Annotated in this window: 109 protein-coding genes, 3 tRNA genes and 1 pseudogene (1 of these 113 running past the window's edge); 61 read left to right on the forward strand and 52 right to left on the reverse strand. The window is 71.5% G+C overall.

Features of this window, described 5'->3' with window-relative positions:
* From ACFHWS_RS14880 to ACFHWS_RS14890, 3 genes are all read right to left on the reverse strand, one after another.
* Window positions 1-1837 (reverse strand): ATP-binding protein (locus tag ACFHWS_RS14880; RefSeq protein WP_416568378.1); only part of this gene is annotated, 1837 nt, incomplete at its 3' end.
* Between the two features lie 2 nt (window positions 1838-1839).
* The gene (locus tag ACFHWS_RS14885; RefSeq protein WP_416568379.1) at window positions 1840-2229 is read right to left on the reverse strand and encodes a hypothetical protein; all 390 of its coding nucleotides are present in this window, start codon (window positions 2227-2229) and stop codon (window positions 1840-1842) included.
* Between the two features lie 214 nt (window positions 2230-2443).
* Window positions 2444-2683: a winged helix-turn-helix domain-containing protein gene (locus ACFHWS_RS14890; protein ID WP_416568380.1), complete on the reverse strand. Its 240-nt coding sequence runs from the start codon at window positions 2681-2683 to the stop codon at window positions 2444-2446.
* 423 nt (window positions 2684-3106) lie between these two features.
* On the opposite strand from ACFHWS_RS14890, the gene ACFHWS_RS14895 reads away from it, so the two are divergent.
* From ACFHWS_RS14895 to ACFHWS_RS14925, 7 genes are all read left to right on the forward strand, one after another.
* A complete protein-coding gene (locus ACFHWS_RS14895) occupies window positions 3107-4000 on the forward strand; it encodes an ABC transporter substrate-binding protein (RefSeq protein WP_416568381.1) in 894 nt (297 codons plus the stop codon).
* The gene (locus tag ACFHWS_RS14900; RefSeq protein ID WP_416568382.1) at window positions 3997-4806 is read left to right on the forward strand and encodes an ABC transporter permease; all 810 of its coding nucleotides are present in this window, start codon (window positions 3997-3999) and stop codon (window positions 4804-4806) included. The genes ACFHWS_RS14895 and ACFHWS_RS14900 overlap by 4 nt, the downstream gene beginning before the upstream one ends.
* Window positions 4807-4882: 76 nt before the next feature.
* Entirely contained in the window at window positions 4883-5695 is an 813-nt protein-coding gene (locus ACFHWS_RS14905) for a class I SAM-dependent methyltransferase (protein WP_416555657.1), read from the forward strand.
* 69 nt (window positions 5696-5764) lie between these two features.
* Window positions 5765-5944 (forward strand): hypothetical protein, encoded by a 180-nt coding sequence (locus ACFHWS_RS14910; protein ID WP_416568383.1) that lies wholly within the window; start codon window positions 5765-5767, stop codon window positions 5942-5944.
* A 16-nt stretch (window positions 5945-5960) separates the two neighbouring features.
* Complete coding sequence (locus ACFHWS_RS14915) at window positions 5961-6161, forward strand: hypothetical protein (protein ID WP_416555661.1); 201 nt, start codon at window positions 5961-5963, stop codon at window positions 6159-6161.
* The gene (locus tag ACFHWS_RS14920; protein WP_416568384.1) at window positions 6118-6372 is read left to right on the forward strand and encodes a hypothetical protein; all 255 of its coding nucleotides are present in this window, start codon (window positions 6118-6120) and stop codon (window positions 6370-6372) included. Before ACFHWS_RS14915 ends, ACFHWS_RS14920 begins: the two co-directional genes overlap by 44 nt.
* Window positions 6369-7232 (forward strand): hypothetical protein, encoded by an 864-nt coding sequence (locus tag ACFHWS_RS14925; RefSeq protein WP_416555665.1) that lies wholly within the window; start codon window positions 6369-6371, stop codon window positions 7230-7232. The genes ACFHWS_RS14920 and ACFHWS_RS14925 overlap by 4 nt, the downstream gene beginning before the upstream one ends.
* A gap of 285 nt (window positions 7233-7517) precedes the next feature.
* Here ACFHWS_RS14925 and ACFHWS_RS14930 read toward each other — a convergent pair.
* The 3 genes from ACFHWS_RS14930 to ACFHWS_RS14940 form a co-directional block, all read right to left on the reverse strand.
* Window positions 7518-7592: transfer RNA gene (locus ACFHWS_RS14930), tRNA-Val, on the reverse strand.
* Between the two features lie 11 nt (window positions 7593-7603).
* Window positions 7604-7674: transfer RNA gene (locus ACFHWS_RS14935), tRNA-Cys, on the reverse strand.
* Window positions 7675-7709: 35 nt separating this feature from the next.
* Window positions 7710-7782, reverse strand: a tRNA-Gly gene (locus ACFHWS_RS14940).
* A gap of 255 nt (window positions 7783-8037) precedes the next feature.
* Here ACFHWS_RS14940 and ACFHWS_RS14945 point away from each other — a divergent pair.
* The 6 genes from ACFHWS_RS14945 (at window position 8038) to ACFHWS_RS14970 (ending at window position 15146) form a co-directional block, all read left to right on the forward strand.
* A complete protein-coding gene (locus ACFHWS_RS14945; protein ID WP_278168229.1) occupies window positions 8038-8640 on the forward strand; it encodes a TetR/AcrR family transcriptional regulator in 603 nt (200 codons plus the stop codon).
* Window positions 8641-8842: 202 nt separating this feature from the next.
* Complete coding sequence (locus ACFHWS_RS14950; protein WP_416568385.1) at window positions 8843-9886, forward strand: LacI family DNA-binding transcriptional regulator; 1044 nt, start codon at window positions 8843-8845, stop codon at window positions 9884-9886.
* Window positions 9887-9936: 50 nt separating this feature from the next.
* The gene (locus tag ACFHWS_RS14955) at window positions 9937-10410 is read left to right on the forward strand and encodes an L-rhamnose mutarotase (RefSeq protein WP_416568386.1); all 474 of its coding nucleotides are present in this window, start codon (window positions 9937-9939) and stop codon (window positions 10408-10410) included.
* The gene (gene rhaI, locus ACFHWS_RS14960; RefSeq protein ID WP_416568387.1) at window positions 10407-11567 is read left to right on the forward strand and encodes an L-rhamnose isomerase; all 1161 of its coding nucleotides are present in this window, start codon (window positions 10407-10409) and stop codon (window positions 11565-11567) included. The genes ACFHWS_RS14955 and rhaI overlap by 4 nt, the downstream gene beginning before the upstream one ends.
* 1 nt (window position 11568) lies before the next feature.
* Window positions 11569-13668 (forward strand): bifunctional aldolase/short-chain dehydrogenase, encoded by a 2100-nt coding sequence (locus ACFHWS_RS14965; protein ID WP_416555673.1) that lies wholly within the window; start codon window positions 11569-11571, stop codon window positions 13666-13668.
* Complete coding sequence (locus ACFHWS_RS14970) at window positions 13665-15146, forward strand: rhamnulokinase (protein WP_416568388.1); 1482 nt, start codon at window positions 13665-13667, stop codon at window positions 15144-15146. The genes ACFHWS_RS14965 and ACFHWS_RS14970 overlap by 4 nt, the downstream gene beginning before the upstream one ends.
* Here ACFHWS_RS14970 and ACFHWS_RS14975 read toward each other — a convergent pair.
* The gene (locus ACFHWS_RS14975) at window positions 15069-16103 is read right to left on the reverse strand and encodes a hypothetical protein (protein ID WP_416568389.1); all 1035 of its coding nucleotides are present in this window, start codon (window positions 16101-16103) and stop codon (window positions 15069-15071) included. The two genes, ACFHWS_RS14970 and ACFHWS_RS14975, sit on opposite strands and share 78 nt — an antisense overlap.
* 98 nt (window positions 16104-16201) lie before the next feature.
* Here ACFHWS_RS14975 and ACFHWS_RS14980 point away from each other — a divergent pair, with 98 nt between their 5' ends.
* Complete coding sequence (locus tag ACFHWS_RS14980) at window positions 16202-16894, forward strand: class I SAM-dependent methyltransferase (RefSeq protein WP_416555679.1); 693 nt, start codon at window positions 16202-16204, stop codon at window positions 16892-16894.
* A gap of 4 nt (window positions 16895-16898) precedes the next feature.
* Entirely contained in the window at window positions 16899-18077 is a 1179-nt protein-coding gene (locus ACFHWS_RS14985) for a cytochrome P450 (RefSeq protein ID WP_416555681.1), read from the forward strand.
* Between the two features lie 50 nt (window positions 18078-18127).
* Here ACFHWS_RS14985 and bioD read toward each other — a convergent pair whose 3' ends face one another.
* Both bioD and ACFHWS_RS14995 read right to left on the reverse strand, forming a co-directional pair.
* Complete coding sequence (bioD, locus tag ACFHWS_RS14990; protein ID WP_416555759.1) at window positions 18128-18832, reverse strand: dethiobiotin synthase; 705 nt, start codon at window positions 18830-18832, stop codon at window positions 18128-18130.
* A gap of 17 nt (window positions 18833-18849) precedes the next feature.
* The gene (locus ACFHWS_RS14995) at window positions 18850-19989 is read right to left on the reverse strand and encodes an 8-amino-7-oxononanoate synthase (RefSeq protein ID WP_416555683.1); all 1140 of its coding nucleotides are present in this window, start codon (window positions 19987-19989) and stop codon (window positions 18850-18852) included.
* 41 nt (window positions 19990-20030) lie between these two features.
* Here ACFHWS_RS14995 and bioB point away from each other — a divergent pair, with 41 nt between their 5' ends.
* Window positions 20031-21026, forward strand: coding sequence for a biotin synthase BioB (bioB, locus tag ACFHWS_RS15000; RefSeq protein WP_416555685.1), 996 nt, complete (start codon window positions 20031-20033; stop codon window positions 21024-21026).
* Window positions 21013-21225 (forward strand): hypothetical protein, encoded by a 213-nt coding sequence (locus ACFHWS_RS15005; RefSeq protein WP_416555760.1) that lies wholly within the window; start codon window positions 21013-21015, stop codon window positions 21223-21225. The genes bioB and ACFHWS_RS15005 overlap by 14 nt, the downstream gene beginning before the upstream one ends.
* Window positions 21226-21280: 55 nt before the next feature.
* Here the strand turns inward: ACFHWS_RS15005 and ACFHWS_RS15010 are convergent, their stop codons facing one another.
* Window positions 21281-25471, reverse strand: a complete 4191-nt coding sequence (locus tag ACFHWS_RS15010) for an NACHT and WD repeat domain-containing protein (RefSeq protein ID WP_416568390.1) — start codon at window positions 25469-25471, stop codon at window positions 21281-21283.
* Between the two features lie 249 nt (window positions 25472-25720).
* Here ACFHWS_RS15010 and ACFHWS_RS15015 point away from each other — a divergent pair, with 249 nt between their 5' ends.
* The gene (locus ACFHWS_RS15015; protein WP_416568391.1) at window positions 25721-26908 is read left to right on the forward strand and encodes a S8 family peptidase; all 1188 of its coding nucleotides are present in this window, start codon (window positions 25721-25723) and stop codon (window positions 26906-26908) included.
* 239 nt (window positions 26909-27147) lie between these two features.
* Window positions 27148-27207, forward strand: a pseudogene (locus tag ACFHWS_RS15020) (hypothetical protein); the annotation flags it as partial.
* A 420-nt stretch (window positions 27208-27627) separates the two neighbouring features.
* On the opposite strand, the gene ACFHWS_RS15025 reads toward ACFHWS_RS15020, so the two are convergent.
* The 11 genes from ACFHWS_RS15025 to ACFHWS_RS15075 form a co-directional block, all read right to left on the reverse strand.
* On the reverse strand, window positions 27628-28263 hold the full coding sequence (locus tag ACFHWS_RS15025) for a class I SAM-dependent methyltransferase family protein (protein WP_416555691.1): 636 nt from the start codon (window positions 28261-28263) through the stop codon (window positions 27628-27630).
* 19 nt (window positions 28264-28282) lie between these two features.
* Complete coding sequence (locus tag ACFHWS_RS15030; protein WP_416555693.1) at window positions 28283-28795, reverse strand: low temperature requirement protein A; 513 nt, start codon at window positions 28793-28795, stop codon at window positions 28283-28285.
* Window positions 28796-28910: 115 nt separating this feature from the next.
* On the reverse strand, window positions 28911-31253 hold the full coding sequence (locus tag ACFHWS_RS15035) for a glycoside hydrolase family 9 protein (RefSeq protein ID WP_416568409.1): 2343 nt from the start codon (window positions 31251-31253) through the stop codon (window positions 28911-28913).
* Window positions 31254-31752: 499 nt separating this feature from the next.
* Window positions 31753-32820 (reverse strand): GNAT family N-acetyltransferase, encoded by a 1068-nt coding sequence (locus ACFHWS_RS15040; RefSeq protein WP_416568392.1) that lies wholly within the window; start codon window positions 32818-32820, stop codon window positions 31753-31755.
* A gap of 135 nt (window positions 32821-32955) precedes the next feature.
* Window positions 32956-33810 carry an amino acid-binding protein gene (locus ACFHWS_RS15045; RefSeq protein WP_416555697.1) on the reverse strand — a complete coding sequence of 285 codons (855 nt, stop codon included), beginning with the start codon at window positions 33808-33810 and terminating at the stop codon, window positions 32956-32958.
* Window positions 33811-33987: 177 nt separating this feature from the next.
* Window positions 33988-35034 carry a LacI family DNA-binding transcriptional regulator gene (locus ACFHWS_RS15050; protein WP_416555698.1) on the reverse strand — a complete coding sequence of 349 codons (1047 nt, stop codon included), beginning with the start codon at window positions 35032-35034 and terminating at the stop codon, window positions 33988-33990.
* Window positions 35035-35120: 86 nt separating this feature from the next.
* Window positions 35121-36542 (reverse strand): GH1 family beta-glucosidase, encoded by a 1422-nt coding sequence (locus ACFHWS_RS15055; RefSeq protein ID WP_416568393.1) that lies wholly within the window; start codon window positions 36540-36542, stop codon window positions 35121-35123.
* The gene (locus ACFHWS_RS15060; protein ID WP_278168206.1) at window positions 36539-37438 is read right to left on the reverse strand and encodes a carbohydrate ABC transporter permease; all 900 of its coding nucleotides are present in this window, start codon (window positions 37436-37438) and stop codon (window positions 36539-36541) included. The genes ACFHWS_RS15055 and ACFHWS_RS15060 overlap by 4 nt, the downstream gene beginning before the upstream one ends.
* 6 nt (window positions 37439-37444) lie before the next feature.
* Window positions 37445-38431, reverse strand: coding sequence for a carbohydrate ABC transporter permease (locus tag ACFHWS_RS15065; RefSeq protein ID WP_416555700.1), 987 nt, complete (start codon window positions 38429-38431; stop codon window positions 37445-37447).
* Window positions 38432-38571: 140 nt separating this feature from the next.
* A complete protein-coding gene (locus ACFHWS_RS15070; protein WP_416555701.1) occupies window positions 38572-39873 on the reverse strand; it encodes an ABC transporter substrate-binding protein in 1302 nt (433 codons plus the stop codon).
* Between the two features lie 302 nt (window positions 39874-40175).
* Complete coding sequence (locus ACFHWS_RS15075; RefSeq protein WP_416555702.1) at window positions 40176-40721, reverse strand: plasmid pRiA4b ORF-3 family protein; 546 nt, start codon at window positions 40719-40721, stop codon at window positions 40176-40178.
* Window positions 40722-40869: 148 nt separating this feature from the next.
* Between ACFHWS_RS15075 and ACFHWS_RS15080 the strand changes: the two genes are divergently transcribed.
* The 11 genes from ACFHWS_RS15080 (at window position 40870) to ACFHWS_RS15130 (ending at window position 54112) form a co-directional block, all read left to right on the forward strand.
* Window positions 40870-41685: a pyrimidine reductase family protein gene (locus ACFHWS_RS15080; protein ID WP_416555762.1), complete on the forward strand. Its 816-nt coding sequence runs from the start codon at window positions 40870-40872 to the stop codon at window positions 41683-41685.
* Between the two features lie 172 nt (window positions 41686-41857).
* A complete protein-coding gene (locus ACFHWS_RS15085; RefSeq protein WP_416555703.1) occupies window positions 41858-43603 on the forward strand; it encodes an ATP-binding protein in 1746 nt (581 codons plus the stop codon).
* A gap of 45 nt (window positions 43604-43648) precedes the next feature.
* Window positions 43649-44806 carry an exonuclease SbcCD subunit D gene (locus ACFHWS_RS15090; protein ID WP_416555704.1) on the forward strand — a complete coding sequence of 386 codons (1158 nt, stop codon included), beginning with the start codon at window positions 43649-43651 and terminating at the stop codon, window positions 44804-44806.
* A complete protein-coding gene (locus tag ACFHWS_RS15095) occupies window positions 44803-47292 on the forward strand; it encodes an AAA family ATPase (RefSeq protein WP_416555705.1) in 2490 nt (829 codons plus the stop codon). Before ACFHWS_RS15090 ends, ACFHWS_RS15095 begins: the two co-directional genes overlap by 4 nt.
* A complete protein-coding gene (locus ACFHWS_RS15100; RefSeq protein WP_416555706.1) occupies window positions 47289-48311 on the forward strand; it encodes a hypothetical protein in 1023 nt (340 codons plus the stop codon). Before ACFHWS_RS15095 ends, ACFHWS_RS15100 begins: the two co-directional genes overlap by 4 nt.
* A gap of 16 nt (window positions 48312-48327) precedes the next feature.
* Window positions 48328-49185: a spermidine synthase gene (locus tag ACFHWS_RS15105; RefSeq protein ID WP_416555707.1), complete on the forward strand. Its 858-nt coding sequence runs from the start codon at window positions 48328-48330 to the stop codon at window positions 49183-49185.
* Window positions 49186-49263: 78 nt separating this feature from the next.
* Window positions 49264-49959: a sigma-70 family RNA polymerase sigma factor gene (locus ACFHWS_RS15110; RefSeq protein WP_282230040.1), complete on the forward strand. Its 696-nt coding sequence runs from the start codon at window positions 49264-49266 to the stop codon at window positions 49957-49959.
* Window positions 49956-50825 (forward strand): anti-sigma factor family protein, encoded by an 870-nt coding sequence (locus ACFHWS_RS15115; RefSeq protein WP_416555708.1) that lies wholly within the window; start codon window positions 49956-49958, stop codon window positions 50823-50825. The genes ACFHWS_RS15110 and ACFHWS_RS15115 overlap by 4 nt, the downstream gene beginning before the upstream one ends.
* A 346-nt stretch (window positions 50826-51171) precedes the next feature.
* On the forward strand, window positions 51172-51867 hold the full coding sequence (locus tag ACFHWS_RS15120) for a hypothetical protein (RefSeq protein ID WP_416555709.1): 696 nt from the start codon (window positions 51172-51174) through the stop codon (window positions 51865-51867).
* Window positions 51868-52241: 374 nt separating this feature from the next.
* Window positions 52242-53045, forward strand: coding sequence for a hypothetical protein (locus tag ACFHWS_RS15125; protein ID WP_416555763.1), 804 nt, complete (start codon window positions 52242-52244; stop codon window positions 53043-53045).
* A 128-nt stretch (window positions 53046-53173) separates the two neighbouring features.
* Window positions 53174-54112, forward strand: coding sequence for a DNA-3-methyladenine glycosylase family protein (locus ACFHWS_RS15130; protein WP_416555710.1), 939 nt, complete (start codon window positions 53174-53176; stop codon window positions 54110-54112).
* A gap of 29 nt (window positions 54113-54141) precedes the next feature.
* On the opposite strand, the gene ACFHWS_RS15135 is transcribed toward ACFHWS_RS15130, so the two are convergent.
* Window positions 54142-54672, reverse strand: coding sequence for a DUF1990 family protein (locus ACFHWS_RS15135; protein ID WP_416555711.1), 531 nt, complete (start codon window positions 54670-54672; stop codon window positions 54142-54144).
* 142 nt (window positions 54673-54814) lie between these two features.
* On the opposite strand from ACFHWS_RS15135, the gene ACFHWS_RS15140 reads away from it, so the two are divergent.
* From ACFHWS_RS15140 to ACFHWS_RS15150, 3 genes are all read left to right on the forward strand, one after another.
* Window positions 54815-55807: a class I SAM-dependent methyltransferase gene (locus tag ACFHWS_RS15140; RefSeq protein WP_416555712.1), complete on the forward strand. Its 993-nt coding sequence runs from the start codon at window positions 54815-54817 to the stop codon at window positions 55805-55807.
* Between the two features lie 88 nt (window positions 55808-55895).
* Window positions 55896-56948 carry an ATP-dependent DNA ligase gene (locus ACFHWS_RS15145; RefSeq protein ID WP_416568410.1) on the forward strand — a complete coding sequence of 351 codons (1053 nt, stop codon included), beginning with the start codon at window positions 55896-55898 and terminating at the stop codon, window positions 56946-56948.
* Window positions 56945-58501 carry an alpha/beta hydrolase gene (locus ACFHWS_RS15150; protein WP_416555713.1) on the forward strand — a complete coding sequence of 519 codons (1557 nt, stop codon included), beginning with the start codon at window positions 56945-56947 and terminating at the stop codon, window positions 58499-58501. The genes ACFHWS_RS15145 and ACFHWS_RS15150 overlap by 4 nt, the downstream gene beginning before the upstream one ends.
* A 37-nt stretch (window positions 58502-58538) precedes the next feature.
* Here ACFHWS_RS15150 and ligD read toward each other — a convergent pair whose 3' ends face one another.
* A complete protein-coding gene (ligD, locus tag ACFHWS_RS15155) occupies window positions 58539-59576 on the reverse strand; it encodes a non-homologous end-joining DNA ligase (RefSeq protein WP_416555714.1) in 1038 nt (345 codons plus the stop codon).
* 69 nt (window positions 59577-59645) lie between these two features.
* Here ligD and msrB point away from each other — a divergent pair, with 69 nt between their 5' ends.
* The 3 genes from msrB to ACFHWS_RS15170 all read left to right on the forward strand — a co-directional run bounded on the left by msrB (window position 59646) and on the right by ACFHWS_RS15170 (window position 60981).
* Window positions 59646-60068, forward strand: a complete 423-nt coding sequence (gene msrB / locus ACFHWS_RS15160; protein ID WP_416555715.1) for a peptide-methionine (R)-S-oxide reductase MsrB — start codon at window positions 59646-59648, stop codon at window positions 60066-60068.
* A gap of 122 nt (window positions 60069-60190) precedes the next feature.
* Window positions 60191-60451: a Prokaryotic metallothionein gene (locus ACFHWS_RS15165; RefSeq protein ID WP_278168181.1), complete on the forward strand. Its 261-nt coding sequence runs from the start codon at window positions 60191-60193 to the stop codon at window positions 60449-60451.
* A gap of 20 nt (window positions 60452-60471) precedes the next feature.
* Entirely contained in the window at window positions 60472-60981 is a 510-nt protein-coding gene (locus ACFHWS_RS15170) for a GNAT family N-acetyltransferase (protein WP_416555716.1), read from the forward strand.
* Window positions 60982-61086: 105 nt separating this feature from the next.
* Here the strand turns inward: ACFHWS_RS15170 and ACFHWS_RS15175 are convergent, their stop codons facing one another.
* The 4 genes from ACFHWS_RS15175 to hemE all read right to left on the reverse strand — a co-directional run bounded on the left by ACFHWS_RS15175 (window position 61087) and on the right by hemE (window position 64887).
* Window positions 61087-61467 (reverse strand): hypothetical protein, encoded by a 381-nt coding sequence (locus ACFHWS_RS15175; protein ID WP_416555717.1) that lies wholly within the window; start codon window positions 61465-61467, stop codon window positions 61087-61089.
* 115 nt (window positions 61468-61582) lie between these two features.
* Window positions 61583-62290: a hydrogen peroxide-dependent heme synthase gene (gene hemQ, locus ACFHWS_RS15180; RefSeq protein ID WP_416555718.1), complete on the reverse strand. Its 708-nt coding sequence runs from the start codon at window positions 62288-62290 to the stop codon at window positions 61583-61585.
* The gene (gene hemG, locus ACFHWS_RS15185) at window positions 62287-63717 is read right to left on the reverse strand and encodes a protoporphyrinogen oxidase (protein ID WP_416555719.1); all 1431 of its coding nucleotides are present in this window, start codon (window positions 63715-63717) and stop codon (window positions 62287-62289) included. The genes hemQ and hemG overlap by 4 nt, the downstream gene beginning before the upstream one ends.
* A 63-nt stretch (window positions 63718-63780) precedes the next feature.
* Window positions 63781-64887, reverse strand: a complete 1107-nt coding sequence (gene hemE, locus ACFHWS_RS15190; RefSeq protein ID WP_416555720.1) for a uroporphyrinogen decarboxylase — start codon at window positions 64885-64887, stop codon at window positions 63781-63783.
* A 151-nt stretch (window positions 64888-65038) separates the two neighbouring features.
* Here hemE and ACFHWS_RS15195 point away from each other — a divergent pair, with 151 nt between their 5' ends.
* On the forward strand, window positions 65039-65614 hold the full coding sequence (locus tag ACFHWS_RS15195) for a DUF3000 domain-containing protein (protein WP_416555721.1): 576 nt from the start codon (window positions 65039-65041) through the stop codon (window positions 65612-65614).
* A gap of 5 nt (window positions 65615-65619) precedes the next feature.
* Here ACFHWS_RS15195 and ACFHWS_RS15200 read toward each other — a convergent pair whose 3' ends face one another.
* Entirely contained in the window at window positions 65620-66651 is a 1032-nt protein-coding gene (locus ACFHWS_RS15200) for a S1C family serine protease (protein WP_416568394.1), read from the reverse strand.
* A 229-nt stretch (window positions 66652-66880) separates the two neighbouring features.
* Here ACFHWS_RS15200 and ACFHWS_RS15205 point away from each other — a divergent pair, with 229 nt between their 5' ends.
* Window positions 66881-68203, forward strand: a complete 1323-nt coding sequence (locus ACFHWS_RS15205; RefSeq protein WP_416555723.1) for an HRDC domain-containing protein — start codon at window positions 66881-66883, stop codon at window positions 68201-68203.
* 66 nt (window positions 68204-68269) lie between these two features.
* On the opposite strand, the gene galE is transcribed toward ACFHWS_RS15205, so the two are convergent.
* Window positions 68270-69271, reverse strand: coding sequence for a UDP-glucose 4-epimerase GalE (gene galE / locus ACFHWS_RS15210; protein ID WP_416555724.1), 1002 nt, complete (start codon window positions 69269-69271; stop codon window positions 68270-68272).
* A 263-nt stretch (window positions 69272-69534) separates the two neighbouring features.
* On the opposite strand from galE, the gene ACFHWS_RS15215 reads away from it, so the two are divergent.
* Window positions 69535-70746 carry a thiolase family protein gene (locus ACFHWS_RS15215; RefSeq protein ID WP_416568395.1) on the forward strand — a complete coding sequence of 404 codons (1212 nt, stop codon included), beginning with the start codon at window positions 69535-69537 and terminating at the stop codon, window positions 70744-70746.
* Entirely contained in the window at window positions 70746-72812 is a 2067-nt protein-coding gene (locus ACFHWS_RS15220; RefSeq protein ID WP_416555726.1) for a 3-hydroxyacyl-CoA dehydrogenase NAD-binding domain-containing protein, read from the forward strand. The genes ACFHWS_RS15215 and ACFHWS_RS15220 overlap by 1 nt, the downstream gene beginning before the upstream one ends.
* Before the next feature lie 95 nt (window positions 72813-72907).
* Here the strand turns inward: ACFHWS_RS15220 and ACFHWS_RS15225 are convergent, their stop codons facing one another.
* The 4 genes from ACFHWS_RS15225 to ACFHWS_RS15240 all read right to left on the reverse strand — a co-directional run bounded on the left by ACFHWS_RS15225 (window position 72908) and on the right by ACFHWS_RS15240 (window position 75887).
* Window positions 72908-73210: a DUF6342 family protein gene (locus ACFHWS_RS15225; protein WP_416555727.1), complete on the reverse strand. Its 303-nt coding sequence runs from the start codon at window positions 73208-73210 to the stop codon at window positions 72908-72910.
* A 410-nt stretch (window positions 73211-73620) separates the two neighbouring features.
* Window positions 73621-74796: a sensor histidine kinase gene (locus ACFHWS_RS15230; RefSeq protein WP_416555765.1), complete on the reverse strand. Its 1176-nt coding sequence runs from the start codon at window positions 74794-74796 to the stop codon at window positions 73621-73623.
* A gap of 68 nt (window positions 74797-74864) precedes the next feature.
* Window positions 74865-75551 (reverse strand): response regulator transcription factor, encoded by a 687-nt coding sequence (locus ACFHWS_RS15235; RefSeq protein WP_416555728.1) that lies wholly within the window; start codon window positions 75549-75551, stop codon window positions 74865-74867.
* 135 nt (window positions 75552-75686) lie between these two features.
* Entirely contained in the window at window positions 75687-75887 is a 201-nt protein-coding gene (locus tag ACFHWS_RS15240) for a substrate-binding domain-containing protein (RefSeq protein ID WP_416555766.1), read from the reverse strand.
* On the opposite strand from ACFHWS_RS15240, the gene ACFHWS_RS15245 reads away from it, so the two are divergent.
* Complete coding sequence (locus tag ACFHWS_RS15245; protein WP_416555772.1) at window positions 75802-76251, forward strand: hypothetical protein; 450 nt, start codon at window positions 75802-75804, stop codon at window positions 76249-76251. The genes ACFHWS_RS15240 and ACFHWS_RS15245 overlap by 86 nt on opposite strands.
* A gap of 125 nt (window positions 76252-76376) precedes the next feature.
* Here ACFHWS_RS15245 and dxs read toward each other — a convergent pair whose 3' ends face one another.
* The 3 genes from dxs to ACFHWS_RS15260 all read right to left on the reverse strand — a co-directional run bounded on the left by dxs (window position 76377) and on the right by ACFHWS_RS15260 (window position 82015).
* Window positions 76377-78368: a 1-deoxy-D-xylulose-5-phosphate synthase gene (gene dxs, locus ACFHWS_RS15250; RefSeq protein ID WP_416555729.1), complete on the reverse strand. Its 1992-nt coding sequence runs from the start codon at window positions 78366-78368 to the stop codon at window positions 76377-76379.
* A 190-nt stretch (window positions 78369-78558) separates the two neighbouring features.
* A complete protein-coding gene (locus tag ACFHWS_RS15255; protein WP_416555730.1) occupies window positions 78559-79884 on the reverse strand; it encodes a class I SAM-dependent RNA methyltransferase in 1326 nt (441 codons plus the stop codon).
* 4 nt (window positions 79885-79888) lie between these two features.
* A complete protein-coding gene (locus ACFHWS_RS15260; RefSeq protein WP_416555731.1) occupies window positions 79889-82015 on the reverse strand; it encodes an APC family permease in 2127 nt (708 codons plus the stop codon).
* Between the two features lie 175 nt (window positions 82016-82190).
* Here ACFHWS_RS15260 and ACFHWS_RS15265 point away from each other — a divergent pair, with 175 nt between their 5' ends.
* Both ACFHWS_RS15265 and ACFHWS_RS15270 read left to right on the forward strand, forming a co-directional pair.
* Window positions 82191-82856, forward strand: a complete 666-nt coding sequence (locus ACFHWS_RS15265; protein ID WP_278168158.1) for a potassium channel family protein — start codon at window positions 82191-82193, stop codon at window positions 82854-82856.
* Window positions 82856-83590, forward strand: a complete 735-nt coding sequence (locus ACFHWS_RS15270) for a potassium channel family protein (RefSeq protein WP_416555732.1) — start codon at window positions 82856-82858, stop codon at window positions 83588-83590. Before ACFHWS_RS15265 ends, ACFHWS_RS15270 begins: the two co-directional genes overlap by 1 nt.
* A 29-nt stretch (window positions 83591-83619) precedes the next feature.
* On the opposite strand, the gene ACFHWS_RS15275 is transcribed toward ACFHWS_RS15270, so the two are convergent.
* The 4 genes from ACFHWS_RS15275 to dut form a co-directional block, all read right to left on the reverse strand.
* Window positions 83620-84300, reverse strand: coding sequence for a DUF3159 domain-containing protein (locus ACFHWS_RS15275; protein ID WP_416568396.1), 681 nt, complete (start codon window positions 84298-84300; stop codon window positions 83620-83622).
* 49 nt (window positions 84301-84349) lie between these two features.
* Entirely contained in the window at window positions 84350-84730 is a 381-nt protein-coding gene (locus ACFHWS_RS15280) for an OB-fold nucleic acid binding domain-containing protein (protein ID WP_278168155.1), read from the reverse strand.
* Between the two features lie 163 nt (window positions 84731-84893).
* Window positions 84894-85532 carry a DUF3710 domain-containing protein gene (locus ACFHWS_RS15285; RefSeq protein ID WP_416555734.1) on the reverse strand — a complete coding sequence of 213 codons (639 nt, stop codon included), beginning with the start codon at window positions 85530-85532 and terminating at the stop codon, window positions 84894-84896.
* A gap of 31 nt (window positions 85533-85563) precedes the next feature.
* A complete protein-coding gene (gene dut / locus ACFHWS_RS15290) occupies window positions 85564-86061 on the reverse strand; it encodes a dUTP diphosphatase (RefSeq protein WP_278168153.1) in 498 nt (165 codons plus the stop codon).
* 96 nt (window positions 86062-86157) lie between these two features.
* Between dut and ACFHWS_RS15295 the strand changes: the two genes are divergently transcribed.
* Window positions 86158-86715: a DUF3093 domain-containing protein gene (locus tag ACFHWS_RS15295; protein WP_416555735.1), complete on the forward strand. Its 558-nt coding sequence runs from the start codon at window positions 86158-86160 to the stop codon at window positions 86713-86715.
* Window positions 86716-86725: 10 nt separating this feature from the next.
* On the opposite strand, the gene ACFHWS_RS15300 is transcribed toward ACFHWS_RS15295, so the two are convergent.
* Complete coding sequence (locus ACFHWS_RS15300) at window positions 86726-87550, reverse strand: hypothetical protein (protein ID WP_416568397.1); 825 nt, start codon at window positions 87548-87550, stop codon at window positions 86726-86728.
* Window positions 87551-87645: 95 nt separating this feature from the next.
* The gene (locus ACFHWS_RS15305; protein WP_123600728.1) at window positions 87646-87942 is read right to left on the reverse strand and encodes a DUF4193 domain-containing protein; all 297 of its coding nucleotides are present in this window, start codon (window positions 87940-87942) and stop codon (window positions 87646-87648) included.
* Between the two features lie 435 nt (window positions 87943-88377).
* On the opposite strand from ACFHWS_RS15305, the gene ACFHWS_RS15310 reads away from it, so the two are divergent.
* Window positions 88378-88896: a LytR C-terminal domain-containing protein gene (locus ACFHWS_RS15310; RefSeq protein WP_416555767.1), complete on the forward strand. Its 519-nt coding sequence runs from the start codon at window positions 88378-88380 to the stop codon at window positions 88894-88896.
* Between the two features lie 11 nt (window positions 88897-88907).
* On the opposite strand, the gene ACFHWS_RS15315 is transcribed toward ACFHWS_RS15310, so the two are convergent.
* Window positions 88908-89720, reverse strand: a complete 813-nt coding sequence (locus tag ACFHWS_RS15315; RefSeq protein WP_416555768.1) for an inositol monophosphatase family protein — start codon at window positions 89718-89720, stop codon at window positions 88908-88910.
* A 360-nt stretch (window positions 89721-90080) separates the two neighbouring features.
* Between ACFHWS_RS15315 and ACFHWS_RS15320 the strand changes: the two genes are divergently transcribed.
* From ACFHWS_RS15320 to ACFHWS_RS15330, 3 genes are all read left to right on the forward strand, one after another.
* Window positions 90081-91769 carry an RNA polymerase sigma factor gene (locus tag ACFHWS_RS15320; protein ID WP_416568398.1) on the forward strand — a complete coding sequence of 563 codons (1689 nt, stop codon included), beginning with the start codon at window positions 90081-90083 and terminating at the stop codon, window positions 91767-91769.
* A gap of 242 nt (window positions 91770-92011) precedes the next feature.
* On the forward strand, window positions 92012-92242 hold the full coding sequence (locus ACFHWS_RS15325; RefSeq protein WP_123604458.1) for a DUF7455 domain-containing protein: 231 nt from the start codon (window positions 92012-92014) through the stop codon (window positions 92240-92242).
* Between the two features lie 178 nt (window positions 92243-92420).
* Window positions 92421-92627, forward strand: coding sequence for a hypothetical protein (locus tag ACFHWS_RS15330; protein WP_416555738.1), 207 nt, complete (start codon window positions 92421-92423; stop codon window positions 92625-92627).
* Between the two features lie 16 nt (window positions 92628-92643).
* On the opposite strand, the gene ACFHWS_RS15335 is transcribed toward ACFHWS_RS15330, so the two are convergent.
* Together ACFHWS_RS15335 and ACFHWS_RS15340 are read right to left on the reverse strand one after the other, a co-directional pair.
* Entirely contained in the window at window positions 92644-94356 is a 1713-nt protein-coding gene (locus tag ACFHWS_RS15335; RefSeq protein ID WP_416555769.1) for a DEAD/DEAH box helicase, read from the reverse strand.
* A 162-nt stretch (window positions 94357-94518) separates the two neighbouring features.
* Window positions 94519-94743, reverse strand: coding sequence for a DUF3039 domain-containing protein (locus ACFHWS_RS15340; protein WP_416555739.1), 225 nt, complete (start codon window positions 94741-94743; stop codon window positions 94519-94521).
* A gap of 90 nt (window positions 94744-94833) precedes the next feature.
* Here ACFHWS_RS15340 and ACFHWS_RS15345 point away from each other — a divergent pair, with 90 nt between their 5' ends.
* Both ACFHWS_RS15345 and ACFHWS_RS15350 read left to right on the forward strand, forming a co-directional pair.
* Window positions 94834-95835 carry a pseudouridine-5'-phosphate glycosidase gene (locus ACFHWS_RS15345; protein WP_416555740.1) on the forward strand — a complete coding sequence of 334 codons (1002 nt, stop codon included), beginning with the start codon at window positions 94834-94836 and terminating at the stop codon, window positions 95833-95835.
* A complete protein-coding gene (locus ACFHWS_RS15350; RefSeq protein WP_416568399.1) occupies window positions 95832-96794 on the forward strand; it encodes a carbohydrate kinase family protein in 963 nt (320 codons plus the stop codon). Before ACFHWS_RS15345 ends, ACFHWS_RS15350 begins: the two co-directional genes overlap by 4 nt.
* On the opposite strand, the gene ACFHWS_RS15355 is transcribed toward ACFHWS_RS15350, so the two are convergent.
* Both ACFHWS_RS15355 and ACFHWS_RS15360 read right to left on the reverse strand, forming a co-directional pair.
* Window positions 96762-97124, reverse strand: a complete 363-nt coding sequence (locus tag ACFHWS_RS15355) for a DUF3099 domain-containing protein (RefSeq protein WP_416555742.1) — start codon at window positions 97122-97124, stop codon at window positions 96762-96764. The two genes, ACFHWS_RS15350 and ACFHWS_RS15355, sit on opposite strands and share 33 nt — an antisense overlap.
* Before the next feature lie 156 nt (window positions 97125-97280).
* Window positions 97281-97856 carry an HhH-GPD-type base excision DNA repair protein gene (locus tag ACFHWS_RS15360; RefSeq protein WP_416555743.1) on the reverse strand — a complete coding sequence of 192 codons (576 nt, stop codon included), beginning with the start codon at window positions 97854-97856 and terminating at the stop codon, window positions 97281-97283.
* A 111-nt stretch (window positions 97857-97967) separates the two neighbouring features.
* Here ACFHWS_RS15360 and ACFHWS_RS15365 point away from each other — a divergent pair, with 111 nt between their 5' ends.
* From ACFHWS_RS15365 to sigB, 3 genes are all read left to right on the forward strand, one after another.
* Complete coding sequence (locus ACFHWS_RS15365; RefSeq protein ID WP_416555770.1) at window positions 97968-99452, forward strand: methyltransferase; 1485 nt, start codon at window positions 97968-97970, stop codon at window positions 99450-99452.
* Window positions 99453-99506: 54 nt separating this feature from the next.
* Window positions 99507-99953 carry a D-aminoacyl-tRNA deacylase gene (dtd, locus tag ACFHWS_RS15370; protein WP_416568400.1) on the forward strand — a complete coding sequence of 149 codons (447 nt, stop codon included), beginning with the start codon at window positions 99507-99509 and terminating at the stop codon, window positions 99951-99953.
* 195 nt (window positions 99954-100148) lie between these two features.
* Window positions 100149-101126: an RNA polymerase sigma factor SigB gene (gene sigB / locus ACFHWS_RS15375; RefSeq protein ID WP_416568411.1), complete on the forward strand. Its 978-nt coding sequence runs from the start codon at window positions 100149-100151 to the stop codon at window positions 101124-101126.
* 106 nt (window positions 101127-101232) lie between these two features.
* Here the strand turns inward: sigB and ACFHWS_RS15380 are convergent, their stop codons facing one another.
* From ACFHWS_RS15380 to ACFHWS_RS15390, 3 genes are all read right to left on the reverse strand, one after another.
* Window positions 101233-103779, reverse strand: coding sequence for a GNAT family N-acetyltransferase (locus tag ACFHWS_RS15380; RefSeq protein WP_416555745.1), 2547 nt, complete (start codon window positions 103777-103779; stop codon window positions 101233-101235).
* Between the two features lie 2 nt (window positions 103780-103781).
* Window positions 103782-104999, reverse strand: a complete 1218-nt coding sequence (locus tag ACFHWS_RS15385; RefSeq protein ID WP_416568401.1) for an acetoin utilization protein AcuC — start codon at window positions 104997-104999, stop codon at window positions 103782-103784.
* 137 nt (window positions 105000-105136) lie between these two features.
* A complete protein-coding gene (locus tag ACFHWS_RS15390) occupies window positions 105137-105991 on the reverse strand; it encodes a sulfurtransferase (RefSeq protein WP_416568402.1) in 855 nt (284 codons plus the stop codon).
* A 107-nt stretch (window positions 105992-106098) separates the two neighbouring features.
* On the opposite strand from ACFHWS_RS15390, the gene ACFHWS_RS15395 reads away from it, so the two are divergent.
* Window positions 106099-106824 carry a metal-dependent transcriptional regulator gene (locus ACFHWS_RS15395; RefSeq protein ID WP_416568403.1) on the forward strand — a complete coding sequence of 242 codons (726 nt, stop codon included), beginning with the start codon at window positions 106099-106101 and terminating at the stop codon, window positions 106822-106824.
* 76 nt (window positions 106825-106900) lie between these two features.
* Here the strand turns inward: ACFHWS_RS15395 and ACFHWS_RS15400 are convergent, their stop codons facing one another.
* Entirely contained in the window at window positions 106901-107512 is a 612-nt protein-coding gene (locus ACFHWS_RS15400; protein ID WP_416568404.1) for a hypothetical protein, read from the reverse strand.
* A gap of 124 nt (window positions 107513-107636) precedes the next feature.
* The gene (locus ACFHWS_RS15405) at window positions 107637-107885 is read right to left on the reverse strand and encodes a DUF5522 domain-containing protein (protein ID WP_416555750.1); all 249 of its coding nucleotides are present in this window, start codon (window positions 107883-107885) and stop codon (window positions 107637-107639) included.
* 79 nt (window positions 107886-107964) lie between these two features.
* On the opposite strand from ACFHWS_RS15405, the gene ACFHWS_RS15410 reads away from it, so the two are divergent.
* The 7 genes from ACFHWS_RS15410 to ACFHWS_RS15440 all read left to right on the forward strand — a co-directional run.
* Window positions 107965-109074, forward strand: a complete 1110-nt coding sequence (locus ACFHWS_RS15410) for a TRM11 family SAM-dependent methyltransferase (protein ID WP_416568405.1) — start codon at window positions 107965-107967, stop codon at window positions 109072-109074.
* A 267-nt stretch (window positions 109075-109341) separates the two neighbouring features.
* Window positions 109342-110010: a class I SAM-dependent methyltransferase gene (locus ACFHWS_RS15415; RefSeq protein WP_416555752.1), complete on the forward strand. Its 669-nt coding sequence runs from the start codon at window positions 109342-109344 to the stop codon at window positions 110008-110010.
* Window positions 110007-111497: a class I adenylate-forming enzyme family protein gene (locus ACFHWS_RS15420; RefSeq protein ID WP_416568406.1), complete on the forward strand. Its 1491-nt coding sequence runs from the start codon at window positions 110007-110009 to the stop codon at window positions 111495-111497. The genes ACFHWS_RS15415 and ACFHWS_RS15420 overlap by 4 nt, the downstream gene beginning before the upstream one ends.
* A complete protein-coding gene (locus ACFHWS_RS15425; protein WP_416568407.1) occupies window positions 111494-112318 on the forward strand; it encodes an alpha/beta fold hydrolase in 825 nt (274 codons plus the stop codon). Before ACFHWS_RS15420 ends, ACFHWS_RS15425 begins: the two co-directional genes overlap by 4 nt.
* 73 nt (window positions 112319-112391) lie before the next feature.
* Window positions 112392-113417, forward strand: a complete 1026-nt coding sequence (locus ACFHWS_RS15430; RefSeq protein WP_416555755.1) for an ATP-grasp domain-containing protein — start codon at window positions 112392-112394, stop codon at window positions 113415-113417.
* Window positions 113414-114577, forward strand: a complete 1164-nt coding sequence (locus ACFHWS_RS15435; protein ID WP_416555756.1) for an AMP-binding protein — start codon at window positions 113414-113416, stop codon at window positions 114575-114577. The genes ACFHWS_RS15430 and ACFHWS_RS15435 overlap by 4 nt, the downstream gene beginning before the upstream one ends.
* A 5-nt stretch (window positions 114578-114582) precedes the next feature.
* Window positions 114583-115343 carry the 5' portion of an MFS transporter gene (locus ACFHWS_RS15440; protein ID WP_416568408.1) on the forward strand. 643 nt of this gene lie beyond the right edge of the window, so 761 of the gene's 1404 nt are visible here — the first part of the coding sequence; it begins with the start codon at window positions 114583-114585; its stop codon lies beyond the right edge, outside the window.

Here is a 115343-nt window from a genome sequence, read left to right on the forward strand (position 1 = left end):
TGCGGGCATCGCTGGTGTTCCTCCCAGGTTTCGATGTCTCCATCAAACCCGGTGCGGGACACCCATCCAGGCCCGGCAACACCGCTACTGACATCACTTCGTTCGTACGACGCGCGAGGATACGATGAGTGGTCCCCGACCATATGGCGGTCTGCACATGCCAGGGCCGTGCAGAGTGGTCGACGGTGAGGGCGTCTGCCAAGCGAGTTGATCTGGTCTTGCGAGCCCAGACGTGCAGCCACCACGCCCGCTTCTCGTCGGACCAGCCGTTCCACTCGCTGGTAGCGGCGCTTTCCATGGCCGCAGCTGCAGTGACAGCGTCGCGGGTGTCGAGGGTGTGTCGATGCGCCAGGATCTGGCCAGGCGGGCAGGACAGCAGGAATCCGGGATCGGCCATCAACTCGTCGAGTATTTTGGCGATGGCAGCGTGTCCGGGCAGTCGTAGGCGGGTGTAGTCGTCGATGCCGGACCAGTCGCGTCGACCGGTATCAGCGTTGGTGGGCGGGGTCAGCCAGGTCGTGATCGCCCGATGCGCGGTCTGCCAGGCGGCGTGCAACTCGTCGGTCAGCCCGCCGTCGATCGGTTCCTCGTTTCCGCCGTCCGAGGCGGCGGTGAACAGGTCACGCAGGCTCTGGTGGCGGACCCGGTAGTGGCGGTGGCGGTCCGGGCCGCTGATCACGTCGAGGAACGCGCGGGCTGGCCCGTCCAGCCACGCCGCCAAGTCGCTGGTGGCGTCCGGCCTGTTCAGCACGGTGGCGAGGTCGTTGCCGTCGATCGGGCGGCCGAGGGCGGCGAGCACCGCCAGCGCGGGCAGGTGCAGCGAGCGCCAGTCAGGATGGGTAGCCCATCGCTGCTGGATCTGCAGCTCGTAGTAGCCGCGCAGACCATCCGGCAGGCACACCACATCGTTCGGCGGACGCAGGCCAGCGCGTACCTCGTCGAGCACATACCGCAAGTAGATCCACACTCCGCGGCAGCGGTCGAGCAGCGTCGCGACGAACGTCGTCGCAGGGACCCGATGCTCGGTCAGCACGGTGGTCAGCGCCGGATCCGGGGTCGGACCTGTGGTCGCGGCGTGCAGGTAGGCGACCATATCGGCTAGGTTGTCGGCGCCCTCCACCTCGATCTGCGACCAGCCGACCCGCAACGGGTCCCGCAGTGCGACCAGAGGGAGGCCATACCGGCTGGTCGCCACGATGTATGCCCCAGCTGGCAGAGCATCCGGGGTCGGCAGGCCGAGTGGAATCCCGGTACCCATGCCTGGCGGATCCGCCTCGGCCTCGTCCAACCCGTCGACGACCAGCACCAGCGGCCGGCGCTCGGCCGGCGCGAACCGCTCATCACGGGCCGCCATCGCCGCCCGGATGACCTTGGCCAGCCAGTCTGGCCGCTGCGCAGCCGCCGGGAACACGTCTCCCGGGGCGAACCTGTCCGCCAGATCCCACGCACCGATCAACTGGGCGGCCAGGCTCTTGCGTGCCTCGATTGGGTTGCGCGCTCCGCCGTCGAGCCGAGTGAAGTGGTGAGCGCACGGCCGCGTCCACACCAGATGCGCGGCCAGCGCGCTCTTGCCGACCCCGGCTTCGCCTCGCACCACCACATACCCACGGTCGGTGGCGGCGATCCGTTCATCGATTTGAGCGATTAGGCCGGCGCGGCCTTGAAACCGGGCGAAATCCAGCTGCTCGTACAACGGTGTCGGATCAAAGATCGCGTCATTCAGCCGGTCGAACCGGCCCACCGTGACCTGCACGTACGTCGGTCCGGTATGCACCGTCCCGGTGATGTCCCGGCCAGCGGCGACCGCGCCCGGGGCCAACTGCCATCTCGGTCCCACCGTTACTGAACCGGTCCCTGCTGTCGCGACGACCGGGCTCTGCCGCCGGTGGTGTCGATGTCCGCTCCTCCGGTGATGTCCCGGCCAGCGACCACCGCGCCCGGAGCGATCCCGGACTGCGGCATAAGCTCATCACCAGCCGTAGTGGACGGATTGGTCCGGACCCGGCCGCCGAGGTCCCGACCAGCGACCACCGCACCAGCACCGACTCGCCGGTGTGATTCCGACACTCCTCCGGCCAGCCAGCCCGCTACCAACGCCCCGACCAGTGTCAACACCCCTGCCGCGAGCCACCACTGCCAGCCGCCCTGCAACCTGTTGATCACCGCGCTGTTCGCGGCGGCGAGCACCACCGCGATGCCTGCGGCCCAGGCAACTCGCCGACCAGACATGCACTCACCTCGTGGTCACCAGAAGCGTCGGACCTGATACCGGGAGTCAGATCGTAGTCGGTGCGAGCAACCTCCGCTGGAGCACCCGACCTGGCCCAGCAGGCACCGAGCGGCCGGAAGGTCGAGTGTCACCGGTCAGCGAAGATGAGCGACGAGCTTTCGCGGCGCGATCCTTGCCGGTGCCGACTACACAACCGCAGGTACCAGTCCCTGGTCAGCTCGGCGCGTTGCTGACGTAGACGCCTCGCCCTTGGTGGCCTTGGAGGATGCCGCGTTCCTGGAGGCGCGCGAGGGCCTGGCGGACGGTCGGTGCCGAGCATTCGTACTGTTCGCCGAGCTCCGCTGTGGATGGGATCTTGTCCCCGGGTTTGAGGTCGCCGGTGGCGATGGCGGTCTCGATGTCGCGCATGATCCGCCGGAAGACCGGCTCTGCGGGCTGGGAGGGGGTCGGCACGGCAGGCTCCTCGCGTAGGTGAAGCCATCGCATCACGCCTGACCTGTGTTAGCAAGTAAGCCAAGTGTTCAGTATTGACTTGTCTTACTTAGCAACCTAAGTTTTCGGTCTGGTTGAGGTGCCACCTCGCGTAGGAGCTGAGGCGGAACACCTCAGCCGCGGCCTGCCCTCCCATGCCTGGGCGTCCCCCGTCGTCGAGGACGGGAGGGCAGGCCATCCCGCTCTGCCCGCTGCGGCTTCCTGGCGTCCGCGCCCTTCATTCATCCCGACATGTATTACTAAGTAAGTGAGGTTCTGATGGTGCGTACGATCACCCGTCGCCGGCTACTCGCCGGTGGGGCCGTTGTCGCGGCTGGGGCAGCTGCCTCGGCTTGCGGTAGCCAACCCGCTCCCGGCCCCGCGTCAGCGCAGACGGTCAGAGTGTTGACGGGTGCGGGGTTCCAGGGGCGGGAGGCTCCGCTGCTGGTGGCGCGGGCGCAGGGCTGGTTCCGTGACGAGGGCCTGGCCGTGGAGGTGCTGCCGGGCAAGGGGTCGGGCGAGAACCTGAAGCTGCTGGCAGCCGGACGGGTCGACGTGGCGACGCTGGACGTGAGCGCCGCGATTATCGAGGCCAGCACGCCCGGCGGCGTCAGGGATTTCCGGCTGACGTCGGTGCTGCACCAGCGGAACCTGGCGTGTTTCGTCGCGTTGGCGTCGTCGGGCATTCGCACGCCAAGTGACCTGGCGGGGCGGCGGTTGTCGTACCTGCCGGGCGGCATCAACCACGTGCTGTTCCCGACGTACGCGCAGCTGGCCGGCTTCGACCCCTCGGGTGTGCAGTGGGTGAGCAACCCGGTGCCGACCCAGCACGCGGCCCTGCTCGCCGAAGGAAAAGTCGACGCCATCTCGCAGTTCGTGCCCGCAGTCGAGTTGGTGCGGTCCGTCGCGAAGCAGGACCTGTCGGTGCTGCCGTTCGCCGACTGGATCGGTGACCTGCACGGCTCGGCGATGGCCGTCTCCACAGCGACCGCGACCAACCGTGCCGACGTGGTCCGCCGATTCAACCGGGCACTGCTACGCGGCCTGGACTACTGCATGAGCCACCCCGACCAGGCCGGCAAGGCGTATGCGTCTCAGCCGGAGACGCAGGGCCAGCAGGCCCACCTCGCCGCCGCCGAGCTGACCGCGCTACGCGGCTACGTCACCCCGGCAGAAGGACGCCTCGGTCACTTCGACGAGGCGAGGGTGGCCCGTAACATCGCGATCCTGCACGGTGCCGGTGCCATACCCGCTGGGCTGGTGCCGTCGGACATCATCGCCCCGGAACTTGTCCCATGAACCGGCCCACGCCGCCGACGCCGAGTCTCGCCTCGGCTGTCACCGCGCGGCTGTGGATGGTAGTCGCGGGAGCCTGCCCGCCGGTTCTCGGTGTGGCCGGGCTGGTCGCCATCTGGTGGGCCGCCGTCGAGGTGTCCGGCGTGGCCGACTATGTTGTGCCACCGCCATTCGCGGTCGCCGCCGTGATCCGCGACCAGCCCGGCTACCTGCTCCACCACGCCGCCGTCACCCTCACCACAGCGATGGCCGGCTACACGCTCGCCGCCGTCACGGCGATGATGCTCGGCATTGTCCTGGCGATGTCCCGGCCACTGGCTCGGGCGCTCACCCCGGCTCTGCTGGTCCTCAGTGTGCTACCGAAACCCGCCCTGGTGCCGGTGCTGATCATCGCCCTCGGCTTCGGCGCAGGGCCGAAGATCGTCCTGGTCTGGCTGATGTGCTTCCTGCCGATCGCCCTCGCGACCGCCACCGGCCTGACGTCCACCCCGGCGGATCTGGTCGAGCTGGCCCGATCCCTGACCGCGTCCCGCTGGCAGACGTTCGTCAAGGTCCGGCTGCCGGCCGCGCTACCGCACCTGTGCTCCGGGCTGCGGATCGCGTTACCCCTCGCCCTGATCGGCGCCGTCGTGTCGGAGTTGTTCGGCGGGCTCGCCGGGCTCGGCGTCGTCATCCAGAACGCCGGCACCCGCGCCGACATGGCCTTCGCCGCCATCACGGTCCTCGCCGCCATGAGCACCGCGATGTACGGGCTCCTCACCGCCGCCTGCGCCAGGGCAGCGCCGTGGATCCGCCACACGACCGCCTAACCCCCCGGGCAGGCGCGCATCCGAACCGCCGGGTCCAGGCCATGCCCGGTGACCCTTATGTCTGAAGGAGACAGCTGTGACCACGTCCACCTACCTGTTCGGCGACGCCCCACCTGACACCCGCGACGACAACGCGGTCATGCTCGACGCCCTGGCCGGCATGCTCGACCCGTTCTCCCGGTGGCAGCTGCGCCGGGTCGGAGTCCGCGCCGACGCCCGATGCCTCGTCGTCGCCGTCGGAGCCAGCTGCATCGCCGCGACCCTCGCCGAGATGGCCCCGCACGGCGACGTCACCGCCACCGACATCGACCTCACCCCGAGCCGCCGGCACCCCCGCGTCCGGCTGATCCGCCACAACATCGTCACCGACCCGTTGCCCGACGACGGCTACGACCTCATCCACGTCCGGCTCCTCCTGGCACATCTACCAGCAGACCAGCGCACCGCCGTGCTCACCCGACTCGTCGACGCACTCACCCCCGGCGGAATGCTCATCGTCGAGGAGTTCGAACCCACCTGGCGCAGCTCCGTGCTGTCCGCCCCTGACCCCGACGAAGCCGACCGGCTCTTCGCCGCCTACCACCGGGCGTTCGGGGCTGTGCTCACCGGCTCCGGCAACGACCTGACGTGGGGTCGCCGCGCGCACCATGCGATGCGCGCCCTCGGCCTGCACGTCGACACGACCGGCCACACCGGTACGTGGACCGGCGGGCAACCCGGCTGCCTCCTGCCCTACGCCACCGCCGGGGTGATCCGCGACCGGCTCACCGCCGCCGGCATGACCCCCGACGACATCGACGCCTTCCGTCGGCTGCTGCTCCACCCGGACCTAGTGGTCAAAGGCAACCTCGCTCTGTCCCACGTCGGCCGCGCTCCCGCCGGGAGCTGACGTGGCCGCCGAGTACAGCCTCGACACCACCGCCACCGCACCGCCCGCCGATGCGCTGAAGGCGAACCGGTGACTACCCCTGCCGCCGTCGCGGTCGGCATCATCCTGCTCGCCATTGCCATCCTCAACGCCGGTGACAGCGTGGCCTGGGCCTACGCCAAGTACCGGGCCCGCAGGCTCCTCACCGCCGGACTCCTCGTCCTCACCGCCGTCATCATCCTGCACCACCACACCGGCGAACCCGAATGAGCCCTACCCACGCTGCATGCACACAAGCCCCGAAGACGACGCGACCCTCGTCCACGACGGACAGATCGTCCTGCGCCAGCGCGACGGCCACATCGCCATCAACACCGACTGGCCCGGCTGGCACGAAATCCCGACCCTCCACTGGTACCGCGACGGATTCCTTGGACAGAGCCATGCCGACCAGCGCCACCTTCCGCGGCGAAACCCTCAATCGTGAGCAGTTCATCGACCTGCTCACCCGACGCCGCACCAATCCCGTCAGCGTCCGCCTCGGTGAGCATTACCTCGTCGGGGTCGTCAACGTTGCCTACGACCCCGGACACGACGAGATCGTGCTCGAGCTGGACCCCATCGCCCTGTCCGACATCCTCACCATCCTCGCCACCGACCGCGCCCACCTACCCGTACCGAGGACACCCAGCGCATGATCCCCTACCTCCGACTCACCACCGGCCACCGGCGACGCCTCGTCCTCCAGACGCCGATCAGCTCATACCGCCACCCCGACAGCGGGCAGCGAATCGTCGTCGTCGCCACGCACCACTACGCCGAGCCCGCCTACTACCGAGGGCTCCTGCACGACATCGACTGCTACCAACAAGACGGATACGTCGTCCATTACGAGAACGCCCAGTACGAGACACCCGGCGACGAACCCACCCAGGCAGAGCAGGCCGTCCTCGACGACCTCAACGCCCTACGCGACCTCGAAAGCGTCCGGATGGCCCCTCTCGGCTGGGTACGCCAACCCAGCTTGCTCCACCACCCCACCTGGCAGCGAAAAGATCTCACTGACCTTGACGTCATCCGTCAGGCCGGCACCGACGCCATGACCCGCTACCTCACCACCCGACGCGCCCTGTTCGACTGGCCCGACCAGCAGGTCTGGCAACTCAGCCGCGTCTACGCCTTCTTCGCCCTCAGTACCCGCTTGATCGCCTCCTCTGCGGCGAAGAACACCGTTCCCCGACCCCACCACGACCCCCGCATGCGGGCCGTGGCCCAGGTTCTCACCGACACCCGCACCGCCCTCGCCCTCGACGCCGCCGTGACGACCACCGAAGACACCGTCATGATCTGGGGCGCAGCCCACCTCCCCGGCATCCATACCGGGCTCACCGCCGCCGGGCACCACCTCGACGGCGACTCACAATGGCGCACCGTCGGCTACCTTCCCTCGATCGCCGCCTCCGCCCTGCGCTACCTCCTCCGACAACCACCCGCCGTGCACCCGCGCTACCACCACGCCACGCCTGCCGCGCCCCTCGGCCCCGCGTCCACCAAGTGAGTCATCCAGGCCCGAGCCCTGACTCAGGCCGCGTCCAGTCCGGGACCCGAGATCAGCCGTGTTCAAGACCAGTAGCCTGCTGTGGGCGGCGCGGGACCATGTCGATCTCCCGCAAGAGTCGACCGCGCCGCCCACTACCCGAGCAGGACAACGGGTCAACGGAAGCTGTCACTCCCGAAGAGCGGTCCCGCTCCCCCTGTGGACCGACTCCAGGTAAGGGCCGGGACAGCAGTAGGGCCCGTTACCGGATGTCCGGCAACGGGCCCTGTGACGTGCTCGTACAGCTGGTGGGCGATACTGGGTTTGAACCAGTGACCTCTTCCGTGTCAAGGAAGCGCGCTCCCACTGCGCCAATCGCCCTCGTTGTGACGAGGTGGAGACGGGATTTGAACCCGTGTACACGGCTTTGCAGGCCGTTGCCTCGCCTCTCGGCCACTCCACCGAGGTTGCCCCCGACGTGCTGTGGTGGCATCTCCGAGCGGACGACGGGACTCGAACCCGCGACCCTCACCTTGGCAAGGTGATGCGCTACCAACTGCGCTACGTCCGCTTGTCTCAGCTGGCCTTCCCGCCCTCGGGCGTTCCTGCCAACGGATGAGAACTTTAGCCCAGCCGTCGCGAGAGTGCCAACTCGGGGGGTGGCCGGGCGCGCCCACGGCAGGATACCCGACAAAGTTCACATATCCCGCCACCAGCCTCCGGGCACCGTGAAATCGATTCGCCTTACCTGATCCCGGCTCCTTCCTGAGTCAGGAAATTGACTGGTAACTCATCGTATCGATGATAGTGCGTTACCGTGTTCGCCGTGACAAGACGTTCGGCCGAAGTACGCCTTGACTCGCTGCTGCGCACCGCCTGTGAGGTGATCGTGGAGCGTGGCCTGGCCAACACCCGCACCGCAGACGTGGCGGAAGCCGCCGGGGTGAGTCAGGCGCTGGTCTTCTACCATTTCTCCACCAAGGACCGGCTGCTCGCCGAGGCGTTCGCGTACGCCGCCGAGCAGGACCTGGCCCGACTCGACACGGTCGTCCGGTCGTCCGCCGAGCCGCTGGAGAAACTGAAGAAGATCATTCGGCTGTACGCCCCGACCGGCAAGTCCAAGGCGTGGACGCTATGGATCGACGGTTGGTCGGAGTCGCTGCGTACCCCCGCCTTGAACCGGGTGTGCCGCAACCTCGACCTGCGTTGGAAAGAGGCCCTGATCAAGGTAATCGCCACCGGGTGTGCCGACGGCACCTTCCAGTGTCCGGACCCGAAGGGCGCGGCTTGGCGGATCAACGCGCTGATCGACGGTCTGGCGGTGCAGGCCGCGATGCACGACCGGGTGGTTTCCCGCCGGCAGCTCACCGAGTGGATCCGGTTGGCCGTGGCGCGCGAGATCGGCCGCAAGCCGGAGGAGCTGGCCTGATCGTCGCCGCGTCGAAACGGTTCAAACCGCCGCTTGGCCCGCTGGGCGGGCGACTCGGCCTGCTCGGGACCGGTGGTTACGGCAACCGGCGTCCGGCCGACCTGCCACTGTCCGGCGACGACCGGTAGGCGGATAATCGCCCCGGGAGCGGCCCGGACCTACCACCGGTGACCGCGCGCCGCCCACGGAGAAGGAGGCCTGGGTGCCGGGAGCAGGGATCAGCATCCGGGACGTCGCCTCGCGGGCCGGCGTCTCCGTCGGCACGGTGTCGAACGTGCTCAACCGGCCGGACATCGTCGCGGTCGGCACCCGGTCCCGGGTGCTCGCCGCGATCAACGAACTCGGCTTCGTCCCCAACGACGCGGCCCGACAACTACGCCGGGGCCGGGGCCGCACGTTGGGCCTGGTGGTGCTGGACGTGGCCAACCCGTTCTTCACCGACGTGGCCCGGGGCGTCGAGGACGCCACCAGCGGTGCCGGCATGCCGGTGATCTTCTGCAACAGCGACGGCGACGCCGGCAAGGAGAGCGCCTACCTGGACCTGCTGGAGGAGCAGCGGGTGCAGGGGGTGCTGATCACCCCGGTCGACGACGCCAGCGACCGGCTGCTGCGGCTGCGCGATCGCGGCGTACTGGTGATTCTGCTGGACCGGCGGTCCCGCCGGCCGGACCTCTGCTCGGTCTCGGTCGACGACCGGCTCGGCGGCGAGCTGGCCCTGCGTCATCTGATCGACGCCGGGCACCGACGGATCGCGTACGTCGGCGGGCCCGGGCATCTGGAACAGGTCCGGGACCGGTACGCCGGGGCGCTCCGGGCGCTGACCGAGGCCGGACTCGACGAACGGCAGCTGCGCCGGTTCGATACGCCGAGCCTGACGGTGGCCGCCGGGCGGGACGCCGCCGCACGAATGCTCGGTGTGCCCCGCACCTCCCGGGTGACCGCCGTGTTCTGCGCCAACGACCTGCTGGCCCTCGGGGTCCTGCAGGGGCTGACTCGTCAGCAGGTACGGGTACCCGAGGACATCGCGCTGGTCGGCTACGACGACATCGAGTTCGCCGCGGCGGCGGCGGTGCCGCTGTCCTCGGTACGCCAGCCCCGGCAGCGGCTCGGGCAGACCGCGGCGGCTCTGCTGCTGGAGGAGGCGGCCAGCCCGGACTCGCACCGCCACCGCCAGGTGGTCTTCGAGCCGGAGCTGGTGGTCCGCGAGTCCAGTCAGGATACTCGCGGCACCCGATTGGGCGGCTGATCCACGACCTTGACAGCCCGGTTTGGTCGCTCGTATGTTTGGGTCGGCTGTTGAAACGGTTCATCCGGGAGGTGCCGGTGCGGCGGTACTGCTTCGTGCTGCGGGTCCGACCGGATCGACTGGCTGAGTACCGGGCCCGGCACGCGGCCGTCTGGCCGGAGATGCTGCATGCACTGCGCGCCGCCGGCTGGCATGACTACGCACTCTTCCTGCACCCCGACGGCCTGCTGGTCGGCCATGTCCGGGCTGACGATCTGGCCGCCGCGCAGGCGGCGATGGCCCGCACCGAGGTCAACGCCCGGTGGCAGGCCGAGATGGCACCGTTCTTCACCGAACTGGGCGGCCGGCGCCCCGACGAGGGTTTCGTCCTGCTCGAGGAGATCTTCGACCTCGACGAGCAACTCGCCGCGCTCGACGGCCCGCGCCCTGGCGATGCCCGATCGCCGCGGCTGGGCCGGCCGCTGCCAGCCCAGCCGCCACGACCGGCAGAAGACCCGACTTCGTACCAGAAACGAGTGATATGATCCGCCGGATCAAGGACGCGCTCCGGGAACAGCGAATTGAGGTGCCGTCCTGGGCGTACGGCAACTCGGGCACCCGGTTCAAGGTGTTCGGCCAGCCCGGGGTGCCCCGTACCCCCGAGGAGAAGATCGCCGACGCGGCCCAGGTGCACGCGGTCACCGGCATCGCCCCCACGGTCTCACTGCACATCCCGTGGGACCGGGTCGACGACTACGCCCAGCTCGCCCGGCACGCCGCCGACCTGGGGGTACGGATCGGCACCATCAACGCCAACGTCTTCTCCGACGACGACTACCGCCTCGGCAGCGTCACCAATCCCGACCCCCGGATCCGGCGCAAGGCCGTCGCTCACCTGCTCGACTGTGTCGACGTGATGGACGCCACCGGGTCGACCGACCTGAAGCTGTGGTTCGCCGACGGCACCAACTACCCGGGCCAGGACAGTATTCGTGTCCGGCAGGACCGGCTCGCCGAGGCGCTCGACGTCACCTACGCCCGGCTCGGCGAGCATCAGCGGCTGCTGCTGGAGTACAAGCTGTTCGAGCCGGCCTTCTACACCACCGACGTGCCGGACTGGGGCACCGCGTACGCGCACTGCCTGCGACTCGGCGAGCGGGCCCAGGTGGTGATCGACACCGGCCACCACGCCCCGGGCACCAACATCGAGTTCATCGTGGCATTCCTGCTGCGGGCCGGGCGGCTCGGCGCCTTCGACTTCAACTCCCGGTTCTACGCCGACGACGATCTAATGGTCGGCGCCGCCGACCCGTTCCAGCTCTTCCGGATCATGTTCGAGATCGTCTCGGCGGACGCGCTGCGGCCGGCCAGCGGCATCAACTTCATGCTCGACCAGTGCCACAACATCGAGCCGAAGATCCCCGGCCAGATCCGGTCCGTCCTCAACGTCCAGGAGGCCACCGCCAAGGCGCTGCTGGTCGACACGGCGGCACTGGCCGTCGCGCAGTCCACCGGGGACGTGCTGGGCGCCAACGCCGTGCTGATGGACGCCTATCACACCGACGTACGGCCGTTGCTCCGCGAGCTACGCGCCGAGCAGGGGCTGGACCCGGATCCGATGGCCGCCTACGCCCGCAGCGGGTACGCCGAACGGATCGTCGCCGAACGGGCCGACGGCCAGCCGGCCGGTTGGGGGGCCTGACATGGCCGGACAGCCACAGACCGACCGACAGCCACAGACCGCCGGGCATCCCGAGGTCGCCGCGCTGCTGGCCCGCGGCCACCGGCTGGGCGCTGACCGGCGGACCACGAACTACGGTGGCGGCAACATCTCCGTCAAGGCCACCGCCGACGACCCGGTTACCGGCGACCCGGTCGAGCTGATGTGGGTCAAGGGTTCCGGCGGCGACATCGGCACGTTGACCGACGCCGGGCTGGCGGTGCTGCGGGTCGACCGCCTGCACGAGCTGGCCGGACGCTACCTGGGCCGGCGACACGGCAAGCCGGTCGGGCCGCGACGTGAGGACGAGATGGTGCCGGCGCTCGACTACTGCCTGCACGGTCGGGGCGGCGCGGCCCCGTCGATCGACACCGCGATGCACGGCCTGATCGACGCCGCCCACGTCGACCACCTGCACCCGGAGGCCGGGCTGGCCTTCGCCACGGCGGCTGACGGGCCCGAGCTGACCCGGCGCTGCTTCGGCGACCGGGTGCTGTGGGTGCCGTGGCGGCGGCCCGGCTTCCAGTTGGGCGTCGACATCGCCGCACTTGCCCGGGACAATCCGCAGGCGATCGGCGTGATCCTCGGCGGGCACGGGATCACCGCGTGGGGGGCGACCAGCGACGAGTGCGAAGCCCGGTCAATGGAGATCATCTCCAGCATCGACCGGTTCCTGGCCGAACACGGCCGGCCGGAGCCGTTCGGGCCGGTCCGGGACGGGTACGCGGCGCTCGCCGCCGACCAACGGGCCGCCCGCGCCGCCGCGCTCGCCCCGCTGATCCGTGGCCTGGTCAGCACCGACGGCCGGCAGGTCGGCCAGTTCAGCGACGACTCGGTGGTGCTGGACTTCCTGTCCCGTAGGGCGCTCCCCCGGCTGGCCGAGCTCGGTACCTCCTGCCCGGACCACTTCCTCCGGACCCGGGTCCGGCCTCTGCTGCTGGACCTGCCGGCGGACACCCCGCTGGCCGAGGTCCGCGACCGGCTCGGTGAGCTGCACCAGCGGTACCGGGACGCCTACCGGGCCTACTACCAACGGCACGCCGGACCGGACTCGCCGCCGATGCGCGGTGCCGATCCGACGATCGTGCTGGTGCCGGGGGTCGGCATGTTCAGCTACGGGCGGGACGCCGCGACGGCCCGGATCGCCGGCGAGTACTACCGCAACGCGATCGAGGCGATGCGCGGTGCCGAGGCGGTATCGATGTACACGCCAATCGACGAGGCGGAAAAGTTCCGCATCGAATACTGGGCGCTGGAAGAGGCGAAGCTGCGCCGGCTGCCGGCGTCCCGGCCGTTGGCTGGACGGGTCGCGCTGGTCACCGGCGGCGGGTCGGGCATCGGCGCGGCCACCGCCCGCCGGTTGGCCGGCGAGGGCGCCAGCGTGGTCGTCGCCGACCGCGACGGCGCGGCCGCCGCCGAGGTGGCCGGCAGGATCGGCGGGCCGGACCGGGCGGTCGCGGTCACCGTGGATGTCACCGACGCCAATGCGGTCGAGGCGGCACTGGCCCGTGCCGCGCTGGTCTTCGGTGGGGTCGACCTGGTCGTCAACAACGCCGGGTTGTCGCTGTCCCGGCCGCTGCTGGAAACCACCGACGACGACTGGGACCGGCAGCACCGGGTGATGGCACGCGGGTCGTTCCTGGTGTCCCGGGCCGCCGCCCGGATCATGGTCGACCAGGGTATCGGCGGCGATATCATCTACGTGGTCAGCAAGAACTCGGTGTTCGCCGGGCCGGAGAACGTCGCGTACGGCGCGGCAAAGGCGGATCAGGCGCACCAGGTGCGGCTGCTCGCCGCCGAACTGGGCGCACACGGCATCCGGGTGAACGGCGTCAACCCGGATGGCGTGGTCCGTGGCTCGGGGATCTTCGCCGCCGGCTGGGGTGCCCAGCGGGCCGCCATGTACGGCGTACCCGAGGCGGAGCTGGGCGCGTTCTACGCCCGCCGCACGCTGTTGAAGCGTGAGGTGCTGCCGGAGCACGTGGCGAACGCCGTCTTCGTGCTGGCCACCGACGACCTCTCCCACACCACCGGCACCCACCTGCCGGTCGACGCCGGCGTACCCGCTGCCTTCCTCCGGTGACCACCGACCGGGCGGCGGTGGCCGCCGTCGATCTCGGCGCGGCCAGCGGCCGGGTGATGCTCGGCGAGGTCGACCCGGACGGTGTCACGCTGACCGAGGTGCACCGGTTCGACAACGACGCGGTGCAGGTGGCCGGCACCCTGTACTGGGACGTACTGCGGCTGTACTCGCAGACCGTGACCGGGTTGCGGGCAGCGGTGGCCGGCCGGGCCGATCTGATGAGCATCGGCGTCGATTCGTGGGCGGTCGACTACGGGCTGTTGGACAGCGGGGGTGATCTGCTCGCCAACCCGGTGCACTACCGCGACCGGCGCACCGACGGGGTCGCCGACCGGGTGGTCGCCCGGCTCGGTGCCGACCGGCTTTACCGGACCACCGGCGTGCAGCAACTACCGTTCAACACACTGTTCCAGCTGGTCGCGGCCGCCGACACGCCGACGCTGGCGGCCGCCGACCGGCTGCTGATGATCCCCGACCTGCTCGCCTACTGGCTGACCGGGCAGGCCGGCACCGAGGTCACCAACGCCTCCACCACCCAGCTGCTCGACGTGCACACCCGCCGCTGGGCGACAGACGTGATCGCCGACGCCGGCATCCCGCAGCGGCTCTTCGGCCCGCTGCGCCGGCCGGGTGAGCCGGCCGGCGAACTGCGTCGTCAGGTACGGTCCGCGATCGGCGCCGACCGGCCGGTGCCGGTGACCACGGTCGGCTCGCACGACACCGCGTCGGCGGTGGTCGCCGTACCGGCGGTGGACGGATCGTTCGCGTTCATCTCGTGCGGCACCTGGTCGCTGGTCGGGCTCGAACTGGCCGCACCGGTGCTGTCGACGGCCAGCCGGGCGGCGAATTTCAGCAACGAGGCCGGCATCGACGGCACCGTACGGTATCTGCGTAACGTGATGGGTCTCTGGCTGCTGCAGGAATGCCTACGGCACTGGCGGGAGCGGGGCCGGCCGGTGGAGCTGGCGGCGGTACTCACGCAGGCCGCCCGCCAGCCGCCGCTCGCCGCGGTGGTCAACCCGGACGACCCGGTGTTCCTGCCACCCGGTGACATGCCGGCCCGGCTGGCCCGGACGTGCGCGGACACCGGTCAGCCGGTGCCGGACTCGCCCGCCGCCGTGGTCCGCTGCGTCGTCGACAGCCTCGCCCTCGCCCACCGGTCGGCGGTACGTCAGGCGGCCGAACTCGCCGACCACGAGGTGACCGTGGTGCATCTGGTCGGCGGCGGGGCCCGCAACGAACTGCTCTGCCAGCTCACCGCGGACGCCTGCCGGCTACCGGTGGTCGCCGGCCCGGTCGAGGCGACCGCGCTCGGCAACGTCGTGGTGCAGGCCCGAGCCGCCGGCACCGTCCGGGGCGGGCTCGCCGAGCTGCGGGCGTTGATCCGACGCGGTCGCCGGTTACGAACGTATCTGCCCACGGCGGCCGGCGCCGAAGCCTGGTCGGCGGCGGCCGCCCGGGTCGGTCTGCCGGCCTAAGCCGAAGCGACCTCTCCGGCCGGCCCGACTCGACGGGCTCCAGCCGCCGAACGGGGGTGCCTTGGCACCCACACCGGCGCCGGCGACGGCCGGCACCGCGTCGTCGGGGTCGGCGAGGCCGCGCATCAGCCGGGCCCGGACCCGCAGCAGCAAACCGAAGCCGACGAAGACCATCGCGCCACCGGCGATGAACCAGGCGACCGGGATACCGGAGGCATCGCCGGCCGGGATCGCGTCCACCGGCTGCGGTCCGCCACCGCCGACACCGGCCGGTGCGTCGCCGTCCGGCACTTCGGCCCCGGGTTGGCTGTCCACCGGCTCCTCGGCCGGTTCGGACGGCTCGGGATCCGGGCCACCCGGCTCGCCGACCACCGGCAGGGTCGCCGCGGTGTCGGCCAGCAGCTGTGTGTTCTCGTCGTACGCCTCGACGGTGAAGGTCACCTTGCCCTCGGCGTCGTCGGCGAAGCTGAACTGGTACTGCGCGGTGACCGTGCGGTCGGCGCAGAGGATGCCGGGATCGAGCTGCACGTCGGTCAGCCGCGCGTCGTCACCGTCGGTCTGCACGTCGACCGCGAACGCCGTGCCCTGCTCGACCCGGGCAGCCCGGATCTCGTCGAGGCCGACACCGTCCGAGCGCAGCACCAACGACCAGCGGACCTTCTCGCACTCGCCGCCGAGGTTCCGGCTGACCACCACGGTCATCTCGACTGTCCCGGCACCCGCGACCGCCTCGTCCGGCAGCTCGGTGACCTGCGCCCGGTAGCCGGCCTGGGCGAACGCCGGTGTCGCCGCGGTCAGCATCAGTCCGGCCACTGCGGCCAGCCCGACCCCGACCCGGACCGCGATTCGCCCCACCCAGCTCACCACCTTCTCCGGGTTGCCACCCGGCATCCGTACCGTGTCCACTGGCCACAGTACGGCCGTACCGCTGGACCGGACAGGGTCCGTTCTTCTCACCCAGTGCGAACTGAAACGGGTTAATTCACCACCTGTGGTGAACCGGTAACCGCTGGCCGCGACCAGCGCTCGCCGGACCGGCCGGCACAATCCGGATGGTGACCACTGATCTGTCAAGCGCCGAGCTGTCGACCTTCGTCCGTGCCCACGCCCGGCTCGCCCCGGTTACCTACGTGCCGGAACTGCGGCTCTATCAGGCGGCCGAGCCGATCGGCCTGTGGGAGCTGGCCGAGGGTGAGTTCCGCAGCGAACAACCACCGCCATTCTGGGCGTTCCCCTGGGCCGGCGGTCAGGCGTTGGCCCGGTTCCTGCTGGACCATCCGCAGACCGTCGCCGGCCTGCGGGTGCTCGACCTGGCCAGCGGCTCCGGGCTGGTCGCTATCGCGGCGGCCAGGGCCGGAGCGGCGACGGTACGCGCGGTCGACGTGGACCCGGTTGCCGGTGCCGCCGCCGGGCTCAACGCCGCCGCGAACCAGGTACGGCTGGACGTCACCGTCGCCGACCTGCTCGACGGCGATCACGGCGACGCGCAGGTGGTGCTGGCCGGTGACGTGTTCTACAGCGAGGCGATGGCCGCGCGGATGCTGCGCTTCCTGCTGGGTGCCGCCGCCGACGGGGCCCGGGTGCTGGTCGGTGACCCGGACCGGGCGTACCTGCCCCGGGAGCGGTTCACCGAGCTGGCCGACTACCAGGTGCCGGTGCCGCCGGCGCTGGAGAGCGTCCGGGTACGGCGTGCCCGGGTCTGGCAGCTGCGCCCGCCGGTACGCCGGCCGGGGCGGGCGCTAGCGTGACCGGGTGCTGTTCCGCAACTGGGAGAGGCTTGACGACCGGTGGCCGCCGGTGGTCCGCGTCGCCGACCACACCGGTGCCCCGCATCTGCTGGTGACCCGACACGCCCTGGTCCGTCAGGTGCTCGCCGATCCGGCGACCTTCCGGCCGGACAACGCCCTGGACGCGGTCACCCCGGTGCCGGTGGCCGCGCTGCGGGTGCTGGCCTCGTACGGCTTCCGGCTGCCGCCGACGCTGGCGAACAACGGCACCGCGAGCCATCCGGCGATCCGGGCGGTGGTCGCCGAGGCGCTGCACCCGACCCGGGTCGCCGGTCAGCGGGACTGGCTGGCCGGGCTGGTCAGCGAGCGGGTGGCCGGGCTGGCCGCGAAGCTGGCCGCCGGCGGCCGGGTCGACCTGTACGCCGGGCTGGCCGCCGACCTGCCGCTGCTGGTGCTGGCCCGGCTGGTCGAGTTGCCGCCGGCCGCGACCGACACGGTGAAGCGGTTCGCCCGCGCAGCGCTGGAGCTGTTCTGGGCCCCGGTGGACGCTGACCGACAGCACGAGCTGGCCCACACGGTGGGCCGGTTCCACACCGTGCTGCGCGACTTCGCGGTGACCGGCGGCGGGCTGGCGAAGTCGCTGCGCGAGGCCGGTCAGCCGACCGATTCGGTGGTCGGCGCGCTGTTCTTCCTGCTGGTCGCCGGACAGGAGACCACCTCGCAGTTCCTGACGCTGCTGCTGCACCGGCTGGCCGGCGAGCCGGCAGTACTCGCCGGGCTCACCGACGGATCGATCAACGTCGACGATGTGGTCGAGGAGGGACTGCGACTGGTGCCGCCGATCGTCACCTGGCGGCGGCGGACGGCGCTCGACACGACGGTGGCGGGCGTGCCGGCGCCCGCTGGGTCGAGCGTCGTGCTCTGGCTGGCGGCGGCCGGCCGGGATTCGGCCGTGGTGGCGCGGACCGACCAGTTCGTCCCCGGTCAGCCGGGTTCCCGCCGGCACCTGGCCTTCGGCGCGGGGGCGCACCGCTGCGTGGGGGCACAGCTGGCCAGGATGGAGACGGCGGTGGTGGTCGAGCAGGCGGTGCCGCTGCTCACCGGTGCCGAGGTGGTCCGGGCGCCGTGGTCACCGGACAACCTGTCATTCCGGATGCCGGACGCGCTGGTGATCCGACGGCCGGGCTCCGCCGTGGCCGACTGACCAGCGCCGGCCCGGCTGCCGCAGGTTGGCCCTGCACAGAGGTCGGGCGGTCAGCTGGTCTCGTCCGCCCACGCCCGCCAGTCGTCCAGTACGCCGTACAGCGCCGGGGTCAGCCAGCCGGGCGCGGAGCGGCGGAACACCCCGGGTTCGAGGGTGCCGGCGCCATCGGGCACCGCGCCGACCATGGTCGGGACCAGTTCACTCAGGTTCGCCCAGTGCACCAGTTCGGGCTCGGCCGGCCAGGCGCCGAGCACCACGCCGGCGGGGACCGCCCGGCGGTCCAGCGCCTCCAGGGTCAACGTGGTGTGGTTGAGGGTGCCCAGCCCGGCCCGGGACACCACCACCGCCGGCGCGCCGAGCGACACCGCCAGGTCGGCGATGGTCCACGGCTCGCCGGACGGTCGCAGGCCCATCGGCACCAGCAGCCCGCCGGCCCCTTCGACGAGCACCAGGTCGTGCTTGTCGGCCTCCTCGCGTACCGCGTCGACGGCCGCGTACAGCTCCAGCGGCTCGGCCGCGGCGACCCGGGCGGCGGCCAACGGGGCCAGCGGCTCCGGGTAGCTGGCGATGGTGCGCACGGTGGCCGGGTCGGCCAGCCGGGTCACCACGTCGGCGTCCGACGGCTCGCCGGTCACCGTGCCGGTCTGACCTGGTTTGACCATCGCCACCCGCAGGCCGGCGGCCTGGGCGGCGGCGGCGACCGCCGCGGTCACCACGGTCTTGCCGACGCCGGTGTCGGTGCCGGTGACGACCACCGCACCGTGCCAGCCGGTCACGGCGCACACTCCACGATCACGTCGAGCGCCCGGTCGAAGTCGGCCCGGGGGATCCCGACGTTGACCGTGATCCGCAGCCGGGCCCGCTGGTCCGGGGTGGACGGTGGCCGGAAGCAGCCGACCGCGACCCCCCGGTCGCGGCAGTCCCGCGCCCAGGCGAGCGCGGTCTCCGGCCCGGGCGCGCCGAGCGACACCACCCCGCCGGCCGGAGGCCCGCCGAGGTCCAGACCGGCACCGGTGAACCGGCCCACGGCGGCGGCGACCCGGTCGGTCAGTTCGACCCGCAGCCGCGCCCCGTCGCGGGCCAGCGTCAGTGCTGCGTGTACCCCGGCGGCGACCGCCGGGGCGAGCGCGGTGTCGAAAATGAACGTACGCCCGGTGTCGACCACGTGCCGAATCAGCGGCTGCGGCCCGGCCAGCACTCCCCCGGCACCGCCGAGCGCCTTGGACAGGGTCGCGGTGACCACCACGTCGGGTTGGCCGGCGAGCCCGGCGGCGGCAACGCCGCCGGCACCGGCCGGCCCGATGACACCGAGCGCGTGTGCGTCGTCGACCAGCAGCAGCGCACCGTGCCGGCGGACGACCGCGTGCAGCGCGGCCAGCGGCGCCGGGTCGCCGTCGACGGAGAAGACCGACTCGGTGACGACCACCGCGGGCCGCCCGGGGTGGGCGGTCAGCACCGCGTCCACGGCAGCCGGGTCGGCGTGCGCGACGACCTCGGTCTGCGCGCCGGCGAGCCGGCCGCCGTCGATCAGCGAGGCGTGATTGTGCGCGTCGCAGACCAGCAGGGTACGGGGCCGGACCAGCGCCCGGACCGCACCGAGGTTGGCCAGGTAGCCGGAGGAGAAGACCAGCGCGCGGTCGGTGCCGAGCCAGTCGGCCAGATCGGTCTCGAGCGCGGCGTGCGCGGCGGTGGAGCCACGGACCAGCCGCGAGCCGGTCGCGCCGAGGCCGTACCGGTGCAGGGCGTCTGCCGCCGCGGCGACCACCTCGGCGCGGGTGGCCAGCCCGAGGTAGTCGTTGCCGGCCAGGTCGGTCAGCGGGTCGTCGGCGGTACGGTTGCGCAGCTCGCGGGCCAGCCCGGCCTTGACCCGCAGCTCGGCCCGCCGCCGCAGGCCGTCCAACCAGTCCGCCACGGGTCCCCCTCGTCGTTCGCGCCGCCTTGTAGGGTACGCACATGTCCGACATCCTCGACCTAGCCCGCGCCCAAGTCCTGGAGCGTGGCGTCGGCCTCGACGAGGCCGGGGTCCTCGCTGTGCTAGGGCTGCCCGACGACCGGGTCCCGGCCGCGCTGCAACTCGCCCACGAGGTGCGGACGCGCTGGTGCGGGCCGGAGGTCGAGGTGGAGGGAATCGTTTCGCTCAAGACCGGCGGCTGTCCAGAGGACTGCCACTTCTGCTCCCAGTCCGGCCTGTTCGCCTCACCGGTACGGGCGGTGTGGCTGGACATCCCGTCACTGGTCGAGGCGGCGAAGCAGACGGCGGCGACCGGGGCCACCGAGTTCTGCATCGTGGCGGCGGTGCGGGGGCCGGACGCACGGCTGATGCGGCAGATGCGCGAGGGTGTCGCCGCGATCCGGGCCGAGGTGGACATCCAGGTCGCGGCGTCGCTCGGGATGCTGACCCAGGAGCAGGTCGACGAACTGGTCGACATGGGGGTGCACCGGTACAACCACAACCTGGAGACCTGCCGCTCCTACTTTCCGAATGTGGTGACCACGCACAGCTTCGAGGAGCGGTGGGAGACGCTGCGGATGGTGCGAGACTCCGGCATGGAGGTGTGCTGCGGCGGCATCCTCGGGCTGGGCGAGACGATCGAGCAGCGGGCCGAGTTCGCCGCGCAGCTGGCCGCGCTGGACCCGCACGAGGTGCCGCTGAACTTCCTCAACCCACGGCCCGGCACTCCGCTGGGTGACCGACCGGTGGTCGAGGCCCGCGACGCGTTACGCGCCATCGCCGGCTTCCGGCTGGCGATGCCACGAACAATTCTGCGGTACGCCGGCGGCCGGGAAATCACGCTCGGTGATCTAGGCACCCGGGACGGGCTGCTCGGCGGCATCAACGCGGTGATCGTCGGCAACTACCTGACTACTCTGGGCCGCCCGGCGACAGAGGATCTGGCGCTGCTGGACGACCTTAAGATGCCGGTCAAGGCGCTGTCTGCGACGATCTGAGCGGCCGGGCGTGCAGGCGATCTGGTGCGACCGGTGTGGTACCGGGACCAGCACCGGCAACCACGATGACTGCGCCGCGGCGCGGGCCTGGGAGCCACCCCGCTTCTGTACCAGGTGCCGGCGACGGATGAAGGTACAGGTGCTACCGGCCGGTTGGTCGGCGCGGTGCGTCGAACACGGCGAGGTCCGGCCGAGCTGACCCGCCCTGCTGTGCCACCCGGCCGGCCTGACCGGCGGCGGCCTGGCCGCACCCGTCAGCGGCACCGACGCGGCGGCTCGCCGCCGACCGCGCGGGCAGCTGGGGTCGCCACATCGCAGAGCCGGGCCACGACCCGGCCCGGGTCGAGGTCCCACACCTGGGCCGAGGTGTCGGTCGAACCGCTGACCAGCAGCCCGTCGCGGGTGAACGCGATCGCGTTGACGTTGTCGACGTGTCCGACGAGCACCGCCGTCAACTCGCCGCTGTCGGTTTGCCACGCCCGGACCAGGTCGTCGCTTACGGCGGTGGTGACCAGCTGCTCGCCGTCCGGGCTGAAGGCCACCGCAGACAGCCTGGTGGTGGGTGTGTCCACTGTGCCGACCAGGTCCAGTCCGGCGACGGTGCGCAGCTCGACCTGACCGTTGCTGCGGGCCACCGCGACCAGGTGTCCGTCCGGGCTGACCGCGAGGTCGGTCAGTTGAAGGTCCGCGATGACTGCCCGGTCCCTGCCGGACAGGTCGGCGGTGTGCCAGGATCTCAGCTCGGCCCGCACCACCGTCTCGTCGCCGCTCACCACACCGTGGTTGGCGGTCGCCAACAGCGTGGTCCCGTCGGCGCCGAAGCCCAGGGCGTTCACCGCACCACCGGTCGGCAGGAAAGTCGGTTCGACGTCCCGGTCGAGCCGCCAGACCAGCACCCCGCTGTCCTCGCCGGCCGGGTCGAGCACGGCGACGGCGAGCAGCTGGCCGTCCGGGGAGTACGCCGGGTGCCTGGTTGTCCAGCCGTCCCGCCCGGCGGCGGTGTCGTGCCCGACCAGTTCACCGGCGACGGTGTAGCGCAGCACGCCACTGCCGGTGGTGCTGACCGCGAACGTGCCGTCACCGGCGACCGCGACCCCGGTGACGGTGTCCGACGCGCGGACGCTGGCCCGCACAGCACGGGTGCCCAGATCCCAGATCCGTACCACGTCGTCGCCGGCGGCGGTGACGACCCGGTCCGCTGCCGGGTCGACCGCGACGAACTGGACCGATTCCGGATGCCGCAGCAGCACCCCGCTGCGCCGGAACAGCACCGTCGGGGCGTCCGGCCCGGTGACGGCGATGGTCCGGCCGTCGGCGGCCACCGCCACGTCGGCGACGACCCGGCCGGCGTAGCCGGTGAAGCCCGAGGAGACCACCCCGGTGGTCAACGCCCAACTGTCGATCCGGCTGGTACGCCACCCGCCGGTGGTAAGCAGCGAGCCGTCCGGGGTGACGGCGAGCGGCACCGCGGCGCGAAACGGCCCCGTCTGCAGGGCGGTACGTTCGCCGGACGACACCGACCAGCTGCTCAACGTCCCGTCGGGTCCGCTGGTCACCAGCACGTCGTCCGGGCCGAAGGCCACCTGTTGGGCGGCGGGCAGGCTGCGGATCAGGGCCCGGTCGGGCAACTGCCAGACCTGGACGTCACCGTCGGTGGGGTTCGCGACGGCCAGCAGCGTACCGTCGGCGTTGATGGTCAGGTCGTAGCCGAGCATCCCGGTCGGCAGCGACCACTGCAGTTCGCCGGTGTTCGCCGACCAGCCGCCGACCTGCAACTCGGGTGACAGGTCGGTGCCGAGTCGTCCGGCAACGACCGTGGCACCGGTGGGCAGCCAGCCGAGCGCGCCGACCGCCGGCAGGGTGTACCGCAACTGACCGGTCGACACCTCCCAGATCCGGACACCGTCCCTACTGAACGAACCGGAGGCGAGGAACCGGCCGTCCGGTGAGAAGGCCAGTGACACCACGCCGGCGTCGGCGGCGTGCCGGAGATCGACATCGCGCTGGCGCAGGGTGGCGACGTCCCAGAGCCGGACCAGACCGTCCTGATGTCCCACCGCCACCACCGTGCCGTCCGGGTTGACCGCGGTGGACAGCCCGCCGGGCTCGCTGCCCAGCGGCCCGATCGTCCCCGCCGCCTGCGCCGACAGCAGCGCACCGTACGCCTCGACGGTGGGTGCCTGGTCCCAGGCGTCCAGCGCCCTGCCGACGGCGAGCAGGTCGTTGTCGGCGGCCGCGGCGATCTGCGACTCGGCGGCTAGTTGTCGGGAGATCGCCTGCCGGCGTTGGTCCTCGGCGGCGGCCTGCCGGTTCACCGCGACCAGCCCGCCGGCCACGGCGAGCAGCAACGCCGCCGCGAGGCCCACGGCCAGCCGGCGCAGCCGCCGTACGCCGCGCAGCCGGGCCAGTTCGGCGGCCTCGGCGGCAGCCACGCTCGCGGACAGGAAGTCGACCTCCGTCGCGGACAGGTCGTTGCGGTCCACCTGGTCACGCACCAGCGCCAGCCGGGTGCCGCGCAACAGCAGGTCGGGGTCGCGGCCGGCGGTCTGCCAGTCTTCGGCTGCGACGGCCAGTCGCTGCCGCCGGATCAGTTCGTCCCTCGCCTCCGCGAGCCAGCTGTCCAGGCGCGGCCAGTTGGTCAGCAGCGCCTCGTGACTGATTTCGACGGTGTCGGCGGCGACGGTGACCAGCCGGGCCCGGACCAGCCGGGACAGCAGGTCGGCGTCGAACAGCCGGCTGGCGTCGCGACGGCGGGCCACCGCCCCGGTGTCGGTGACGGTGACCAGGCGCAGCATCGCGGTCCGCAGCGCGGCGCGGCCGGCGGGATCCAGGTCGAGGTGGATCCGCTCGGCCGACTCGGCGACGGCGCGGCGGATTCCGCCGGTGCCCCGGTAGCCGGCCACGGTCAGCCGCCGCCCGTCGCGCCGCTGCCAGGTCGCCCGCAGGGCGTGACCGAGCAGGGGCAGCGCCCCTGGGTCGTAGCCGGCCCGTGCTGTCGCGTTCAGGTCGGCGAGCAACAGCTCGACCAGCCCGGTTTCGATCTCCAGGCCGGCCCGCGCCGCCGGCTCGGTCACCGCGCGGCGCAGTTGGTCGGCGTCCATCCGACCGAGGACCAGATGCCCGGCGGCCAACGCGTGGGCCAGCGGCGGCAGTTCAGCGCAGTCGGCGTAGAAGTCGGCGCGGACCGCGATCACCACGACGGCCGGCGCGGCGGCGGCCAGCGCGGTCACGAAGGCCAGCCGGTGGGCCGGGTCGGCGCACTCGGTGAACAGCTCCTCGAACTGGTCCACCACGATCACCAGCCGGCCGTCAGCGGGCGCGGCCCGGGCGGCGAGCGCACCGAACAGCTCCGGGGCCGCGTGCACCCGCGCTGCCGGCAGGTCCGCGGCGTCCGCTCCGGCGGCGACGAGCGTACGGTCGACCAGCTCGTCCAACGGCCGGGCGCCCGGGGTCATCAGCAGCCACGGCCACCGGTCCGCCGGGCCGAGCGAACCGGCGGCGATCGCCGGCAGCACCCCGGCGCGCAGTACCGACGACTTGCCGGCCCCGGAGACCCCGGTGACGATCAGCGGCGGACCACCCATTGCCTGCTCGGCGAGGCGGCTGAGTACCTGCTCGGTCTGCTCCTGCCGGCCGTGGAACCAGGGCGCGTCCTCCGGTTCGAAGGCGGCCAGGCCGGGAAACGGGCACACCGGGTCGTCGGTCGCGGCCGAGCCGGGCTCTGGCCGGTCCGAGTCGGCCTGCGGTTCGGCGGGTGCCTGCACCCGGCTGCTCAGCTGGGTGATGGTGAGCAGTTGCCGGCGTACCCGGTCCATCTCGACGCGCTGCTCATGGCTGCGTTTCGCCAGTTCGCGGCGGACCTCCCCGAGCACGCGGTGGACGTCGGTCAGCATCCACCGCAGCGCGCCGACGTCGTGGCCGAGGGCCTGGAACGTGGCGGCGAGGTCGTCGCGCAGCTGCGCGTCGGTCTCGGCCGCGGCGGCCAGCGCCACCTCGACCGCGTCGATGCCCCGCAGCAGCTCACCGAGTTCGGCGCGGATCGCCTGGGACTGTTCCCCTTCGTCGGCGAGTCGGGCCAGCAGTTCCTCGGCCAGCGCGTCACGCCACTGTGCCTCGGTGGCCCGCCGGCCGCGCATCCGTTCGGCGGTGTCGACCAGCACGTCGGTCAGGTAGCCGCCACCGATCTGGCCGAGCTGCCCGACGACGGCGGCGAGCAGCCCGCCGGAGCCGATCCCGGCGGCGATCGGCGCCAGCGCCGAGGCGGCGAGGAAGGCGAGGATGCCGTACGGGGTGGCGTCGCTCAGTCGTGCCCCGGAACGCCGTGCGGCGGCGCGGACCCAGTCGCGGACCCCTCGCCGGGCCCGCGCGGTGGTGTCGCCGTCCCGTCCGACATCGGCGGAGCCCGCGTCGGCGTCGGCCGCAGCGGCACCGTCCTGATCGGCCATGCCCGTCCTCCTCGCCCGATGCGTCGCTACACAGTGAACAGCAGCCGGACCGGCGGGCGGCGAAGACGCGCCGCAGCGCGGCAGCCGCCGACCCCGGCCCGCCGCGCCACGCACCCGAACGGCACCATAACGTCAACTAGATATCCATGATGATGGGTATCTGGAAAACTACTTCCAGCAAGAGAGTGGAGTGAAGCTCGCCCTGCCGTCGTTGACGGGGCGGGTCAGACCTGTCGAAGGGGAAGTCCTGTGACCATTTCCGCAACCCGGAAGACTCTCACCGCCGGGCTGACCACGCTGCTGGCACTGGTCAGCTGGCCGGCAGCGGCCCAGGCCGCCGGACCACTCGGCGAGATCCGCCGGGCCGGTGGCGCCACCGCCATCCCGGACAGCTACATCGTGGTGCTGGACGACGACGCGGCGACCGCGTCAACGGCCTGGCGGCTCGCCGACCGGTACGGCGCCACCGTGCAGCACGTGTTCGACACCGCCATCGAGGGCTTCACGGCCCGGATGAGCGCCACCGCCGCCCGTCGGCTGGCCGCCCACCCGGCCGTCGCCCACGTCGAGCAGGATCACACCGTCGCGCCGTTGACCGCCGGCGTCCAGCTGAATCCGCCGTCCTGGGGGCTGGACCGGATCGACCAGCGCAACCTGCCGCTGGACAACCGCTACGCCTACCGCACCACCGCACCCAACGTGCACGCCTACGTCATCGACACCGGAATTCACCGGACCCACAGCGACTTCTCCGGCCGGGTCAGCACCGGCTTCGACGTGATCGACGGTGGTCCGGCCGACGACTGCAACGGCCACGGCACCCACGTCGCGGGAACGATCGGCGGCAGGGCGTACGGCGTCGCGAAGGCAGTCCAGCTGGTGCCGGTACGGGTACTCAGCTGCAGCGGCTCGGGGTCGATCTCCGGGGTCATCGCCGGAATCGACTGGGTGACCGCCAACGCGATCAAACCAGCCGTCGCCAACATGTCGATCGGCGGCGGCGCCAGCACCACGCTGGACGCCGCAGTCGTCAACTCGATCCGATCCGGCGTCACGTACGCGGTGGCGGCCGGTGGCTCCAACACCAGCGCGTGCAACACCTCCCCGGCCCGGGTGCCAGAGGCACTGACCGTCGCCGGCACGACGATCACCGACGCCAGAATGAGCTCGGCCAGCTACGGCTCCTGCCTGGACCTGTTCGCCCCCGGTGCGAGCATCACTTCGGTATGGCACACCGACAACTCCGCGATCCGGGTGCTCAGCGGCAGCTCGATGGCGACCGCGCACGTCACCGGCTGCGCGGCACTGGTCGCCGCCAGGAACCCCTCGTGGAGTGCCGCGCAGGTCGGCGACTACCTGATCCGCAACGCCACCACCGGTGTCGTCACCGGCCCCGGGGCCGGCAGCCCGAACCGGCTCGTCTACTGCGCCGGCTGACCGCCGGATCGACCCGCGAGGAGGAACAGACGATGGCAACGACCGTCAGCGCGCACCCGCCCACCCGTACCGGCAACGCCACTGGCCGCCGCGGCACCCCCGCCGGCTGCTGGCCACCGGCCTGACGCTGGTCCTGACCACCGCCGCGCTGGTCGCCGGCACCACGGCACCGGCGCAGGCGGCGACCACCCCGGGCATCGAACGTCTCGCACTGACAGGGCTCGATCGACTGGACCAGCGTGCGCAACAGCGGCATCGAGTTCGCCTACATCAAGGCCACCGAGGGCACCAGCTACAAAGATCCCCGGTTCGACACCAACTACGTCGCCGCGTACAACGCCGGGCTGATCCGAGGGGTCCCTATGGGTTGTGTCAAGCAGCGAGGCGGGATTCGTCCGCCGGTTGGGGCTGGTGTGGCCGTTGATAAAGACGCCGAACCCGTCGTGCACAGCTCGCCTCCTCACCGCGATGACCTGGCTCAGCCGCTGGTCCCAGCGCCGGACTGCCGGCATCCACGTCACGGAGAGACCTACCCCACGACGGGGTGCCGGGTCCCTATCAGCGGTCCGCCGACGCCACCCGGCCCGGCGACAACACCCCCCGGATCATGCGCACGACAGGGGCATTCAGTCATACCGAGCCGGGCGACCGAGCCGTCCCCGGGTGGGGACGATCAAAAGACCTTTGATCTCCGAAAGCGTCAAGTCGTCGGTTCGCCGTCAGGTGATGAACTGGAAGATCTTGCCGGTCTCCAGCGGCTGCGGGGTGCCGGTGAAGCGATGAACGCCGACGGAGAACAGCACGTCGTCGGGAGCAGTGAACGCCCGTTCGCAGAACCCTGCGTCGGCCAGCCACCTTCGGACCGCCGGTGTCAGGTCGGGGGCACGTCGTGTCCTGGTCCAGATCACCGTGGCATCGGCAGCGCAGAGCTGCGGCAGCGCGTGAACGGTGGCGTGGGCGTCGGCGTCGCTGACGTTGCCCAGGACGCCCGCCATGATGACCAGGTCGGCGGGCACCGCCTGCCGGTATGAGGCGAGGTCACCGGCGTCGGCCTGCGCGACGGCCACCGTGTCGAGGCTCTCGGCGATTGCTCGGGTCCGGGCCGCGGCGACGTTGCGCGGATCGTACTCGATGAGCGTGGCGCTGACTCTTCTGGCGTCCTGGCGCGACGCCAGCACGGTGAGAATGTCGTGACCTTGGCCGGCGCACATGCTGACCACGGACACCGCTTCGCCAGGTCGTTCATCGAGCCATGCGGCGATGTGCTGCTGGACCAGCTTCAGCCGGCGTGCCAGGGGTGAGCCGGGGTCGGTGTAAGGGCTGTGCCAGGCATACCAATCGTTGGCGGTGTCCATAAGGGTTAGCGTGTCAGCGTCAACCCGTAGCGGCGAGCGCCGGCATGCCGATCGTGGGGAAGGGCTTCTCAAGGTCGTAGGGCTGGCCTGTGGCCAGGCAGTGGTGCAGGCAGCCGAGGGGCCGGTTGAAAGGTGGCGTAGCCAGCCCGACGCTCCAGAGCGCCACCCGGGCGGTCTCGTCGACCAGGACACCGGCCAGCCAGGGTACCGCCGAGACGGCGAACCAGCCCCAGATCCGCACCGCGCGCTGCCGGGCCATCTGGTCGTGCAGTGCGAAGAAGAAGAACAGGCCGCGGCCCAGGTGGATGGTCAGGTACGCGCCGACGAAGATGGTCGCACAGTTCTCGAACGCTGCCGGTAGCGCCGCCGTCATCAGCAGCAGGGCGAGTGCGACCACGAAGGCTAGGTCGAAATACAGCTCCAGGAAGGTGGCGCGCCGCGGTGCCTGCTCGCCACGGAGCAGGCCGCGCGGGTCGCCGGCCGCCGTCACGATCGCACCGGGGAACGGGCCGACCGGTCGGTTCCGGGACACGAACTGGACGGCATATCGGTCTTATCGTACGGCCTCTGTCGGCTGTCACCGGCCCGATCGCGGTGACCGGCCCGGCCACGGCCGAGGCCGGTCACCGCAGGTCAATCAGCCGAAATTATCCGGCCGTGCAGGCCAGGCCGTTCACCGTGAACGAGGTCGGCCGGGGGTTGCTGCCGGAGTGGGTGCCGTTGAAGCCGATGCTGGTGCTCGCGCCGGGTGCCAGCCTGCCGTTCCAAGCCGCGTTGCCGGCACTGACCTGGTTGCCGCTCTGCGACCAGCTGGCCGACCAGCCCTGCGTCACCTGCTGGCTGCCCGGGAACGCGAACCGCAGTGTCCACCCGTCGATCGTCGACGCACCAGTGTTGGTGATCATCACCGATCCGGTGAATCCGGTGGACCAGTCGTTGGTGGTGTAGTCGACCCGGCAGCCAAGCACCGGCGGGCCGCCGGTCGGAGTGGGCGACGGTGACCCGGTCGGGGTGGGAGTCGGGGTCGGGGTGGGAGTCGGGGTCGGGGTCGGCGGGACCGACGGGGTCGGGGTCGGGGTCGGCGAGACCGACGGGGTCGGGGTCGGTGACGGTGCGTCCGGCACCTGTCCCCAGATCAGCGTGCCGGACTCGTACAGCGGGACCGCCCGGTTCGGCCCGGTGGCCGCCTGGTAGGACGGGTCGTTCGCGGGATCCCAGGTGCCGCCCTCGGCCACCCCGATCTTCAACTGCACCTCCATCCGGTGCGCCGACTGACCGGCCGGCGCGATGGTGTGGCCGGAGCAGTCGACCTCGACATACCACAGGTCACCCGAGTGCTGCCGGGCCTCGGTGGGTTTCGGACACCCTTGGCTGTACGGGCTGCTCACCTCCAGCGCACCCGCACCATCGCGGACGAAGTAGTACCGGAACGTCGCGCCGGTCAACGCCCGGGCGGGGAAGGCCGACTTGTTGTAGATCATCACCTTGACCCCGGTCGACCGGGTCTCGTTCTGCATAACGGTCGTCTCGATGGAGATCTCGTCGATGTCCGGCGTCTCCGGCTTCGGGAAGTCCGACAGCGGAGTGCCGCCGTACTCCTGGTGCAGCCGGACCAGCGCGGAGGTGAAGCCGGCATTATAGTCGGTGGCCACCTCGTTCATCACGTAGTCGTCGCGGCGGTCGGTGTAGGCGTCGTCCGGCGCGGACGGGCCGCCGACCAACGCCCCGTACAGCACGTGCCGGGTCTCCTCGGGCACCTGCATGCTGTCCCACCAGGAGCCGTGCGCGGTGCGGTGGTGCGGGTTTCGCGGCGGATTCGCCCCGAATCCGATGACGTAGCTGGAGTTGCGTGGGTTGTCGCCGAGCGCGTAATCGATCTGCCGGACGGCGAAGTCGTGGTAGCGGGTTCGGCGGGTCGGGTCGGTGATGTTGTCGCTGTAGACCAGCGCGGCGAAGGCGGTGTTCGCGGCGTAACGCAGCGCGCCCCAGGTGTCGAGGACCGCCATCCCGCCCGGTGAGGTACGCACCTTCTCTCCGTTGACGCCGACGGTCCAGTAGTCCAGCCACCGGTTGGCGTCGTCGACGTACTTCTGCTTCCCGGTCAGGTTGGCCAGCAGCACGTACGCGCCGAACTGCTTGTTGTCCCAGGCGAGGGTCCACTTGTAGGCCCGGGTGTCGGTCTGCGGTTCGGTGCCCAGGTTGTCGTACTCGGCTTCAGCCTTGGCCAGGTAGGACCCCTCGCCGGTGGCCCGGTGCAGCCAGATGGCGCCCCAGACCAGTTCGTCCTGGTATCCACTCCATGACCGGTAGAAGCTGGTCGCGTCGGTGATGCACTCGTGGTACGCCTTACGCACGGTGTCGGCGAAGGTGTAGAGCTGCCGGGCGTGACCGACCAGGGTGTCTGCGTACGCCGGATCGGTCGGCCGGAAGACCATCGACGACGCGGCCATCGCGGCCGCCGTCTCGGCCGCCAGGTCCGAGCCGCCACAGGTCGCGTCGATGCGGTACGCCGGACGCGCCATCGGCATCACCTCGGCCGGACCCCACCATTTGTGGTCGTCGTCGCCCTTGCCGACCTGGCCGTAGAGCACGTTGGGCGACGGATGCGCCTTGATCAAGTAGTCGTTGACGTACCGCAGATTGTTCAACAGGTGCGGCAGCTGCCCGGAGCTGGCGTAGCCGGCCCGGTAGTCGACCGCGCCCCAGGCGAGCATGGTGGTGGTGAAGGCCATCGGAAACCCGAACTTGACGTGGTCCCCGGCGTCGTACCAGCCGCCGGTGAGGTCGAGGCCGACGTCCGCCCCGTCGTCGAGTGCTGAGTCCGCCCGCCAGGAGACCCGGTTCCACTGCGGCAGCGGGCCGGACTGCTGCGCCTCGTAGAACAGCAGCGACTTCTGCAGCGCCTCTCCGTAGTTGAACGGTGGGGCCGCTGCGGCACCGGGTCGGGGAACCGCGGCTGTCGCGGCTGCGGCGCTGAGCAGGATGGCCATGCCGCTGGCCGCCAGCCTGCGTCGCCAACGTGTCCGGCCGGCCGGCCGATTGTCTGCGCGCACTACACTCACTCCTGTCCGTGGAGCCGCGCGCGGTAGCGCGTCGTGGAGGACGCCGAGGGGCGGATGTGGGCGCATCCGCCCCTCACCTCGTGTCGGTCGCGCTGTCGCGGCGGTCAGCGGCCGGCCCGCCGGTGGGGTGCGGGCCAGCCGGTAGATGGCGGTCAATGGTTCTCGGCTGATGGTTCACAGGGGTCACGATGCCAGCCAGCACCGGCACCATGGGAGCGCTCCCATCGACAGGGAGCGATCATTACGCGTACCGATGATTAAACCGCCCCGGCCCGGCTTTGGGAAGCCCGCAACCGCGACCAACCGGCGCACACAAAGGTGCGGGGTCTCCTCCTGCCGTCCTACAGGAGGAGACCCCGCCGTGCCACCCGGACCTCGCGTCCAACGCACCGGACCCGCACCAGGACCGGGACGTCGGGGCAACCGCCTAGGTCGTGGTGGCGGGAGTCGGTGCCGAAATGTCGACCGGCCGATCGACCAACGGCACCGTGACGCTCATCATCTCCCCGTCGCGCTCGGCCGGACCCGGCCGGTGCAGCCGGGCCAGGGTACGCAGCATGCCGAGATCATCCGCGGCGATGTGTGCAACCAACGCCGCCTGCCCGATCCGACCGGCGTGACCGGCCAGCCTGCGCAGCAGCGCTGTACCGACCCCACGCCGGCGCCACCCGTCCTCGACCAGCAGTCCGACCTCGCCGAGGGCGCCCTCGACGATCAACTGCCCGGCACCGACGATCCGGTCCGCCGCCGCGTTGGGGTCGACCGCGACGAGCAGCACCCCTCGGGGCTGTTCCAGCATCCGCCGCAGCCGGGCGGTGATGACCTCGGACGGTCGGCCGAGAAGACCGGGCGTGCGACTCTCCGGCGAGCACCGGACCACCATCGCGTGCAGCGCGTTGAGATCGTCGGAGACCGCCGGCCGCAGCAGCAACTCGGCACCGTCCGGCATCATCAGCGTCACCTGATCGCCGGTCCGTCGGTTGACCGCCGCCGCCAGCTCGACCAGAGCCTGCGCTCGGGCGAATTCAGCAGGGGTGAAGCTCGGCTCCCGCCGGACGACGTCGTAGCAGCCGCCGGCCGGATCCGGCAGCCGCATCGTGTCCGTCGACCGGGCAGCCACCTGCGAAGCTGGTGCCGGCCGCCAGGTCACCGAGCCGGCACCGAGCAGGGTACGCAGCACGTCACCGAGCGCCTCCGGATCGCGGACCAGCCGGTTGGCCAGGGCGAGCGCCCGGGCGGGCTGGTCGGCCAGCCCCCGAGCCTCGGCCCGGATGGCCCAGGCGTCGCGGCCCCGGCCACGCTCCACCGTCGCGACGAGATCCTTTTCGGTCATCGAGTCGGGCGCGTCAACGAGAAAATCGTCGACCGCCCCGGCCTCGGTGGTGTGCACCTGGACGGCGAGGATGTTGACCGCGCGCAAGGCCAGGCTGGCGGTCAGCACGGCCAGGTAGCCCGGCCGGTCGTCGACCATCGCTCTGATCCGCCACAGCGCCATGGCTGCTCCTCTCCCCAGGTGCTCGGTGCCCGCTTGGTCAGCGCCGCACTGCGCCCGCTTCCTACCTTGCCGCCGCGCTGTTTCCCTCAGGTTGCCCGGCGGTGACTTCTCGCGGTGCCGTCTGCGACCTGCGTCTCACCGTCTGGCGGTGACCGGGTCAACGGTCACCAAATCCAACCGGTCGCCCAGGATCACCGTCGCCGCCCGGACCAGCTGCGCTGTCCGGTCCACCTCGGTGACGTGGAACGCGGCTGCCGGCAGACCGTCCCCGTCGACCCGGGACACGATCAGCACCAGGCCGGCCCGGCCGAACGGCACCGATGCGTACCGCACCCCGTCCGGGCCGTCCATCGGCCGGGCGCGCAGTGGCGTGACCTCAGGCAGTCGCAGCGGCACCGGCGCGCGCCAACTCGCGTAGGCGACGGCCGGTTCGCCGCCCGTAGGAGACTCGTCCACCGGCACGGTCAGGCCGGTCATGAAGTCGTCGTCGGGCAGTTGACCACCGTCGAACCGCGACTCCGCGCCGGGCGTCGGAGCCGGCCCGGCCAGCCCGGCGGACTGCGCCGTGGCGGCACCGGCCGGCGGCCGGGACGCGCTGCGGATCGCCCAGTCGGCCGGCACCACGGCTGCGGCCGCCCAGTCGGCTGCCAGCAGCCCCGGTACGGCGTCGACCAGCGTGGCCAGGCCGTCAACCGGGTTGGCGGCGACCTGGGCGAGCAGTTCGGCGTCCTGACCTCCGGTCACCGGAGTGCCGATCGCCCGCCAGACGCCGTCGACCTGGACTCCGGGAATCGCGGCCAGGCCAGCGAGCAGCCGGTCCACCCGGGCCGCACCCGGCCACACCACGGTGAAGTCGTCCACCGCCCGACCACCCAGCCGCTCCAGGACGGTCACCTGGACGATGTCGGCGCCCGCGACACCGAGTGTGCGGGCCACCTGGCCGAGTGCACCGGGCCGGTCCGGCAGGGTCACGCGAACCCTCAGCAACATGTCAGTCCTCCCGTAGCGCAGGCCGGCCCCCTCCCCCGGTCGACAACCAGCCTGCCCGATGACCATTTCATCCCTGTTGCGATGACATGACTCGGCAGGAAAACCCCTGGAGTCCAGGGTTGGACACGCTGCACCATCACCCGTTCGAATGAACTTCACCGGCCAGCCGAGTCGCGGTCAGGCCGAGTCGCGGGCGACCATGTGGGTCTCCAGCAGGACGTACGGGACCTGCAGCTCATCGTGCCGGATCCGGGACAGCAGCAGTCGGGCCATCTGCCGGCCCATCTCCTCCACCGGCTGGAAGACGGTGGTCAACGGCGGATCGGACTGCCGGGCGATCGGGGCGTCCTCGAACCCGACCACGGCCACATCGTCGGGCACCCGGCGGCCTGCCTCGCGCAACGCCCGCAGGGCGCCGCAGGCCATCAGGTCGGACGCGACGAACACCGCGTCCAGATCGGGATGGCGCTCCAGCAGCTGGCGCATCGCCGCGGTGCCGCTGCCCTCGCTGAAGTCGCCGTAGGCCACCAGGGACTCGCCACCGTCCGGGCCGCTGTGCCGGATCGCCTCGTGGTAGCCGGTCAACCGGGCGACGCCGACCCCCATGTCCTGCGGGCCGGCGATGGTGGCGACCCGCCGCCGGCCACCGGCCAGCAGGTACTCGACAGCCAACCGGGCGCCACCGGCGTTGTCGACGTCAACGAAGTAGGCCGGACGCGCGTCCGGGTGCAGCATCCGAGCCGGCCGGCCGCCCAGCACGCTCGGCAGACCGCGCTGTTCGAGCAGCGTCGGCAGTGGATCCGCGTCGTGCAGTGACAGCAGCAGTACACCGTCGACATGCTGGTTGGTCAGATGGTGCTCGACCCGCTCCCGTTCGGCGGATGACTGGGCCATCGCCAGCCAGAGCTGCATCGGGGTGTCGAGCAGCCCGGAGCTGATACCCCGGACGATCCCGGCGAAGAAGGGTTCACCGAAGACCCGCTCCTCGGATTCGGAGACCACCAGCGCGACGGAGTCGGTCCGTTGGGTGACCAGGGCCCGGGCCGCCCGGTTCGGCACGTACCCCAGCTCGGCGATCGCCTGCTGCACCGCCGCCCGCGCTTCGGGGCTGACCTGCGGCGAACCGTTGACGACACGGGACACCGTGCCCCGACCGACCCCGGCACGCGCGGCGACCGCGTCGAGGGTGGGCCGCCCGAGTGACCGGGTGCGCTGGGTTGTCATCGTCTGTTCCTCCGACCCTGGGCCGTCGGCGCCGGTTCCGGCGGGGAACCGGCGCCTCGCGGCCCGTTATTGCTGGCTGACCACGCCTATTGTGCGGCCAGACCGTTACGTCGGATCACATCGGCGTACCACCTGGCGCTCGACTTGGGGATCCGAAGCTGGGTGTCGTAGTCGACATGGATCATGCCGAAGCGCTTCGAATAGCCCCAAGCCCATTCAAAATTATCCATCAAAGACCACGCGAAGTAGCCCCGCACCGGCACTCCGTGGGAGATTGCCTCGTGACAGGCACGCAGGTGAGCGTCGAAATAGGCCAACCTGTCCGGATCATCGACTTTGTCGTTGACGACGTCGTCAACGTAGGCCGAGCCGTTCTCTGTGATGTAGATCGGCACCTCAGGGTACTCGCCGTTGACCCGGCGCAGCACCTCCACCAGGCCGGGGGCGTCGACCTCCCACCCCATGTCGGTCACTGGGAGTCCGCGCGTGACAAATCGGATCCGCTCGCTCCCCGGCCAGCAGGACGGTTCGTCGGCCGTGTCGGGCGCCGGCGCGCCGCTGACCACGTGCCGGCTGTAGTAGTTGATGCCGAGCACGTTCAGCGGGGTGGCGATGACGTCCAGGTCACCCTCGCGGACATGGGCCAGATCGGTCACCGGTTCCAAGTCCGCCACCACGTCCTGCGGGTACCGCCCGAGCAGGATCGGGTCGAGGAAGATCCGGTTGGCCAGACCGTCGATGCGCCGGGCCGCGTCGACGTCAACCGCCGAGTCCGTCTCCGGCGACACGGCGTACAGGTTGAGCGTGACGCCGAAGTCGTGGTCCGGCCGGGCCGCGCGCATCGCCTGCACCGCCAGACCGTGGCCGAGCATCAGGTGGTGGGCGGCCCGAACCGAGTCGGCACCGTCGGTGATCCCAGGGGCGTGCACGCCCGAGCCGTACCCCAGAAAGGACGAGCACCAAGGCTCGTTCAGCGTGGTCCAATACCGCACCCGGTCACCCAGCGCCCCATGCACCAACTCCGCGTAGTCGGCGAACCGGGCCGCGGTGTCCCGGGCCGGCCACCCGCCGGCATCCTCCAGCGGCTGCGGCAGATCCCAGTGGTATAGGGTCAGCCACGGCTCGATGCCCTGGGCTAGCAGCTCGTCGACCAGCCGACGGTAGAAGTCCAGCCCGGCCTGGTTGGCCGCGCCGGACCCGTCGGGCTGCACCCGTGGCCAGGACACCGAGAACCGGTACGACTTGAGGCCGAGCTCGGCCATCAGCCCGACGTCCTCGCGGTAACGGTGGTAGTGGTCGCAGGCCACATCACCGCTGTCCCCGCCGAGCACCTTCCCCGGCGTGTGACTGAAGGTGTCCCAGATGGACGGCTTACGGCCGTCGACGTTCGCTGCGCCCTCGATCTGGTAGGCCGCGGTGGCGGCACCCCAGAGGAACCCGGGTGGAAAGAGTAGCTGCCCGGAGCCTTCGCGGAACTCGGCGGTCTGCGGACTTGCTGCTTTGGTCACGACTTGACGGCGCCTTCCATGATGCCGCCGATGATTTGGCGGCCGAAGAGGATGAAAACAACGAACAGCGGGAGTGTCGCGATCAGCGTCCCCGCAAAAATCTGGGAATTGTCGGCGAAGTACGCCGAGTTCAGGCTACGCAGGGAGATCTGCACCGTCGGGTTGGTCGGGTCGGCGAGGACCACGAACGGCCAGAAGAACTGGTTCCACTGCTCCATGAAGGTCAGCAGACCGAGCACCGCCGCCGCCGGGCGCAGCGCCGGCACGACCACGTGCCAGAAGATCCGCCAGGTGGAGCAGCCGTCCACCCGGGCCGCCTCAATCAACTCGTTGGGCACCGCCTGTTCGGCGTACTGCCGCATCATGAAGATCCCGAAGCCGCCGATCAGGAACGGCACGATCACCGACGGCATGCGGTTCAGCCAGCCGAGTTCGGACATCAGAATGTAGAGCGGGAGCACGCCGAGCTGGATCGGAATCATCATCGAGGCGAGCACGATGAGCAGCAGCGCGTTCTTGCCCCGGAAACGCAGTTTGGCGAAGGCGAAGCCGGCGAGCGAGCCGAAGAAGACCGTCGCCACGGTGATGGTGCCGGATACCAGGACCGAGTTCATCAGCCCTTTGAGAATGTTGGCGTCCTGGTTGGCCAGCACCCGGCCGATGTTCTCACCGAGGTTGCCGCCGGGCAGGAACGGCGGCGGCCAGGCGTTGGCGGCGTCGTTGGTCCGCGACGCGATGACGATCATCCAGTAGAACGGGAAGAACGACAGGAGCACGCCCAGGATCAGGCCGAACCAGGTCAACGGGCTCGCCTTGAACAGCCGCTCCGAGGTCGACGACGGGCCCTTGCCTCGCTTGGGCTTGTTGGCCACGGGTTGCAGGGTTGCGGTGGTCATCGCGCCTCACTTGTCCGAGCTGATCCGGCGGGCCAGCAGATAGTTGACCAGCGACATGAACGCGATGAGCAGGAAGAGCAGCAGCGACACGGCGCCTGCGTAGCCCCACTGGAACCGCTGGTTCATGACGTCGAGCAGGTACATGGTGATCGTCTGGAACTGACCCTGGGAACCGCCGGAGATGCCGCCGGGTCCGCTGGTGAACAGCAGCGGCTCGGTGAACAGCTGCAGTCCGCCGATCGTCGAGATGATCAGGGTAAAGATGATGGTGGGTCGCAGCTGCGGCACGGTGATCGACCAGAACTGGCGGGTCCGCGACGCGCCGTCGAGGGCGGCGGCCTCGTACATGTCCTTCGAGATCGCCTGCATCGCGGCCAGGTAGATCAGCGCGTTGTAGCCGATCCACCGCCAGTCGACCATGGTGGAGATGGCGAACCAGGACCCGAGCTTGCTCGCCCGGAAGTCGATCGGCTCGACGCCGAACAGCGACAGCAGCCAGTTGACCAGGCCGAAGTCCCGCGCGTAGATCATCGAGAAGATCAAGGCGACGACCGCGGTCGAGGTGATGATCGGCATGGCGATGGCCAGCCGGAAAAACGTCTGTCCCTTGATCCGCCGGTTCAGCGCGTTGGCCAGCATCAGCGCGATCAGCAACTGCGGAACGGTGGACATCAGGAACATGCCGAACGTGTTGTAGACGGCGTTCCAGAACTGCGGATCGTCGGTGATCAGCCGGACGAAGTTGTCCAGGCCGACGAAGCTGATTTCGGCGTTGAGCGGAGACCGGTCGGTCAGCGCGATCCAGACGGTGTAGACGATCGGATAGACGCCGAAGATCGCGAAGATCACGAAGAACGGCAGGACGTAGAGGTAGGGGGAGAGTTTGAGGTCCAGTCGGGTCAGCGAGCGGCGCCGGGCCGCCCCACCGCCGGCCGGACCCGCCCGGTGGCCGCGTGGCTGCGCCGACGCGGGGGTGTCTAGCTCCAGGCTCATCGGGAAAGTCCTTCAGTTGTACGGCGGCCGGCCGACGTCGGCCAGGGAGGTCAACGCGCCGCTGGCACCGCGACGCGGCGGGAGAGATGGCGCCGGCAGGTCCTGCCGGCGCCATCTCTCACCCGGGTTGTGACACCGCGCTACCGGCCGGCGGCCGTGCCGTTCGTGATGGCGTCCTGCCACCCCTCTTCCGGCGACTGGCCCTGCTCGACCGCCCGCAGCGCGTTCTCCACTGCGGTACGGACCGCCTGGTTCTTCGGGCCGAGGTAGACCGGCTTGAGCTCACTGGCACCGGCGGCGAAGATCTCGCCGGTCGGGGCGTCGGAGAAGTACTCGTTGACCGCCTCGGCGACCTTCGGGTCGGCCAGCGCCTGCGGCGACGACGGCAGGTTGCCGACCGCCTCGAAGGCGGCGATGTGGCCATCCGGGCTGGTCAGGTACTTGACCAACTCGGCGGCGGCGGCCTGGTACTTGCTGGAGGTCGGCACCGCCAGGAACGAACCGCCCCAGTTGCCGCCGTTGCCCGGCGCCGTGGCGATGTCCCACTTGCCGGCGGCCTCCGGGCCGGCCTGACCCTCGATGACACCGGTCATCCAGGCCGGGCAGGCGATGGTGGCGAAGGTGGCGTTCTTGAAGCCGGCGTTCCACTCGTTGGAGAACGACTGCAGGTTGTTCGACAGCCCAGCCTCGATCATGTCGGTGGTGAGGTCGAACGCGGCCTTCACGTCCGGGTTGCTCTCCATGACGAACTGGTTCTCAGTGTCGTAGTAGGTGTACCCGGTGCCCTCGCCGGCGATCTGGCTCAGCACCAGGTTGTAGAAACTGGTCGCCGAGTCGACGAACGCCTTGTCCGGCGTGGCCTCCTTGAACTCCTGCCCGACCGTGATGAAGTCGTCCCAGCTCGACCAGAGCGCGCCGACCTCATCCCGGTCGGTCGGCAGACCCGCCGCCTCGAACAGGTCCGAGCGGTAGCACAGGGCCATCCCGCCGACGTCGGTGCCGAGCCCGAGCACCTTGCCGTCGGGCAGCACGCCGGCTTCCCACTTCCACGGCAGGAAGTTGCCCTCGAGTTCGTTGGCGCCGTGCTCACCGAGGTCGACGAACTTGTCGGCCTGGGCGAAGAACTGCGAAATCGTGCCCTCTTCGATCGCCACCACGTCCCCGGCACCGGAGCCGGCGGTGATCTGCTGGGTGAGTCGGGTGTTGTAGTCGCCGAGGCCGAGGCCGATGCCTCGCTGCTGAACGGTGACGTTCGGGTTGTCGGCCTCGTACTGCTCGATCAACTCGTCGTATCCGAAGCCTGCGTCGCCGAAGATGTCGACGACCAGGGTGATCGGGCCGTCCGGATCTGAATCGGCGTCGTCGGAGCCGCAGGCCGTGGCCGTCAACATGACAGCGGAGGCGAGTGCGACCGCGGCGTACCGCCGGAGCGTGACGCTCATCCTGACCCCTCTCAAGGTCGCTTTCTGTGGTGGGGGGTGACCGTGTGGTGTCCGCCGCGACAACGGGAACTTGCGTTGACGAAAGGGGTTCGTCGCCGGGGAGCGGGCACTGCACGACCACGCTCCGCGGTTGGTCAAGCAAGTGACGTGGATCTCACTCACCCCGGCCGGGAGCGCTCCCATGAGATTGCCGGGAGGTTTCGGAGGTGTCAAGGGGCCGATGGGAGCGTTCCCATTTCGTTACTGCCAATTCCCGGGTGCTCTCGGGTCAGCTTCGGGGTCGGTCAGGCCGGCCGGAGCGGTCAGGTCAGCCGGCGCAGCAGGGTGGTGACCCGCGCCGGGTCGAACCCGAACCGGTCGAACGTCGCACCCACCCAATCGGCCATCTCGGCGTGACGCGGGTGGGCCGGGTCGGCCACCGCGGCCCGGAACTCGGTGTACCCGAAGGCGCCACCGACGTCCTCCGGGGGGCAAGCCTGGTCCCCGTCGGCACAGAGCGGATAGCGCATGTCCGGTTCGGGCGCGGTGACGTCCTCGACGACGACGTCGTGCTCCCACCAGTCGCCGAAGTCGTACGTGTAGCGGAACCGGGCCCCCTTGGTGACCACGGCGTCCAACCGGGTGTCCAGTTCGTCACGCAACAGCAGCTCCCCGGCCGGATCCGGCTCGCCGTACTGCGCTCCGTTGATCTCGAACGAGTGCAGGTGGCAGTCGCGCCAGCCCATCGCGTGCTGAATCACCCGGTGCACCCGGTCGAGCGTGTACCCGCCCGGAACCTGGACGCGGCGCCACACCGGCGGCGCGATGTCGGACAGGGTGACCAGCAGGTGGAAGATCTGACGGGGCATGGCCGCCCTTTCTCTGACCTAGGCTCGAACCCATGATCTGCACTGCGTGCCGGAGAGGCCAGCACGATGGGTGTCGGGGTGGTAACTGGTGCGACTGTCAGCACCGTACCCCCGCTCCGACTCCACCGGTCACCGGTCCGGCCGGCGAATGACCGACCAGCCACCGGCCCCGGACGCGCCGACCCCGGACAGGCCTGCCCCGGACCCGCCGGTCCGCCGATTCGGGCCACCGCCGGCCGGGTCCGCGCTGGACGACCCGGCCCTGATCGAGGCGTATGCTGTCGCTCCTCACGACCAGCTCAGGGTGAACTTCGTGACCAGCGTGGACGGGGCGGTCGCGGTGGCCGGCCGGTCCGCCGGGTTGTCCGGACGCGCGGACAAACGGGTCTTCGGCGTCCTGCGGATGCTCTGCGACGCGCTGCTGGTCGGTGCCGGCACCCTGCGTCAGGAGCAGTACCGGGCGTTGCGGCTGGACGACCGGCGCCGCCGCTGGCGCCGGCAGCACGGCCTACCCACCCATCCCACCCTGGTCGTCGTCTCCGCCTCGCTCGATCTCGACCCGGACCAACCGGCCCTGGCCGACGCACCGACGCGGCCGATCGTGCTCACCACGACCGACGCGCCGACCGAACGGCGACGTCGACTGGCCCGGGTCGCGGAGATCGTCCCGGCCGGCGAGCGCACCCTCGATCTGACCGCCGGGCTGAGCCAGCTACGCGCCCGTGGTCACCGTCGGCTGCTCTGCGAGGGTGGTCCGATGCTGCTCGGTTCGCTGACCGCCGCCGACCTGGTCGACGAACTCTGCCTGACGGTCTCCCCACTGCTCGCCGGTGCCGGTGCCGGCCGGATCAGTGCGGGTCCGGCAAGCCCGGTACGGCAGCTACGGCTGGGCCAGGTGCTGGCCGCCGACGACGGCACGCTGCTGCTCCGCTACACCCGGCCCGACCCGACCACCACAGGATAGTCACCGTGAGTCAGGCATGATCACCTGAGGGCAACGGATCGGGTCGACCGAAACCCACCGTCGGCAAATTCAGCCGGCCGCGCCGAGTCGGATGCCGCGCTGGTCGTACCCGTGGGGCAGGATGCAACCCGTGGGCATGACGCAACCGGACTTCAGCGACCAGTCCATCACTATGAGTGACACGACACCGGAGGGTGCGCCGGTGGGCCGGGTGCTGGGTACCGCCGACGCCACCCCACTGCAGTTCTGGACCGCGGTCGGCACCGGCAGCTATCTGCAACTGGACGACGTCGTGGTGACCCGCCGCGAGCTGCCGGGCGCCGAGCCGGTGACCATCGCCGGGGTGGTCACCCAGGTCCGGGCCCGCCACGAAGGGGCGCAGTTCGACTCCGACGTGTTCGCCATCGCCGACGGCACCCTGCCCGCCCAGGTGCAGGAGGCCGCCGAGATCACCGCCACCCGGGTCGATCCGGAGATCTACGTACCGCCGGAGCCGGGCGCCCCGGTGTGGCGAGCCGAAGGCGACGCCCGCGCCCGCGCCCTGCACTTCGACCGGATGGAGCGCCGGATCCCGATGGGCACCGGCCGCGACGGGGTGCCGGTCTACCTCAACGCCGACTTCCTCGACGGCCAGCGCGGCGCACACGTGTCCATCTCCGGCATCTCCGGCGTCGCGACCAAGACCAGCTTCGCGACGTTTCTGCTCTACTCGGTGTTCCGCTCCGGCACTCTCGGCGGCGACGCGGTCAACGCCAAGGCGCTGATCTTCAACGTCAAGGGCGAGGACCTGCTCTTCCTCGACCACCCCAACGTCCGGCTCGACGAGGCGACGACCGCCGCGTACGCCAAGCTCGGCCTGCCCGCCGGCGCCTTCCCGGACGTACGGGTGTACGCCCCGCCGCGCGCCGGCGACGCCTCCGGCACCCCCGACGTGACCAGCCGGCTCACCGGCGTGGACAGCTTCTACTGGACGGTCGCCGAGTTCTGCGACCAGCGACTGCTGCCGTACGTGTTCGCCGACGCCGACGACGAACGCCAGCAGTACACGATGGTGGTGCACGCGGTCACCGCGTACCTGCACCGGCACGCGCAGCCGGCCGACGGCGGCATCAGCATCGACGGCCGACGGATCGGCTCGTACGGGGATCTGGTCGACCACATCGTCGACCAGCTCGGCGACGAGGAGACCCGGGCGGCGTGGGCCGGCTCGGCGGTCGGCATGGGCACGGTGAACGCCTTCGCCCGTCGGCTGATCAGCAGCAAACGCGACCTGGCCCGGCTGATTCGCGGCGATCTGACCGCCCGCCGCCCACACCAGATCAACACCGCCGAGAGCGCCCAGGTCACCGTCGTCGACCTGCACAACCTGCCGGACCGGGCACAGCGGTTCGTGGTCGGCGTGACCCTCAAGGGCGAGTTCGAGCGCAAAGAGCGGGCCGGCACCGCCAAGCCGTTGCTGTTCGTCGTGCTCGACGAGCTCAACAAGTACGCCCCCCGGGACGGGTCGTCACCGATCAAGGAGGTGCTGCTCGACATCGCCGAGCGGGGCCGCTCGCTCGGGGTGATCCTGATCGGCGCCCAGCAGACCGCCAGTGAGGTGGAGCGGCGGATCGTCACCAACTCGGCGGTCCGGGTGGTCGGCCGGCTCGACCCGGCCGAGGCGTCCCGGCCGGAGTACGGCTTCCTACCGGCGGTGCAGCGGCAGCGGGTGCTGCTGGCCAAGCCGGGCACGATGTTCGTCAACCAGCCGGACATCCCGGTCCCGCTGTGTCTGGAGTTCCCGTTCCCGGCCTGGGCCACCCGCTCGTCGGAGGCCGGCGACGCGCCGTCGGGCACACTGCGCTCGATCGTGCAGGCCGCTGACCCGTTCGCGGTGGTCGGCGGCCGGTCCACCGTCGACGACGACATCCCGTTCTAACCCGTTCCGCCCGTTTTGACCCTGAGGTCGAGGAGGTCCCCCCGGATGCGGATCCTGCACACCTCCGACTGGCACGTCGGCAAGGTCCTCAAGGGACAGGCCCGGTTGCCCGAGCAGATCCAGGTGCTCGCCCGGGTGGTCGAGATCGCCCGTACCGAACGCCCGGACCTGGTGATCGTCGCCGGTGACCTGTATGACACCTCCGCTCCCGGACCGGACGCCACCCGGGTGGTCACCCGGGCGTTGACCGCGTTGCGCGGCACCGGCGCCGACGTGGTGGCGATCGGCGGCAACCACGACAACGGGGCCGCGCTGGACGCGCTGCGGCCGTGGGCCGACGCCGCCGGGATCACCCTGCGCGGCGCCGTCCGGGACACCCCGGACGAGCACGTGATCACCGGCACCACCGGCGACGGCGAACGGTGGCGGCTGGTCGCGCTGCCGTTCCTGTCCCAGCGGTACGCCGTCCGGGCCACCGAGATGTACCAACTGACCGCGGCCGAGGCCAACCAGACGTACGCCGACCACATCGGACGGGTGCTGGCCCGGCTCGCCGGAGGGTTCGGTGAGCCCGGTGTGGTCGATCTGATCACCGCCCACCTGACCGTGGTCGGTGGGCGGTCCGGCGGCGGCGAGCGGGAGGTGCACACCGTCCTCGGGTACGCCGTACCGGCCACCGTCTTCCCGACCGGGACGCACTACGTGGCGCTCGGCCACCTGCACCGCGCCCAGCAGCTCGAGGCGCCCTGCCCGGTGCGCTACAGCGGCAGTCCGCTGCCCATCGACTTCGGCGAGGAGGACAACGTCGGGTCGGTCAGCATCGTCGACGTCACCGCTGGCACCGCCGCCCGGGTACGCGAGGTACCGGTGGACGCCGCGACCCCGCTGCGCACCGTCCGCGGCACCCTCGACGAACTGGCCGCCGGCGAGTACGGCGACGCCTGGCTGCGGGTGTTTATTCGGGAGACGCCCCGGGCCGGGCTGCGCGAAGAGGTGCAGGCGCTACTGCCCCGGGCGTTGGACGTGCGCATCGACCCGGAGTTCACCCGGTCCGCGTCCGCCACCGGTGCGACGCGCACCCCGCAGCGGGCCGGCCGGGCACCCGGGCAGCTGTTCGCCGACTACCTGGACGCGCGCGGGCACGGCGACGACGACGTACGGACCCTGTTCGACACGCTGTACGAGGAGGTGACCTCGTCGTGAGGCCGCTGCGGCTGGATCTGGCCGGATTCACCGTGTTCCGGGAGGAGACCACGGTCGACTTCACCGACGCCGACTTCTTCGCCCTCGTCGGGCCGACCGGGTCGGGCAAGTCCAGCATCCTCGACGCGATCTGTTTCGCCCTGTACGGCGTGGTACCGCGCTGGGGCAGCAGCCGGGGCATCGCCGCCGCGCTGGCACCGTCGGCCACCGAGGCCCGGGTGCGGCTGGTGTTCGAGAGCGCCGGCAGCCGCTACGTCGCCACCCGGGTGATCCGCCGCGACTCGCGGGGCGCGGTCAAGACCGGCAACGCCGGCCTGCAGTTGATGCCACCCGGGTTCGACGTGACCCGGCTGGACACCGGGATGAGCCCGGACGACCTCGGCGAGGTGCTGGCCGGTACGCCCGCCGAGATGGAGCAGGCCGTGCTGGACGCGGTCGGGCTGCCGTACGAGCAGTTCACCACCTGCGTGCTGCTGCCGCAGGGCCGGTTCGCCGACTTCCTGCACGCCAAGCCGGCCACCCGCCAGCAGATCCTGGTCAACCTGCTCGGGCTGCACGTCTACGAACGGGTCCGGGAGCGGGCCACCGCCCGGGCGGGGGCCGCCGAAGCGGCAGTCGCGGCGGTCGACCAGTTGCTCGGCGGTCTCGCCGACGCCGACGAATCGGCGGTGGCGGCTGCGGCGCGTCAGGTCGACGCGATGCGGGCGTTGGCGACCGCGGTCGACGCGGCGCTGCCCCGGTTGGCGCAGGCCCAGCAGGCGGTGGCGAGCGCGGCCGACCAGGTGACGGCCCTGGACGACGAGGTCGGGCTGCTGGCCGGCGTCGCCGCACCGGAGGCCGCCGCCCGGCTGGCCGATCAGGCGGCGGCCGCCCGGGTCGCCGCCGCCGACGCGGACCGGGCCGTCGCCGACGCCGAGGAACGCGAGGAGAAGGTCCGCGCCGAACTGGCCGCCATCGGTGACCCGGCCGACCGGCGGCTGCTGCTGCAGACACACGCCGAACGGGACCGGGTCGCCGCCGAATCGGCCGAGCTGGCTCCGGCGCTCGCCGCCGCGCAGGCCGAACAGATCGCCAGCCAGGCGGCGCTACGGTCGGCCCGGTCCACCGCCGAGGCGGCGGACCGCGAGTTGGACCGCGCCCGGCAGACGTACCAGGAGGCGCAGTCCGCCGACCTGGCCGCCGCGTTGCGCCACGAGCTCGTCGCCGGGGCGGACTGTCCGGTCTGCGCGCAGCCGGTGAGCACGGTGCCGCCGGTGCCGGCTGGGTCCCGGGTCGCCGAGGCGAAGTCCGCCGGTCAGGCCGCCCGGGCCGCCGCCGACCAGGCCCGCCAGGCGGTCGCCGAGGCCGAGCAGTCGCTGCGCGGGGTGGAGCGGGCCGTCGACCGGGCCAGGGTACGGGCAGAGCAGCTGACCGCCCGGCTGGCGCAACTCGACGCCCGGTTGTCCGACTCGCCCGGCGCCGACGCGTTGCGCACCGATCTGGCCACGGTCAACCGGTTCCAACGCGCCCTCGACGACGCCGGTGGCCAGGTCCGCCGGGCCCGGGAGGCGGCCCGTCAGGCGCAGCGCGCCGCCGTGACCGGCGAACAGCGGCTACAGGCCGGCTGGCGGGAGTTCGACGCCGGCCGGGACGCCGTCGCCCGGCTGGCGCCGCCGGCCGCCGACCGCACCGATCTGGCCGCAGCGTGGACGCTTCTGACCGACTGGGCGCACCAATTGCTCGCCGAACGCCGCACGGCGCGGGCGGAGGCGGAGGCTCGGCTGGCTTCGGCCCGGTCAGCGGCCAGCGGCATCGCCGCCGACATCGACGCGCTGTTCGTCGCCGCCGAGCTGGCACCGCCGGCCGGTGCCGATCCGGCCGGCTACCGGCAGTCGGCCGCGCTGGCGGTCCAGCGGGCGCAGACCGACCACGAACGAATCACCGAACGGTTCGCCCAGGCAGGTGAGCTGCGCGGCCGGCGGGCCGACCAGGAGCGGCAGGCCCAGCTGGCCCGGACGTTGGCCGGGCACCTGCGGGCCAACAACTTCGAGCGGTGGCTGCTGGTCGAGGCGCTGGACCTGCTGGTCGACGGCGCGTCGCGGATCCTGCGGGAGCTCTCCTGCGGTCAGTACGAGCTGGTGCACGACGCCGGTGAGTTCTTTGTCGTCGACCACCACGACGCCGGACTGCGCCGCGGGGTACGCACCCTGTCCGGTGGGGAGACCTTCCAGGCGTCGCTGGCACTCGCCCTGTCGTTGTCGGAGCAACTGGCCGGGATGTCGGCCAGCGCCGCCAGTCTGGAATCGATCGTGCTCGACGAGGGCTTCGGCTCACTGGACGCGGCCACCCTGGACACCGTCGCCGCGACCCTGGAAGGGCTCGCCGCCCGGGGTGACCGGATGGTCGGCCTGGTGACCCACGTTCCGGCGCTGGCCGAGCGGGTACCGGTCCGGTTCGAGGTCAGCAAGGACGCCTGTACGGCCCGGGTCCGGCGGAGCGGGCTGTGACCGCGACCGTGACGGGCCAGCCGGCCACCGGGGTCCGCTGGTTCGTCGAGGGCTGGCAACCCGGCTACGGCACGTCGTTCGAGGCCGCCGACTCGGGTGGCCCCGGCGCCGCCGACGACGGTCAGGACGCCACCGATCTCGCCGTGGAGCTCGATCCGGCGGCGTGGCGGCCGTTACGCCAGCCGGCCGATGTGCGCGCACCGGATGTGGTGCTGCTGGTCGACGGGGTGCGTCGGATCGACGCCTCGTTGTGGAGCGAGGAGCCCGACGGAGTCTCGTACCCGGCGCTGGCCGCCTCGTACGCCGCCGGTGTGGTGCGCTGTGACCTGCGGCGCGGGGCAGCCCGGTTGGCGGCCGGAGCCCGAACCGAGCGAGGCCTGTTCACGCCGAGCACCGCCGCCACCGACCTGGTCGTCGGGCGGGTGCGCTATCCGGCGCGGCGGGTCGACGACGCCGATCCGGCCGTACTGCCGCAGGCGGTGCAGCCGGCGCTGGCCGCGCTGGAGATCGCCGTCTCCGAGCAGGCCCGCGCCGACGGCGCGGACGACCCGGCGAACCTGCTGGTGGTGGACGGTCCACTGCGCGGGCGCCGGCTGCCGAACACGGTCGGCTACGTCAAGTCCCAGCGCCAGCCGTACCTGCCGGCGAGTCTGATCCCGGTGGTGACCGCGCTGCAACCGGCGGAACGCAGCCCGGTCTTCCTGCGCGGCACCCGGTGGCGCAGCTACTCGTGGTATCTGCGGCTGCCCGGGCCGCGGGGCGCGCCGTGGGCGGGCATCGTCCGGGTGGAGTGCCGGCCAGACCTGACGCCGCAGGCGGCGATCGCGCTCGCCGATCTCTCGCTGGCGACGCTGCCCCGGTTCGCCTCGGCTCCGTACAAGGATCCAAGGGCACCGCAGAACCTGGTGCCGATCGCCGGGCTGGAGCGACGGCTGCGGGCGATGCTCGGCGACGCCCGGCTGCTGCACCGGGCGCTCAGCCTCTCGGCGGCCGGGCGGGAGAGTCCGGCGTGGCGGTGACCGGCATACTGTGCCGATGGGCCGTACCCGCAGGACAACGCCGCCCGCGGTCCAGGTAGACACCGGCACCGCGCGGCTCGTTCCGGACCCGGACCGGCGGCGGGCGTACACCCTGCTGTTGGACGGCACCCAGCAGTCCCACGTCGATCTCGACGATCCGACACACCTGGAGTTCGAGTACGTCCGCCGGATCGCCGCGGCGATCGACCTGGCCGCCCCGGCCGGTGCCCCACTGCGCGTGCTGCACCTGGGCGGCGGTGGGCTGACCCTGCCGCGCTACCTGGCCGCCACCCGTCCCGGGTCGAGCCAGCGGGTAGTGGAGATCGACGCCGCGTTGACCGAGCTGGTCCGCCGCGAACTGCCCTGGCCGGCCGACCGCAATCTGCGGGTCCGGGTCGGTGACGCACGGTCCGCCGTCGAGCAGGCTCGCACGGACAGCTACGACCTGGTGATCGCGGACGTGTTCGCCGGTGCCCGCACTCCGGCACGGCTGACCTCGGTCGAGTTCGTCACCGAGGTCGCCCGGGTACTCGCACCCGGCGGGCAACTGCTGTCCAACGTGGCTGACGGCCCGCCGCTGGGCTGGGCCCGCCGGCATCTGGCGTCGGTACGGCAGGTGCTGCCCGGCATCTGCCTGGTCGCCGACGCGGCCGTGCTGCGCCAGCGCCGGTACGGCAACCTGGTGGTGGTCGCCGGACGCGCCGTGCCGGCTGTCGGGGAGCTGGCCCGGCTGGCCGCCGGTGACTGGTTTCCCAGCCGGGTGCTGCACGGTGCGGCGCTGGACCGGTTGATCGCGACGGCGTCGCCGATCGCCGACGCGACCGCGCAGCCGTCGCCGCCGCCACCGGATGGAATTTTTCCGAGCGGGCGTTGATCCGTCCGCCGGCCGGCTCCGTACCTCGGGGTGGGCCCCCAGCCGCGGGCCATGTCGACGTCGGATGGAGGTCCTGCGATGTACGCGGTCGCCAGCGGCTGGCAGGCGGAGAGGATCCGGCCGGGCGTGACCGGCAACGGTTCGGCCACGGCCCGCAGCACACAACGTTGGCAGAGCATCGACGGGAGGGCGGCCGAGCGCGATGATGAGCCGGTGACGCCACGGACCGCAGGGAGCCGGCAGCAGGCCGGGACAGCGGAGTCCAGCCACGGGGACGATCTCGTCCGCACACTGTACGCAGAGCACGCCCGGCCGCTACTGGGATTCGTGTTACGGCTCACCGGGGGGGACCGGCAACGGGCCGAGGACATCGTCCAGGAGACACTGCTGCGGGCGTGGCGCAACGCCCACCGGCTCGGCGCGCAGGGCCAGGCGTCGCTGCGACCGTGGCTGGTGACCGTCGCCCGACGCATCGCGATCGACGACCACCGCAGCGAGAAGGCTCGCCCGACCGAGGAGTACGACCGGGATCTGGAGAGCTTCGCCGAGTCCGACGGCACCGATCAGGTGCTGCGGCAGATGACCGTCGCCGACGCGTTGCGCACGCTCAGCCAGCCGCACCGGGAGATCCTGGTCGAGACGTACTTCCGCGGCCGCACGGTCCCGGAGGCGGCCGCGGAGCTGGGGCTGCCACTGGGTACCGCCAAGTCGCGGGTCTACTACGCGCTACGAGCGCTGCGGACGGCGCTGCAACAGCGGGGGGTTACAGAATGACACGGTCCGCCCACTGGGACGTCGGAGCCTACGCGCTCGGCGCACTCGATGCCGACGACGTCGAGCGGTTCGAGGAGCATCTCGCCGGCTGCTGGGCCTGCGCGGCAGAGCTGGAGTCACTCATTCCGATCGTCGGGTTGATGTCCGCCGTAGACATCGACCAGTTGGAGGACAGCCCCGTCCTCCCTCAGCCCGGCCCCACCGGTGTGAACCGGGCTGGTGGGGCGGACGACGGCGACGGCGGCGCACCGGTGCCGATCCGGCCGGCCCTGCGGTCCGACGCCGACCAGCGTCGCGACCACGGTCAGGTCCGTCCGCTCGGCCACGCCGGTAGGTCCCGACGGCTGTTCGCGGGCCGCCCGCTACAGATCGCCGCCGGGTTCGTGCTGCTGGCGACGCTCACCGGTTTCTCGTTCTACGCCGGGTCGGCCTGGTCAGATGGTTCGGCGACGCCGCAGGCCGGGCCGCAGACGTCGGTCTCGGCCAGCCCGTCACCGGTCGATCCGCAGTCCGGGGTCGGTGGTCCGGAGGTCACCGGCGAGAAGTTCAACGCGGTCGACCCCACCACCGGGGTGGAGGCCGACGTGGTGCTGGAGGAAGCCGCGTGGGGCACCCAGGTTTCGTTCGCGCTACGCCGGGTGCCGGGTCCGATGCAGTGCCGGATCGTGGTGCTGCGGGCTTCCGGCACCGCCGAGGTGCTCTCCACCTGGACGGTGCCCGAGGCCGGGTACGGCACCGCGGAGCAACCCGCGCCGTTGCTGCTGAGCACGTCGACGGCGGCGCCCCGGGACGACATCGAACGGATTCAGTTCCAGGCGGTCGACCAGTCCGGGGTCGCCACCGCGATCGTTACCGTACCGGTCTGAACAGTACCGGCCTGGACGGAGGGTCGAAGTCCATTCCTGACGTACGCCACGAACGAGCGTCGCGATATCTGCGCCAGCAGATCCGACGTACGCGCAGCCCGTGGGTGTCCGAATTAACGGATACCCGCGGGCTGTTCTGTCTCTGGCAGTCGTCACGTGTTTGCCGCTGACCCGTAACCGGTGCATTCTGCTCCTGATGGGCATGACGGCGGCCGGCCGCACGCAGGACACGACGACCCGGTTCAACGCCGGGCTGTGAAATTGTGCACTCGGCATTACCGATCCAAACCGGGATGCGCTGCGTACTCCTTTATGAAGCCCGATGTGGACGAATGAGGGAGGGCACGTGGCACTGGGAAAGCGGACCGTCATAGTCGCAGGCGCGCTGGCGGCACTCGTGTTGCCGGGTTGCGCCCCGGCAGGTTACAACCCGGACGACTTTGGCGGCGCTCAGGCCCAGCCAGTCGTCAACGCGGCGAACGCGGCGTCGGCCGCGCCCGAGCCGGTGGAAACCGAGGACATCGCGGTCGAGGTCGCCGACGAGGACCTTACCAAGGAGCTGGTCGGCAAGGCCGTCGACAAGATGGGTGACGTCGTCACCGACGAGGACGGCTGGCTGCTCTACCGCTTCGAGGAGGACTCCAACGACCCGGCGACCTCGAACTGCGAGGGCGACTGCGCCAAGATCTGGCCGCCGGCGCTGACCGACGGCGACCCCATTCTGTCCGGGGTGGACGAGGAGCTGGTCGGCACGGTGAACCGGCCGGACGGCACCCGGCAACTGACCATCGACGGTTGGCCGATCTACTACTACGCCGGAGACGAAAAGCCCGGCGACTGGAAGGGCCAGGGTGTCGGCGGCACCTGGTACGTCGTGCAGCCGGACGGCACGAAGAACCTGGAGTGCCTGCCGGAGGGCACCCCGAAGCCGATTGCGGTGCCGGACGGTGACGGCCGAGACAACATCAAGGGCCTCGACGACAGCAAGGACTCGGACAGCTTCGACAGTGACTCTGAGGACTCGGGCGACTACGACTACTGACTCTTTCAGGGCGCCCGTGAATCGCGGCGGCCGGTCGTTGCCAGGGAGGGCGCGGCCGGCCGTCGCCTCGTTTGCGGTGGATCCGCCACCGGCGCCTCGAGCCGGTTCTTAAAGCCCGCGTTAAGTGCCTCCTAAGTGTTCCGTAGTTGCTCTAAGGATTGTTGACTGTTGTGGAGTGACATCCATACGGTCGACGGCAGTGGCGAACCACAGCCATCACCAACTGCGTTGCACCCGGACGACCAATTGGCGTTCGACGAAAGAGGTGGCACCACGTGAACAGCCCACAGCGCCGCAGGCGTACCAGTGACCAGCCGACACGCCGGGGCAGATCGGCGGGTAGCACCCGCAACCGCGTCATCGCGGTGACAACGATGTTGGCGGTCTTCGGCGGCGTGGTGGCGGTGACCCAGATCTCGTCTGCCGGAACCCGCGGCGACCGGGACCGGGACCGTGGTCGCGACCGGGCCGCCGCGGTCTGTGTAAGCCCGAGCGAGTCGGTCGATCCGGCGGATACCGGGACCACCGTGGACGGCAACGGCGTACGGCACCACTGGGGTGACGGCCAGCGCGGCCCGGACCAGTGCCAGGACTCCCCCGCCCCCGACGATCCGACCGACACGCCGGCCGGGTTGGAAATCCTCGGCGACGACTGCGCCGACAGTTCGTTGGACCCGCACGAGGGTTTCCAGGACGGTGAGCGGTGTGTAAGTACGGCGTTCGGCGAGGTCGGCGACGCGGACACCAACCCGCAGCTGATGATCATCTCGTCGCCGGGGCGGGTACGCGCGAACCAACCGTTCACCCTGCGGATCAGCACCCGCAACCTGGTACGCGACCGGTTCCTGCCGGCCGGGCAGGGCGGCTACTACCTGGAAAGCTCGTTCCTGACCGAGGACGGCCTGACCCGGGGGCACTTCCACACCGCGTGCCGGATGCTGACCAGCAACCGCACCGCTCCCGAACCTGGCCCGGTGCCGGCGTTCTTCGTAGCCACCGAGGACGGTCGGGGTGGCGCCGGCGCCGACGAGGTCACCGTCGAAGTGCCCGGCCTGCCCGGCCCCGGCATCGCCCAGTGCGCGTCGTGGGCCGGCGACGGCTCGCACCGGGTGCCGATGATGCAGCGGGCCAACCAGATCCCCGCCTTCGACGTGGTCCGGGTTGTCGTCACCCGATGAGGTCGGCCGTCGCCGACGGTGATCGGCGGTGACCGAAGGTAACCCGGGTCCAGCGAACCGACGCCGGGACGAGCAGCAGACTCGTCCCGGCGTCGATGCTGTCCGCCGCTGCTGGCACAGTGACCGGCATGGTCGTGGAAAGACGGACGTCCGGGGCCGCACCGGCGCGGGTCCGGGTGCTGCGGCCGCCGGCCGGCTACCAGCTAGCCGGCTCGGTACGGACGCTGGCGATGGGCCGACACGATCCGTGCGCCCGGTGGCTGGCGGACACCTTCTGGTGGACCGCCCGTACCCCGGCCGGGCCGGCGACCCTGGCGCTGTGCCGACACGGCGGCGAGCTCGTCGCCGCCGGCTACGGACCCGGCGCCAGCCAGATCTGCGACATCGCCGATGCGGTCGCCGGGCTCCGCGACGACGTGTCCAGTTTCCTGCCCATGGCCCGCCGGCATCCGGTCGTCACGGCGGTGGTCCGCCGCTACGCCGGCGTCCGGCTCCCAGCCACCGGGCAGGTGTTCCCCCGGTTGCTGCGGGCCGTGCTGGAGCAGAAGGTCACCGGTGCGGAGGCGTACCGCGGGTACGCTGCGACGGTCCGCCGGTACGGCGCACCAGCTCCCGGCCCGGTCGCTGACCTCTGGGTCGCGCCGGAGCCGGCAGCCCTCGCCGCCGCGCCGTACTGGTCGCTGCATCCGCTGGGTATCGAGCAACGACGGGCGCAGGCCCTGTGCGGCGCGGCGGCGGTCGCCGACCGGTTGTCGGACAGCGGCGACCCGCAGACGGCCACCCGGCGGTTGACCGCGCTGCCCGGGATCGGCCCGTGGACCGCTGCCGAGGTGGTCCGGGTGGCGTTCGGCGCGGCCGACGCGGTGAGCGTCGGCGACTACCACCTGCCGAACACGGTGGCCTGGGCGCTGGCCGGCGAGGCCCGCGGGACCGACACCCGGATGCTCGAACTACTGGAGCCGTTCCGGGGGCACCGCGGTCGGGTCTGTCTGCTGCTGGAGCTGGCCGGGGTGCGGGCGCCCCGGTTCGGGCCCCGGGCCCCGGTCCGTTCCTTCGCCGCCTACTGACCCGTCGCCGGCCGGCGTGCCGTCGGCGGTCAGCGGGTGAGCCGGCGCAGCGCGGTGCCCAGCCGGTGGGCGTAGGCCCGCTGTGCCAGCGCACCCAGTGGGCCGGCCAGCCGCATGATCGGCGCCACCGGCCGGCTGAACGCCACCACCGACAGCCACACCCGGTCGCCGTCGCGGTGCACCAGGAACGCCTCCTCGCCACTGGCCGGATGGCCGGGCAGGGTGCCGTACGCGAATCCGGCGAGGTCCGGCTCGTCGACCGCCCACACCACCGCGCACGGCGCGGCGATCCGCAGCGGCCCGACGCCGAGACCGACCGTCACCAGCACACCGGTCTCGGCGCGGGGAGCCGACGCCGTCACCCGGGCACCGGCGGCCCGGTGCATCCGCCAGGTGAGCACCGCCTCGGCCGCCGCCGGGAAGCTGCCCGGCCGCAGCCGGCGACAAGACCGCAGATGGCGGTAGCCCGCCGGCAGCGGCGGTACGGAGTGCCGGACCGATCCGGTCTGGTCGCGCAGCACGGCGGTGGCGCCGGCCTGCGGATAGGTGAAGCTGGGCACGCGATCCGCCTTTCCCGTACGGTCGCCGGGACGGCGCCGACGAGCGGAGCAGGACACCGACCAGGACGGCCGGTGCGGTCACCTGGATTGTCCTCCGATCGACCGTCTGTCGCTGCGGTAATCAGCGGTATGGTCTGCCACCATGACAGCGTTCACACCGGTCCTGCCCGAGCGGACCGCCAGCTACCTGCGGACCGGTCTGCACCAGGTCAAGGGCTGGCTGAACGTCTCGACCGCGGTGTACCTCAGCGGCGTGGAGGCCGCTCAGCGCGGGGCCGGGGTGAGCGGCGACGTGGCCGAGATCGGCATTCACCACGGCAAATCGTTCCTGTGCCTCGCCCTGGATGCGCCAGCGGATCAGCGGGCGGTCGCCATCGACGTCTTCGACGACCAGGCTGCCAACCTCGACCAGTCCGGACGCGGTGACCGGGACATCTTCGAGCAGAACCTCGCGACCTACGGCGCCGGCGACAACGTCGACATCGTGCAGTCGTCGAGTCTCGACCTGGAGCAGGCCGGCTTCGTCGCCGCCGGGCGCCGCTTCCGGATTTTCTCCATCGACGGTGGCCACACCGACCAGATCACGGTGAGCGACCTGCGAATCGCCGAACGGACCGTGGTCGACCACGGGCTGGTGGTACTCGACGACGTACTCAACCGGCACTGGCTCGGCGTGATCACCGGCCTGTTCAGCTACCTCGGCGACGGCGGCAGCCTGGTGCCCGCCGTGTTGGTGCCCAACAAGCTGATCCTGGCCACCTCGGCCGACCAGGCGAAACACTGCCGGGCGATGTTCGCCGAGCAGTTCCCGGACGGGCTGGAGAAGGCCGGCGTACCGCTGGCCGGCCATCAGATCGACGTCTACGGCGACCGCCCCTGGCTGGTACGCGGCGAGGACGGCCGCAGCGAACCGGTCACCGGTCACGAGTTGATGGCGACGATCACCGCAGCCCGGCTCGCCGAGCTCGAACAGCAACTGCGCTCCGCCCGGGCGGAGCTCGACACGACCCGTCAGCAGCTGCGGACGGCGGCCCAGCCGTTGTACCGGCGCGCGGCACGCCGCCTCCCGTGGCTGGTCCGCCCGGTCCGGCCGATGTTGCGCCGGGTCCGTGCCGTGGTCCGGTGGTCCCGCTAGTCGTCCTCGGCCGGCGGTCCGGCGGATCGTCGGACCGGGATGGTTCACTGGGTGGGTGACTTTCCCGATCGCCCTACCGATCGAGCCGATGCTGGCGAAACCGGTCGCGACGCTGCCGGTCGCCGCCGGGATGAGCTACGAGCCCAAGTGGGACGGCTACCGCTGTGTCATCTTCCGTGACGGTGATCAGGTCGAGCTGGCCAGTCGCGGCGGAAAGACGCTGACCAGGTATTTTCCCGAGGTCATCGAGCAGGCCCGGCAGCAGTTGCCGCCCCGGAGCGTGGTGGACGGCGAGTTGGTGGTGATCCGGCCGGAGACCGGGCGGTCCCGGCTCGACTTCGACCTGCTCGGCCAACGGATCCATCCGGCGGCCTCCCGGGTGCGGCTGCTCGCCGAGCAGACCCCGGCTTCCTTCGTCGCCTTCGACCTGCTGGCGCTGGGCGACGAGGTGCTGCTCGACGAGCCGTTCACCACCCGCCGGGCCCGGCTGACCGACGCGCTGGCGGCGGTCACCGCACCGGTGCATCTGACCCCGGTGACCACCGACCCGGACACCGCCCGCCGCTGGTTCGAGATCTTCGAAGGCGCCGGCCTCGACGGCGTCATCGCCAAGCCGGCCGAGCTGCGCTACGAGCCCGGGAAAAGGACGATGTTCAAGGTCAAGCACGGGCGGACCGCCGACGTGGTCGTCGCCGGCTTCCGCTGGCACAAGTCCGGCCAGGTGATCGGGTCACTGCTGCTCGGGCTCTTCGACGACGCCGGGGTACTGCACCACGTCGGCGTGTCTGCGTCGTTCACCGCCGCCCGGCGCGCGGAGCTCGTCGACGAGCTGGCGCCGTTGCGCACCACTGCCGCGGACCACCCGTGGGGGTCGGGTGACGACGGCTCCGGCCAACGGATTCCGGGCGCCCCGAGCCGGTGGAGCGGCGGCAAGAACCTCGAGTGGCAGCCGCTGCGGCCCGAGCTGGTCGCCGAGGTCGCCTACGACGCGATGGAGGGCGACCGGTTCCGGCACACCGCACGGTTCCAACGCTGGCGTACCGACCGGGAGCCGGCCTCCTGCCGGTACGACCAGCTGGACCGACCGGTCCGGTTCGACGTGGACCAGGTGCTGGCCGGCGACCCGACCAGCCAGCAGTGAGCCGGCGCCGCTGGCTGCCCACGAGCCGGCGCCGCTGGCAGCCTGTCGTCGCGGCCGTCGTGGTTGGTTCGCTGGTCGGCCTGACCGGGTGCACGGCGGCGCGGCCCGACCCCGGGGCGACCGGCGGGCCCGACCCACCGCCGCACTGGCAGCCCTGCCCGGAGTCGACCACGCAGCGGTACGGCCCACCACCCGACGGGCTGCGCTACGACTGCGCCACGATCGACGTACCGGTCGACTGGGCCGCCGGTCCCACCGCCGGCACCCTTTCGGTCGCGCTGATCCGGGCCCGGTCGGCCCGGCAGCAGGACCGCATCGGCACACTGGTGGTCAACCCAGGCGGGCCCGGTGTCTCCGGGGTGGACGCCGCCGCCCGGTTGGCGCTCGGCGAACGGCTCGGCGGCCTACCGGAGACGGTGCTGCGCCGGTTCGACCTGGTCGGCTTCGACCCGCGCGGAGCCGGCCGCTCCGACCCCGTCGACTGCGTCGACGACAGCGACTGGGACGCCACCTTCGGGGCGGACCCGGATCCCCGTGACCCGGCCGCCTTCGCCGAGGCCGCCGCGCTCGGTCAACGGATCGCGGCCGGCTGCGCGGCGCGCTACGGCGAGCGGCTCACCGCGTACTCCACCCATCAGACCGCCCGGGATCTGGACGCGGTGCGGGCGGCGGTCGGCGACGAGCAGCTGACCTTCCTCGGCTACTCGTACGGGAGCCTGCTGGGAGCCACCTACGCGCACCTGTTCCCGCACCGGGTCCGCGCGCTGGTGCTCGACGGCGCGATCGACCCGGGGCAGGACCCGGTCGCCGGGTCACTGAGCCAGGCCGCCGGCTTCGAACGGGCGTTCGCCGCCTTCGGGCGGTGGTGTTCCGGCGCACCGGCGGACTGCCCGATCAGCGCCGACCCGGCCGGCACGCTGGCCGCGGCGATGGACCGGGCCCGGCAGGGCCCGGTCACCGGGGCGGACGGCCGGGCGGCCACCGCCGGCTGGATCTTCTACGCCGTGGTCGCCTCGCTGTACGACCGCAGCGGCTGGCCACGGCTGGGCCGGGCGCTGGCTGAGCTGGGCGACGGCGACCCGGGCCCGGTGTTCGACCTCGCCGACGGCTACACCGGTCGCGGCGACGACGGCCGGTACGGCAACCTGTTCACCGCCAACCTTGCGGTCAACTGCGCCGACGCCGCTGTGCCGCTGGGCACCGACGAGATCCGGCAGCTGCAGCAGCAGTGGCGCCGGCAGCATCCGACGTTCGGTCCGGCGCTCGCCGTCGGCCTGCTGGCCTGCGCCAACTGGCCGGTCGCGGCCGACCCGTACCCGGTCGGTCTTGCGGTCGGTGCCGCGCCGATCCTCGTCGTCGGCACCACCGGTGATCCGGCCACCCCGTACGAGCAGGCACCACGGCTGGCCGAGTCGCTCGGCACCGGCGTGCTGGTGACCCACGAGGGCGACGGGCACACGGCGTACCCGCACGTGGCTTGCGTGGCCGACGTGGTGGACGCGTACCTGATCGATCTGACGGTGCCCGACGACGGCCTGAAATGCTCGTCCTGACCTCAGACCCGGGCGGACGTGGCCGGACCTGGGCGGGTCAGCCGCCGGGCACCGGGCGGGCCCGGGACGGCTGCACCCGCATCGGCTCGCCGGGCATCTTCGGATGGTCCGGCGGGTACGGCAGGTCACCGGCGCCGTCGCGGTCGTCCCGGTCGGCCCACTCCAGCAGCGGGGTGATGTCCCACGGCGAGTCGTCGATCCCGGCGTGCGGGTCACCGACGGCGGCCAGCCGCGGCGGTACGGTGCGCAGGTCGAAGTCGTCCGGCTCGGCCCGGGTCAACTCGTCCCAGGTGACCGGGGTGGAGACGGTGGCGCGGGGGTTCGCCCGCAGTGAGTAGGCACAGGCAATGGTCCGGTCCCGGGCCATCTGGTTGTAGTCGATGAAGACCTTTCGCCCTCGCTCCTCCTTCCACCAGGACGTGGTGACCAGGTCGGGCCGACGGCGCTGCACCTCGCGGGCGAACGCGATCACCGCCCGACGGACCTCGGTGAACAGCCAGCGCGGCTGGATCCGCAGGTAGACGTGCACCCCGCGGCCGCCGGAGGTCTTCGGGTACCCGGTGGCACCGAGCTCGTCGAGGATCGCCCGGACCTCGCCCGCGGCCGCCACCGCGTCGGCGAAGTCGGTACCCGGCTGCGGGTCCAGATCGATCCGCAGCTCGTCCGGCCGGTCCACGTCACCGGACCGGACCGGCCAGGGGTGGAACACCACGGTGCCCATCTGCGCGGCCCAGGCGACGTGGGCCAGATCCGCCGGGCAGAGTTCGTCGGCGGTACGGCCACTGGGAAACTTGATCTCGGCGGTACGCAGCCACGGCGGCACGCCCCGGGCCGGCACGCGCTTCTGGAAGAACATCTCGCCGTCGACGCCGTCCGGGAACCGCTGCAGCGTGGTGGGACGGTCGCGCAGCGCGCGCAGGATGCCGTCGCCGACGGCCAGGTAGTAGTCGAACACGTCCCGCTTGGTGTACCCCGGCCCGGGGAAGCACACCCGGTCCGGGCTACTCAGCCGCACCTGGTGGCCGGCCACTTCGACGGTGGTCGCGGCCCGGAAACTCCGGCTCTGCCCTGTCACCCCTCGACCTTAGGCCAGCCGGCCGGTGATCGGCGGCCGGCGGTGCCGTACCGCCGTACCGTAGTGACCATGACAGACGAGATGACGTCCCTGCCCCGTACCGACGAGCAGTGGCGGGCGCGGCTCAACCCCGAGGAGTTCCGGGTGCTGCGTCAGGCCGGCACCGAGGCACCCTGGTCCGGCGAGTACGTCGAGACCACGACGGTCGGCACGTACCACTGCCGGGCCTGCGACACGCCGCTGTTCACCAGTGACACCAAGTTCGACTCGCACTGTGGCTGGCCGAGCTTCGACGAGGCGCTGCCCGGGTCGGTGCGCTACATCGAGGACCGCTCGCACGGCATGGTCCGCACCGAGGTGCGCTGCGCCACCTGCGACTCGCACCTCGGGCACCGGTTCGACGGCGAGCGGTACACCCCCCGCAACGCCCGCTACTGCATGAACTCGGTAGCGCTGCGGCTGGAGCCGGCGACCGACGCCACCCGGAGTTGACGGCCCACCCCGCTCCCTCGCGCATGTCCCAGCATTTCGGTCACAGCATTTCGGCGATTCGCCCGTTCCGGGCCTCCCCGATGCCGCACCCTGCGAATGAGGCTGACGTTGGGAGGAGCACGATGGCGACCTGTGAGGTCTGCGGCAACGACTACTGGCTGGCGTTCGACATTCGGACGGTCAGCGGGGACACCTACACCTTTGACTCGTTCGAGTGCGCGATCCAACTGCTCGCGCCGATCTGCGAGCACTGCCAGTGCAAGATTGTCGGGCACGGGGTCGAGGTGTCCGGACGGTTCTTCTGCTGCGCCCACTGTGCCCGGGCAGTTGACCAGGAGCAGGGTGCCGAGGTCCGCGACGCGGTCGGCAGCCGGCCGGGCTGAGCCGCGTATCATCCGTCGGCGTGCCCCCCAAAACTGGCCTGACGCAGCACGTCGCGCACACCGCCGAACTGCCGCCGTTGGTGCTGTACCAGCTGCTCAAGCTACGGGTCGACGTGTTCGTGGTGGAGCAGCGGTGCGCGTACCCGGAGCTGGACGGCCGCGACATCGAGCCGGACGCCCGCCAACTGTGGCTGTCCCGGGGTGACACGGTGGTGGCCTGCCTACGGCTGCTCGACGAACCAGGCGGCGGCGCGGAGCCCACGGCCAGGATCGGCCGGGTGGCCGTCGCCGCGACCGAACGCGGCCGGGGTCACGCCGGTCGGCTCGTCGAGGCGGCGTTGCGGCTCGCCGCCGGACGGCCCTGCGTGCTCGACGCCCAGGCCCACCTGACCGGGCTGTACGCGCGGTACGGGTTCGTCGTCGTCGGACCGGAGTACCTCGAGGACGGCATCTGGCACGCACCGATGCGCCGTGCGGCAGATCCGGTCGGTGCGGTGCACTCGGCGGGACCTGACCGACGCGGGACCTGACCGACCGGGCGGTCCACGCGAAGACCGGCGACCGGATGGACGTGTCCACCGCGGCCGCCGGCCCGGTCCGCCATACCCGTCACCGGGTCGGCGGCCCTGCACGGGTCAGCGCTGTCGCTCACCCGAGTTCCGCCAGGCGCTGCCGGCCTTGGCCAGCCCTCGGCTGACCACGTAACCGATGGTCAGCAGCGCGACGTACAGCCATGCGGTGCTGGCCGGGAAGGGGTCCCCGCCACCGGCGGTACCCTGCACGCCATCGATGTCCGGGTTGATCACCTGGGAGGCCAGCAGTACGCCGGCGACCGCGATCAGGTAGACGTAGAACTCGGTGCTGCGGAACGCCGACTTCGTCTCGGTGCCCGGGGTGATCGCCGGGCGCGTCCCAGCGTTCATGTCCATCTGGTGTGCCTGGCCGTCGGCCATCGGCTGCCCGGTCATCGGCCGGTTCACGGCGGTGGTGTTGCGGGTCGGAGCTTGCGTACTCATCACACCCTCCTCCGGATCAGATGAGTGGTCCTTCTCCGGTCCGGTCGACCCGGTCGGCTGACCGGGCAACCTCGGGGGGCAGTGGATAGGTACCCGGGCCGGCCCCCGGGAAACGTCAGGGCAGATTTGCGACCAGGTCGGCGACGGTACGGTTCCGTCCGGTGAAGAACGGCACCTCCGCGCGGACGTGCCGCCGCGCCGACGAGGCCCGCAGGTCGCGCATCAGATCGACGATCCGGTGTAGTTCGTCGGCTTCGAAGGCGAGTATCCACTCGTAGTCGCCGAGTGCGAAGGATGCGACGGTGTTCGCCCGGACGTCCGGATACGGCCGGGCCATCTGCCCGTGCTCGGCCAGCATCGCTCGCCGCTCCGCCTCCGGCAGCAGGTACCACTCGTACGAGCGAACGAACGGGTACACGCAGATGTACGCCCGGGCCGGCTCGCCCCCCAGGAACGCCGGCACATGACTCTTGTTGAACTCGGCCGGGCGGTGCAGCGCCAGCTGGGACCAGACCGGAGCGAGGTGGCGGCCCAACGCCGTACGGCGCAACCGCCCGTACGCGTCCTGCAGCTCGTCGCTGTCCGCCGCGTGCCACCAGATCATGATGTCGGCGTCGGCCCGCAGCCCGGCGACGTCGTAGGTGCCCCGGACCGTGACGTCCTTGGCGGTCAGCTCGCCGATCAGCGACTCGACCTCACCGATCATGTCGCCGCGCAGCGCCGGCAGCCGCTCGGCGACCCGGAACACCGACCACATGGTGTACCGGATCGTCGAGTTCAGCTCACGCAACCGTGCCGCATTGGTCTGCTCGTCGCCGCTCATCGGCGTTCCCCTTCCAATTTAGTCAGGATCTCATCGGCGGCGTTCTCGCCGGACCGCACGCACACCGGGATGCCGATACCGTCGTACGCCGCGCCGGCCAACGCCAGCCGGTGCCCGGCGGACCGCAGCGACCGACGGGCCGCAGCCACCCGGCTCAGGTGTCCCGGCGGGTACTGCGGCAGCGCGCCACCCCACCGCTGCACGTGCGACTGCACGGAGGCCGGCTGCCGGACGCCGGTGAGCCGGGTCAGCTCCGCACGCACGGCGTCGACCAGTTCGTCGTCGGAGCGTTGCAGTAGCCGCTCGTCGCCGTGGCGGCCGACCGAGGCACGGACCACGGCCAGCCCGTCCGACCGTCGCAGCTGGGCCCACTTGGTGCTGAACAGGGTGACGGCCTTGGTAATGGTCCGCTCGGTCGCCGGCACCAGGAAGCCGGAGATCTCCGGCAGCTGCAGCTGCGGCACCGCCAGGGTGACCAGGGCGATGCTGGCGTACTCGAGCGCACCGACCCGGACCGCCGCGGCGGCGTCCACCGCGGCGAGCAGCCGGGCCGCCGGCCGGGCCGGCACCGCCAGCACCACCGCATCGACGTCCACCCGCTCGGCGCCGCGGGTCGGCCCGACCGTCAACCGCCAGCCGGCCGCCGAGGCGGCCAACTCCCGTACCACCGCCGAGGTCCGCAACCGGACCTCGGCTGCCCCGTCGGCGGCCGACAACGCGGCCCGGACCGCCGCCACCAGCCGGCTCAGCCCGCCGTCGACGGTGGCGAACACCGGCGCGCCGGCCGCCGGTGGCCGGGCGGCCAGCGCCGCCCGGACCGCCGCGACCAGGGTGTGTTCCGTGCGGGCCGCCGTCGCCAGTCCGGGGATGGTGGTGGCCAACGACAAGGTGTCGGCCCGACCCGCGTACACCCCGCCGAGCATCGGGTCGACCAGTTGCTCGACGACCTCGTCACCCAGCTGCCGACGGACCAGCTCACCGACGGCGACGTCCTCGTCCGGCTGCAGCAACGGCCGGCCCTGGTCGGCGTCGCGCTCCGGTTCGGCGCGGGCCACCCGGGCCACCGCCGCGAGGTCGCCGGGCACGCCGATCAGCGTCCCGGCGGGTAGCGGAACGAACCGTCCGTCCCGGGCCAGCGCCGCCTGGCCGACCGCCGGGTGCCGCAGGTGGTCGCCGAGGCCGACCCGGCGGGCAAGCACGACCGCGGCGGAGTCGCCGCCGGCCGGATCCCGCATCAGGAACGCCTCGGCACCGCGTTCCACCGGCAGCCCGGCGAATTCCCTGGTACGCAGCTTGCCGCCCAGCTCGTCGGACTGCTCGTAGACCGTGATCCGGGTCCCGGCGGGTGCCCGGTCGCGCAGCCGCAACGCCGCGGCCAGCCCGGCGATCCCGCCACCCACCACGGCGATCCGCCACGGTTGCTGCATACCGTCACCTTGCCACCCGGGCGGTCGGGCCCGCCGGCCGGGCCTACCCGGGTGTGACGCGGGTCAGCGCTGCGACGTCTCGTGCACCAGGTCGACGACCCTGGTCAGCACGTCGGGGTCGGTCTCCGGCAGCACCCCGTGACCGAGGTTGAACACGTGTCCGGGGGCGGCGAGCCCGTCGGCCAGTACCCGCCGGACCTCGGTGCGCACCACCGGCCACGGCGCTAGCAGCAGACACGGGTCGAGGTTGCCCTGCACGGCACGGTCCGGGCCGATCCGCGCGGTCGCAGCGTCCAGCGGGGTACGCCAGTCCACCCCGACCACGTCCGCGCCGGCCTCGCCCATCGCTTTGAGCAGTTCGGCGGTCCCCACTCCGAAATGGATCCGGGGCACTCCGGCGTCGGCCAGGCCGTGCAGCACCGCCGCGGAGTGCGGCAGGACGTGCCGACGGTAGTCGGCCTCGGAGAGCGTCCCGGCCCAGGAGTCGAACAGCTGGATCGCGGCGACGCCCGCCGCGACCTGCACCCGGAGAAACTCCAGGGTGATCTCGGCGAGCCGGGCGCAGAGCGCGTGCCAGGTCTTCGGATCGCCGTACATCAGGGCCTTGGTCCGCCCGTGGGTACGTGACGGTCCGCCTTCGACCAGGTAGCTGGCCAGGGTGAACGGCGCACCCGCGAACCCGATCAGCGGAGTCTCACCGAGCGCGGCGACGAGCAGCCGAACCGCCTCGTCGACGAAGCCGATGTCATCCGGGGTGATCCGACGAAGCCGACCGACGTCGGCGGCGCTGCGGACCGGTTCGGCGATGACCGGCCCGGTGCCGGCGACGATCTCCAACTCTACGCCGGCCGCCGCCACCGGGACGACGATGTCGCTGAACAGGATCGCGGCGTCCACGCCGTGCCGCCGTACTGGCTGCATGGTGATCTCGGCGACCAGGTCCGGCCGCCGGCAGGACTCCAGCATGCCGATGCCGCTGCGCAGCTGGCGGTACTCGGGCAGCGAACGACCGGCCTGGCGCATGAACCACACCGGCGTGTGCGGCACCGGTTCCCGGCGGCAGGCCCGGACGAAGGCGGAGGTGGCCAGCGGTCCCGCCGGGTTCGGGGCCCGCGCGGGTGTGTCGGGTGTCGCGTCGTGGGCGGCGTTGCCCGGCGTCGTCGTGGTCATCGGCGCCTATGGTGTCACGGCTGCACGGCTGTTTTGCAGCCGCCGCCCCGATCCGGTCCTTGGCCGGCGAAACGCTGTCGTCGCGGTCACCGCCACTGGACCCCGGCGCGCCGATCCCCATCTGGTGGGAGCGCGGCCTAGGCTTTTGGCCATGGCCCCCCTTACCGCGTTGCCCGAGGCGTTCCACCGCGCCGTCGCCGGACTGCGCGCGGTGACCCCCCGGGAGGAAATCCAGATCGAGGAGGTCGGCGCCCCCCAGCGGCTGGCCCCCTACGCGTTCGCGTTGAGCGCCACGGTGCTACGTGGCTCGGACGAGGTGGCCACCGGGCGGTTGGTCCTGCTGCACGACCCGGACGGACACGACGCCTGGCAGGGCACTCTGCGCCTGGTGACCTACGTCACCGCGGACTTGGAGGTTGACCTGGTCGCGGACCCGCTGCTGCCGACCGTCGGCTGGACCTGGTTGACCGATGCGTTGGAGGTCCACGGGGCGGCCTACGGCGCGCTGGGCGGCACGGTCACCCAGACCTGCTCCACCCGGTTCGGCGAGCTGGCCGGCCCGCCTGCGGGTGGCGACATCGAGATCCGCGCCTCGTGGACGCCGTCGACCACTGGGCTCGATGCCCATCTGAGGGCCTGGTGTGCCCTACTGGCGTCGACCGCCGGTCTGCCGCCGCCGGGGGTGACGGTGCTGCCGGGCCGGCGGCGGTCGGCCGGCACGGCCTGACCCGGTCAGCAGATCTCGAACACGTCGCAGGCGGTACTGATAGGCACAGCCAGTCCGATCCCCTCTGCGTCGCGGGCCTTCGCGGTGGCGATGCCCACCACCTGCTTGCCGCTGTTGATCACCGGCCCGCCCGAGTTGCCGGGGTTGATCGGAGCGTCGAACTGGATGACCGGGCCGGTGCTGTCGTCGGCGTCCCGCAACGCGCTGACCACCCCGGTGGTCACCGAGTCGACGAGCCCGAGCGGGGCCCCGACGACCACGATCTGCTGACCGGACTTGACCTCGTCGGGAGCTGGCGGCAGGCCGGGGAAGGAACGGTCGGTCCGCAGCTGCGCCACGTCGCTGTCCTCGTCCACCGCGACGACCGCGGCCTCAATTCGTTCACCGTCGCGCTCCAGGAAGACCCGCCGGTTGCCGGCCAGATAGCTGGGCTCGACGACGTGATAGTTGGTCAGCAGATTGGTGCCGCCGTCGGCTGACTCGCCCACTGCGAAGGCCGTGCCGGTGAACCGCCCGGCGCTGACCCGGAAGACGCTGGGCAGCACCGCCGTGGCGATCGCCTCGGGGTCGAAGGCCGCGCCGACCTGCCGTTCCAGCTCGGCGGCGCGCGCCTCGACCAGATCGAAGCGGTCGGCGTCGGCTCCCTGCGCCCGGGTCAGCCGCTGGTCGACCTCGGCGAGTCGGGTGGTCAACTGGCGGATCTGGTACGTCTGGAAACCCGCCAGGCCGGCCAGGAGCAGGACCAGCAGCAGCGCGGTCGCCCCTGGCCATCCCCGCCGGGCCGAGGTGACCCGGCGGAGCTGGTCGGCCGGCGGCGCCCACGAGCCCGGGCGGTCCGAGGTCGCGCCGGCCGGCGACCAAGACATCGACGCCTCGGGAGCGGATGGCGGCTCGCCGGCGGCAGGAGCCTTCTCGGCGACGTAGGCGTCCTCGACGGTGCGGGCCGCCGGCGGCGTATGCGCCTCCGGCGCGGCATGTCGCGGGCCCGCGTCGTCGGGGACAGCGACGGAGCGTGGATCGTCGTACCCACTGGTCATATCGTGGCAGCCTCTCCTTCACCGCGGCAGCCGGCCCACCTGCCGCTGAGCGGCGATACGACCGTACCGGGCAGTACGGTGTTTGTCGTCACCTCTCGCCCGGTGATACACGATTGCCACCCGCTGGACACCTCACCGGGGTGTCGCCGGTCAACTCGGCCCGGCTCGGAGCCGACGCGCCGGTGACACCTCGTGCGGCCGGCGGCAGGCCGGGCACTAGGGTTGTCAGGTGACCGACGAATCCCCCCTGCGCCGTCGGACCGCGCAACGCCCAGCAGGGAGCGAGCCGCACCACCCGCTGGCGCAGCCGCCGGCGTCCGATGGCGGGGGGTCCGACTCCTCGCCCGGCGGGCCCGTTGCGCTGACCGCTCCCCGCGACGGCACCCCTGCACCGGTGGCCGACGACGACGCTCTCGCCGAGGCCGTTGCCCGGTTCGCTGCCGGCTCCGGTCCGGTCGCCATCGACGCCGAGCGCGCCTCCGGATACCGATACACCCAACGCGCCTATCTGCTGCAGCTACGCCGGGCGGGTGCCGGTACGGCGCTGATCGACCCGCTGCCGCTGCCTGAGCTGGGCGTGCTCGACGCCGCGATCGCCGATGCCGAATGGGTGCTGCACGCCGCCAGCCAGGATCTGCCCTGCCTGGCCGATGTCGGGTTGCGCCCACGCCGGTTGTTCGACACCGAGTTGGCCGCCCGGCTGGCCGGCTACGAGCGGGTGGGGTTGGCCGCGCTGACCGAGGCGCTGCTCGGCTTCTCGTTGGAGAAGCACCACTCCGCCGCCGACTGGTCGACCCGCCCGCTTCCGGAGTCGTGGCTGACCTACGCGGCGCTCGACGTCGAACTGCTGGTCGAGCTGCGGGACGTACTCGCCCTGGAGTTGGAACGCCAGGGCAAGCAGCAGTGGGCGGCCGAGGAGTTCGCCGCCCTGGTCGCCTGGGGCAGCCAGCCGACCCGGGTGCGGCCGGAGCCGTGGCGGCGGACCTCCGGCATCCACCGGGTGCGCGGAGCGCGGGCCCAGGCCCGGGTACGCGCGTTGTGGCAGGCTCGGGACAACGTCGCCGCCCGCCGCGATTCGGCACCGGGCCGGGTGCTGCCGGATTCGGCGATCATCGCGGCGGCCGAACTCGACCCCCGGGACGAGCGGGCCCTGCTGGCGTTGCCTGGCTTCAACGGCCGCTCGGTCCGGCGGTTGGCGGGGATCTGGCTGGACGCGCTGGACGTCGCCCGCGCCCTGCCCGACGACGCCCTGCCGACCACGCCCCCGCTCGACGGCCCTCCCCCGCCGCACCGCTGGGCGGAACGGGATCCGGCGGCCGCGGCACGGCTGGCCCGTTGCCGGGAGGTGGTGATCCGCACGGCCGCGGCGAACCTGCTACCGCCGGAGAACCTGATCGCGCCGGACTCGGTCCGCCGGCTCGCCTGGACTCCGCCAGAGGAGATCAGCGACGAGTCGGTGGCGGCGACGTTGCAGGGGTTCGGTGCCCGCACCTGGCAGGTGTCGCTGATCGTGGCGGAGCTGAGCGCCGCGCTGCGGGACCCGCCGCGGTAGGCCGCCGCGGCGGGTCGCCAGGAACGTCACGATTAAGGTCGCTGTCGACGCGGCCGGACGCCGTGCTCAGTCGTCGAGCACCTGGTCCCGCCGCGCCGACCAGGCCAACGAGTGCCGGATGCCGTCGGCGATGGACAGCTCGGGCTTCCAGTCGAGCAGCCGACGCGCCCGTACGCTGCGGGTGTACGAGCCGGCGGCGTCCCCGGGGCGGGGCCCGGTCTCCCGGACCCGCAGCGGCTGGTCGACCACTGAGCGGAAGGCCTCGACGAACTCACGCACCGTGGTGCCGTCGCCGGTGCCGAGGTTGAGCACCTCGTAGCGGCGGTCGGCGCCGACCGGCAGAATCTCGTCGAAATGGCGCAACGCCTGCACGTGCGCCCGGGCCAGGTCCCAGACGTGGATGTAGTCGCGGATTCCCGAGCCGTCACGGGTGGGCCAGTCGACCCCGGTGATGGTGAACTCGGCCCCGGTCTGCACGGCGGTGATCAGCTTGCCGAGGACGTGGGTGGGCTGGCGGATCTGCAGGCCGGTGCGCAGCTGCGGGTCAGCGCCGATCGGGTTGAAGTAGCGCAGCGACAGCGCCCGCAGCGGCATGGCGGCGGCGCAGTCGGCGAGCAGCATCTCCATCACCGCCTTGGTCCGCGCGTACGGGCTGGTCGGCTCGAGCGGCGAGGACTCGTCGACGGAGAAGTCCGCACCCGGCCGGTAGATCGACGCCGAGGAGCTGAACAGGTACCGCTCGGCTCCGTTGCGGGCCACGTGCTCGATGAAGTCGATCGACTTCGCGACGTTCTCCCGGTAGTAGCGCAGCGGTTCGGCGACCGATTCGGGCACCACGATCAGCGCCGCGGCGTGCACCACCGCACGGATGTCCGGGTGTTCGGCGAAGATCCGGTCGATCAGGGCACCGTCGGCGATGTCGCCCTGGTAGAAGATCCGGTCGCGGGTGAACTCAATTCGCCCGGTGCTCAGGTTGTCCAGCACCACCGGCTCGATGCCGTCGTCAAGGCACGCGGAGGCGATCGTACTGCCGATGAAGCCCGCGCCTCCGGCGATCAGAACCTTCACCGTGTCTCCTCTGTTGGATTGTCGTCCGTCTGGGGTTGGTCGTCCGTCGCCCGTCCGGCGGGTCGCGAATGTCCGGTGCGGGCGGTGGCACACGATTGACAATCACGGTACCGGAGCCGGATCGGACCGATCCGCCGGAGGAGACTCCCGACCGGTGCCCCTGGTGTGGCCCGGGCCACACCAGGGGCACCGGTCGACATTTGTTACCGACAAGTAGCATGGAGGTCTGCCCCGCGTATCCAGGCCGGCAAGGAGGCCCCATCGTGCCGCGTGAAGTCCGGGACGTCGTCTTCGTCGACGGCGTCCGTACCCCGTTCGGCAAAGCCGGCGGGATGTACGCCCACACCCGCGCCGACGATCTCGTCATCCGCTGCATCCGCGAACTGCTGCGGCGCAACCCGCAACTACCCCCCGACCGGGTCGAAGAGGTAGCCATCGCGGCGACCACCCAGACCGGGGACCAGGGGCTCACCATCGGTCGCACCGCCGCGCTCCTGGCCGGGCTACCCAAGACGGTGCCCGGCTTCGCCATCGACCGGATGTGCGCCGGCGCGATGACTGCGGTCACCTCGGTGGCCGGCGGCATCGCGATGGGCGCCTACGACGTGGCGATCGCTGGCGGGGTCGAACACATGGGCCGGCACCCGATGGGCGAAGGCGTCGACCCCAACCCGCGCATCCTGGCCGAGAAGCTGGTCGACCCGTCCGCGCTGATCATGGGCGCGACCGCAGAGAACCTGCACGACCGGCTGCCCGGCATCACCAAGGCACGCGCCGACGCCTTCGCCCTCGCCTCCCAGGTCAAGACCGCCAAGGCGTACGCCAACGGCAAGCTGCAGCCCGACCTGGTCCCGGTGGCGGTCCGCGACCCGGAGGCCGGCTGGGGGCTGGCCACCGTCGACGAGGCACCCCGGGAGACCTCCCTGGAGAAGCTGGCCACTCTCAAGACCCCGTTCCGGCCGCACGGGCGGGTCACCGCCGGCAACGCCGCCGGGCTCAACGACGGCGCGACCGCCAGCGTGGTCGCCGCCGAGGACGTGGCCCGTGAGCTGGGTCTGCCGGTGGCGATGCGGCTGGTCTCGTACGGCTTCGTCGGCGTGGAGCCGGAGGTGATGGGCGTCGGCCCGATCCCAGCGACCGAGAAGGCCCTGCGGCTGGCCGGGCTGGGCATCGACGACATCGGCCTGTTCGAGCTGAACGAGGCATTCGCCGTCCAGGTGCTGGCCTTCCTCGACCACTTCGGCGTCGACGCCGACGACCCACGGGTCAACCCGTGGGGTGGCGCCATCGCCATCGGGCACCCGCTGGCCTCCTCCGGCGTACGGCTGATGACCCAGCTGGCCCGGCAGTTCGCCGAACATCCCGAGGTGCGCTACGGGCTGACCGCCATGTGCATCGGCATCGGCATGGGCGGCTCGGTCATCTGGGAGAACCCGGCCTGGACCGGCCCGGCAGAGCAGGGAGACGAGAACTGATGCTGCACAATCCCGACGAGGTGGTCACCCGGGCGCTGGTCCGGCAGGTGCACGTGCCCGGACTGGACCGGCCCGCCGCGCTGATCACCCTGGACAACGGTCTGGACCACCGCAAACCCAACACTCTCGGGCCGGCCGGGCTGGCCGGTCTGGATGCGGCGATCACCGAGGCGCTGGCCGGCGAGCCGGCCTTCGTGGCGGTCACCGGCAAGCCGTACGTTTTCTGCGTCGGCGCCGACCTCACCGCGATGCCGCAGCTCGTCGACCGTGAGCAGGCGCTGGAGATCGGCCGGACGGGCCACCGGATCTTCGCCCGGCTGCGCGACAGCGCAGTGCCGACCTTCGCCTTCGTCAACGGTGCCGCGATGGGTGGCGGGCTGGAACTCGCCCTGCACTGCCACTACCGGACGCTGTCCGGCGGAGCGGGTCCGCTGGCCCTGCCGGAGGTGTCCCTCGGTCTGGTGCCGGGCTGGGGAGGCACCCAGTTGCTGCCGAACCTGATCGGCATCCCGGCCGCCGCGCAGGTGATCATCCAGAATCCGTTGACCCAGAACAAGATGCTCAAGCCGAAGCAGGCTGCGGAAATGGGCATCGCCGACATCCTGCTCGAACCGGCCGATTTCCTGGAGCAGTCCCTGCAGTGGGCGGCCAGCGTGGTAGCCGGCGTGGTGACCGTCGACCGCCCGGAGGTCGACCGGGACATGTGGGACGGGGTGCTCTACTTCGCCCGCCAGCTGCTCGACCAGCGGTTGCACGGCGCGGTACCGGCCGCTTACCGGGCCCTCGACCTGCTTGCGCTGGCCAAGGAGACCCCGTTCGCCGAGGGCACAGCTGCCGAGGACGAGGCCCTCGCCGACCTGATCCTGTCCGAGGAGCTGCGCAGCGGGCTGTACGCGTTCGACCTGGTCCAGCGACGCGCCAAGCGGCCGGCCGGCGCTCCCTCGGCGGACCTGGCCCGGCCGGTCACCAAGGTCGGCGTCGTCGGGGCCGGGTTGATGGCCTCCCAGTTGGCGCTGCTGTTCGCCCGCCGACTGCAGGTGCCGGTGGTGCTCACCGACCTGGACCAGGCCCGGGTGGACGCCGGGCTGAGCTACGTGCACTCCGAGATTGAGAAGCAGGTGGGCAAGGGCCGAATCGACACCGGAACGGCGGCGAAGCTGCTGGCGCTGGTGAGCGGGTCGGTCGACAAGAGCACCTTCGCCGACGCCGATTTCGTCATCGAGGCCGTCTTCGAGGACCTCAAGGTCAAGAAGCAGGTGTGGGCCGAGGTTGAGTCGATCGTCGGCCCCGAAACGATCCTGGCCACCAACACCTCGTCGCTGTCCGTCTCCGACATGGCCGCCGACCTGGCCCACCCCGAACGGGTGGTCGGCTTCCACTTCTTCAACCCGGTCGCCGTCCTGCCCCTGTTGGAAATCGTTCGCGGGGAGCGGACCGACGACGTGGCCTTGGCCACCGCGTTCGCCATTGGCAAGCAGCTGCGCAAGTCCTGCGTGCTGGTGTCGGACGCCCCGGCCTTCGTGGTCAACCGGCTGCTGACCCGGTTCCTCGGCGAGATCTTCGCCGCAGTGGACGCCGGCACCCCGCCGGAGGTCGCCGACGCCGCGCTGGACCCGCTCGGCCTGCCGATGCGGCCGCTGGCCCTGCTGCAGCTGGTCGGCCCGCCGGTGGCCCACCATGTCGGCGGTACGTTGCAGGCCGCGTACCCCGACCGGTTCACGGTCAGCGACAACCTGCGGCGGATCGCCGAGTCCGGGCTGCCGCTGATGGTGGACGACGAGATGAATCCCGAGATCGGCAAGCTGCTGGAGGTCGGGTCGCAGCCGTTGACCGCCGAGCAGGTCCGGCAACGGGCCCTCGACGCGTTGGCGCAGGAGGCCCGGCTGATGCTCGACGAGGGTGTGGTCGCCGAACCACAGGACATCGACCTGTGCATGATCCTCGGCGCGGGGTGGCCGTTCCACCTCGGCGGGATCACCCCGTACCTGGACCGGACCGGCACCGCGCAGCGGGTGACCGGCCGGCGGTTCCTACCCGCCGGGGTGGCCAGCAGCCCAGCCGTTTGACCGGACGAAACGGAACGGGATGTCGAGGCCGCCGCCTCGGCCTCGACATCCCGTTTGCCGTCTGAGCTGGCCTACCTGCAGGACAAATTCCAGACCTACCGGTAGGACAAGTTCCTCTGACCCTCAATCACCCGGCCGGCGATGTACAGATCGCCATTCGAGTCGAGAACCGCAATGATCTTCTTTTGACTCCCGTAATGGGTCGTGAAGTAGATCTTGTCCGCTTCCTGCGAGGTCGAGTAGTTCGTGTTGACCGAGAGCTCGATACTGACCGGCGAACTGATCAGGACGTCCTTCTTGGGCGAGCTCTCGTAGACCTGGTTCTGCCGGAGCCGGATGCGCCCGTGAGTGTCACCCTCGTTCCAGTCCGTTGCGAGTCCAAGATCGACGTCGGGCATCGGATCTCCTTTCGTTTGCCCGGAATCCCTCCGGAAGGTCGACTTCCCTGGACGACCGAATCGGAGTCGATACACCTCAGCCAACGTGGCCTATTTCTCCCACCCGATCCGGCGCCAATTCAATGGTAGGACAGCCCCAACTACCTTGGCTAGACACAAAATTTGCCAGCAAGACTGACCAACATCTCTACCTCGATGCAATTTCCACGATGCCCGACCCAACCAACCGACCATTTCGCCACAAATGACTGACCCCCACCGCAACACCCGTTAATTCGAGAAGATGATTCACATAGCCAGTTCCGACAAAACATATTCATCGAACCGAAAGTCAAACCGGTGGAGTGAAGTGAACATTGCTGACACCGGTCCTCGGCAAGCGGGCCGCAGGGTCAGGGCGCGGTGGCAGGTCAGTTCCGACGTATCGGCGAGGCAGCCACCGGCAGTGGCGTGTCAGCAGCCGGCAGCATCAGGGTGACTTCAAGGCCGCCCCCGGGCTGGGCCACCGCGGACACCGTGCCGCCGTGCGCGTCGGCCACTGCCCGCACGATCGACAGACCCAGGCCGGATCCGCGCGCTCCGGTCCGTTCCCGGCCGCCCCGGCGGAACGGCTCGAACAGGCCCGGCACGTCGGCCTGGTCCACCTCGAAGCCGGTGTTGCCGACCAGCAGGTAGACGTGCGAGCCGTGGCTGCCGGTTCGCACCCACAGCCGGCCGTGCAGGTGGTTGTAGCGCACCGCGTTCTCGATCAGGTTGCCGGCCAACCGGTCCAGCAGGCTCGGGTCACCCACCACCACTGCCGGGTCCAGGGCGGTACGCACGTCCAACTTCAACCGGCGGGTCTCAGCCTGGACGGCCGACAACGCCGCGCAGACCCCCTCGGCCAAGTCCCGGGGCACCTTACGAACCAGCCGCCGGCCGGACTGCGCCTCGCTGCTGGCCAGCACCAGCAACGCGTCGAACAGCCCGTTGGCCCGCTCCGATGCGTCCCGGACCACCGTCGCCATCCGCTTGTACTCGGCCAGGTCAGCGGTGTCGTCGGCCATCGTCACGTCGATCTCGGTGCGCATCACCGCCAGTGGGGTACGCAGCTCGTGGGAGGCGTTGGCGACGAACCGCTTTTGAGCCTCGAACGACGCGCTGAGCCGGTCCAGCATGTCGTCGAAGGTCGCGGCAAGCTCGGCCACCTCGTCACCGGTGCCGGAGTAGCCGATCCGCTGGTCCAGGGTCTGTTCGCCGAGCCGCCGGGCGGTCGACGTCACTTGCTGCAGTGGACGCAGCGCCCGACCGACGACGGCGTACGCACCGACCACCCCGACCACGCTGATCGCCAGCAGCGCGACCAGCGCCTTGGCCAGCAGCTCACGGGATGCCCGCTCGACGATCCCGTCCTGCCAGGCGGCCGCGTCCAGTTCGCGACCGTCGGCGAGCACCACGGTGGTCCCGGGCACGAGCTGGTCCGCCGGGCGCAGCGCGTCGGTGACCAGCAGCCAGGCGAGTAGCACGAAGACGGCCAACGAGCCGACCAGCAGGACGGCGTTGAACAAGGTGAGCCGCAGCCGCAGGGTCGGCCGGGGGGTGCGCAGCGTCGGCCAGCGTCGACCCGGCGAACCCGTCGTTGACGCCGCCGGGGCGGCGGGTCCGGGCAGCCGGATCACTGGTACGCCTCGTCGGGCAGCTCCGGTCCGGCGACCCGGTACCCGGCACCGACCACGGTCTCGATCAGCGGAGGTTCCCCGAGCTTGCGGCGCAGCGTCATCACCGTCACCCGTACGGTGGTGGTGAACGGATCAGTGTTGGCGTCCCAGACCCGCTCCAGCAGCTCCTCGCTGGACACCACCGCGCCGCGCGCCTTGACCAGCTCCTCCAACACGCCGAACTCCTTGCGGGTGAGGTCGACCGGCTGGCCGTGCCGGGTGGCCACCCGGCGGGCGGGGTCAACGGTCAGGTCAGCGATGGTCAGCACCGGCGGGGCCGCCGGGGTGGCCCGCCGGCCAAGGGCCTGCACCCGGGCGACGAGCTCGGTGAACGCGAACGGCTTCGGCAGGTAGTCGTCGGCGCCCAACTGCAGACCTTCGACGCGGTCGGCGACGGTGCCGCTGGCGGTCAGCATCAGCACCCGGGTGAGAGCGCCGGAGCTGACCAGGTCCGCGCAGATCTGGTCACCGTGCACGCCGGGCAGGTCGCGGTCGAGCACCACCACGTCGTATCGGGTCACGAAGGCCATCTCATGTCCGGCGGAGCCGTCGTACGCCACGTCGACCGCCATGCCCTGCCGACGCAGCCCACGGACGATCGCGTCGGCGAGGTTCCGCTCGTCCTCGACCACCAGTACCCGCACCGCGACCTCCTGTACCCGTCCGGTCCCACCCTGCGCAGGCCGGCGTTAAGCCTGTGTGAAGCAGCTGGGATGAATCACAAACCAGTCGAATCGTGCCCGTCGACGGTGGGTACCCGTGGCGAACGCATGGACAGCTCAGGGCGCCGGCGGTGCGGTGCTCTGCCGTACCGTCGGGGTCGTCGCCAGCGCCAACCCGACTTGCCTGGTCTTCTCGCCACGCGCCAGCGCGAGAGCCAACTCGGTGGCGGTGGTGGCCATCGCAACCAACGGTTGGTCGATGGTGGTCAACGGAGGATCCACCAGCTCAGCCAATGGCGAATTGTCGAAACCCACCACGCTGAGGCCGACGGGATGCGCAGGCCGGCCTTTCACCCGGTACGACAGCAAGGTCGAGCAGGACCTCCTCAACACCTTCGATCGGGCGTACGACACCTTCATCTCCCGCGACATCCCGGTGGTCATCGGCGAGTGGGCCCTGCTCAGCTACGACTCAACCCCTTCGCCGGCAAAGCCACCAGCGGCGCCACCTGGACCTCCAACTCCTCTACCAAGGCCGCTCCCCAACTCCGGCGGCGACTACGGACTCCTGCCCTACCGGCCGGGCGTGCTGACCCTACCGGTGGTTCTTCCGCTGCTACCGACGTTGGCGGTCGGCGTCGACGACCGCACGACACCGGCCAGTGGATCCTCATCGCGTTGATCCAGCTTCTTCGTCCTGGACGGTACGTCCGGCCCGAACCGCTTCGGTCCCGACCCGAAGGACCCGCCGCAGTCGGCTGACGCGGGTACGACTCCCGTTGCCTCCGATGTGGTCAGACCGGATACTCAGCTGCGCCGGCCGACACCACGTCGGGTGGTGGACCGTCCGCCGGGAACGTCACCGACAAAGCCCGTGCCGCCCGGCGGATCGTTGTCCGGATCGTCCAGCCCGGAAATCCAGCCGGTCACGTCGCGCGCCACGTCCTGCGCGGTCAGCCGCAGCTCGGCGAGGATCTGCGTCCGGCTGCCGTGCGGATGCCAGTCGGCCGGTACACCGAGATCACGCAGCGGCACCGGCACGTCGGCATCGCGCAGCGCCTTGGCAACGGCGTCCCCGACACCGCCGGTACGTACCCCGTCCTCGACGGTGACCACCAGCCGGTGCGCGGCGGCGAGCTCGACCAGCTCGGCGGCGACCGGACGGACCCAGCGCGGGTCAACCACGGTCACCCCGTAGCCCTGCTCGGCGACCCGGGCCGCCACGTCGACGCCGAGGTGTCCGAACGCGCCGACGGCGACCAGTAGCACATCGTGCCGGTCGGACTCGACCAGCACGTCCACCCCGCCAACCCGACGTAGCGCCGGCAGGTCGGCGGCGACCGAACCGGTCGGGAAGCGCACCAGGGTCGGGCCGTCGTCGACCGCCACCGCCTCGCGTAGCTCCTCACGCAGGGTCGCCGCGTCCCGGGGAGCGGCGATCCGCAGCCCTGGCACCACGCCGAAGACCGACATGTCCCAGATGCCGTAGTGGCTAGGCCCGTCCGGGCCGGTCACTCCGGCCCGGTCCAGCACGAAGGTCACCGGCAGCTTGTGCATCGCCACGTCCAGCAGGACCTGGTCGAACGCCCGGTTGAGGAACGTCGCGTAGACCGCGACGACCGGGTGCAGTCCGCCCATCGCCAGCCCGGCGGCCGAGGTGGTGGCGTGCTGCTCGGCGATACCGACGTCGTACACCCGGTGCGGGTACTTGCGGGCCAGCGACGCGATGCCGGTCGGCTCGGCCATCGCCGCGGTGATCCCGACGACGTCGGGCCGCTCGTCGGCGACCGCCACCAGCTCGTCGGCGAAGACGTGGGTCCACTTCACCGCCGGGGCGGCCAGCAGCTTGCCGGTCTCCACATCGAAAGCGCTGCTCGGACCATGCAGGCAGTCGGCCTCGTCCTCCTCGGCCGGCCGGTAGCCGTACCCCTTGCGGGTCACCACGTGCACAATGACCGGACCGCCGAAACCCTTGGCCCGCTGCAACGCCGACTCGACGGCGGCCAGCTCGTGGCCGTCGATCGGGCCGACGTACTTGATGCCGAGATCCTCGAACATGGTCTGCGGCGCGACCGCGTCCTTGATGCCCTTCTTGACCGCGTGCAGCACCTCGTACATCGGCCGGCCGACCATCGGGGTGGCGCCGAGGGTGTCCTTGACCAGGTCGAGGACCTTCTCGTAGCCGGGGTTGAGCCGTAGCGCCGCCAGGTGGTCGGCCAGACCACCGATGGTCGGCGCGTACGACCGGCCGTTGTCGTTGACCACGATGACCAGCGGGTTGCGGGCACCGGCGATGTTGTTCAGCGCTTCCCAGCACATGCCGCCGGTCAGCGCCCCGTCGCCGACGACGGCGACCACGCTGCGCGCCTCGCCGCGCAACGCGTACGCCTTGGCCAGACCATCCGCATAGGACAGTGCGGTGGAGGCGTGCGAGTTCTCGATCAGGTCGTGCTCGCTCTCGGCCTGGCTCGGATAGCCGGACAGGCCACCGCGCTGGCGGAGCTGGTCGAAGGCGGCCTGCCGGCCGGTCAGGATCTTGTGTACGTACGCCTGGTGACCGGTGTCGAACAGGAACCGGTCCCGAGGTGAGTCGAAGACCCGGTGCATGGCGATGGTCAGCTCCACCACACCGAGGTTGGGTCCCAGGTGCCCGCCGGTGCGGGACACCTTGGCGACCAGGAAGTCGCGGATCTCGGCGGACAGCACCGCCAACTCGTCGGCGGAGAGCCGCTTGACGTCCTGAGGTGTGCGGACGGTGGCCAGCAAGCGGCCGTCGGATCCTGCCTCTGCCTGGCTCAATTTCGCTCCCAACTGCCCGGCGCGCGCCGATGTGCGGCGCTGGGCGGCTACCCGGCGGCGGCGTACGCTCCGGCCCGCGTACTGCGTCCGCCCATGACCGCAGAGTCTATCGGGATCGCGCCGCTGCGCAGCGCCGCCGACCAGTCGACGTGCGACCTGCCGGCCTGCCGGCGGATCCGGCCGACCGGGGTCATCGACCGGCGGCCGGGGTGAGCAGGGCGACGCACTCGACGTGCCGGGTCATCGGGAAGCAGTCGTAGCCGTGCAACGCCGTCAGCGACCAGCCGAGGTCGCGGAAGGTGCGCACGTCCCGGGCGAGCGCGGCCGGGTCGCAGGCAACGTAGGCGATGGCCCGCCGGGTGGCCGCTGCGATCCCGGCGACCACCCGGGCGCCCGCACCGGCCCGGGGTGGATCGAGCACCACCAGGTCGACCGGTCCGGTGATCCGGCGGCGGGTCAGCGCCGTCTCCACCCGGGCCGCGACCACCTCGATCCGGGGCAGGTCGGCCAGGTTGAGTCGGGCCGCAGCCACCCCGGCGGGCGACGATTCGACCATCGTGACCCGCCCGTGCGGCCCGGTCCGGCCGGCCACCGCGGCGGCGAACAGACCGGCACCACCGTACAGGTCCCACGCCGACTCGCCGGGACGGGGACGCAGCAGGTCCAGCACCGAGGTGACCAGGGTATCGGCGGCCGCCGGGTGCACCTGCCAGAACGCCCCGGCCGGCAACTGCCAGCGGCGGCCGGCGGCGGATTCGGTGATCTGCGTCACCGGACCGGGCAGCGCGTCGGACACCGCGTCGGGCAGGTCCGACTGCGCACCGGACCCAGCGCCGGACGTCCCCGCCGACCGGGGTGACGACCCGCCGACCGGGGTGACGACGACCTCGCCGGCGGTCGAGGCGACCACCTCGACCGCGTCGACACCCGGCCACCGACGTCCGCTTGCCGGCACCACGGGTGCCGCCTGCACGGTCGGGTGGGCGATCAGGCAGCGGTCCACCGGTACCACCTCGTGTGACCGGTGCTTGAGCAGGCCGGCCCGGTCCGCGGCGTCGACGGTGTAGCGCACCCGGGTCCGCCAGCCGAGCGGTCCACCCGGCAGCGGCCGGACCTGCGGCGCCAACCCGTCGACCTCGGTTTCGGTCAGCCCACCGAGCCGCCGCAACTGCTCCCGGACCACCGCCTCCTTCCAGGCCAGCTGACCGGCCACGGTGACGTGCTGCAGATCGCAGCCACCGCAACGGCCGGCGCCGGCGTACCGGCAGGGCGGCTCGACCCGGTCCGGGGCCGGTTCGTGCACGGTCACCGCGTCACCGCGCAGGTAGCCCCGGTGCGTCTCGGTGATCTCGATGGTGACCAGTTCGCCCGGCAGGGCGTGCCGGACGAAGACCACCTGGCCGTCGACCCGGGCGACGCAGTGCCCGCCGTGCGCCACAGCGCCCACCCGTACCGTCGTCCGATTGCCTTCCGCCAGGTCGGCCCGTGCTGGACTCCCGGCCCCTGCTGAACTCACGGCGTCACCTGTCACCGCGTACCTGCCCCTCCGACGCCGGCCGTTGGCCCCTTGGCCCGGCGGGATCCGCCGGCACCGTCGGCCCGGCCGGATCGGACGCGACAGCCAGATCGTCCGGGTCGACCGGGTCGACCGGATCAGTGGGCATCGGGCGCGGACCGCGCGCCGGGCCGCGACTGAGCGACTCGTCGTACCGGCTCAGGTCCCGGCCGACGCTCGATGCCAGCTGCCATGGGACGCTGGTCACCATCACCCCCGGTTCGAACAGCAGCCGGCCCTTGAGCCGCAGCGCGCTCTGGTTGTGCAGCAGGTTCTCCCACCAGTGGCCGACCACGTACTCGGGGATGAACACGGTGACCACGTCGCGTGGCGCGTCGCGACGCACCGACTTGACGTAGTCGATGATCGGCCGGGTGATCTCCCGGTACGGCGAGTCGACCACGGTCAGCGGCACCGGCAGCTCACGGCGGTCCCACTCGGCCTGCACCGCGCGGGTGTCCGCGTCGTCCACCCGTACGGTGAGCGCGGCCAGCGAGTCCGGGCGGGTGGCCTGGGCGTACGCGACCGCCCGCAGTGTCGGCAGGTGGACCTTGCTGACCAGCACCACGGCGTGGTTGCGGGCGGGCAGCACCGGCCGGCCCTCGACCGGGGTGAGTTCCCGGGCCACCGTGTCGTAGTGCCGGCGGATGCCGAGCATCAGCGCGTACACGCCGGCCATCGCGGCGATCGCGATCCACGCGCCGAGGGCGAACTTGGTGACCAGCACGACGACCAGGACGGCGCCGGTCAGCGTCATGCCGAACCCGTTGATCGCCCGCGCCCGGTGCATCCGACGGCGTACCGCCGGGTCCCGCTCGGTACGCAGTCGCCGGTTCCAGTGCCGCAGCATGCCGGCCTGGGACAGGGTGAACGAGACGAACACCCCGACGATGTAGAGCTGGATCAGCCGGGTCACCTCGGCCTGAAGCACCACGGTCAGCACGATCGCGAAGCCGGCAAGGAACAGGATGCCGTTGCTGAACGCCAGCCGGTCGCCCCGGGTGTGCAGCTGGCGGGGCAGGTACCGGTCCTGGGCGAGGATCGAGCCGAGCACCGGGAATCCGCTGAACGCGGTGTTCGCGGCAAGGAACAGGATCAGCGCGGTCACCCCGGCGGCGACGAAGAGCAGCACACCGGAGCCGAAGACGGTCTCGGCCAGCTGGGCCACCACCGTCTTCTGCACGTAGCCGTCCGGGCCGGACTCGATCTGCAGCGCCGGGTTCTCCACGAACTGCAGCCCGGTGAGCTGGGCCAGCCAGATGATCCCGGCGATCATGGTCACCGACAGCGCGCCGAGCAGCACCAGGGTGGTGGCCGCGTTGCGGCTCTTCGGTGGGCGAAACGCCGGCACGCCGTTGGAGATCGCCTCCACCCCGGTCAACGCCGCGCAGCCCGACGAGAAGGCCCGCAGCAGCAGGAACGCCATCGCGAAGCCGGTCAGGTCGACCCACTCGGCGGCGATGACCAGGTCCGCGCTGGCCGCGCGCAGGTCGTGCCCGAGGATGAAGATCCGGATCAGGCCGGTGGCGATCACCGCGGTGATCACGATGACGAAGCCGTACGTCGGGACGGCGAACATCCGCCCGGACTCCCGCACCCCGCGCAGGTTGAGGGCGGTGAGCGCCACGATGGCGGCCACCGCCACCGGCACCTTGTGCTCGGCCACGAACGGCAGCACCGAGCCGAGGTTGGCCACCCCGGAGGCGACCGAGACGGCGACAGTGAGTACGTAGTCGATCAGCAGGGCGCTGGCCACTGCGACGCCGAACCGAGGACCGAGGTTGACGGTGGCCACCTCGTAGTCGCCGCCGCCCGACGGGTAGGCGTGCACGTTCTGCCGATAGCTGGCGACCACGGTGACCATCACCACCGCCACCGCCAGAGTGACCCACGGCGAGTAGACGAACGCGGCCGCCCCGGCGATGGACAGGGTCAGCAGGATCTCGTCCGGCGCGTACGCCACCGAGGAGAGCGCGTCGGACGAGAAGACCGGCAGCGCCACCCGCTTGGGCAGCAGGGTGTGCTGGAGCCGGTCGGACCGGAACGGCCGGCCCAGCAGCAGCCGTTTGATCAGGGAGGTCGGACTGGCCACAAGCGCTAAGGGTACGGCCGTCCGGCTCCCGACGAATCCGGGTGGCTGATCACGCGGCCCGCCCGCCGGCACGGTACGGTCGGCGCGTCATCCGGCCGCCGCGTGGCAGGCTGGCAGGTGAACGTGGCGACCGAACCGGCACTCGTCCGACGGATCGCCCGGCGGGAGGGCTCAGGTGCACGTGGTGATCATGGGTTGCGGCCGGGTCGGCTCGACCCTGGCACACAACCTGGAGGACCGCGGCCACTCGGTCGCGGTGATCGACAAGGACGCCAACGCGTTCCGTCGGCTACCCAACGACTTCGCCGGCACCCGGGTCACCGGCTCCGGCTACGACCGCGACGTGCTGCAGTCCGCCGGAATCGAGCAGGCCGATGCGTTCGCCGCGGTCTCCAGCGGAGACAACTCCAACATCATCTCGGCCCGGCTGGCCCGCGAGACGTTCGGCGTGTCCCGGGTCGCCGCCCGCATCTACGACCAGCGGCGGGCCGAGGTCTACGAACGGCTCGGCATCCCGACGGTGGCGACCGTACGGTGGACCGCCGACCGGATGCTGCGTCACCTGGTCCCCGAAGGGCACGTGGAGATCTTCCGAGACCCGACCAGCACGGTCTCGATCGTCGAGGTGCCACTGCACCGGGAGTGGATCGGGCGGCCGCTGCAGGCGCTGGAGCGGGCGGCCGGCACCCGGGCGGCGTACCTGATGCGGTTCGGAATCGGCACGCTGCCGACCCCGTCCACCGTGCTGCAGGAGGGTGATCAGGTCTTCATGCTGGTCACCGACGACATCGCCGACGCCGTCACGTTGACCGCCAGCAGCCTGCCGGAAGGAGCGCGGTGATGCGGGTGGCCATCGCGGGTGCCGGCAACGTCGGCCGGTCCATCGCCCAGGAGCTGATCGGCAACGGCCATCAGGTGACCCTCGTCGAACGTAATCCCGCACTGGTCCTGCCGGACCGGGTGCCGGAGGCCGACTGGGTGTTGGCCGACGCATGCGAGGTGGCCAGTCTGGAGGACGTCGAGCTGAGCACGTACGACGTGGTCGTCGCGGCCACCGGTGACGACAAGGTGAACCTGGTGGTCTCGCTGCTGGCCAAGACGGAGTTCAGCGTGCCCCGGGTAGTGGCGCGGGTAAACCGGGCCGAGAACGAATGGCTGTTCACCGAGCAGTGGGGCGTCGACGTGGCGGTCAGCAAGCCACGGGTGATGGCGGCGCTGGTCGAGGAGGCGGTGACGGTCGGCGACCTGGTCCGGCTGATGACCTTCCGGCAGGGTGAGGCGAACCTGGTGGAGATCACCCTGCCGGTCGACGCCCCGTACGTCGGACATGCCGTCCGCACCGTGCCGCTGCCCCGCGACTCCGCCCTGGTGGCGATCGTCCGTGGCAAGCGGGTACTGACCCCCGGCCCGGACGACCCACTCGAACCCGGCGACGAACTCGTCTTCGTCTGCACCGCTGAGGTGGAGGACGAGGTCCGGGCGGTGGTCCTCGGGGCGGACAGCGTGGCCCGCACCCGGCGCGGCGGGCAACCGCCACCGCCGGTCCGCGGCGAGCAACCGCCACCGCAGGACTGAACCCCAGCCAGCGGACGGGCGGGCGGGCGTCAGTTCGACGCGGCCAGCACCGGTCCGGAGTCGTGGCGATCACGGTTGACCCGACGGACCACCCAGATGGTGATTGCCAGCAGCACTGCGTACGGCGGATAGCCGAGCAGCAGCCGGGAGACGCCCAGCGCGGTCTCCATCGACGCGACGTAGAAGCCGGCCTGTACACCGACTTTGAGCAGCCAGACGACGCCCCAGAGCACGGTCAGCCGGTTGAAGGTGCGGATCAGCACCGGGTCGGCGCGCCACTTGGAGCGGCCACCTGCCGCGAGCACCGACCAGATCCAGCCGACCAGCGGTTGGCGGATCACCACCGAGCCGAGCAGGGCCAGTCCGTAGCCGATGCCGTACAGGATGCCGGGCAGGTAGAAGTCGCGTTCCTCGCCGGTCCGCCAGGCGAGCAGGGCACCGATGCCGATGCCGAACAGCCCGTTGACCGCGTGCCGGATCGGACGGCGCTGCAGCAGCCGGACCACCGCGATACCGACCGCGACACTCACCGCCGCGATCAGCGCCACCGACAGGTCCCAGATGACGTTGCAGACCACGAAGACGGCGATCGGCACGCTCGACTCGACGAGCCCGCGCCAGCCGCCGAGCTGCTCGGCCATCTGCTCGGTGATGCTCGGCAGGCGTTCCTCGTCATTGCCGGCTGCCGGGGGGTGCTGTCGAGAAATCATTGGCACCGCCTTCCTTTGTTGGTGGCGGCGCCGGACGTGACCGGCCGGCTCACCGGGGGGATTCCAACTCGTAGTGCGGGTTGTAAATCACCTTACGGTCGTCGCGGACCGCGACCCGGCCGCGGGCGGTGAGCTGGCGGCCCGGTTCGATACCGGCGATCCGTCGCCGGCCCAGCCAGACCAGGGTGACGACGTCGCTACCGTCGTAGAGGTCGGCCTCCAGGCTCGGCAGGTTGGTCCGAGGGCAGTAGACCACGGTACGGAGCCGACCAGAGACCGAGACAACCTCGCCGCGGTGACACTGCCCGGCGGGGGTAGCTCCGCACTCGGCGCTCTCCCGCTGCAGCTGTTCGGCGTCCAGCTCGGCTTCGGTGGCGGCGAGCCGGCGCAGGAACCGGCGCAGCGACGGACGGCGTTCATCGATCGCCATGACCGTCTGCCCTCCTCGGCGTCGCCGGTGCGGCGCGGATCCACGTCGGGTGCGGACCGCCCCACCAGGGTACGCCGCGACCGGCACCGGCAAACTGGCCGGTGCCGCCCGGCCCATCGGTGCGCCCGGCCCGCCAGTGCCGCTACGGCGGGGCGGCGGCGCGCTACGGCGTGGCCGGCGGCGACTGCCGCGCCTGCTCGGCGAGTTCGCGGGGCAGCCGCAGCGGCAGCGGTTCGCGTACCGGCTTGGCTTCCTGACCGCGGTCGACGACCAGACCGTGCAGCACCTCGGTGAGCGTCGCGGCGGCCGACGGATCCACGGCGGCCGGGCCCTGGAACAGCGCCCGTACCATCCAGCGTGGTCCGTCGATGCCGACGAACCGCAGGTCGGTGCCGCCATCCGGGGTACGCACCTGGGCCAGCAGCTCAGGGCCGTACTCCCCGGTGGTCTCCCGGACGGTCGCCCCGTCGCGGCGCAGCGATTCGGTGATCTCGACGCGCACCTCGTCCCAGATGCCCTCGGTACGCGGTGCGGCGAAGGCCCCGAGCTGCAGCGCGCTGCCCCGGTTGGCGAGGACCACCTGCTGGATCGCCCCGTCCGGGTTGGCCTGGACCCGGACCTCGACCCCTTCGATCGCGGGGACCTGCAGGCTGCCCAGGTTGAGCCGGCGGACGCCGGTCGGGGCCTCGGTCACGTCGTACGGGCCCTGCGTCGGGTTGCCGGGCGCCAGGTCGTCGGTCTCGGGACCGACGGGTCCGTCCTGCGCGTGCCGGCCGCGCCCGCGGCCGCGGGAGAAGACCACGATGCCAACCTTCCGTATGCGCTGTCGTTGGTCAGCGGGCTGCCGGTTCGGCCGGGGTCGGCTGGGCCACGACGGACAGGCCGGCATGGCCGCCGGTCGAGCCGTGACCGGCGGAACCTCGCGCCGAGTCGGGCAACTCGTCAACGACAGAGAACTCTGCTGTTTCGACGCGTTGTATCACAAGTTGCGCTATCCGGTCACCTCGACAAATCCGTGCCGGCCGGGACAGATCGTGGTTGATCAGGTTCACCAGGATCTCACCGCGGTAGCCCGCGTCGACCGTACCGGGGGCGTTCAGCACGGTGACGCCCAGCCGCGCGGCGAGGCCGGAGCGGGGGTGGACCAGCCCGACGTACCCGGCCGGCAACGCGACCGCCACCCCGGTACGCACCAGCGCCCGCGCGCCGGGCGCCAACTCGGCGTCCTCGGCGGCGTACAGATCGGCTCCGGCGTCGCCGGGATGGGCGTAGCCCGGCACCGGCAGACCCGGATCGAGTCGGCGTACCGCCACCCGCACCGTGTCAGACATGAACCCCACCCTCTCCGCCACCACCGACCGGGACGACTCCTGCGGACCACAGGCCGCCGAACACACCCCGCTGCCGGGTCCGTACCCTCGGATGACGTGGCATCCGCTTCCGCCGAACCCGACACACCGTACCGGGCCGTCGTGCACTACCGGGAGCGACTCCGCCTGCCGTGGTGGCTCTGGGTGGGCGGGTCGGCGCTCGCCGCCTTCCTGGCGGCCGAGATCTGGATGGGCACCTCCGGGGTCCGGGCCTGGCTGCCGTTCAGCGTGCTGCTGCCGTCGACCGTCGCCGGCCTGTGGTGGCTGGGGCGAATCCCGATCCGGGTCACCTCGGACGAGCTCCAGGTCGACGACGCCCGACTTCCCCTGCGGTACGTGGCCGAGGTCGTCGCTCTGGACGGGGACGGGCGCCGGGAACTGCTCGGAGTAGGCGCCGACCCACTGGCGTTCGTCATCCAACGGCCGTGGATCGCCGGCGCCGTACAGGTCGTACTGAATGATCCGGCGGACCCCACGCCGTACTGGGTGGTGAGTACCCGGGATCCGGTCCGGTTGGCCGGCGAGATCCGCGCCGCCCAGCAGAGCCAGGCAGCCGGCGCGACCGGTGACCGCGCGACGGATGGCGGCGCCGCTGCCGACCCGCCGGCCAGCTGAGACGCCCGGATCATTCGGGCCGTGGGCGCACGCCTCCGATCGCCGGTGGGGCCGGCGGATGCATCAGACCGAGCGCCCGCCGCTGGCTACGCAGGTCGGCGCGGACGCGGTCGGCGAGTGCCCGGGTCGCCCGACGGTTGAGGTAGCTGGCCACCGCCGCGCCGGTCAGAAACGGGCCGAGGGTGGTGAGGTTGCGGCCGAACCGGCGAAGCAGCAGCTCACCCAGCTCGCGACGGGCCGCGGTGCCGAGCACCGCGGCCACTCCGACACCGGGCACCATCGGGTTGACGCCCCGCTGGTTGGCCCAGGCGTGGATCATGTTGACGGCGCGCTCCGTGCCGGCGCCGGGCACCGGTACGCCGTACACCTGGTGCAGCTCGCCGACCAGTTTGAGCTCCACGGCCACGACGGCGACCGTCTCGGCCGCCAGCAGTACCGGCGCGGACAGCAGGGTCGGGGTGACGGTCCACTGGACCGCCGAGACGCCGCCACCCGCCGCGCCGATCCCGGCGCTGACCCGGCTGGCGTTGCGAATCGACCGCTCGGCCAGCTCCTCGTCGTCGAGGTCCGGATGGTGCCGGCGCAACGTGGCCAGGTCACGGACCGGGAGGTACGGGGCGACGTCGGCCACCGCCTGGACCAGCCACCGGCCCGCCGCCGCTGGCTTGAACAGCTCGGTCACGCCGCGCCGACGCAGTTGTTCCACGAGCCGCCCCAGCAGGCGTCGCCGGTCGACCGGCGGAGTAGCGTCCCCGGTCAGTTCCGCCACTGTGGCGGCGAACCGGTCGGTCCCGGCCGAGTCGCCGTCCAGCGCGGAACGGTCGGGATCGGTCATGCTGCCTCCAGAGCCGACGGCCGGACGCGGTCACGGCGACTGCGGCGACCTCGTGTCGAGGTCGCCGCGTGTCCCCCTCTTCCCCCCATTTGTCGTCAGGTGCACTCGCGACAGATCAGCTCGTTGTTGCGCTCGACGGCGAGTTGGCTGCGGTGGTGGACCAGGAAGCAGCGCGCGCAGCGGAACTCGTCCGACTGCATCGGCAGCACCTTCACCGTCAGTTCCTCGTCCGCCAGGTCGGCACCGGGCAGCTCGAAGCTCTCGGCCACCTCGGCTTCGTCCACATCGACGGCGCCCGACTGTGAGTCGACGCGCCGTGCCTTGAGCTCCTCCAGGCTGTCCTCGCCGAGGTCGACCTCGTCGCGACGCGGAGCGTCGTAGTCGGTGGCCATCGGTTCACTCTCCCGTATCGTTCAGTCGCTTCCGGTGATAACGCCGGACGACGGTATTTCGGTTCCCGTGCGAGCCTTGGTGGGACCACGTCCCGGCGAAACGTCCCGTTTAGCGCCGTTTTGCGGTTGCCGCAGGAAACTCCCCCCGCGAGCGCGGTACCTTACCCCTCTCTGGCCGACGCATGTATACCGCCCTTGTGGGACTGATGTACGCCCAGACACCGGAAGTTGTTCCCAGTGTGACTCAGGCGACACGAAAATAGGGGTACCCGCAGGCCGATCGGCGCCGGCACGCCGGCCGGACGGCGAGCTGTTTACCGTGCCGTCCGGACAACCGCTAACCTCGGCGGGCATACTCGGTACTCGCCAGTGCGGCGGGCCGACACCCGGCACCGCCACACCTCGCAGGGGGCCAAATCCATGAGCTTTGCGCGCGTGCGAGCGCTCGTCGTCATCGGCGGACTTGTCGTGTTCGCCCTGGTCTTCGTCATCGTCGCGATGGTCCGCGACAGCCAGGGGGGCGAGGCCACCGCGACCACCTGCCCGGACGGCTGGGCCCTGGCCGACGTCCAGCTCCGGGAGGCCAAGGACGTCCGACTCAATGTCTACAATGCGACCGACACCAGCGGGCTCGCCACCAACATCGCCGACGATCTGAGCAACCGCAACTTCCAGATCGAGGAGGCGGCCAACGACCCGGAGGGGCGGCGGATCGACGACGTGGCCGTACTACGGTACGGCCCCGAGGCGGTCGGCTCCGCCCACCTGATGCGCGCGTACTTCCTCGACCAGGCCAGGACCGAGTACGACCCGGCCCGCGAGGACAACATCGTGGACGTGGTCATCGGCAACGCGTTCCGGCAACTGGCGACCACCACCGAGGTGAACCAGTCACTGGCGGCACTGGGCAAGCCGGTGCTGCCGCCGCAGACCTGCGCCGCGCCCGAGGACTGACCGACCGGCCCTCACGGCCCGCCGGCGGCGTCCAGCCGGATCAGGTGCCCCTGCAGCGCCGGAAACAGCGCCGGTGGGGCGGCCACCACCATCTGCGGGCCGGCCGGAGCCCCGGCCAGTCCAGCGACCAGCAGACCCGCTTCCGCCGCCACCAGACCCCCCGCCGCGTGGTCCCAGGGGTTGAGCCCCTTCTCGAAGTACGCGTCGACCTGGCCCTCGGCGGCCAGGCACAGGTCGATCGCCGCCGCGCCGAACCGGCGGATGTCCCGCACGTGCGGGATCAGGCCGACGAGCACCTGCGCCTGGTGCACCCGACGCGCCGAGTGGTAGCCGAATCCGGTGGCGACCAGCGCCTGAGCCAACTCCGACTGATCTGAGCCGGTTAGCCGCCGCCCGTCGCGGTAGGCACCGCCGCCCCGCACGGCGGTCCACTCGGCCCCGGTGGCGGCGTTGTGAACCACTCCCGCGACCACTTCGCCGTCCACCTCAGCGGCGAGCGACACGGCGTAGTTCGGCAGCCCGTACAGGTAGTTCACCGTGCCGTCGATCGGGTCGAGGATCCACCGCACCCGACCCCCGGCCGGGACGGAGTCTCCGTACTCCTCACCCAGCACGGAGTCGGCCGGGCGCCGCTCGCCCAGCGCCGCGACGGCCTGCCGTTCGACCGCTCGGTCCGCGGCGGTGACCACGTCGGTCGCGGTGCTCTTGGTGGCCAGCCCGGATACCCCGGCCCGGCGCATCTCGGCCGCGGTACGCGCCGCCGCCCGCGCGACGTCGACCGCGATTTCCAGCAGGTGGTCCGGTTCGGGTGTCCGCTCCGCCATCGTCTCCCCTTCTCCGCCGTACGCCCGGTCGCCGACCCCGCTGACGGACCCGCGAGGGGCGGCCGGGGACCGGGTGGCCGCCTCGGCCGGGTGGTCAGCGACAAACACCCGTACGGCAGGGGTAACATCCTGTCAAAGTCCACGTTCGTTCCATGTCGGTGGCCCCCGACCGGCGGCTGGCTCGCGCGTGGCGGGATGATCCCCACAAACGGCGTTACAATTCACGCCTGCCCTCGTGTCACGGTCAGCCGGTCCGGCCGGTGGAGCGGTCGCGGGGGGACACAATCACAACCGGCACGTCGCTCCGCGCTGCGGTGGCCGGTCCGGCCGTGCTCGTTCATCGCCTCCGGAAGGTCATTCGTGACAGAACTCCGCCACACCGGCGCCGACGTACGCTCGCTAACCGACACCCTGATCGCCCATGCCGAACAGGCCGGCGGTCAGCTAACGTCGGCCGAGGTCGCACGGACGGTTGAGTCCGCCGAAGTGACTCCGGCCCAAGCCAAGAAGATTCTCCGCGCGCTCGCCGACGCCGGAGTCACCGTCGTCGTGGACGGCTCGGCCAGTACCCGACGCCGGGTCGCCGCGGCCCGGTCCGCCACCCCGGCGTCCAAAGCCACCACGGCCAAGACCACCCGTCGGGCCCCGACCGCCCCGAAACAGGCGCCGGGCCCCGACGAGCCGGCCCCGGCGGTGGCCGTGCCGGCGAAGAAGGCCACCACCCGCAAGGCCACCACGGCGGCGGTGCCAGCCGCAGCGCAGAACGGCACCCCGGCCCCGGAGCCGGCGGCCAAGCCCGCCGCGAAGCCCGCGCCGAAGAGCACCCGGACCCGGGCCGCCAAGGCGGCCGGTGGTGGTGCCCCGGCCAAGGCCGCCGGCGCCACGCCAGCCGGCAAGGCCCCGGCCAAGGCGGGCAAGGCCACCGCGAAGGACGGCAGCAAGCCGGACGCGCCGGACGAGGAGATCGATCCGGAGACACTGGCGGCAGAGATTGAGGACGTCGTGGTGGAGGAGCCGGCCGAGCTCGCCCAGGCGGCCGAGGCCGACGCCACCCGGGACAACGACTTCGAGTGGGACGACGAGGAGTCCGAGGCGCTCAAGCAGGCCCGCCGGGACGCCGAGCTGACCGCCTCGGCCGACTCGGTCCGGGCGTACCTGAAGCAGATCGGCAAGGTGCCGCTGCTCAACGCCGAGCAGGAAGTCGAGCTGGCCAAGCGGATCGAGGCCGGGCTGTACGCGGCGGAGCGACTGCGGGCCGCCGACGAGAGCGACCAGAAGATGCCCACCCAGCTGACCCGGGACCTGGGCTGGATCTCCCGAGACGGGGAGCGGGCCAAGAACCACCTGCTGGAGGCAAACCTGCGACTGGTGGTCTCGCTGGCCAAGCGGTACACCGGTCGGGGGATGGCCTTCCTCGACCTGATCCAGGAGGGCAACCTCGGCCTGATCCGGGCCGTCGAGAAGTTCGACTACGCCAAGGGCTACAAGTTCTCCACCTACGCCACCTGGTGGATCCGCCAGGCCATCACCCGTGCCATGGCCGACCAGGCCCGCACCATTCGGATCCCGGTGCACATGGTCGAGGTGATCAACAAGCTGGGTCGTATCCAACGCGAGCTGCTGCAGGACCTGGGCCGTGAGCCCACGCCGGAGGAGCTGGCCAAGGAGATGGACATCACACCGGAGAAGGTGCTGGAGATTCAGCAGTACGCCCGGGAGCCCATCTCGCTGGACCAGACCATCGGCGACGAGGGCGACAGCCAACTCGGTGACTTCATCGAGGACTCCGAAGCCGTGGTGGCGGTGGACGCGGTCTCCTTCTCGTTGCTGCAGGACCAGCTGCAGCAGGTGCTGCAGACCCTGTCGGAACGCGAAGCCGGGGTGGTCAGGTTGCGGTTCGGTCTCACCGACGGGCAGCCGCGGACGCTGGACGAGATCGGACAGGTCTACGGGGTAACCCGGGAACGGATCCGCCAGATCGAGTCCAAGACGATGTCCAAGTTGCGACACCCGTCACGTTCACAGGTGCTCCGGGACTACTTGGACTGACCGATTCAGGACAACCGAATGTGTAACTTTGGTCACTTGGTGTCTACCAAGCCCAGGTCATCACAACGTTACCCGGCGGTGATCGTTGACGTGGCACCCTTGGTTCACGGCACACTGTGCCTACCAGGTGTGAGCCCGGTCCCCCGGGGGCACATCGGGAAGGCGGGGACCCCCGCCGGTGTTGGACGATGGGTGACAGACCGAAGAGTGTGTTCATCGGTGACGACCAGAGGAGGAAGGCGATGACCCCGACTCTCACGCCTCCGGAGACGGTGGATGCCCTAGGCGCCGATGAACGGTGCGACCGGTGCAACGCGGCCGGCAAACTACGGGTGACCTTGGCGGGCGGCAGCGAGTTGGTGTTCTGCGGACACCACGCCAACAAGTACGCCGACGATCTCGTCAAGATCGCGGTGCAGTTCAAGGCCGACCCTGAGTTCACTTGGCGTGGCGCCGATCTGATGGCCAACTGACACGACGAGACCACCTGGACAGCGACGACGGCTGGGCCCCACCGGACGGTGGGGCCCAGCCCTTCTTTTTGGCCACGCCAGCCAGGACGCCCTGCGGCGGCCCTGCCACCTGGAAGCCGAGGTCTTCGACCTGGTGTCCCGGTGACTCGACCGGTACCGCCAACGCGCGGAGGAGCTGGTGCAGACTTCCACCTACGACGGGGTGCCCGACGGGGTCAGCCTGGACACCGCCACCTTCGAGGACCTGCCGGACGGCGGCACCCGGATCACCGTACTGTCGCTGGTCGAGAACCTGGTCACCCGCGACCAGATGCTGGCCAGCGGGATGGAGCACGGCGTCCGCGAGGGATACGAGAAGCTCGACCACCTGCTGGTGACCGGCTGACCGGGACCTACCCGGGTCACAGCGTCTGCACCATCGCGATCCGCTCCTCCAGCTGCTCGATGGTGGCCTGCGCGCTCGGCGGGCCGCCGCACCGCCGCCGCAACTCGGCGTGAATTTTGCCGTGCGGCAGCCCGGTGCGGTGGTGGTGCGCGGCGACCAGGGCGTTCAGCTGACGGCGCAGGGTGATCCGACGCTCCCCGGCGGTCGGTGGCCGTTCCGCCGGCCGGGCGGCGGGTACCGGTTGCTCCGTCGACCGGGCCCGCCGCTGCGCCGCGACCTGCTCGGCCTGCCTACGGTTCAGCAGCACCGTGACCTGATCGGGGGTGAGCAGGCCGGGCAGGCCGAGGTACTCCTCCTCCTCGGCGGTGCCGGCCTGGGCCCCGGTACCAAACGAGGCGCCGTCGAAGATCACCTGGTCCAGCTCGGCGGTGGCCGACAACGCCTCGAACCGCTTTTCCAGCTCCCCGCTGGCCTGCTCGTTGCGCTGGGCACGCTCCAGCAGGTCGTCGTCGAAGCCCTCCCGTTTCTTGGCCGCCCCGATCACATGGTCCCGCTCGGCCTCCATCTCACTGGCCAGCCCGAGCAGGTGCGGGACGCTCGGCAGGAACACCGTCGCCGACTCCCCCGGCCGGCGGGCCCGGACGAACCGGCCGATCGCCTGGGCGAAGTACAGCGGCGTCGAGGCGCTGGTCGCGTACACGCCGACGGCCAGCCGGGGGACGTCCACCCCTTCGGAGACCATCCGGACCGCCACCATCCAGCGCTGCTCGGACCGGGCGAACGTGGCGATCCGGGCCGACGCGCCGGCGTCGTCGGAGAGCACCACCGCGGCCTTCTCCCCGGTCAGTCGCTCCAGCAGTCGGGCGTACGAGCGGGCCGCCGCCTGATCGCTGGCGATGACCAGACCACCGGCGTCGGACATGCCGCCGTCACGCAGGAAGGTGAGCCGGGCGTCGGCCGCGCGCAGCACCGCCGGCATCCAGTCGCCGGCCGGATCCAGCGCGGTCCGCCAGGCCTGGGCGATGAGGTCCTGGGTCATCGGCTCGCCCAGCCGGGCGGCGAGTTCGTCCCCGGCGCTGGTCCGCCACCGGGTCTCCCCCGAGTAGGCCAGGAACAGCACCGGCCGGACCACCCCGTCGCGCAGCGCGTCGGAGTAGCCGTAGATGCTGTCCGCCCGGGACCTCGGCAGGCCGTCGCCGCCAGCTTCGTAACGCACGAACGGGATCGGGTTGTCGTCCGAGCGGAACGGCGTACCGGTGAGCATCAGCCGGCGGACGGCCGGCTCGAACGCGGCCTTGATCCCGTCGCCCCAGGACCGGGAGTCACCGGCGTGGTGGATCTCGTCGAGGATGACCAGCGTCCGCCGGGTCATCGTGCGCCGCCGGTGCACCTGGGGGGCCATCCCGACCTGGGCATAGGTGACCACCGCGCCGTGAAAGTCGGCGGCCGAGTGCAGGTCGGCGTTGCGGAACGCGGCGTCGAGCTGGATGCCGACCCGGCCGGCCGCCGCCGCCCACTGGGTCTTCAGGTGCTCGGTCGGTGCGACCACGGTGACCGCCTCGACGGTGCCGTCGGCCAGCAACTCGGCCGCGATCCGCAGCGCGAACGTGGTCTTACCGGCACCCGGCGTGGCGACGGCGAGGAAGTCCTCGCTGCGCCGGCGCAGATACTCCACCAGTGCCCGGCGCTGCCAACCGCGCAGCGCCGGGAACGTGTCGACCGTCGGCATGGTGGTCGGCACGCGAACCCCTTTCCCCCGTGATCGGGTCCAGACCAGCCGGCGATCACGGAACCGTCTACCCGCCCGGCCGGCGGCCGTGACCGGAGTGCAGTCGACGGCCACGAAAAGGCCCTCGCGGCCGGTGGACGCGAAGGCCGATCGGAGTCCGACTCAGCCGGTCATCAACTCGTAGATCTCCTTGCACCGGGGGCAGACGGGTGATCCGGGTCTCGGCGTACGGGTCACCGGGAAGCGTTCGCCGCACAGTGCGATCACGAAGGTGCCCATGACGGCGCTCTCGGCGATCTTGTCCTTGCGGACGTAGTGGAACATCTCCGGGCCGTTGTCGGCGTCGGCATCCTTGACCTCGGGACGCTCAAGAACCTCGGTAGTCACGTCGTCTCCCACCTCCAGGCTGAGAGTTTGGCAGTTTGTGGCGTACGGGTCCAACGTCCGGCGCGACCCCCGCCCCGTACCGTGGTGATCATGGCAGAAACCGCAGGCCGTATCGGGCCGTTGCACTACGACATCCAGTACGGCGCCGAGGTGGCCGACGCCCGCCGGGACGGACGGGCCATCGTCGCCCTGGAAAGCACCATCATCGCACACGGCCTGCCGCGACCCGACAATCTGCGGGTCGCCCGCGAGATCGAGGCCGCAGTACGGGCAACCGGCGCGGTGCCGGCGACCATCGGCATGCTCGGCGGGCGGCTGGTGGTCGGGCTGGACGACGCCGAGCTCACCCGGCTGGCCGGCTCCGACACCGTCGCCAAGCTCTCCGCCCGGGACCTGGCGCTGGCCGCGGCGAGCGGCGTGGACGGGGCGACGACGGTCGCCGCCACCAGTGTGGTCGCGGCGGCGGCCGGGATCGGCGTGTTCGCCACCGGCGGGCTCGGCGGGGTGCACCGGGAGGCGGCGCAGACCTTCGACGAGTCGGCTGACCTGGTCACCCTGGCCGGTACGCCGATCACCGTGGTCTGCGCCGGGGTGAAATCGATCCTGGACGTGGCGGCCACCCTGGAGCGGCTGGAAACCCTCGGCGTGGCCGTCGCCGGCTACCGCAGCCGGCGGTTCCCCGGCTTCTTCGTCACCGACAGCGGCCACGACCTGCACTGGTCGCTCGACTCGCCGGAACACGTCGCCGAGGTGATCCGGGCCCGGCGTCGACACGGCTTCGGCGGGGGCGCGCTGGTGGTGGCGAATCCGCTGCCGCAGCAGGAGCAACTGGATCCGGGTCTGCACGACACCACGCTGGCCACCGGGCTGGCCCGGATGGCCGAGGCGGGCGTCACCGGCAAGGAGGTCACCCCGTTCCTGCTGGCGCACTTCCACTCGGCTACCGCCGGTGCCAGCCTGGCGGTGAACATCCGGATCATCCTGCGCAACGCCGACCTCGCCGGGCGGATTGCCGTGGCGGCGGCGGTGGCGGAGGCCGCCCACGCGGCGGAGTTCGTCGGCGCCGCAGAGCCGACCGGCACGGCGGGGTGACCGGCCGCAGGCTGACCGACGTCGGCCCGGCCACTGGTCGGCCGAGCCCGGGCCGGGTCCTGGTCGTCGGCGACCTGGTCACCGACGTGGTGGCTGTGCTCACCACACCGCTGGCGGCCGGCACGGACACGGCGGGCGGGATCCGGTTCACCGGCGGTGGCCAGGCCGCCAACACCGCAGCCTGGCTGGCCTCGCAGGGCGTACCAGTGACGTTGGTGGCGGCGGCGGGCGACGACGACCTCGGAGACATCCGGCTGGCCGAGCTGGCCGAGGCCGGGGTCGACCTGGCGGTACGGCGCTGCCCGGGCACAGCGACCGGCACGGTGATCGTGCTGGCCCACGGTGAGCAGCGGTCGATGGTCGCCGACCGAGGTGCCAACCTGTCGCTGCGAGCCGGTGACGTCGACGATGCCGTGGCGCTGTTTCCCGACGCGACACACCTGCACCTGTCCGGCTACCCGCTGCTGCACCCGCACAGCCGGGAGGCCGGCCGGCACGCGCTGGTCGCCGCCCGGTCGCACGGCATGTCGACCAGCGTCGACGCGGCGTCGGCGGCTCCGTTGCTGGACGCCGGACCGGCGAGGTTCCTCGACTGGGTACGCGGGACTGACCTGCTGCTGGCCAACCTCGACGAGGCCACGGCGCTGGGGCTGGCCGACGGACTGCCGACCCCGGCGCCGGTCCGGCGGCTCGTGGTCAAGCGGGGCTCCGGCGGAGCCGTCTGGCACGAACCGGCAACGGTGGTGTCGGCGGCGGCGACGACCGTGCCGGTGGTCGACCCCACCGGTGCCGGTGACGCCTTCGCCGCAGGGCTACTCGCCGCCTGGCTCGCCGGCGATGATCCGGTGACCGCACTGGCCGCCGCCGGACGGGCGGGCGCGACAGCGGTCGGGGTGATCGGTGCCCGGCCGGTTCGCCGCGGCGGGTCAGGGTTCGACGTCGATGACGCGGACCGGTGACGGTGTGGTCGGCACCGCGCCGACCTGCGGTGGGCCGCCCCGTGGAGTGTGCTGAAGCCACTGGTTGCGCATCCGGTGCCGGTCCTTCGGCGGCCGGTCGTTGGCGAGCAGCACGGCCAGCCACGGCACCAGGATCATCCCGACCGCGCAGATCGGCAGCCACAGCCAGAGCAACGGCGCCTCGCTGGTCACCAGGACCGCGCCGACGATCAGACAGATGCCCCGGATCGACATCATCAGCACATACCGACGTTGCCGGCCGCGCAGTTGGTCTCCCGGGCTAGGTTCGGCGTCGGTGATCACGGTCGGTTGCCCAGCAGTCCGTCGCACCGTGCCTCCTCGTGTCGCCTGCTGCCATCGTCGCACCTGCCGGCGTACGTCGCCCAACGCCCGGCCGCAGACGTGACCGATTACCGGCAAGTGGATGGCCCGCATACCGGCCGGCGAACGTGACCGGCGGGGCGCGGCTGATCAGCCCTTGGCCGCTCAGCCCTTGGCCGCCTTCGCAGCCGCCTTCATCTGCTGCTTGTGCTCCCGTACCCGGACCAGGGAGTCCTCGTCGACGATGTCGGCCACCGAGACGTGCACCCCGTCCCGACCGAACTCGCCGGCCGCCTCCCGCCAGCCTGTCGGCTGAACGCCGTACCGCTTGCCCAGCAGCGCCAGGAAAATCTGCGCCTTCTGCTTGCCGAAGCCGGGCAGCCCGCTGATCCGGGCCAGTGCGGTCGCCCCGTCCGGAGCCTCGGTCCAGATTCGGGCCGGGTCGTTGTCATACCGGTCGACGACGATCCGGCAGACCTGCTGCACCCGGGCGGCCATCGCCTTCGGGAACCGGTGCAGCGCCGGGCGCTGGGCGAAGACCGCGATCAGCTCCTCGGGGTCGTACTCGGCGATTTCGCGGGCGTCCGGCTGGTGCCCCAGCCGCAGACCCAGGTCGTACGGCGCGGAGAAGGCGCGCTCCAGCGGCACCTGCTGATCCAGGACCATCGCGACGACCAGCGCCAGTGGGCTGCGCCGCAGCAATTCGTTGGCGTCCGCGTCGATGGGCAGCGAAAGGCTCATCCGCGTATCCTGCCGGATCGGAGCAGATCGCCCGGCGACGACCCGCCCCGCCGGGCAGGATGGGCCAGGATTAGTCAGGTGACCGGGCAGGATGGCAACGTGACCGACGACATGACCAATTACCCCGCGCTGCTCGACGCGGCCGGGATCGACCAGTTGCGGACCGCGCTGACCGCGGCCCGGTTCACCTCGACCGGGATCGCCGAGCGGTTGGGGCCGCAGGCCACCTCCGCAGTGGCCCGCAACGACCACCGGGAAGCGCTGCGGCGCACCGCCGACGGTGATCCGCTCGCCACCCTGATCCGCCTGTTCGTCTGCGCCCAGACCGAGCCGGCCGACACGGTCGCCGCCGCACTGGCGCCGCTGCCGCTGGCCGACGCGCTCGCCGCCGGGCTGGTGGAGCAGTCACCGGACGGACCCGGACTGCGGCAGGGCGTCGACCTGGAGCCGTACGGCGACGCCTGGTGGGTGATTTCGGACGTGCCGTCGCACCTGCGGGCGGGCCAGCCACTCGCCGCCGATCACGTCCTCGGCGTCGGGGGCTCGTCGACCACCCTGGCCGGTGCGGTGCACCGGCGGTCGGTCGGCGCGGCGCTGGATCTCGGCACCGGCTGCGGCGTACAGGCGCTGCACCTGGCTGGCCACGCCGACCGCGTCACCGCGACCGACCTGTCGGCCCGGGCGCTGCGGTTCGCCGCCACCACCGCCGCGCTCAACGGCCAACGGTGGGAGCTGCTGCACGGTGACCTGACCGCGCCGGTCGCCGGTCGCCGGTTCGACCTCGTGGTCAGCAACCCGCCGTTCGTGGTCGGGCCGGGCACCGCCACCCACACCTACCGCGACTCGGGCCGGATCGGCGACGGAATCTGTGCCGAGCTCGCGGCCGCCGCCCCGGACCTGCTCACCGACGGCGGCACGATGCACTACCTGGCGAACTGGATGCACGTCGCCGGGGAGGACTGGACCGAACGGGTCGCGGGCTGGTTGGCCGGTACCGGGCTGGACGGCTGGGTGATCCAGCGGGAGGTGGCCGACCCGGTCTCCTACGTCAATCTCTGGCTGGCCGACGCCAGCGAGGGCCCGGACGCGCACCGGGCGGCCGCCTGGCTCGACTGGTTCGACGCGCAGAAGGTCGAGGCAGTCGGCTTCGGCCTGGTCACCCTGCGCCGCAGCGGACACGCCGACCCGGTGGTCCGGGTCGAGGAGCTGCGCCAGCAGGTGGCACCGCCGCTGGGCGACCGGGTCGACGAGTGGTTCACCCGGCAGGACTGGCTGCGCGCCCGTGATGCCTCCGGTCTGCTCGACGCCCGCTACCGGGCCGCCGACGGGCTGCGGCTGCAGCAGGAGGCCGGCATCGGCGACGATGGCTGGGCGGTCGACCGGCAGACCGTCACGTTGACCGGTGGGCTGCGCTGGACCGAGGAGATCGATCCGCTGGTGCTGGCGGTGGTCGGCGGGTGCGACGGCCGGTTGCCGATGCGCGAGCAGTTGTCGCTGCTGGCGCTCGCGCACGACGTACCCGAGCAGGAGCTCGCCGACGCCGCCGTGCCGGTCCTGGCCCGGCTGGTCGAACGCGGCATCCTGCTGCCGGAGTAACCGGCGGCGGGTGTGACCGGCTGACCGGCTGACCGGTCTGGCAGGCTGGCCGGTATGCGGGCGGTGGTACAGACGGTCGGTCGGGCCTCGGTGACGGTCGACGGCGAGGTGGTCGCGGCGATCGGCCCCGGCCTGCTGGTGCTGCTCGGGGTGACCCACACCGACACGGGCTCGACCGCCGCCGAGATGGCCCGCAAGGTCTACGAGCTGCGGATCTTCCCGCCGGACCCGGCCGGCGAAGGCTCCGCCGAGCGCTCTGCCGCGCAGCTGGCCGCGCCGGTCCTGGTGGTCAGCCAGTTCACCTTGTACGGCGACGCGCGCCGGGGACGACGGCCGAGCTGGTCCGCCGCCGCCCCGGCGGAGCTGGCCGAGCCGCTGGTCACGGCGGTGGTCGAGGCGCTGGCCGCGCGCGGCGCGACGGTACGCACCGGACGGTTCCGGGCGCACATGCAGGTGAAGAGCGTCAACATCGGACCGCAGACCATCCTTCTGGAACTGTGACGTCACTGTCAGCAACCGCCAAGCGGTGTGCAGCAACGGTCAGGTCCCGAATTCATGCCACCTGGCCCCCGGCTAACCGTGACTTCACGCCCTACCCGGCAAGCTGGTTGTCACCAGCGGCACTCCGCTGCTGGCTCACCACTTGTCGACGCGGGGAGGCGACTGAGAGTGGTCACGCGTACCATCGAAGACGACATCGACACCACCGTCCAGGTCACCACCGACGGTCAGCACGACCTTGACGCCACCGACGACCGCGGCGCTTCGGCCGATCTGGTCCGCGCATACCTGAACGGGATCGGACGCACCAAGCTGCTCACCGCCGTACAGGAGGTGCTGCTGGCCAAGCGGATCGAGGCCGGGCTGTTCGCCGAGGAGAAGCTCGCCGGGCCCGACCGGCTGTCCGCGCAGTTGCGCGCCGACCTGGACGTCGTCGCCGCCGAGGGCCGCGCCGCCAAGGACCACCTGCTGGAGGCGAACCTGCGGCTGGTGGTCAGCATCGCGAAGCGGTACACCGGTCGGGGGATGGCCTTCCTCGACCTGATCCAGGAGGGCAACCTCGGCCTGATCCGGGCCGTCGAGAAGTTCGACTACGCCAAGGGCTACAAGTTCTCCACCTACGCCACCTGGTGGATCCGCCAGGCCATCACCCGTGCCATGGCCGACCAGGCCCGCACCATCCGGATCCCGGTACACATGGTCGAGCAGGTCAACCGGATGGTACGGGCTCGCCGTGACCTGTCGGCGACGCTGGGGCGGGAGCCGACGATCGGCGACATCGCCGCCGCCATGTCGGTGCCCGAATTCCAGGTGATCGAGCTCATCTCCTACGACCGGGAGCCGGTCAGCCTGGACCAGACCGTCGGCGAGGACGGCGAGAGCGCCCTCGGCGACTTCGTCGCCGCCGTCGACCCGCGCGAGCAGGGCGGGGAATCCGCGTCCGAGGGCAAGCTGCGCAACGAGGTGGAGATCGTCCTGTCCACCTTGTCCCAGCGGGAGCAGGCGGTGATCCGGCTGCGGTTCGGGCTGGACGACGGCCGGCAGCGCACCCTCGACGAGGTGGGCCGGGAGTTCGGCCTGTCCCGGGAGCGGATCCGACAGATCGAGAAGGTCACGCTGCTCAAGTTGCGGCATCCGTCGCGGGCGCAGCGGCTGGAGACGTACGCCGGCTGACCGGGGGGACAGCCGGCGCATCGGGGGCGGCGGCCGGTCGGAGCAGGGGCTCCGACCGGCCGCGCGACGTCAAGACGGTCACCGCCGGCGCGGCCGTCTGGTGCGGTCACAGCCGGCGCGGGCCGGTGTCCGGGCGGGCGTCCGGCGGACCGGCCACGACGCTGGCGTGCAGCACCGCCAGCCCGTCCGGCCGGGCCAGCACCGGGTTGAGCCGTAACCGGTGAACCTGCGGCTGTTCGTCGGCGAGCCGCCCCACCCGTAGCAGCAGATCGACCAGGGCGGCCCGGTCCACTGGGCCGGCTCCCCGATAGCCGGACAGCAGCGGTGCCGCCCGAGGTTCGTCGACCAGCCCGGCCGCGTCCCGGTCGGTCAGCGGCGCGGCCCGCCAGGCCCGGTCACCCAGCAGATCGGTCGCTACGCCGCCCAGCCCGAAACCGACCACCGGGCCGAAGGTGGGGTCGGTGGTCGACTCGACCACGCAGGCAACGCCGGGTGGCACCATCCGTTGGATCAGCACCTGCGCGCCGAACTGGGCCGCGACGTCACGGTACGCCCGTTCCACCGCGTCCACGTTGGCCAGATCGAGCCGTACCGCGCCGAGGTCCAACCGGTGTCGCAGTCCGTCCGCGGCGGCCTTGAGCACGACCGGCAGGCCCAGCCGCAGCGCGGCGGCCACCGCCTGGTCGACCGAGGCGGCCGGGATCGAGTCGACCACCTCGATGCCGTACCCGGCGAGCAGCCCGACCGGGTCGGCCGGGTCGACGGTCAGCGCGGCACCGGCCACAGCCGGGTCGATCCCGGCCAGGTCCGGCACCGTACCGGGCGGCTCGCGCAGCCAGTCGGCGTAGTCGGCGACCCGGGCCAGCGCCCGGACCGACTCCTCCACCGACGGGTAGGTCGGCACTCCGGCCGGCGGCTGGCCGACCAGCAGCGTCGCGACCGTCGGCTTGTCACCGGCGAGTGCGACGCTGGCCAACGCCGAGGTGAAGTCGGCGTCCTCGTCCGCCAACTGGTTGGGCAACGGCGGCGCGAACACCACCACCAGGGCGTCCACGGCGGCATCGACGGCAGCGTCGGCGAGCGCGTCGGCGAACTCGTGCGCGCCGGCTTCGGGCGCAACGGTACGTGGGTAGTCGGCCGCCACGGTGAGCCGCTGCGCCCGGCAGGCCGCCGCAGCCAGCATGGTCAACGCCGACGAGTTGCCGACCACGGCCACCCGCCGGCCCACCGGCAGCGGCTGATTGGCCAGCAGGGTACCGACGTCGAACATCTCCGCGACCGTGTCGACCCGGATCACCCCAGACCGGGCGAACAGCCGGGTCACCGCGGCGGCGTCCGGGCCCAGCTCGACGGGTGCCACCGGGCCGGCGCCGGGGGCCAACGCCACCACCGGCTTGGTGCGCCCGATCCGGCGGGTCAGCCGGGCAAACTTGCGGGGATTGCCGAACGTCTCCAGGTACAGCAGGATCACGTCGGTGCCGGGGTCGTCCTGCCAGTACTGCAGCAGGTCGTTGCCGGAGACGTCGGCCCGGTTGCCGGCCGACACGAACGTCGACAACCCGAGCCCACGCCGGTCCGCCTCGGCGAGCAACGCCACGCCGAGCGCACCGGACTGGCTGAAAAAGCCGACCCGGCCGGCCGGCGGAAGCTGCGGCGCCAGCGTCGCGTTGAGCCGGATCCGAGGGTCGGTGTTGGCCACGCCGAGACAGTTCGGTCCGACCACCCGCAGCCCGGCCACGTGCGCCGTACGGATCAGTTCCCGCTGGGCGGCGGCGCCGGCCGGGCCGGACTCGGCGAAGCCGGCCGAGATGACCACGACGCCGTGGGCGCCGGCGGCGGCGGCGTCGGCGACCACGGCCGGCACCGCGTCCGGCGCCACCGCGACGACCGCCAGGTCGACCGGGTTGCCGGCGTCGGCCGCCCGACGGTGAGCGGGCAGCCCGCCGATGCGGTCCACCGCCGGATGTACCGGGACCACGTCCCCGGTGAACCCGCCGTCGCGCAGATGGCCGAGGACGGCCGCGCCGACCCCCTGGCCGGTGGCGCTGGCGCCGTAGACGGCGACTCCCCGCGGGGTCAGCAGCCGGGCGATCGACCGGGCCTCGGCGCTGTGTTCCCGGCTCCACTGCACCTGCAGGGACGCCTCCGTCGGGGCGATCGGAAAGCTCAGGTGGACCACGCCGTCGGCGTACCGGCGGCGGACCTGGAAGCCGGCGTCGGCGAAGACCCGCAGCATCGGCGCGTTGACCGGCAGCACCTCGGCGACGAACGAGGTGACGCCCTCGGATCGGGCGGCGGCGGCGAGATGCTCCAACAGCACCGAACCGACGCCCCGGCCCTGGTGGGTGTCCTCGACGACGAAGGCGACCTCGGCTTCGGCTGAGCCCGGACCCATCCGGTCGTAGCGGCCGACCGCGAAGATCCGGTCACCGGAGACCACCACGAACGCCTCCCGGTCGTGGTGGTCGACGTTGACGAAGCGCGCCAGGTCGCGGTCGGGGATCCGCGGGTACGGGGAGAAGTACCGCAGGTAGCGGGTGCGGTCGGAGAACCGGGCGTGCATCGCGACGATCGCGTCGGCGTCGTCCGGGCGGATTTGCCGCAGGTGGACGGTGGTGCCGTCGCGCAGCAGCACGTCAGCCGATCGGTCCATGGTCAGTCCCGGGGGTCGTGCGGATCGAGTCCGTGCAGGGGGAAGACGGCCCGGCGGGTCGCCATGATCGCCCGGTCGATCGGGTCCGGGTCACCGGCCGGCTGCCACGGCTGGAAGTTCAGGTCGGCCTCGTCGGTCATCCGCAGCGGGACCTGTCGGCCGGGGCAGCGGGCGGCGGCCAGCTCCCGCCACCGGGGTGGGGTCAGCGTGGCCAGGTCGATCGGCGCGCCGGTGGCGATCGCCAGCAGATGGGTCCAGGCCCGGGGCACCACCTCGACCAGCGCGTACCCGCCGCCACCGGTGGCGACCCAGCGGCCGCCGCAGTGCTCATCGGCGAGGGCCCGCAGCGCCAGGTACGCGGCCCGCTGACCGTCGACGCTGAGCCCCAGGTCGGCCAGCGGGTCGAGCCGGTGCGCGTCCGCCCCGCACTGGGTGACGAGCAGCTGCGGCCGGAAGGCCCGCAGCAGCGACGGCACCACGGCGTGGAACGCGCGCAGCCAGCCCCGGTCGGCGGTGCCGGACGGCAGCGCGACGTTCACCGCACTGCCCTGCGCGCCGGGGCCGCCCACCTCGTCGGGGAATCCGGTGCCGGGGAACAGCGCCAGCGGCGTTTCGTGCAGGCTGACGGTGAGCACCCGCGGGTCGTCGTAGAAGATCTCCTGCACCCCGTCGCCGTGATGCACGTCGATATCAACGTACGCGATGCGTTCGGCGCCGAGGTCCAGCAGCCGGGCGATCGCCACTGCCGGGTCGTTGTAGACGCAGAACCCGGCGGCCCGGCCGGGCATCGCGTGGTGCAGCCCGCCCGAGACATTGACCGCCCGCCGTACGTCGCCGCGCCAGACCGCCTCGGCGGCAGCCATCGTGGCACCGGCGACCAGCGCGCTGGCGTCGTGCATCCCGGCAAACGTCGGATTGTCGGGGGTGCCGAGGCCGTACCCGGAGAAGAACGGGTCGTCGTGCGCGACCCGGACGGCGTCGAGGTAGGCAGCCCGGTGCACCCGGGTGAGCGCCACGTCGTCGGCCGGCTCCGGGGCGCCCAGCCGCACCCCGGGGCGGTCCAGCAGGCCGTACTCGCGGGCCAACGCGATCGTCAGCTCGACCCGTACCGGGTCCAGCGGATGGTCACCGAGGTCGTACGCCAGCAGGCGCTCGTCCCAGACCACCAGCGTCGCGTCGGTACCGCCCGCCGCCCGTGCCTGGTCCGTCCCGTCCGACATCTGCCTCGTCCCGTCCGACATCTGGCCATCGTCGCACGCACCTGCCGACCCCGTGCCCGCGTGCCCGGCCGCCCGGCCCGGTCAGTCAGCCCGGCAGGCAGCGAACCCCGGGTCAGCCCGGCCGGCAGCAGACCGGGTCAGCCGGGGTCCGCGCCGGTGGCGACCGGTCGGGCCGGGTCGGTGATCCACTCGCTCCACGATCCGGGATACAGTGCCGCGTCGGTGCGGCCGACGCGGTGCAGGGCGAGCACCGTGTGCGCGGCGGTCACCCCCGACCCGCAGTACGCCCCGACCGGGGCCTGCGGGCGCAGTCCGGCACCGGTGAACCGGTCCCGCAGCGTCCCGGCGTCACGCAGCAGCCCGGCGTCGTCGAGGTGCAGCGTGGTCGGCAGGTTGACCGCGCCGGGGATGTGCCCGGCCACCGGGTCGACCGGCTCATGCTCGCCCCGGTACCGGGCGTCGGCGCGGACGTCGATCAGCAGCCCACCCTGCCGGGGTAGCCGGCCGGCGGCGGCGGCGTCGAGCACCGGCATACCTCCCGGGCGTACGGTCACGTTACCGGGCGGCGGTGCCGGCACGTCGGCGGTAACCGGTCGGCCGGCTGCCAGCCAGGCGGGGTAGCCGCCGTCGAGCACCCAGGTCGGCCGGTGCCCGGCCCAGCGCAGCGTCCACCAGGCGCGGGCGGCGGCGAGACCGTCGCCACCGTCGTAGACGACGACCGGCCACCCGGTGCGCACCCCGGCCCGGCGCAACGTCCGCTGCAGCGGTGCCGGGTCGGGCAGCGGGTGCCGGCCGCCGGCGCCCGGTGTGCCGCACAGGTCGGCGTCCAGGTCGACGAAGACCGCGCCGGGCAGGTGGGCTGCGACGTAGTCGTCGCGGCCCGGCGGGCCGACGAGCCGCCAGCGCACGTCCAGCAGGGTCGGCGGTCGCCCACCGGCCAGCGCGGCGGCGAGCCCGGTGACGGCGACGGTAGGGTCTGCGGTATCGAACACCACCCCAGTCAACACCATGCGGGGCTACGCCTGTCCCTTGCCGATCGTCCGTTCCGGCTGGTTATCGGTGCTGCAAGGTAGGATTGAACACTGGAGGGCAGCTGACCGTGAATGATCTTGTCGATACCACAGAGATGTATTTGCGCACCATACTTGAGCTCGAGGAAGAGTCGGTGCCACCGCTGCGTGCCAGGATCGCCGAGCGGCTGCACCAGAGCGGCCCCACCGTCAGCCAGACGGTCGCCCGGATGGAGCGCGACGGGCTGCTCACCATCGAGGACGACCGAAACTTACGACTCACCGAGCTGGGCCGGGCCCAAGCGGTCTCGGTGATGCGCAAGCACCGGCTCGCCGAGCTGCTGCTGGTCAACGTCATCGGCATGCCCTACGAGGAGGCCCACGAGGAGGCCTGCCGTTGGGAGCACGTGATGAGCGACGCGGTCGAGAAGAAGGTCTACGACCTGCTCAACCGGCCGACCCGGTCGCCGTACGGCAACCCGATCCCCGGCCTGGAAGCGCTGGGTGACGGACCGGCGGAGCTGGCGAATCCGGACATCAGCCCGGACACCGAGCGCAACCTGGCGTTCCCCGGCCTGACCGGCACGGTCGTGGTCCGTCGGATCTGCGAGAGCGTGCAGACCAACGCCGACGTGCTCCGCCAGTTGCACGCCGCCGGGGTGGACCCGGGGGCGACGGTCACCGTCGCGCAGGAACGCGACGGGGTGACCATCGACCGGTCCGGCGACAAGATCCACCTGCCGCGCGAGGTCGCGTCCCGGGTGTTCGTCGCGGCCGCCGACCACGGACGGTCGCTGGCCGGCGCGGCCGCCTGAGTCACCGGCGCTCCGCCGGTCGGCGCGACCGCCCTGGGCGCGACCCGGCCGGCGGTGCCCCGGCAGGGCCGGCCGGTCACTTCTTGCGGTTGTCGTGCACCACCCGGGCCAGCTCGACCATCTTGGGCGCCAGCTCCACGGCGGACAGTTCGTCGTCACCGGGGGCGAACGTCCAGCGCAGGCTGATCAGTTTCGGGTCCCCGGTGATCCAGTTGACCTCCAGCGCCGCCCCGTACCCAGTGTCGGGGTCCGGCTTGACCGGAATCCAGTAGGCGGCCTTGCCGAGATCCTTGATCTCCTTGGCACCGACCGGGGCGACGTCGTCGGCGAAGACCGACGCGCTCGCCTTGGTGTCCGAGATGGAGACCATCAGGTCGGGCAGTGGCTCCTCGGCCGGCCGCAGCACACACGACTGCGTCTTGTCGTGCTTGTTGGCCGCCGCCACCTCGAACCGGAACCCGACGGTCTGCTCGACCACGTCGAAGTCGAACACCCGGCATGCCCCACCGGACTCGGCGGCCGGCGGACGGGGCACCTCCGGGTACGGCTCGACCGGGCTCGGCGACGGACTGGCCTGGGCCGGATCGTCCGGGGCGGGGTTCTCGGTGGCCACCGCCCGGTCGGAGCAGCCGGCGGCGAACAGCAGCAGGATCAGCCCGGCGCCGGACAGGCGCAACCGAACGCCCACAGTGACCTCCCACGGTCAGGCCGGCCGAAAAAGGCGGATTGTTCGTCGCACACCGTACGGGTTCCGCCGCCGCCGCGAAAGCCCGCCACCCGCACCGACCGCGCCGCGTAGGAATTCCCCGGAATCACCCCAGATACGGGCAGTGCCGGCAACCCTGGCCACAGCAGGTGCCCCGGTGGGCCAGGAACGCCGCGGTCAGCACGAACAGCCCGGTGCCCGGATCCAGGTAACCGGCCTCGCCGGCGTCGAGCGCTGCCGCGTGTGCGGCCAGCACCGCCGCCCGGTGCGGGTGATCGGCCGGCAGCCGCGCCAAATGCGGTTCAGTGAGCGGGCGGTCCGCCAGCGGCAGACGCCGCCCCCGCTGCCGTGCCATGCCGGTGACCTTACGCAGGCCGCCGGTGTGGTAACACTCGTGGGTCCCACCCGCACCCGCCTGACCGAATGGACCGCCGATGACCGCGTACGCCCTGCTGATCCACCCGTCGGCGAACCGGGTGTACGCCGAGTCGGCGGTCGGGCTGGCCGCCGCTGAGCTGACCGTCTTCGGCGACAGAGCTCTCGACGGCCGGCTCGCCGACATCACGATCACCACGATCGGCGGGCTGCCGTACGTCACCTTCACCGGTGTCGATCTGACCGACCGGGACCTGTCCGTGCTGGCCAACCTGTCCGCCCGGTACGCGTTCTTCGCCCGCGACGGCGACCTGCTGCGGCCACTGGAGGTGACCGGCCGGGACCGCTTCGACAGCGACCTGATCACCATCCCGAAGTACGCCGGCAAGACCAATGAGCAGTTCACCAGACTGCTGTTGAACGTGACCGCGCTGGCCACGACCGACCGGGCCGGTGCCGCTGGGACCGGCGGGACCAGCGGGACCAGCGGGACCGCCGTTACCGTCGGAGCGGCGGCCGGGCCGCTCGGCCCGGACTCGCCGCCGCTGCGGGTCCTCGATCCGATGTGCGGCCGGGGCACCACGCTCAACCAGGCGATGATGTACGGCTGGCACGCCGCCGGGGTGGAGATCGACGGCAAGGACTTCGAGGTGTACGCCAACTTCATCCGTACCTGGTTGAAGCACAAGCGGCTCAAGCACTCGGCCGAGATCACCCCGGTGCGGCGCAACCGGGCCGTACTGGGCCGACGGCTGGCGGTCACCCTGGCGGCCAGCAAGGACGACCACCGGGCCGGGCGAATCGTCGACCTGACGATGGTGCACGCGGACACCCGCCGCAGCCGGCAGGTGTTCCGGGCCGGCAGCTTCGACGCGATCGTCACCGACGCGCCGTACGGGGTGCAGCACGGCACCCGCGGTCAAGCGGGCCGGTTGACCCGCGATCCGTTGGGTCTGCTGGCTGAGGCGTTGCCGGAGTGGGTGGCCCTGCTGCGCCCCGGCGGGGCGCTCGGTATCTCCTGGAACACCCTGGTCGCCGCCCGCGACGATCTGGCCGCGCTGCTGGTCAAGGCGGGCCTGGAAGTGGCCGACGGTCCGGGGTACGGCGGCTTCGCCCATCGGGTCGACCAGGCGATCGTCCGGGACCTGATCGTGGCCCAAAGAGCCTGACAAACGCAGATTACTGACACGATCGACAGTTCGTCAAAAACGGACAACACGATCGACAATGTGACCAGCATCACACTTTGATATTGACCGATCTCTTCATTGCTCCGCCACTCCTTGATACTTTCTGAATAGCGCATGCCGGCAAGCAGATACGCGCACCACAGGAATCACCATCCGACAATGTGTCGGCTCAGCAGAACACCGTATATCCAGCATCCGATGCCAGTGCCACAAAAACGTCGACCGGTGACCCACGGGGGGATTATCGTGACCTTCGAGCTGTGGAATCCCACTACCTACGATGCACTGCGGCGTCAACTCATCCCGTCGTTCGACCTGTTGTACGACAGCGCGTCCAGCGCGGTACAGATGTCGGTGCCGGGCCACGCACGGATCCTGGATCTGGGCGCAGGGACCGGGCTGCTCAGCGCAGCGCTGATCGCCCGCATCCCCGAAGCAACGATCACTCTCGTAGACCATTCCGAGCGGATGCTCGCACAGGCAAAACAACGGTTCAACAGTGCTCATCAAGTCAGTTTTTCCGTTCAGGGACTGATGGATCCGCTGCCGACAGGACCATACGACGCAGTTGTTTCCGGCCTAGCTATCCACCACCTCGAGCATCACGAAAAACAAACGCTGTTCGGTCGCCTACCCGGCATTTTGCGGCCGGGTGGGATCTTCGTCAACGTCGAGCAGGTCCTCGCGCCCACACCGCGACTGGAGCAGATGTACGACCGGCAGCACGAAGACCACGTACACACCGCCGGAACGCCTGCCGACGAATGGGCGGCCGGCCGCGAACGGATGAAGCACGACATCTGCATCGACGTCGAAACTCAACTCGGCTGGCTCCGCGCCGCCGGCTTCGACACCGTGGACTGTCTGACCAAGGACTGGCGATTCGCCACCTACGCCGGGTGGCTGGCGTCGTGACCGCTGCCGGGCTCTACCAGGCCGTCCGCGAGGTGGCCAGCCGTCGACCCGAGGCCGTGGCGGTACGCACCACCGGCGGTGCGTTTGTGACGTACCGCGAACTCGTCGAGACGACCGACCGGGTCGCCGCCGGCCTCCCCGCGCACGGCGTCGCTGCTGGCGACACCGTCGCCGTGGTGCTGCGCAACAGCATCGGGTACGTCTGCCTGATCCTGGCGGTGGCCCGGCTCGGTGCCCGCTACGTACCGCTGATGGCGAACTTCGACGACGCCGGGGTGCGGACCGCTCTCGACCGGGCACGCCCCGCCCTGCTGGTCACCGACGGGCACCGCCGGATCCCCGCCGACGGCCCGGCCACTGTCGACCTCGACACGCTGACCGCCCCGACGCCCCGGCCAGAGCCCACCGCGCAGCCCACCGCGGACTCCACCGCCTCGGCGGCCACCGCCATCTTCCGGCTACTGTGGACCTCCGGTTCGACCGGCTTTCCGAAGATGATGGCCTGGCGGCAGGACCGCTTCGTCGCCGAACGGCGCCGCTGGCTGGCCGACACCGGGATCCGTCCCGACGACGTCTTCTTCTGCCGTCACACCCTCGACGTGGCACACGCCACCGACCTGCACGTGTTCGCGGCACTGCTGTCCGGCGCGCAACTGGTGCTCGCCGACCCGCACACGCCGACCGGCACGCTGCTGACCCAACTAGCCGCCCACCAGGCGACCGTGACCAGCGCCCTGCCGCAGCACTACGCCGACCTGGTCGCCGCCGCCCGGCGCCAGGGCCGGTTCCCGCTGCCGGCGCTGCGCCGCCCGCTGTGCGGTGGTGCCTATCTCAGCCCGACGATCGTCCGGGACGCCGCCGACGTGCTCGGCGTACACATCCGGCAGATCTACGGCTCGACCGAGTTCGGCCTGGCGCTGGGCAACATGGACGACGTACCGCAGACCGGCACCGCCATGGTCCCGGTCCGTGGGGTCGGCACCCGGCTGGAACCCTTCATGCCCGGCCACCCCGACGTCGGGGAGCTGGTCCTCTACTCGGACTGCACCAGCGAGGGGTACGTCAACGCGCCGCAAGCCAACGCCCGTACCTTCCGCCGGCCCGAGTTCTGGACCGGGGACGTTGCCGAACGCACCCCACGGGGCGGCTACCGAATCCTGGGCCGGGTGTCCGAGACGCTGGCCACCCGGGACGGGCCGATGCTGGCACCGGTGCTCGACGAGCAACTCGCCACGGCCGAGGCAGTGGCACAGGCCGTCAGTCTGGCCGTGCACCCCGGCGACTACCGCGACGCGGTCGCCGTGGCCGTCGCCCCGGCAGACGGGCACTCCGACGACGAGGCCGTCAAGGCCGTCGAGGAACTGCTCGCCCGGCACGGGCTGACCGGATCGGTGCACCTCGTCGCCGCGATGCCCCGTACCCCGGTCGGCAAGATCGACAAACCGTTGCTCCGCACCCGGCTCGGGCTGGCGGGGGGCAGCCGATGACCCGGCACCCGGACCGCGGCCACGGACCGGCCCTGGTCACGCGCGGACACGGACCGACCCTGGTCATGGTGCCCGGGCTGGCCGCCACTGCCGGGTTCTTCGCCGAGGCGGTGGCCCGGCTCGCCACCCGGCACCGGGTGGTCGTCGTCGAACTGCCCGGACACGGCGACAACGCCACCGCCGACCGACCGGCCAACCTCACCCGCGCCGCCGAGGACCTGCACACCACCATCGAGAAGCTCGACCTGACCGACGTCACCCTGCTGGGCTGGTCGCTCGGCGCGACCGTGGCCTACGGCTACCTGGAGCAGTTCGGGGTTGCGCGGATCCGGGCCCTGGTGTCGGTCGAGCAGACCCCACGGCTGCTGCGTGACGACGACTGGCCGTACGCGGCCTTCGGCAACCTCGACGCCGCCGGGGCCGACGCCGTCCTGGCCAGCGTGACCGGCGACTACCCCGTCTTCGCCGCCGGGCTGATCCGCGGCTCGTTCGCCGCCGGCACCGAGCCCGACCCGGCGACGCTGGCCGGCCTCATCGACCAGACCCGCCGGTGCGACCCGGACGCCGTACGGGCGCTGCTCGCCGAGGCGCTCGCCGTGGACTGGCGCGAGCGACTGCGCCGGATCAGCGTACCGACCCTGCTCGTCCACGGAGCGCACAGCCAGGTCTACCCCGGCGACGTCGGCGAGTGGCTGCGCTCGGCGATACCGGCGTCCCGGCTGGAGGTGTTCACCGGCAGCGGCCATCTGCCGTTCGTCGAGGAACCTGACCGGTTCGCGGACCTCGTGTCGACCTTCGTCGACCACCCGGTGGCCACCTGAGCCATCCGCCCGGGACCCAGCCGACGCGGACCCACCGGCCGAGGACCCGCACCACACCGCAAGGGAGAGGGCATTGACCGATCGCACGGCCGCGCCCAGTACGGCGCGGCGCCTCAGCTGGATCTACCCCGACCGGGGCACCGCCTGGCTACGGCAGGCCGAGCAGGACGCGGTCTGGGGGCCGTACCAGGAAATCGCCGCCGACCTGGGCCTTGAGTTCACGGTGAACAAGCCCGAGGAGGTCGCGGTCGACGCGACCGACCCGGGCCAGCCCAGAGTCTGGCTCAACGGTGCGCCGGTCACCCCGGCCGACACCATCTTCGTCACCTCGCTTTACTCCCTGCCGCACCAGACCCAGGACGTGTGCAACCAGGTGTTCCTGTTCACCATCCTGGACCGGCTCGGCTTCTACCTGCCGATCCCACCAGCACTGTCCTACATCGGCGAGGACAAGCTGGCCAGCGTGGTGCACCTGGCTGGCAGTCCGATCCCGCTGCTGCCGACGATCCGGGTGGGCAGTGGTCGGGAGGCGATGGTCGGCCGCAGCGACGCCGCGCTCGCCGCGCTGCCGTTCCCGTTGATCGTCAAACCCGCCTACTGGGGTATGGGCCTGGGCATCTCGGTGGTGCACAACATGAACGACCTGAAAGGTCTTATCGGACTCGCCGGTGGCTCGGACACCGCGCTGGTCGCCCAGCCCTACCTCAAGGTGGTACGCGAACAGCGGGTGTACGTCGTCGACGGGCAGGCACACACCGTGCTGTACGGCTACAAGGACGGCTACTGCCTGGCCGTCACCAAGGCCAGCGGCGGCCGACACGAACGCGGCTACTCCGCTCTGCCGCCGGAGCTCGCCGACACCGTCGCCTACGTCGCCGAACGGCTGCCCACGCCGTACTTCACGCTGGACTTCCTCTTCGACGGCGAGCGGCACTGGGTATCGGAGATCGAACTCGACGGCGCGGTCGCGTTCAACGGCATTCCCGAGCAGGACGCCGCCGCCCGGGCGATCGTGCGGGCCCGGTTCGAGGCATACCTCGCCGGATTCGCCCGTTGGCACGCCGCCGGTGACGACCAGTCGCGCCGGCGGCCGGGGTGATCGGCGCGGTGCCCTGGGACGCGCTGCGCGACCAGGCCCGACGCAACGCCGCCGCCGGTGCCCCGGCCGTGCCGGACACCGCCGCCGGACTCGCAGACCTGCCGGTCACCGGACCGGACGAAATCTTCGCCGTCTCGCACGCGGTGACCCGACGGACCGGTGCGCTGCTGCTGTCCAGCGGCGGCACCACCGGGCAGCCCAAGCTCACCTATGTGGCGTACCACCAGGCCCTCGACCGGCTGCTGCGGCAGTGGCGACCGCTGGTCGGCGGTGACCTCCTGCTCAACCTGTTCACCCCCGGCCGGCTATGGGCGTCGCACTACTACATGCAGGAGCTGGCCGGACGCTGCGGCGCCGACGTGGCACCGTTCGGTCCGATCACCCCGGAGGAGGTCGACGGCTGGCTGCCGACCCTGCGTCGGCTCGGCGGCAACGCGGTAGCCGGCACCCCGACGGCCCTGGCCGACCTGGCCCGGGGCGTACTCGACGCGGGCGCGGCCACCCCGATCGAGAAGATCATCTGGATGGCCGAGCCGTGGACCGAGGAGAAGGCGACCATCGTGCGGAAGGCGTTCCCGCAGGTCCAGCTCTGGGGCAACTACGGCTCGGTCGAAACGTACGTCATCGCCACGAACACCCCGGCCTGCGACCCCTCGGTGCTGCACCTGATGCCCGACCAGGTGCTCGAGCTCGACGACGCCGGCGCCCTGCTGTCCAGAGTTGGTGACGGCTGGACGGTGCCGACTGTGCGGTACCGGCTCGGCGACCGGGTCGCTGCGGCGGCCTGCGGCTGCGGCCGACCGGACGCGCTGCGGGTGCTGGGCCGCGCCGACGACGCGATCAAGCTGCACGGCGCGCTGGTCGGCATCGGTACGGTGCTGGACATCGTCCGCGCCGCACCAGGAGTACGCGACGCACAGCTGCTGCTGCGGCGGCGGGCCGCCGGCGAGCGCCACTCGGTCAGCGCGGTGACCGTGCACTACACCGGAGACGCCGACCCGGCGGCGGTACGCACCCGGCTGCTGCACCAGTTCTACGACCTGGGCGTCATCGTCCAGCACCATCCCACAGCGGTCGCTGTCGAGCAGGTGCCGCGGCTGCGCCGGGTGGACCGCACCAACAAGATCCCGCCGATGATCTGGCTGGAACCGAGCGAATGACGACCGTGAGCGAGCCGAAGCTGCTGGCGAAACTGCGCGGCAACCCGTGGGCGGTGCTGGCCGTCCTGTCGCTGGCGTACTTCCTCACCCAGCTCGACGTGGCGGTGCTCGCCGTCGCGGTGCCGAGCATCATGGCCGATCTCGACGCGTCCGCCGACCAGGTGGTGTGGTCGCTGAGCGCCTACATCTTCCTGCTGGCGATGGCCCTGATCACCGCCGGCCGGCTCGGTGACCTCCACGGTCGGCGGCGGATCTTCCTGCTCGGGGTCGCCGTCTTCACCGTCGCCAGTGTCGCGGCGGGCCTGGCGCAGGGGCCCGGCCAGCTGATCGCCGCCCGCGCGGTCCAGGGCCTCGGCGCGGCGCTGCTCACCCCGCAGACCCTCGCCCTGCTGATGGAGGCGTTTCCCCCGGACCGCCGGGGCACAGCGTTCGGCATCCGGGGGGCGGTCGGCGGAATCGCCGCGATCAGCGGACCGGCCGCCGGCGGGGTGCTGGTCAGCACCCTCGACTGGCGGTGGATCTTCTGGCTGAACCTACCGCTCGGGTTGCTGATGCTCGTAGTCGGCCGGCTGGTGCTACCCGAGGTCGCGCAACGCGTCCGCCGCCGGCTCGACGTGCCCGGTGTGGTGCTGGCCTCAGCGGCGTTGTTCTGCCTGGCGTTCGGCATCAGCCAGGGCGAACGGTACGGCTGGAACGCCGGCATCTGGGCGACGCTCGGCGGGTCCGGGCTGTTCGTGGCGGCCTTCCTCACGCAGCAGCGCCGCCG

Origin of the sequence: Micromonospora sp. LOL_013, assembly GCF_048060315.1 — a bacterium.
Classification (GTDB): Bacteria; Actinomycetota; Actinomycetes; order Mycobacteriales; family Micromonosporaceae; genus Micromonospora_E.

Coding starts and splice junctions, on each gene's coding strand:
- ACFHWS_RS14885 (WP_416568379.1), bottom strand. CDS start 2,229: ATGTCTGGTCGGCGAGTTGCCTGGGCCGCAGGCATCGCGGTGGTGCTC.
- ACFHWS_RS14900 (WP_416568382.1), top strand. CDS start 3,997: ATGAACCGGCCCACGCCGCCGACGCCGAGTCTCGCCTCGGCTGTCACC.
- ACFHWS_RS14915 (WP_416555661.1), top strand. CDS start 5,961: ATGCACACAAGCCCCGAAGACGACGCGACCCTCGTCCACGACGGACAG.
- ACFHWS_RS14920 (WP_416568384.1), top strand. CDS start 6,118: ATGCCGACCAGCGCCACCTTCCGCGGCGAAACCCTCAATCGTGAGCAG.
- ACFHWS_RS14925 (WP_416555665.1), top strand. CDS start 6,369: ATGATCCCCTACCTCCGACTCACCACCGGCCACCGGCGACGCCTCGTC.
- rhaI (WP_416568387.1), top strand. CDS start 10,407: ATGATCCGCCGGATCAAGGACGCGCTCCGGGAACAGCGAATTGAGGTG.
- ACFHWS_RS14965 (WP_416555673.1), top strand. CDS start 11,569: ATGGCCGGACAGCCACAGACCGACCGACAGCCACAGACCGCCGGGCAT.
- bioB (WP_416555685.1), top strand. CDS start 20,031: ATGTCCGACATCCTCGACCTAGCCCGCGCCCAAGTCCTGGAGCGTGGC.
- ACFHWS_RS15010 (WP_416568390.1), bottom strand. CDS start 25,471: ATGGCCGATCAGGACGGTGCCGCTGCGGCCGACGCCGACGCGGGCTCC.
- ACFHWS_RS15025 (WP_416555691.1), bottom strand. CDS start 28,263: ATGGACACCGCCAACGATTGGTATGCCTGGCACAGCCCTTACACCGAC.
- ACFHWS_RS15035 (WP_416568409.1), bottom strand. CDS start 31,253: ATGGCCATCCTGCTCAGCGCCGCAGCCGCGACAGCCGCGGTTCCCCGA.
- ACFHWS_RS15040 (WP_416568392.1), bottom strand. CDS start 32,820: ATGGCGCTGTGGCGGATCAGAGCGATGGTCGACGACCGGCCGGGCTAC.
- ACFHWS_RS15045 (WP_416555697.1), bottom strand. CDS start 33,810: ATGTTGCTGAGGGTTCGCGTGACCCTGCCGGACCGGCCCGGTGCACTC.
- ACFHWS_RS15050 (WP_416555698.1), bottom strand. CDS start 35,034: ATGACAACCCAGCGCACCCGGTCACTCGGGCGGCCCACCCTCGACGCG.
- ACFHWS_RS15060 (WP_278168206.1), bottom strand. CDS start 37,438: ATGACCACCGCAACCCTGCAACCCGTGGCCAACAAGCCCAAGCGAGGC.
- ACFHWS_RS15065 (WP_416555700.1), bottom strand. CDS start 38,431: ATGAGCCTGGAGCTAGACACCCCCGCGTCGGCGCAGCCACGCGGCCAC.
- ACFHWS_RS15070 (WP_416555701.1), bottom strand. CDS start 39,873: ATGAGCGTCACGCTCCGGCGGTACGCCGCGGTCGCACTCGCCTCCGCT.
- ACFHWS_RS15075 (WP_416555702.1), bottom strand. CDS start 40,721: ATGCCCCGTCAGATCTTCCACCTGCTGGTCACCCTGTCCGACATCGCG.
- ACFHWS_RS15080 (WP_416555762.1), top strand. CDS start 40,870: ATGACCGACCAGCCACCGGCCCCGGACGCGCCGACCCCGGACAGGCCT.
- ACFHWS_RS15085 (WP_416555703.1), top strand. CDS start 41,858: ATGAGTGACACGACACCGGAGGGTGCGCCGGTGGGCCGGGTGCTGGGT.
- ACFHWS_RS15090 (WP_416555704.1), top strand. CDS start 43,649: ATGCGGATCCTGCACACCTCCGACTGGCACGTCGGCAAGGTCCTCAAG.
- ACFHWS_RS15105 (WP_416555707.1), top strand. CDS start 48,328: ATGGGCCGTACCCGCAGGACAACGCCGCCCGCGGTCCAGGTAGACACC.
- ACFHWS_RS15110 (WP_282230040.1), top strand. CDS start 49,264: ATGTACGCGGTCGCCAGCGGCTGGCAGGCGGAGAGGATCCGGCCGGGC.
- ACFHWS_RS15115 (WP_416555708.1), top strand. CDS start 49,956: ATGACACGGTCCGCCCACTGGGACGTCGGAGCCTACGCGCTCGGCGCA.
- ACFHWS_RS15125 (WP_416555763.1), top strand. CDS start 52,242: ATGTTGGCGGTCTTCGGCGGCGTGGTGGCGGTGACCCAGATCTCGTCT.
- ACFHWS_RS15130 (WP_416555710.1), top strand. CDS start 53,174: ATGGTCGTGGAAAGACGGACGTCCGGGGCCGCACCGGCGCGGGTCCGG.
- ACFHWS_RS15140 (WP_416555712.1), top strand. CDS start 54,815: ATGACAGCGTTCACACCGGTCCTGCCCGAGCGGACCGCCAGCTACCTG.
- ACFHWS_RS15145 (WP_416568410.1), top strand. CDS start 55,896: ATGCTGGCGAAACCGGTCGCGACGCTGCCGGTCGCCGCCGGGATGAGC.
- msrB (WP_416555715.1), top strand. CDS start 59,646: ATGACAGACGAGATGACGTCCCTGCCCCGTACCGACGAGCAGTGGCGG.
- ACFHWS_RS15165 (WP_278168181.1), top strand. CDS start 60,191: ATGGCGACCTGTGAGGTCTGCGGCAACGACTACTGGCTGGCGTTCGAC.
- ACFHWS_RS15175 (WP_416555717.1), bottom strand. CDS start 61,467: ATGAGTACGCAAGCTCCGACCCGCAACACCACCGCCGTGAACCGGCCG.
- hemQ (WP_416555718.1), bottom strand. CDS start 62,290: ATGAGCGGCGACGAGCAGACCAATGCGGCACGGTTGCGTGAGCTGAAC.
- hemG (WP_416555719.1), bottom strand. CDS start 63,717: ATGCAGCAACCGTGGCGGATCGCCGTGGTGGGTGGCGGGATCGCCGGG.
- hemE (WP_416555720.1), bottom strand. CDS start 64,887: ATGACCACGACGACGCCGGGCAACGCCGCCCACGACGCGACACCCGAC.
- ACFHWS_RS15195 (WP_416555721.1), top strand. CDS start 65,039: ATGGCCCCCCTTACCGCGTTGCCCGAGGCGTTCCACCGCGCCGTCGCC.
- ACFHWS_RS15200 (WP_416568394.1), bottom strand. CDS start 66,651: ATGACCAGTGGGTACGACGATCCACGCTCCGTCGCTGTCCCCGACGAC.
- ACFHWS_RS15220 (WP_416555726.1), top strand. CDS start 70,746: ATGCTGCACAATCCCGACGAGGTGGTCACCCGGGCGCTGGTCCGGCAG.
- ACFHWS_RS15225 (WP_416555727.1), bottom strand. CDS start 73,210: ATGCCCGACGTCGATCTTGGACTCGCAACGGACTGGAACGAGGGTGAC.
- ACFHWS_RS15270 (WP_416555732.1), top strand. CDS start 82,856: ATGCGGGTGGCCATCGCGGGTGCCGGCAACGTCGGCCGGTCCATCGCC.
- ACFHWS_RS15275 (WP_416568396.1), bottom strand. CDS start 84,300: ATGATTTCTCGACAGCACCCCCCGGCAGCCGGCAATGACGAGGAACGC.
- ACFHWS_RS15280 (WP_278168155.1), bottom strand. CDS start 84,730: ATGGCGATCGATGAACGCCGTCCGTCGCTGCGCCGGTTCCTGCGCCGG.
- dut (WP_278168153.1), bottom strand. CDS start 86,061: ATGTCTGACACGGTGCGGGTGGCGGTACGCCGACTCGATCCGGGTCTG.
- ACFHWS_RS15300 (WP_416568397.1), bottom strand. CDS start 87,550: ATGACCGATCCCGACCGTTCCGCGCTGGACGGCGACTCGGCCGGGACC.
- ACFHWS_RS15305 (WP_123600728.1), bottom strand. CDS start 87,942: ATGGCCACCGACTACGACGCTCCGCGTCGCGACGAGGTCGACCTCGGC.
- ACFHWS_RS15315 (WP_416555768.1), bottom strand. CDS start 89,720: ATGGCGGAGCGGACACCCGAACCGGACCACCTGCTGGAAATCGCGGTC.
- ACFHWS_RS15325 (WP_123604458.1), top strand. CDS start 92,012: ATGACCCCGACTCTCACGCCTCCGGAGACGGTGGATGCCCTAGGCGCC.
- ACFHWS_RS15335 (WP_416555769.1), bottom strand. CDS start 94,356: ATGCCGACGGTCGACACGTTCCCGGCGCTGCGCGGTTGGCAGCGCCGG.
- ACFHWS_RS15345 (WP_416555740.1), top strand. CDS start 94,834: ATGGCAGAAACCGCAGGCCGTATCGGGCCGTTGCACTACGACATCCAG.
- ACFHWS_RS15360 (WP_416555743.1), bottom strand. CDS start 97,856: ATGAGCCTTTCGCTGCCCATCGACGCGGACGCCAACGAATTGCTGCGG.
- ACFHWS_RS15365 (WP_416555770.1), top strand. CDS start 97,968: ATGACCAATTACCCCGCGCTGCTCGACGCGGCCGGGATCGACCAGTTG.
- dtd (WP_416568400.1), top strand. CDS start 99,507: ATGCGGGCGGTGGTACAGACGGTCGGTCGGGCCTCGGTGACGGTCGAC.
- ACFHWS_RS15380 (WP_416555745.1), bottom strand. CDS start 103,779: ATGGACCGATCGGCTGACGTGCTGCTGCGCGACGGCACCACCGTCCAC.
- ACFHWS_RS15385 (WP_416568401.1), bottom strand. CDS start 104,999: ATGTCGGACGGGACGGACCAGGCACGGGCGGCGGGCGGTACCGACGCG.
- ACFHWS_RS15405 (WP_416555750.1), bottom strand. CDS start 107,885: ATGGCACGGCAGCGGGGGCGGCGTCTGCCGCTGGCGGACCGCCCGCTC.
- ACFHWS_RS15410 (WP_416568405.1), top strand. CDS start 107,965: ATGACCGCGTACGCCCTGCTGATCCACCCGTCGGCGAACCGGGTGTAC.
- ACFHWS_RS15425 (WP_416568407.1), top strand. CDS start 111,494: ATGACCCGGCACCCGGACCGCGGCCACGGACCGGCCCTGGTCACGCGC.